This window comes from Nonomuraea sp. NPDC052634 (assembly GCF_040678535.1).
Classification (GTDB): Bacteria; Actinomycetota; Actinomycetes; order Streptosporangiales; family Streptosporangiaceae; genus Nonomuraea; species Nonomuraea fastidiosa.
On record NZ_JBFATY010000001.1, the window covers coordinates 1560585 to 1675927 of the forward strand.

Sequence of the window (115343 nt, forward strand, 5' to 3'; positions counted from 1 at the left end):
GCGGGAGGGCTTGCGCACGGCGGGCCGCGTGGTTTACGGCGTGTGGTGGACGTCTTGGTGCCGGATGAAGAGGAGGAGTACGGGGATGTCGGACCGGCTGGAGGAGATCCTGGCGGCCGCGGTGCCCGAGGTGTGCCCCGCCGCGGTGGCGCTGATCGCCGTGGACGGCTCCGTGGCGGCCGCGGCGGCGGCCGGCGAGCTGGTCAGGTACGCCGGCGCGGACGGCACGCTCGCCGCGGACCGCCCGCGGGCACGGCGCGACTCGATCTTCGACCTTGCCTCCGTCAGCAAGCTGTTCACCACCGTCGTGCTGCTCTCGCTGGCCGAGGAGGGCAGACTGGACCTCGACGAGCCGGTGACCGGGCGCCTGCCCGCCGCCGACCCGCGCATCACGCCGCGCCACCTGCTCACCCACACGGCGGGCCTGCCCGCGAGCCGGCGCATCGACAGGGAGCTGCCGGAGGCCGGTCCCGCCGAGCGCCTGGCCGCCATGGTCGCCACGCCGCCCGCCCACCCGGTGGGCGGCCCCTATCTCTACAGCGACGTCGGCATGGTGATGGCGGGCCATCTGGCGGAGCTGGCCGGAGGGGCGCCGCTGGAGGTGCTCGTACGCGAGCGCGTCACCGGCCCGCTGAAGCTGTCCTGCACCGGTTACCGGCCGGGCCCCGAGCTGCTCGATCGGGTGGCCGCGACCGAGTGGAAGGCCGAGCGCCCCGGGCCGGGGTGCGTGCGGGGCGAGGTGCACGACGAGACCGCGTACGCGCTGGGCGGCGTGGCCGGGCACGCGGGCCTGTTCGCCCCCGCCGACGACCTGCTGGCCTTCGGCGAGGCGCTGCGGCTCGGCGGCGGGCCCGTGCTGAGCGCGGCGACCGTGGCCGAGATGACCCGGGACCAGGGCGTCGAAGACGCGCCGTTCCGCCACGGGCTGGGCGTGCGCATCGGCGATCCCGGCATCGTCGGCCCGCTGAAGGACGCCTACGGCCACTCGGGCTTCACCGGCACGTCGCTGGTGGTCGATCCGGACCGCCGTCTCACCGTGGTGCTGCTGACGAACTTCGTGCACCCGGTACGCGGGCGTGAAGGCATCCGCACCCTGCGTCACAAAGTGGCGGAAGAAGCGTTAAGGCTGGCTGACCTCGTTTCTTGACGGGAAGTAATTACCAGACCACAAACCGCTTATTGCCCGGTGCCAAACTGTGTGTGATGGTACAAGTGAGACGGCCGAGGACAAATTGGCCTCTCACAGGTTCCTTTCACCAGAAGGGCCTCGGGCAGCATGGGTCAACCTCCCTCGTCCCTCCAAAACCGATTTCTCCAGCGATTCTCTGGAATGGGCCGTTTCGGCCTGGTGTGGTGTGGCCAGGTCGTCACCCTCATCGGTAATTCCGTTCTCCGTTTCTCCCTGGTGATCCAGGCGTGGACGGTCGATCACCAGGCCACGCAGGTGGTGGCGCTTTCGCTGTGCGCGCTGCTGCCGCAGATGCTGCTCAGCCCGACCGCCGGGGCCCTCGTGGACCGCTGCCGCAAGCGCACCGCGCTGCAACTCGCCGACCTCGGCGGCCTCGTCGCGGTCGGCGCCATGGCGGCCGTGTACTTCCTCGGTGACCTGCACCTCTGGCAGGTCTACGTGACCGTCGCGCTGCTCGGGGCGTGCGCCGCCTTCCAGTTCCCCGCGCTGTCGTCGGCCGTGCCGATGCTGGTCGGCAAGGAGCAGCTCCAGCGCGCCAACGGGCTGCTCGCCACCGCCAAGAGCGTCGCCGACGTCGGCGGCCCCGCCCTGGCGGGGCTGCTCGTGGTGACCGGCGGGCTCGGCGCCGTGCTCGTGATCGACCTGATCAGCTTCGCGGTCGCGCTGGCCACCATCCGCCTGGTCCGCCTGGACGGCGACCGGGCGGGCGAGAGCGGGGCCCGCAAGCGGCTCGGCGCCGACTCGCTGGAGGGGCTGCGCTACCTGTTCGCCCAGCCCAGCCTGCGCGGCCTGATCCTCGTGTTCTTCACCGTCAACCTGGTCATGGTGTTCGGCTTCGCCGTCGTGCAGCCGATGATCCTGGCCAGGACCGGCAGCGACGTGTCCGTCCTCGCCAGCGTGAACGCGGGGATCGGCGCCGGCGGCATCGCCGGCGGCCTGCTGCTGGCCGCCTGGGGCGGGCCGAAGAACCGGGTGCGCGGCATGATGCTCGGCGTCGTCGGCATGTGCCTGAGCGCGCAGATCGTCATGTCCGTCGTCCAGGGCGTCGTCGCGTGGACGGCGGCCATCCTCGTGGGCGCGATGATCATGCCCATCGTGAACGGCTCCATGCAGTCGATCATCCAGACCAAGGTGCCGGAGGAACGGCAGGGACGGGTGTTCGGGGCCGTCATGTTCGTCTCGCAGATCTCCTCTCCGGTCGCGATGGCCTTCTCAGGGCCGCTCGCCGACCACGTCTTCGAACCCCAGGCGGCGGCCGGCACCGGCGTGCCCGGCCTGCTCGCGCCGCTCATCGGCACCGGCCCTGGCAGCGGCATGGCGGCCATGCTGCTCATCGCCGGGCTGCTGGGCGCCGCCGCCGCCCTGTGGGGGCTGGCCCAGCGTGCCGTACGCCACATCGACGTGCTCACGCCCGACCTCGAGAAGCAACCCGCGGGAGGCTGACATGACCACCAACCCCTTCGAGGACGAGAACGGCTCCTACCTGGTGCTGGTCAACGACGAGAACCAGCACTCGCTGTGGCCGGCGGACATCGACGTGCCCGCGGGCTGGCGCACGACCTTCGGCCCCGCCGCGCGCGCCGCGTGCCTGGAGCACATCGCGACACACTGGACGGACATGCGCCCGGCGAGCCTCATCCGGGCCTGACCATGAGCGTGCCCGAACCATTGGTGCATGAGGCGTTCGCGGCGCAGGTGGCGCGTACCCCCGAGCGGGTCGCGCTGGTCTGCGGGGCGGAGCGGCTCACCTACGCCGAGCTGGACGCGCGGGCCACGGCGCGCGCGGCCGGGCTGGGCGTCCCCGCAGGGAGCCTGGTCGGCGTGCGCATGGAGCGCGGCGTCGAGCTGGTGGTCGCGCTGCTCGCGGTGCTGAAGGCCGGAGCCGGGTACGTGGTGCTGGATCCGGCGTTCCCCGAGGAGCGGCTGCGCGTCATGGCGGACGACGCCGGCGTGTCGGCGGTGCTCTCCCCGGAAGGGCTGGAGCGCCGGTCCGATCCCGCCCGGCACGACGGGATCGCGTGCGTGATGTTCACCTCCGGCTCCACCGGCCGTCCCAAGGGCGTGGCCGCGCCGCACCGGGCGATCACGGCCACGGTCACCGGCCAGGAGTACGCGCCGTTCGACGCCGTGTGGCTGCAGTGCTCGCCGACGTCGTGGGACGCGTTCGTGCTGGAGCTGTGGGGCCCGCTGCTGTCGGGCGGCACCTGCGTGCTCTATCCGGGCGCGCGTCCCGACCCGCTCGTGCTCGGCCGCCTGATCGCCGAGCACGGCGTGAGCAGCATGTACCTGTCGAGCAGCCTGTTCAACGTGATCGTGGACGAGTGCCCGGACGCGCTGGCCGGGCTGCGCCACCTGATCGTCGGCGGCGAAGCGCTCTCCCCCGCGCACGTCGGCCGGGCCCTCGCCCTGCATCCGGGGCTGCGCCTGCGCAACGGCTACGGCCCGGTCGAAGGCATGATCTTCCTGACCACGCATCCCGTGACCGCCGTGGACGGCCCCGTGCCGATCGGCACGCCGCTGCGCGGCAAGCACGTGCGGGTGCTGGACGCGCGGCTGCGGCCGGTCCCCGACGGTCAGGTGGGCGAGCTGTACGCGGCGGGCGACGGTCTGGCGACCGGCTACCTCGGCCGTCCCGGCGCGACCGCCGAGCGTTTCGTGGCCGACCCGTACGGCCCGCCGGGCGGCCGCATGTACCGCACCGGCGACCTGGTGCGGCGGCGCCCTGACGGCGTGCTCGAATACGTGGGCCGGGCCGACGACCAGGTGAAGGTGCGCGGGTTCCGCATCGAGCCGGCCGAGGTGGAGTCGGTGCTGTCCGGCCACCCGTCGGTCGGGCGGGCCTGCGTGGTGGCCAGGGAGGACGTGCCGGGTGACCGCCGGCTGGTCGCGTACGTGGTGCCGCGCGACCGGTCGGGCTGCCCCGTCGATCCCGGTGTGCTGCGCGCTCACGTCGCGGCGGTGCTGCCGGAGTTCATGGTGCCTGCGGCGTTCGTGACGCTGGAGGCGCTCCCGCTGAGCGCCACCGGCAAGCTCGACCGCGCCGCCCTGCCCGCGCCCGTCTACGGCGAGCCCTCTGAGGCGTCCGCCGGACCTCGCGACGAGCCGCGTGACGAGATCGAGAAGACGCTGTGCGAGCTGTTCGCCGAGGTGCTGAAGGTGCCCGGGGTCGGCGTGCACGACGACTTCTTCGACCTGGGCGGCGACTCCCTGATGGTGGCGCGGCTGCTCAGCAGGATCCACGCCGTGCTGGGCGTGGAGGTCGGCGTCAGGACGCTGTTCGAGACGCCCACGGTCGCGGCCGTCGCCCGCCACGTCGGCGAACGTCCCGGGCCCGGCGGCGGTGTGCCTGCCGCTTCCTCCCCGCGGCCTGAGGCTCAGCACTCCAGGGCGGCCGGGGATACGTCTCCCTTGTCGGCGGCGCAGCGCAGGCTGTGGTTCCTCGACCAGGTGGACGCGGGCGTCGCCTACAACATGCCGATGCTCGTCCGCCTGCGCGGCCCCGTGGACGCCGGCGCGCTGGGCGGGGCGCTGGCGGACGTGGTGGCCAGGCATGAGCCGCTGCGCACGGTCTTCACCGTCCACGACGGCGAGCCCGCCCAGCGGGTGCTGCCCGTGGCCGAGGCGCGGCCCGGGTTCGAGGTCGTCGAGGTGACCGAGGACGAGCTGGACGCGCGCGTGGCCGAGGCGGCGCGGCACCGCTTCGACCTGGAAGCCGAACTGCCGATCCACGCGGTGCTGTTCGTCACGGGGCCGGAGTCGTCGGCGCTGCTGCTGGTCATGCACCACATCGCGACCGACGGCTGGTCGCTGCCGCCGCTCATGCGGGATCTGTCGCGCGCCTACCGGGCGCGGCTCGACGGCATGCCCGTGACGTGGCCGCCGCTGCCGATCACGTACGCCGGGTACGCCGTCCTGCACCGCGACCGCGTGGCCGCCATCGCAGGCGATGAGCTGGCGTACTGGAGAAAGGCGCTGAAAGGGCTGCCGGAACGGCTCACGCTGCCCCGCATCGGCACGTCCGCCGCTTCCGTTACGGGCTCCTCCGGCATTTCCGTTGCGGACTCGCGAGGTGTTTCCCCTACGGACTCGCCCGGCGTTTCCAGCGCGGGTTCCCCCGGGGTTTCCGTTGCAGGTTCCGCCGGTGTTTCCTCCGACGGCTCACCCGCTGTTTCCGCCGGCGCTTTTCCCGGCGTTTCCGCCAACGGATCCCCCGCCGATTCCGCGGCCACCGGCGCCGGAATTCCCGGGGCCGGTTCCCCGTCCCTTTCCGGCACCGATTCACCCGCCGCTTCCTCCGCTTTCGGCGGGGCGGCGCAGACCGTCGTCCGGCATATCGACGCCGGCCTGCACGCGCGGCTCGCCGAGCTGGGCCGGCGGCAGGGCGCCACGCTGTTCATGGTGCTGCAGGCCGGGCTGGCCGAGGTGCTGCGGCGGGCGGGCGCGGGCGAGGACCTGCCGATCGGTGCGCCGGTGGCCGGGCGGTCGACCGGGCCCGTGGACGACCTCGTGGGGTTCTTCGTCAACCTGCTCGTGCTCCGTACCGACGTGTCGGGGGATCCGACGGCCGAGGAGCTGATCGCCCGGGTGCGGGAGACCGACCTGGAGGCGTTCTCGCACCAGGAGGTGCCGTTCGAGCGGGTCGTGCAGGAGTTGAACCCGGCCCGGCGGCCAGGACTGCCGCCGCTCGTGGACGTCGTGCTCGCGCTGCAGAACAACGCGCGGGCCGAGCTGGCGCTGCCCGGCGTGGAGGCGCGGGTCGAGGTCGTCAGGACGGGCGCGGCCAGGTTCGAGCTGCTGGTGGACGTCACCGACACCTACACGGAGGACGGCGCGCCCGACGGGATCGCGGTGACGGTCGAGTACCGCGCCGACGCCTTCGAGCGGGCCGTGATGGAGTGGCTGGCCGAGGCGTTCGTCCTGGTGCTCGACGGCATGTGCGCCGCCCCTGACGCTCCCGTCTCGGGGATCGGCGTGCCGCCGCCGCCCGTCCGCCCGGCGCGTCCGGCCGGTGGGGAGCCCGCGGTACCGCGACCCGGGCTGGCTGGCGGGGAGCCCGCGGTACCGCGACCCGGGCTGGCTGGCGGGGAGCCCGCGGTACCGCGACCCGGGCGGGACGGCGGGAAGCGCGCGGCACCGCCGCCCGGGCGGGACGCCTCCGAGATCGAGCGGGTGGTGGCCGCTGTCTGGGCCGAGGTGCTGGGGGTCGCGCGGGTCGGGCCCGACGACGGGTTCTTCGCGCTCGGCGGCAACTCGCTGAGTGCCGTACGCGTCGCCGCCCGCCTGTCCGCCCAGGGCCTGCCCGCCACGGCCGCCCACCTGTTCGAGGCCCCCACCGTCGCCGCCCTGGCCGCCCTGCTGGCGCGGACACCGGCCAGGGCGGAACCCGCCATCACCCGACTGCCCAGGACCCCGCGTACCCGCACCAACTGAGGCAGCCCGTGTCGCGGGCGCCCGTGAGGAGCACGTCCATGGACCTCAGCGTGATGTTCTTCGGCGCCGACCCGGCCGACGCCGGCGGCACCGGCGGACACGCCGCCAAGTACGACGACATCCTGGCCATCGCCCGGGCCGCCGACCGGCTCGGCTTCACCGCACTGTGGACGCCTGAGCGGCACTTCCAGCAGGTCGGGCAGGTGTTCCCGAACCCGGCCCTGCTCAGCGCCGCGCTCGCCACCGTCACAGAACGCATCCACCTGCGCGCCGGCAGCCTGGTGCTGCCGCTGCACCACCCGCTGCGGGTGGCCGAGGACTGGGCGGTCGTGGACAACCTGTCGCGCGGCCGGGTCGGCCTGTCGGTGGCGACGGGCTGGCATTCGCGGGACTTCGTGCTGGCTCCTGAGGCGTACGAGGACCGCAGGGAGCGCGCCTTCCGCGACCTGGAGCTGCTGCGGCGGGTGTGGGCGGGCGAACCCGCCGAGTTCACCGACGGGACCGGCGAACGGGTTCAGGTGACGCCGCAGCCCAGGCCGTACTCGGCGAGCCTGCCGCTGTGGACCACCACATCGGGCAGCCCGAGCACGTGGGAGGCGGCCGGACGGATGCGTACGAACATCCTCGGCGCGACCATCGGCCAGACCCGCGAGGAGCTGGCCGGGAAGATCGCCTCCTATCGCGACGCCTACGACGCGGCGCCCGGCCGGCCGGGCGCCCCGCCCAGAGGCACGGTGACGCTCATGGCGCACACCTACGTGGCCGCATCGGACGAGGAGGCGCGGGAGCGCGCGGCCGGGCCGCTGAAGGCGTACCTGCGGTCGTACGTGGCCCAGACGGCCGCGAACAAGGGCGGCCCGGACGGCGGGGCGGCCGCGCTGAGCGAGGCGCAGCTCACGGCGCTCACCGACTTCGCCTTCCGCCGCTACCTGGCCTGGGGCGGCCTCATCGGCTCGCCGGAGACGTGCCGCAAGAGCCTGGCGGACCTCGCCGAGCTGGGTTGCGACGAGGTGGCCTGCTTCGTCGACTTCGGGCTCGGCCGCGACGAGGTGCTCGCCGGCCTGGAACGCCTCGCCGACCTGCGGGAGGGACTGTGACTGAGACCGTACCTGGGGCCGTACCTGGGGCCGTACCTGGGACCGTGCCCGGGATCGGGACCCGGACGGGGGCAGGACCCGCCGTCAAGCGGACGGCGGGCAAGAGCGCAAGTGAGCGGTTCGCCGCGCTCAGCGGGGAGCGCCGCGTCGAGCTGCTGCGGCGGCTGGTGGCGGCGGGCAAGCTGGAGGCGATCCCCGAGGTGGTGCCGCCGCGCGACCCCGCGCAGCCGGTGCGGCTCAGCCCGGCGCAGGAGGACCTGTGGGTGTTCGAGTCGCTGTATCCGGACACGGCCGCGCTCAACCTGTGCTGCTCGTACCACTTCGACAGCCCCGTGGACCCGGCTGAGCTGGAGGCGGCGCTGACGATCGTGCTGCGCCACCACGACACGCTGCGCATGCGGATCACCGGGGACGTGGACGACCTGCGGGTGACGTTCGCGCCGCCGGAGCCGTTCCGTCTTGAGCGCATCGACCTGCGCGGCACGGGCGTCACGCTGCGCGAGGCGCTGCACGCCTTCAGCCGCCGCACGTTCGACCTGAACGGCGGCCCGCTGATCAGGGGCGGCTTCATCACCGTCGACGACACGCGGGCGACGCTGGTGCTCGCGCTGCACCACATCGCGACCGACTGGTGGTCGTTCGACGTGCTGCACAACGAGCTGTGCGACGCCTACCGCGCCGTGCGCGAGGGCGGCGCGCCCCGGCTGGGCCGCCCGTCCGTCCAGTACGCCGACTTCGCGGGCTGGCAGCGAGAGCTGGAGGCGGCCGGGGTGTTCGACGCCCAGCTCGCCTGGTGGCGCGACTACCTCGCGGGCCCGCCGAAACCCCTCGCGGTCGGCTCCGCCGCGCCGGGCCGGCCCTTCGGCGTCGAGCAGATCGCGTTCGGCATCGACGCGCGCATCGAGGCCGCCGTACGCCGCCTGGCCAGGGAGCGCGGCGCCACCGTCTACGGGGTGCTGATGACGGCCTTCGCGGTGTTCGCGCACCGGCTGACCGGCGAGTCCGACCTGATCACCGGAACCCCCGTCGCCAACAGGTCGGCCAGGGGCCTGGAGCGGGTCATCGGGTATGTCATGAACTCGCTGCCCGTCCGCTGGCGGATCGGGCGGGACACGACGTTCGCGGAGCTGCTGGCCCGGTTCACCGCCGAGTTCCCGCAGATCATGGCGAACGGCGACGTGCCCGTGGGCCGCATCGTGCAGGCCGTGGACCCGGAGCGGGTGGCCGGGCGCTCGCCGCTGTACTCGTGGGTGTTCATGCACCTGACGAAGCAGGAGAGCGTGGCCAGGCTGCGCGAGATCACCGACCCCGAGCGGGTGCACACCGGCGGCGAGCACGACCTGGTCGGGATCGTGCGCGACGGTGACGACGGGTTCGAGGCGAGCCTGGAGGTCCGTACCGACGTCTACGACCCCGAGGTCGTGCGGGCCTGGGCCGGTTCCTTCACGGTGCTGCTGGAGTCGCTGGTGTCCGCGCCGGACGAGCCCGTGTCGCGGGCCGCGCTGCTGCGCGAGCCGCCCGCGTGCGCGGGCGAGGCGCCGCCGCCCGGGGCGAACCTGCCGGAGCTGGTGGCGCGGCAGGCCCTGCGCGCGCCCGAGGCGGTGGCGGTCGAGTCCGGCGGCGAGCGGCTGACGTACCGGGAGCTGCTGTCGCGGGTCGACGGGCTGGCCGGGGCGCTGCTCGCGCGCGGCGTGGGGCCCGAGCGGGTGGTGGCGCTCGCGCTGGAACGCTCGGTCGACCGCGTGGTGGCGATGCTGGCGGTGCAGCGGGCGGGCGGCGCGTACCTGCCGCTCGATCCCGGCCATCCGGCGGAGCGGCTGTCGTCCATGATGGCGGACGCGGGGGCCTCGCTGCTGATCGCGGAGCCGGGGGTGCTGCCCGAGCTGGACGCGGAGCGGGTCTCGCCGCGCGACACCGCGCAGGTCACGAAATTTCCAGCTATTTCGCTGGATAGTGCGGCGTACGTCATTTACACCTCCGGCTCCACCGGGCGGCCCAAGGGGGTCGTCGTCACCCACGCCGGCCTGGCCGCGCTCGCCCACTCCCTGGTCACCCGCTTCGAGCTGGGACCCGGCGACCGGATCCCGCAGCTCGGCCCGGCCACGTTCGACATCTCGGTGGCCGAGCTGTGCATGGCGTTCGGCTCCGGCGGCACGCTCGTCGTCCCGCCCGGCGGTCCCCTCGTGGGCGGCGAGCTGGCGCGGGTGCTGCGGGACGGGCGGGTGACGTTCGCGCTGGTGCCGCCCTCGGTGCTCGCCACCGTGCCGCCTGGTGACTGCCCCGGCCTGCGCGGGCTGGCCTCCGGGGCGGACGTGTGCCCGCCCGAGCTGGTGGCGGCGTGGACGGCGGCGGGTGTGCGCTTCTGGAACGCGTACGGGCCGACCGAGACCACCGTCGCCGCCACCGTCAGCGACCCTCTCCCCCCGGACGGCACGCTGCCTCCCATCGGGCGGCCGCTCGCCGGGACCCGCACGTACGTGCTGGACGCCCGCCTGCGTCCGGTGCCCGTCGGGGTGCCCGGCGAGCTGTACGTCGCCGGTGCCGGGGTCGCGCGCGGCTACCTCGGACGTCCCGGCCTGACCGCCGAGCGCTTCGTCGCCGACCCGTACGGCGCGCCCGGCACGCGCATGTACCGCACCGGCGACCTCGTCCAGCGCCGCCCGGACGGCCAGCTCCACTTCCTCGGCCGCAGCGACGACCAGCTCAAGGTCCGCGGGCTGCGCATCGAACCCGCCGAGATCGAAGCCGCGCTCTGCCGCCACCCCGGCGTCGCCCAGGCGGCGGTCGCCCTCCACGGCTCCCGCCTCATCGCCTACCTCGTCTCCACCGGAAGGGACGCGAGCACGGCCGGCACGCCCCCGGCGCAGCGACCGGCGGCGACCGGCCAGGCCCCGAACGAGCCGGTGCCGGGCGCTAGGCCGGTGCCGGGGGCCGGGCCGGTGCCGGGGGCCGGGGCCGGCCCGGGCCGGGCGGGGCTGGACACCGGGGAGGTGCTGGCGCACGCGATGGCGGTGCTGCCCGCGCACATGGTGCCGAGCGAGTTCGTCGTGCTGGACGCGCTGCCCGTGACGCCGCAGGGCAAGCTGGACCGGACCGCGCTGCCCGCACCGGGCCCGGCCTTGGAGGCGTCGCGTGAGCCGGCGACCGAGCGGGAGTCGGTCCTGTGCGGGCTGTTCGCCGAGCTGCTCGACGTGCCCGAGGTGGGCGCGGACGACGACTTCTTCCGGCTGGGCGGCGACAGCGTGACCGCGATCCAGCTCGTGAGCCGGGCCCGCGCCCAGGGGCTCGCGCTGACGCCGCGCGAGGTGTTCGCCGCGAGGACCCCGGCGGCGCTGGCCGCCCTGGCGCGGACGGTGGGCGGGCCGGTCGCGGACTCCCCGGCCGGCAGGTTCCCGATCACGCCGATCATGCACTGGTGGCGCGAGCACGGCGGGCCGCTGGAGTCGTTCACGCAGTCGCTGATCGTGCCCGTGCCGGACGGCTGCGACGCCGACCGCATCAGGACGGCGCTGCGCACGCTGGCGGCCCGGCACGCGGCCCTGCGCATGCGCCTCCTCCGCCGCCCGGACTCCGCCTGGGAGCTGGAGATCCCGGACGAGCCCCAGGACATCCCGTTCATCCACCCGGCCGTCAGCGGGCGGCAAGCGGCGACGCGGCCGGATCCGGAGCGGGGGGTGATGCTGACGGCCGCATGGGTGGCGCCGGATCGGCTGCTGCTCACGGCGCATCACCTGGCCGTGGACGCGGTGTCCTGGCGGGTCATCGGCTCCGAACTGGACGCGCTGCTCCGCGACCCGGACGCGCGGCCCGCCGCCCCCGGCACGTCGTTCGCCCGCTGGGCGCGGCTGCTCGCGGCGGAGGCCCGCAACCCGGAACGGGTGGCGGCCGAGCTGCCGCTGTGGAAGGACATCGCCGCGAACGCCGCTCCCCTCCTGCCGGCCGGGCGGGGCCGGGGGAAGCGGGCGACGTTCACCTCCGTCCTCCCGCCCGGCCTCACCGAGCAGGCCGTCACGCACCTGCCCGCCGCCTTCCGCTGCGGCCCGGACGAGGTGCTGCTGACCGCGCTGGCCATCGCGGTGACCAGGTGGCGCGGCGGCACCGACGTGCTGGTGGAGGTGGAGGGCCACGGCCGGGAGCCGTTCACCGACGACGTGGACATCTCGAACACCGTGGGCTGGTTCACCGCCCAGTACCCGATCGCCCTGGACGCCTCCGGCACGCCGGCGGACGCGCTCCAGCGGACCAAGGAGCGCCTGCGCGCCGTGCCGGGTAACGGACTCGGGTATGGCCTGCTCCGCTACCTCAACCCCGCCACCGCAGCGGAACTGGCCGCGCTCCCCGCCCCCGACCTGCGCTTCAACTACCTGGGCAGGTTCGACGGCGAGCTGCTCGGCATGCAGGACGCGCCCATGGCGTACGCGGTGGAGCTGGACGCCCTGACCCGCGCCGGCGAGCTGGTGGCGAGCTGGTCGTACGCGGCGGAGGCTCTCACCGAGGAGCAGGTCGCGGACCTCGCGGGCCACTTCGAGTCGGCGCTGACCGAGCTGGCGGGGCGGGCGGAGGCGGCGGGCCCGGCGGCCGGTGACTTCCCGCTGGTCGAGCTGACCCAGACCCAGCTCGACGAGCTCACGGCCGACCTGGACGGCGAGTGGTGAGCGCCCGTCTGGCGGACGTGCTGCCGCTCTCCCCCGCCCAGGAGGGCCTGCTCTTCCACGCCCTGTACGGCGGCCACGACCCGTACGTGGTGCAGGCCAGGTTCGCGCTGGACGAGCCCGCCGACCCGGCCCGCCTGCGGGCGGCGCTGGAGTCGCTGCTCGGCCGCCACCCGAACCTGCGGGCCTGCTTCCGCCACAAGGGCCTGGACCGCCCGGTCCAGCTCATCCCGCACCGGGTCCGCTTGCCGTGGACGGAGGTGGACCCGCCGTCGGAGGCCGAGCTGGACCGCATGCTGGAGGCGGACCGGCTGCGCCCGTTCGAGGTGACGAGGCCGCCGCTGGTGCGCGCCATGCTGGTGGGCCGGCGCGAGCTGGTGCTGACCCTGCACCACCTCCTGGTGGACGGCTGGTCGATGCCGATCCTGGCCCGCGAGCTGGCCACCCTGTACGCGGGCGGCACCCTGCCGGAGCCCGCACCCGCGTACCGGGACTATCTGGCCTGGCTGCGCGAGCAGGACGGTGAGCGGGCGCTGCGGGCCTGGCGCGAGGCACTGGCCGGTCTGCCGGGGCCGACGCTGCTCAGGCCCGGCGTGGGAGCGGACGCCGTCCGGCAGGAGGCGCTGGAGCTGGAGCTGTCCCCCGAGCTGAGCGCGGACGTGCGGCGGCGGGCCCGCGAGGCGGGAGTGACGGTGAACACGCTGGTGCAGGCCGCCTGGGCGCTGGTGCTCGCGCGGATGACCGGGAGCGACGACGTGGTGTTCGGCGCGGTGGTGTCGGGCCGCCCGCCGGAGGTGCCGGGCGTGGAGTCGATGGTGGGGCTGTTCGTCAACACCGTCCCGGTACGCGTCGGAACCGCCGCGCCCGGCCTGCTGCGCCGCCTCCAGGACGAGCAGGCCGCGCTCACCCCGTTCCACCACGTACGGCTGGCGGACGTGCAGCGCGGCATCGGCGAGCTGTTCGACACCCTGCTGGCCTTCGAGAACTATCCGCGCTCCGGCCTCGACACCCCCGGCCTGCGGCTGACCGGTGTCCACGACGCCACCCACTACCCGCTGACGGTGACGGTGGTGGCGGGCGAGCGGCTGTGGCTGCGGCTCGGCTACCGGGCGGGCGTGGTGTCCCGCGCGGAGGCAGAGGCCGTGGCCGCCCGGCTGGTCACCGCGCTCGAACGCGCCGGCGTGGACGGTGCCGACGTGCTGCCGGAGGCGGAAAGGCACCGGCTGCTGACCGCCTGGAACGACACGGCGCGCGAGCCCGCGGGCGGGTCGGTGCCCGAGCGGTTCGCGGCGCAGGCCAAGCGCGCCCCGGACGCGGTCGCGGTCGAGTTCGGCGAGCGTACGCTGACCTACGCCGAGCTGGACGAGCGCTCCTCCCGCCTGGCCGCCTGGCTCGCCGCCCGCATGCGGCCGCGCACGCGACCCGGCGGGGCGCCGGAGACGCCGGTGGCGCTGCTCATGGAGCGCTCGATCGACCTGGTGATCGCCCAGCTCGCGGTGCTGAAGGCCGGCGGTTGTTACGTGCCGCTCGACCCGGCGCAGCCGGCCGCCCGGCTGGAGCGGCTGCTCGCGGACAGCGGCGCCGAGATCGTGCTGACCTCCGCCGGCTGCGACACCGGCAGCAGCGAGTTCGTGCCCGTGCCGGTGCGTCCGCATGCCGCCGCGTACGTCATGTACACCTCGGGCTCGACCGGCGAGCCCAAGGGCGTGGTCGTCACCCACCAGAACATCCTTGAGCTGGCCGCCGACCGCCGCTTCGCCGGGCACCGGCGGGTGCTGCTGCACAGCCCGCACACCTTCGACGCGGCCACGTACGAGCTGTGGATCCCCCTGCTCAACGGCGGCACCGTCGTCATCGCGCCGCCGGGCCCGCTGCACGCGAGCACGATCGAGCGGAGCCGCCTTGACGCGGTGTGGCTGACGGCCGAGCTGTTCCGCACCCTCGCCGACCTCGCGCCCGGCGCGCTGGCCAGGGCGGGCGAGGTGTGGGCGGGCGGTGACGTGCTGCCCGCCGACGCGGCGCGGCGGCTGGCGCGGCGCGGCGTCCGGGTCGTCAACGGGTACGGCCCCACCGAGACCACGACGTTCGCCACCAGCCACCGCGTGTCCCAGGAGCCGGCGGCGGGGCCGATCCCGATCGGGCGGCCGCTGGACAACACCCGCGTGTACGTCCTCGACGCCCGGCTGCGGCCCGCCCCCGTGGGCGTGATCGGCGAGCTGTACATCGCGGGGACCGGCCTGGCCCGCGGCTATCTCGGCCGTCCGGGGATGACGGCGGAACGGTTCGTCGCCGACCCGTTCGGCCCGCCGGGCGGGCGGATGTACCGGACCGGCGACCTGGCGCGGTGGACGCCGGCCGGCGAGCTGGAGTTCGCGGGCCGGGCGGACGGGCAGGTCAAGATCCGCGGCCACCGGGTCGAGCCCGGCGAGGTGGAGGCGGTGCTGGAGGGCTGCCCCGACGTGGAGCGCGCCGTCGTCACCGCGCCGGAGTCGCCGTCCGGGCGGCGGCTGGTCGCGTACCTGCTGCTGACCGGGAACGGGCGGCTCGACCGGGTGCGCGGGCACGCCGGCGCCCACCTGCCCCGCCACCTCCTGCCCTCCCGGTACGAGGTGCTCGGGCACCTGCCGCTCACCCCGCACGGCAAGATCGACCGCGCCGCCCTCCCCTACGCCGCCCTCCCGAACTCCGGGATCCCCGGCTCCGGCTTGCCGGGCGACGGCCCGCCCGGGAGCCGGGCCACCGGCGGCCGGGCCGCCGCGCGTCCCGCCGCGCACGCGGCCGAGCCCTCGGGGACCCCTCCGGCCACACCGCGCGAGAAGGAGCTGTGCGGCCTGTTCGCCGAGGTGCTGAACATCCCCGAGGCGCACGCCGGCACCGACTTCTTCGCCGCGGGCGGCGACTCGCTGCTCGCCATGCGCCTGATGGCCGCGATCGAGCACGCGCTGGGCCTGCGCACCTCGATCGCCGCGCTGTTCGAGTCGCCCACCCCGGCCGGGCTGGCCGCCCGCCTCGACAGGGCCGCGCCCGAGCTGGACCTGTCGCCGCTGCTGACGCTCAGGGCCGAGGGCGACCTGCCGCCGCTGTTCTGCGTGCATCCGGGACGGGGCATCGGCTGGTCCTACACGGCGCTGCTCCCCCACCTCGCGTCCGGCCGCCCGGTGTACGCGTTGCAGTCGCCGGTGCTCCAGGACCCCTCGTACCGGCCGCCCGGCACGATGCGCGAGCTGGCCGGCGACTACCTGGCGCGGATCAGGCGGGTCCGGCCCGAGGGTCCGTACCTGCTGCTCGGGCACTCCTTCGGCGGGCTGCTCGCGTACGAGATGGCCGCCCGCCTGCGCGCGGACGGGCAGGAGGCCGGGCTGGTGGCCTCGCTGGACGCGGTCCCCTGGCCGCCGGGCACGCAGGCGGACCCCGGCGACGCCGAGCAGGAGGCGCTGACGATCCTGCTGCGCACCCGCACGCTGCGCCCCTACGCCGAGCCCGGCCGCCTGGAGCGGGCCCGCGTGTTCGCGTCGGTCAGGGAGAGCGAGGGGCCGCTGTCCGGGCTGGACGACGAGCGCCTGTCGGCCGTGGCGGACGCCGTGGCGGGGCATCTGCGGCTGGCGGTGACGTACCGGCCCGCGCCGTACGACGGGACGGTGCTGCTCTTCTCGGCCACCGCCCAGCCCGGCGGCCTGCCCTCGCCCGCCAAGGCCGCCCGGTGGGCGCCGGCGAAGGTGCGGGTGCACGACCTGGACTGCGGGCACAGCGACCTGCTCAGGCCGGGCCCGGCCGCCGAGATCGCCGAAGTCCTCGAACCGATCCTGAGGGAGTTCTGATGACGCCGGTCGAGTACGAGTTCCCCGTGTCCCCCGCACAGGCCAGGATGCTGGTGCTTGACCAGCTCAACCCGGGCACCGCCCAGTACAACGTGCCGGTCGCGTTCGCGGTGCGGGGGCGCTTCGACGTGGCGGCCTTCGGCGCGGCCCTGGACGCGGTGGTGGACAGGCATGAGGCGCTGCGCACGGTGTTCCGCCCGCACGGCGGCGAGTACGTGCAGGTCGTGGCGGAGCGGGCGCGGGCCTGCCTGCGCATCGAGCGTGACGTGCCGGCGGGCGAGGCGCGGGCGCGGATGGCGGCGGACGCGGCCGAGCCGTTCGACGTCACGCGGGGCCCGCTGCTGCGCTGCACCGTCTACGCGCTCGGCGACGGCACCCATCTCGTCCTGCTGGTGGCGCATCACGTGGTCTGCGACGGCTGGTCGCTCCGCCTGCTGCTGCGCGACCTGGCCGCCGCCTACTCCGCCCGCCTGAAAGGCGAGACGATCACCTTCAGGAACGGCGAGCAGCCGGTGCAGTACCCGGACTACGCCGCCTGGCAGCGCGACCGGCTGGCCGGGCACGCCCTGGACGAGGCGGTCGCGTACTGGGCGGGCGCGCTCAAGGACGTCCCGCAGACGCTGGCCCTGCCCACCGACCGTCCCCGGCCGGCGGTGCAGTCGGCGGCGGGCGGCGTCGTACGCCTGGACCTGCCCAAGGGCGTACGCGATCGGCTGGCGGAGGTGGCGGCGGGGCGGAACGCGACGCCGTTCGCGGCCGTGTTCGCCGCCTTCGCCGCGTTCCTCACCCGCGTCACCGGCCAGCGCGACTTCGTGGTCGGCGTGCCGGTCTCGGGTCGCGACCACCCCGACGTGCAGGACCTGGTGGGCCTGCTGGCCAACACGCTCGCGATGCGGGCCGACGTGACGGGCGAGCCGTCGTACCTCGACCTGATCGAGCGCGTACGCGACCGCCTGCGCGAGTCGCGGCCGCACCAGGAGGCGCCCTTCGAGGCGGTGGTGGAGGCGGTGTCGCCGGGCCGCGAGCTGAGCCACGACCCCCTCGTCCAGGTCATGCTCGCCTACGACGACGACCCCGGCATGACGCTCGACCTGCCGGGCGCGCAGGTCGAGCGGCTGGAGCTGCTGCTCGACGACGCCAAGTTCGACCTGCTGCTGAACGTCCAGCGCGAGGACGAAGGGCTGGCCGCCCACCTCGTCTACCGTGCGGACCTGTTCGACGCGGCGACCATCCGGCACTGGGCGCGGGCGTTCGAGACGCTGCTCGGCGGGCTGCTGAGCCGCCCCGAGCTGCCGGTCACCGCGCACGAGCTGCTCGCCGACGGCGAACGCCGCCGCGTGCTGCGCGACTGGAACCGCACCGCCGTGCCCGTCCCCCGGCGCCTGGTGCCGGACCTGGTGGCCGAGCAGGCGGCGGCGCGGCCCGGCGCGACGGCGCTGGTGCACGGCTCGGCCCGGCTGACCTACCGGGAGCTGCTGGCGGCCGCCGACCGGCTGGCGGCCCGGCTGCGCGCGGCCGGCGTCGGCCCCGGTGTGCCGGTGGGCCTCTGCCTGCCCAGGGGCGCGGAGATGGCCGTTGCGGCGCTCGCGGTGCTGCGCGCCGGTGGCGCGTACGTGCCGCTCGATCCGGCGCATCCGCCGGCCCGGCTGCGGTTCATGGTCGCCGACGCCGGGGTCCGGCTGCTGATCACGGCGGCTCCCGCCGACCTGGGCGCGCCGGTGACGATCTACGGCGACGACGGCCCGATCCCGCCCGTCGGCCCGGTACGCGACACGCATCCCACCCTCGACGACCTCGCGTACATCCTCTACACCTCCGGCTCCACCGGCAGGCCGAAGGGCGTCGCCGTCGAGCACCGCGCGCTGCTGAACCTGGCCACCGCCGTCCGCCCCCAGTTCCCCGTGACCGCCGGCGACCGGGTGCTGCAGTACGTGTCGTTCGGCTTCGACGTGGCCGTCTCCGACCTGTTCTTCACCTTCGTGGCAGGGGCCGAGCTGCATGTGGCGGGCGAGGACGAGCGGCTCGGCGACGAGCTGTACGCCCGGCTGCGCGACTCCCGCATCACGTACGCCTTCCTGCCGCCGTCGGCCGCCATGTCGCTGCCGTGCCCGCAGGACGCGCTGCCCGACCTGCGCACGCTCGCCATCGGCGGCGAGGCGGTCCCGCCCGAGCTGGTGGAGCGCTGGGCCACGCCGTGGCGGCGGGTGGTGGACGCGTACGGGCCGAGCGAGACCACCGTGTACGCGACCACCGCCGACCTCGAACCCGGGCGGCCCGTGGTGATCGGCAGGCCGGTCGCGAACGCGCGGGCGTACGTGCTGGACGAGCGGCTGCGCCCGGTGCCCGTCGGCGTGACCGGCGAGATCTACATCGCGGGCGACGGTGTGGCGCGCGGCTACGCCAACCGGCCAGGGCTGACGGCCGAGCGGTTCGTCGCGGACCCGTTCGGGCCGCCGGGCGCGCGCATGTACCGGACCGGCGACCTCGGCCGCTACGACGCGGACGGCGTGCTGTCCTACCTGGGCCGGGTGGACACCCAGGTCAAGCTGCGCGGCTTCCGCGTCGAGCTGGGCGAGATCGAGACCGTGCTGGCCGCGCACCCGCGCGTGTCGGTCGCGGCGGCGACGGTACGCGGCGACCGGCTGGCCGTCTATGCGGTCCCCGCTGACGGGGAGGGACCGCCGACGGTGCCGGACGTACGGGAGTGGCTGGCCGAGCGGCTGCCCGGCTACATGGTGCCCGACACGGTCGTCTTCCTGGACGAGCTGCCGCTGGGCACGTCCGGCAAGATCGACAGGTCCCGGCTGCCCGACCCGCCGCTCACCCGCCCCGACCTGCACAGACCGTACGTGTCCCCGCAGACGGACACGCAGCGGATGCTGGCCGAGGTGTGGGCGCAGGCGCTCGGCCTGACCAGGGTCGGCCTGCACGACAACTTCTTCGACCTGGGCGGCAACTCGATCAGGCTGCTCGCCGTGCTCGCCGCGCTGCGCGAGCGCGGCAGGGACGGCGGGCTCACGCTGGTCGACCTGTTCCGCCACCCCACGGTCGCCGCGCTGGCCGCCCGGCTCGACGGCGGCGCCCCCGATCGGCGAACCGCAGGAAACGGCGAGGCCAGGCGGCGCGGGCAGCGGCGGCGCGAGCTGCTCGCCGCCCGCAGGAACGCACAGAGAGGTGAAAGGCATTGAGCGACGTACCGGCGGTGGCCATCGTGGGCATGAGCGGGCGCTTCCCTGGTGCCGGGGACGTGGCCGAGTTCTGGCGCAACCTGCGCGAGGGCGTCTGCTCGATCACCGACTTCAGCGAGGACGAGCTGCTCGCCGCCGGGGTGGACCCGGCCGAGCTGCGCGGCCCCGGCTACGTGGCGGCCAAGGGGTTCCTGGCCGACGCCGACAGGTTCGAGCATCCGCTGTTCGGGTTCAACGCCACGGAGGCGGCGGCGCTCGACCCGCAGCACCGCCAGCTCCTGGAGACGGCCTGGTCGGCGCTGGAGGACGCCGGGTACGACCCGCGCCGCCCGCCCGCCAGGACCGGCGTGTACGTGGGCGGCGGGCCGTCGGAGCACTCCGTCGCGGCCCAGGTGGACGGGACTCTGCGGTCCCGGCTGGGGCCGATGCACGTGCGGGTGTTCACCGACCGGGAGTTCCTCGCCGGGTGGCTGTCGTACCGGCTGGGGCTGACCGGGCCGAGCCTGACCGTGCAGACGGGCTGCTCGACGTCGCTCGCGACCGTGCACGTCGCCGTGCAGGCGCTGCTCGGCGGCGAGTGCGACCTGGCGCTCGCGGGCGGCGTGTCCATCGAGTCGCCGTACCCGCGCGGCTATGTGTACGAGCCCGGCGGCATCTCCTCGCCCGACGGCCGCTGCCGGCCGTTCGACGAGAAGGCCGCGGGCACGGTCGGCGGCGACGGCGTCGGCCTGGTGGTGCTGCGGCGGCTGGAGGACGCGCTGGCCGACGGCGACCCGATCTACGCGGTCATCCGGGGCACGGCGGCGACCAACGACGGCCCCGGCCGGGTCGGCTTCACCGCGCCGGGCGTGGACGGGCAGGTCGCGGCCATCGTGGAGGCGTGGGCGACGGCCGGGCTCGACCCGTCGGACGCCCAGTTCCTCGAAGCGCACGGAACCGGCACCGACCTCGGCGACCGCATCGAGATCGCCGCCGCGGCCGCCGCCTTCGAGGACGGGTCCGGCAGGCCGGGCCGCTGCGCGATCGGCTCGGTCAAGTCGAACGTCGGCCACCTGAACGCGGCCGCCGGCATCGCCGGGCTCATCAAGGTGGCGCTGATGCTGCGGCACCGCACGATGGTGCCCACCGTGAACGTCACCCGCGCCCACCCCGACCTCTCCCTGGACGCCACCCCGTTCCGCCTGCTCACCGCCACCGAGGAGTGGCCGGCCCCGGCCTCCGGGCCCCGGCTCGCCGGGGTGTCGTCGCTGGGCATCGGCGGCACCAACGTCCACGTGGTCCTGGAGGAGGCCCCGGCCGCCGCAGGGACGCGTACGGAGACGGCGCCCCGTGTCGTGCTGCCGCTGTCGGCGCGGACCGAGGAGCAGCTGGCCACGGCCGCGCGGCGGCTGGCGGCGGCGTTGCGCGAGCCGGACGCGCCCGCGCTGGCCGACGTCGCGTACACGCTGGCGCACGGCCGCGCCGCCCTGGACGCGCGGGCGTACGTGATCGCGACCGGCCACGAGCAGGCCGCCGCCGCCCTGGAGGCGCGGCGGTGGGACCGGGGCGATCCCCTGGGCGATGCGTGGCTGGCGGGCGAGGAGGTCGCCTGGCCGGCGGGCCGGCGGGTGCACCTGCCCACGTACCCGTTCGCCGGGGACCGGCACGGCGCGCTCACCCTGCGCCCCCGCCCGCAGCCGGAGCAGGACACGCGAGCGCCTCAGGAGGACGTGACGGCGGCGGTGACCGAGCTGTTCATGACCACGCTCGCCCTGTCCGGCCCCGGCGACCTGTCCCGTACGTACTTCGCCGTGGGCGGCGACTCGCTGACCGCCGTCTTCCTGGCGAGCGAGCTGCGCGACAGGTTCGGATTGGAGGTTCCGATCGAGCTGTTCCTGACCGAGCTGCCGCTCAGCGAGATCATCGGCAGGGCCGTCAACGGCGAGGAGGACGACCTGCTCGGCGACCTCCTCGACGAGTTCGAGCGATGAGCGGGGGCCGCCCGCAGCCGGATCCGGGCACCTACGACGACCTGGACCTGCTCGATCCGCGCCTGCACGCCGACTACGACCTGACCGCCTACTGGCGGCACCTGCGCGCCCACGACCCGGTGCGCAGGCACGCCGGGTTCTGGAGCGTCACCAGGCACGCCGACGTGCTGGCCGCGGTCCGGGACACCGAGACGTTCACCTCGCTCAAGGGCAACATGCTGCGCACGCTGCTACGCGGCCACGACCCGGGCGCGGGCCGGATGATCGTGGTCACCGACGGGCCCCGGCACGCGGTCCTGCGCCGCCTGCTGACCCCCGGCTTCGGCCCGCGTACGCTCGGCCCCATCACCCGCTCGATCGAGGCGGCCACCCGCGACCTGCTGGGCGGGCTGGTGCGGCGGGGCGGCGGCGACTTCGTCGAAGAGGTGGCCGCGCAGGTGCCGCTGCGCGCGATCTGCGAGCTGCTCGGCGTGCCGGAACGCGACCGGCAGCGGGTGCTGGAGCTGACCGGCCGCGCGATGCTGGGCGAGAGCGGCACCGGGACGCCGGGCGCCGAGGCGAGGATCGCCCAGAGCGAGATCCTGCTCTACTACACCCGCCTGGCCGCCGATCGCAGGGACGCGCCCGGCGACGACGTCATCAGCCTGCTCGTCTCCGCCGACCTGACGGAGGAGGAGGTGCTGCTCAACTGCTACAACCTGATCATCGGCGGCGACGAGACGGCCCGGCTGGCGCTGGCGGGCGGCGTGCTGGCGCTGGCCGAGCACGACAAGGAGTGGGCCCGCCTGCGCGCCGACCCCGAGCTGGTCGAGCCCGCCGCCGAGGAGATCCTGCGCTGGACCACGCCGGCCGCGCACGTCGGCAGGACGGCCGTGCGCGACACGGAGCTGGGCGGCCGGGCGATCGCGGCGGGCGACGTGGTGGCGCTGTGGACGGTGTCGGCCAACCGCGACGAGGCCGTCTTCGACGACCCCGACACCTTCGACATCGGCAGGAAGCCGAACCGGCACCTCACCTTCGGCCACGGCCCGCACTTCTGCCTGGGCGCCCAGCTCGCCCGCGCCGAGCTGCGGGCGCTGCTGTCGGAGCTGCGCGCCACCGTGTCGTCGATCGAGGTGACGGGCCCGGTGACGTGGCTGCCGTCGAACTTCATCCGCGGCGTCGCGTCCCTGCCGGTCGCCTTGACATAGCCTGCGAATATGAGCGTCCAGCTGAACCACACGATCGTGCCGGCCAGGGACCGGGACGCCACGGCGGACTTCCTCGTGGACGTGCTCGGCCTGGAGCCGGCGCCGGTCTACGGTCCCTTCCGCGTCGTGACGCTGAGCAACGGGGTCTCGCTCGACGTCGCGCAGGCCGGCGAGGTGCCGGCACTGCACTACGCGTTCCTGGTGAGCGAGGAGGAGTTCGATGAGATCTGGGGCCGGATCAGGGAGCGCGGCCTGACGTACTGGGCCGATCCGTACCACCGGCAGCCGGGGCGGATCAACCGCAACGACGGCGGGCGCGGGCTCTACTGGTCCGACCCCAACGGCCACAACCTGGAGATCATCACCGTGCCGTACGGCGGCTAGGGCGCGAGCGCCTCCAGCGCCTCCTCGGCCCTGCGCATCGCCTCCTTGGCGTCGGCCGAGGCGATGTCCTGGTCGAAGTTGAGGTCGTGGAAGACGTCGGTGACGCCGGCCTCGGCCAGCTCGGCCACGTCGCGGCGGATCTTGTCGTACGTGCCCGACAGCGGCCGCTCCTCGCCGGCCTCCCGCACCCGCGTCACGCCGCGCACCACGAACCTGAACGCCTCCGGGTCGCGCCCTGCCGCCGCCAGCTCCTCCTTGATCATCCGGATCCTGCCGCCGATGGCCGTCAGGTCCTCCCTGCTGGAGCTGACCCAGCCGTCGGCCAGCCGGGCGGCCCTGCGCAGCGCGACGTCGGCCGTCCCGCCGAGCAGGACGCGCGGCGGCCCCGGCTCCGGCTTGGGGTCGATGTGGGCGGGCGGCACCCGGTAGAACTCGCCGCTGTGGGCGACCACGTCGTCGGTCCACGCCCGGCGCAGCAGCTCGACGAACTCCTCGCCCCTGCGCCCGCGCCGCGCCATGTCCACGCCGCTGGCCTCGAACTCCTCCGGCAGCCAGCCCAGGCCGATGCCCGCCGTGACCCGCCCGCCCGACAGCGTCTGCAGGGTGGCGAGCTGTTTGGCCAGCAGGACCGGCGGCACGTACGCGTTGATCACGGCGACGCCGAGCCCGATGCGGCTCGTCACGCCCGACACGTGCGCCAGCGTGATCAGCGGATCGTGGACGGCGCGGTAGGTGGGCCCCATGCTGCTGCCCACCGGATAGAGCAGCCGCTGGAACGTCCACAGCTCCGCGTAGCCGAGCTCCTCTGCCCTGACGGCGACCCGGCGCACATGCTCCGGCGTGGCCCACGGCCCCGACACGGGTACGGCGAAACCAACTCTCATACGCCTAGTCTGACCGACCTGATCTCCCCTGGACAGCCGCCTGTCCGGAGCCCGGCGCCGCCCCCGCGAGCGCGACCGGGCCCTGCGGCACCGGCCCCGGCGAGCACCTCTACCAGGCGGGCCGGTGTACGTCTCCGCGCGCGGCCAGTGCATCGACGTCTTGGGGGGTCGCCCGCCTGGACGTCCGTCAAGTGCGGCAACCTGCACTGCGGCTGACCCGATGATCGTCCGCGGCGGCGGCGCATAGTCTGGAGGCGTGGGCTTGGAGGAGGAGCTGGCGGGCATCGCCGCCGCGTACGGCGGGACGGGCACGCCCGTGTGGCATCCGACGCGCACCGACGTGAGGGTCTTACGGCTGGGCGAGGTCGTGGTGAAGGCCCACTCGGCGCGCGACGACCCGGAGGCGCTGCGACCGAGGCTGCGCGCGGCGGCGAGCGCCGCGCTGAGCGGCGTGATGCTGGCCCCGCTGGAGCCCGAGGTGCTGTCGGCGGCGGGCCGCGCGGTGACGGTGTGGCCGGCCGGGCGGCCGATCTCGCAGGACGACGACCCGGGCGCGGCGCCTTGGGAGGAGGGCGCGCGGCTGCTGGCCAGGCTGCACGCCGTGCCGCTGACGCTGCTTCCTGAGCTGCCGCCCGCGGGCGGCCCGGCCAGGGCGGCGCGCGCGGTCGATCGCATGCCGGGCGACGGGCCGGTGGAGCAGCTCATCCGGCGGGCGTTCAAGGAGCTGCCCGACCCGCCGCCCGCGCCGGGGCTGCTGACGCACGGCGACTGGCACCTCGGCCAGCTCGTCCACCGCGAGCGCTGGCTGCTCATCGACGTCGACGACCTCGGTGTGGGCGACCCCGCGTGGGACCTCGCGAGACCGGCCGCCTGGTACGCCGCCGGCCTGCTCGAACCGGCCGTGTGGGAGCGGTTCCTGGGCGCCTACCTCGCCTCGGGAGGGCCCGCGCTCGGCCCAGGCGACGACCCGTGGCGGTGGCTGGACGTTCCGGCCAGGGCGCTCACCATCCAGCTCGCCGCCGCGGCCGTGGTGAACGCCGACCGCGAAGGCCGGGAACTGGACGAGGTCGAGCATTCGTTAGTCGAGGCGTGCAACAGAATCGTCAGGGCGTGACGGGGTTGCGCGCGGTAGGTTTCACTTCGAGACCTCGGAAGCCAAGGAGAACGACTTAGATGCAGTGCCCCAAGTGCCGCGGAAACATGCGGACTTATGAGCGCAACGGCGTCCACATCGAGCAGTGTGACAACTGCCGGGGTATCTTTCTCGACTACGGCGAGCTCGAGACGCTGACCAGGTTGGAGGCTCAGTACCACGCGGCGCCCCCGCCTCCGCCCGCCCCCGGCCCGGCCTGGGGTGCTCCCCACCACGGCCACTACGGTCACCACCGCCAGCGCAGCTGGGTGGGCATGCTGTTCTCCACCTGATCTGATCGTCTTCGAGGCCGCGCTCCTGCCGGGAAGCGCGGCCTTCCCCGTCTCACGAGGTCCGGATCAGCCCGGGAAGTCGTCGGGGTCCACCTGCGTGGTGCGGGCGTTGCCGCCGCTGATGGCGTGCAGCGTGAGCCGCCAGTCGTGCCAGAGGATCTGCGTCGCCGTGTACGTCGTCTTGAACTTCACGGTCTTCTCGAACCGTTCGAAGCTGCAGTCCCGGGTGAAGGCGCCGGTCTTGCCGTCCCAGTCGGTGCCGTGCGTGAAGTAGATCTTGTAGTTGCCGTCGCGCACGCCCTTGACCTTGAACGTCGCCTTCTTGCGCACGTACACGCTGAACACCTTGCTGCCGCCCCTGAGCGCGGTCACCACGGCGTCGAGGTCTCCGCCGTTGTCGATCTCCAGCGTGCTGCGGCCGTCGAGGGTGCCGCCCTTGCGGACGAACGCGCCGTTGCGCAGCCGCCGCGTGCGGCGCTCCCCGGCCTTGACGTTGACGACGTCGGCCGGGTAGTCGCCGGCGGTCTGCAGGGCGCGGCCCGCCTTGTCGAGCGCGGCCAGCTTGTCACGGAGGTCGGCGAGCACGGCCGAGGAGGTGCACAGGTCACGGGCGCCGACCTTGCCGGCCGTGGAGCCGAGCCCGGTGGCGACGTCGCGCAGGCCGGCGACGTACGCCTCGTGCTGGGCCCGCACGTCCTCGGGCGGCGTGATGGCGGCAAGCGCCTCGGCGGCGCCGCTCAGCGTCTCCTCGGCCTTGTCCACCCGCTGGCCGAGCGCCTTGAGCCCGCGCGCCTTGGCCAGCCCGGTGATCGCGTCGGTCATCGCCTTGCGCCGGCTCTGCAGCTCTTCCTTGTACGCCTCGGGCGTCAGCGCCGCCTTCGACTCGCCGCCATCGGAGGCGGTGCCGTCGCCGCCCGCGACGCCGGACACCTTCGAGTCTCCCCCGGTCGGTGACTCCCCGGCCGAGGAACACGCGCCGAGGGCGGTGACGGTAGCGAGGGCGAGAACGCAGGAAATCAACCGGGGTGTAGCCACCTGCCACACTATCTCCGGATTGATCCCTAACCGTCAATTACGATGCCGACAGTCCCTCCTCACGGTCCTGCCGCAGCCAGCGGGTGATGCCGAGCGTCTCCAGGAACGGCATGTCGTGGCTGGCCACGATCAGCGCGCCCCGGTACGCCGACAGCGCCTCGGCGAGCTGCCTGACGCTGGCCAGGTCGAGGTTGTTGGTCGGCTCGTCGAGCAGCAGGAGCTGGGGCGGCGGCTCGGCCGACAGCAACGCGGCCAGCGTCGCGCGGAAGCGCTCGCCGCCCGACAACGTGCCCGCCTGCCGCTCGGCGCGCTCCCCGCGGAACAGGAAGCGGGCCAGGCGGGCCCGTACCTCGTTGATCGAGGCCGACGGTGCCACGGCGCGGACGTTGTCCACCACGCTCAGCCGGTCGTCCAGCAGGTCGAGCCGCTGCGGCAGGTAGCGGACGGGCACGTTCGCGCCGTGGGCGACGATGCGCTTGAGCAGCGTGGTCTTGCCGGAGCCGTTGGGCCCGAGCAGCGCGATCCGCTCGGGCCCGCGCACGACCAGCCTCTCCAGCACGATCCTCCGCACCCCATCGGCCCCGTCCCCCGGCCCACCGACCCGGTCCCTCGGCCCGTCGGCCTCGCCCCTCGGCCCGTCGACCTCGCCCCTCGGCCCGTCGGCCTCGTCCGCCGGCCCATCGACCCCGTCCACCTGCCCGTCCGCGCCGTCCTGGCGCCCGCTCACGCCGTCCCGCTGTCCGTCCGCGCCGTCCGGCTGAACCGGCGGCCCGACCGGATCTGCGAGCGGACCAGAGGGCGGGGCGGGCGGGTCTAGGAGCCTGGCGGGCGGCGGGTCGAGCGGGAGGTCCAGGACGACGCGGCCCGTGGGCACCTCGGTGCCGGGCAGCTCGATGCGGATCTCCGCGTCGTCGCGCACCGCCTGTTCGGCCTCGCGCAGCCGCTCGCGCGCCTCCGCCAGCCGCTCCTCGTGCAGGGCGCGCTGTTTGCCCGCCGTCACCTGGGCCTTGCGCTTGAGCGCGCCCGCGGCCATCTTGCTCACCTTCTTGTTCTCGAACGCCTTCCTCCCGGCTCTGGCGCTCCGCTCGATCCTGGTCCGCGCCTCGATCAGCTCGCGCTGCCGGCGGCGGACCTCGCCCTCGGCCGTGCGCACGCCGCGCTCGGCGGCCTCCTGTTCGGCGGCGGCCTGCTCCTCGTACGCGCTGAGGTTCCCCCCGTACAGGCGGACGGCGCCGTCGCGCAGCTCGGCGATCTGGTCGACCAGCTCGAGCAGCGCCCGGTCGTGGCTGACGACGAGCAGCACGCCCTGCCAGGCGGTGACGGCGGCGTAGAGCCGCTGCCTGGCGTCCAGGTCGAGGTTGTTGGTCGGCTCGTCGAGCAGCAGCACGTCCGGGCGCTTGAGCAGCTGCGCGGCGAGCGCGACCATGACGGCCTCGCCGCCGGACAGCGTGCCCACGGTGCGGTCGAGCCCGACGTGGCCGAGCCCGAGGCGGTCCAGCTCGGCGCGGGCGCGCTCCTCGACGTCCCAGTCGTCGCCGATGACGGCGAAGTGCTCCTCGGCCACATCGCCGCGTTCGATGGCGTGCAGCGCCTCCCGCTTGCGGGTGATCTCCAGCAGGTCGGACACGGTACGGCCGGCGCGCAGCGGCACGGTCTGCGGCAGGTAGCCGAGCACCCCGGAGACGGTGACGGACCCCGAGCGCGGCGCCAGCTCTCCGGCGATGATCCGCAGCAGCGTGGACTTACCCGACCCGTTGACCCCGATCAGCCCGGTACGCCCGGCGGGGAAGGCGGCGTCGAGCTTGTCGAGCACAGACGTGCCGTCCGGCCAGGAAAAGGACACGTGATCTACAACAATCGAAAAGGCCATAAAAGCGGCTCCCATCACAAAAGTCGGAAATATCGCGACTTTGCGGGAATCACCGCATGCGCACGCGTCAGCGTGGAGGCTCGCAGGAAGAGCCCGCGGCCTGCGAAACGAACGACGAGGATCCGCCGGAGGTCCAGGTGACGCGCGCACGCCCAGGCGCGGCCCGCGGCAGGGCGCCCACAACGGGGTGCCCGAGTACGGGTGCTCACGGCAGGGCGGCACGGCGCGGTGCCCGCGACCTCAGATCCTCAAATCTGCTGCCCTCACAGATCGGCGACAGGACGTGGGGAGCTTACGCGAAGCCTCCGGGCCAGGCAAGACGCTCCGCCGTGGGGAGAGCACCGGCGGCGGCGTCATTGATCAGCCATCGACGGAAAGGCCGCACTCACCTTAAAGTCGGGGCCAACCACCCCCCAGGAGGTCAGGCATGTCCAGCATTCCCTCCCTGCTCCGCGACCGGATCGCGGCCACCCCCGACGCCGAGGCGTACCGTGTGCCCTCGGACGACGGGTGGGTCTCGCTGTCATGGCGCGAGGTGGGCGACCGGGTACGCGGGCTGGCCTTGGGCCTGGCGAAGCTCGGCTCCGGCCCCGGCGCCCGCGTGTCGATACTCTGCTCGACCCGTCTCGAGTGGATCCTGTGCGACCTGGCCGTGCTGGCCACCGGCGCGGCGACGACCACGATCTACCCGTCCAACACCGCGGCGGAGTCCGCGTTCATCATCAGCGACTCGGGCAGCACGATCGTCATCGCCGAGAACGACGACCAGGTCGCCAAGCTCGAGTCGGTGCGCAAGGAGCTGCCCGGCGTCAGCCATGTGATCGTCATCGACGGCACGCCCAGCGACGACGGCTGGGTGATCCCGCTCGACTCGGTCCCCGCGGACGAGGGCGACTACGACGCCATGGTGGACGCCATCGCCCAGGACGACCTGGCCACGCTCATCTACACCTCGGGCACCACCGGCCGCCCCAAGGGCGTGGAGCTGACCCACGACAACTGGCTCTACACCGCCGATGCGGTCCGCGAGATCAACCTGATCTCCCCGTCCGACCTGCACTTCCTCTGGCTGCCGCTGTCGCACTCGTTCGGCAAGCTGCTGGAGGTGGTGATGATCGGCCAGGGCGTGCCGACCGCCATCGACGGCCGCCTGGACAAGATCGCCGAGAACCTCGGCGTGCTGCGGCCCACGTTCATGGCCGCCGCACCGCGCATCTTCGAGAAGATCCACAACACGGTCGTGGCGAACATGCGCAACGAGGGCGGGCTCAAGCTGCGCATCTTCGAGTGGGCGCGCAAGACCGGCATCAGGGTCGTACGGGCCCGCCAGCGCGGCGTGCCGGTGCCGATCACCACCCGCATCGAGTACGCGCTCGCCGACCGGCTGGTCTTCGCCAAGCTGCGCGAGCGGTTCGGCGGCAGGATCCGCTACTTCATCTCGGGCGCGGCCCCGCTGTCACAGGACATCGCCGAGTTCTTCGACGCCGCCGGGCTGACCATCCTCGAGGGCTACGGCCTGACGGAGTCGTCGGCGGGCACGTTCCTCAACCGGCCGGAGTCGGTCAAGTTCGGCACGGTCGGCCTGCCGTTCCCCGGCACCGAGGTGCGCATCGCCGACGACGACGGCGAGATCCTCATCAAGGGGCGCGGCATCATGCGCGGCTATCACAACCTGCCCGAGGACACCGCCGAGGCGCTGGAGGACGGCTGGCTGCACACGGGCGACATCGGCGAGCTGGACGACGTGGGCCGGCTGCGCATCACCGACCGCAAGAAGGAGCTGATCAAGACCTCGGGCGGCAAGCACGTCGCCCCGACCTACCTGGAAGGCAAGATCAAGGCGGCCTGCCCGTACGTGTCGCACGTGTTCGTGCACGGCGACCGCCGCAACTACGTCACCTGCCTGGTCACCCTCGACATGGAGGTGGTCAGGCCGTGGGCGCAGGCCCAGTCGCTGCCGCTCGACCCCGAGGAGCTGCGCGAGCACCCGCGCATGCGGGCCGAGGTGGAGAAGGCGATCCAGCAGGTGAACGCGGGCGAGGCGAGCTACGCCACGGTCAAGAAGTTCGCCATCCTGGGCAGCGACTTCACGGTGGAGACGGGCGAGCTGACCGCCAGCCTCAAGATCAAGCGGAAGGCCGTCGAGGAGCGTTACGGCAGCGTCCTCGACGGCTTCTACGACGCTTGAGGGTTTGAGGACCTTGGGACGGTCCGCTCACGGCTGCCGGGCGCGGCTCACAGCACCCGCTTGGCGCCCGGCAGCGAGCGCACCAGGTAGGCCAGCCCCCAGCACAGCGGGAGCGCGAGCACCAGCATGATCGCGAACTTGACGATCGCGATCGCCTCCAGCGGGCGGAGCGCGTAGCCGAGCCCGACGAGCACCAGCGGGTGGACGATGTAGACGGTGAAGGCGTGCTGGGCGAGGAAGCGCCCGCGCGGCCCCTGCGTGTTGAAGCGCTCCCTGAACAGCACGGTCAGCCCGATGATCATGCTGATCGCGAAGGCCGTCTCCCACAGCGCGGTCAGCGCGGTCGAGACCATCCCGGTCGTCATGAGCGAGGCGGGCAGCACGGTCGCGGTCGACACGGCGGCCGCGATCAGCCCGATCCGGCCGGCGCGCGCGGGCAGCGAGGTGTACCAGCCGCGCCGCCAGGCCACGCATCCGGCCGCGAACATGGCGGCGTACTGCGGCAGGAAGTGGGGCGACGGCAGGCCGAGCACGGGCACGTACGAGCCGGCCGGCACCCAGATCCGCCACACGGCGGTCACCGCCGCGAGCCCCAGCGCGAACAGCACGATCTGCCGCGCCCGCAGCGGAAGGTCCCGCCGCTCGGGCAGCGGCCTGCGGGCCCGCCAGGCGGCGTAGAGCAGCGCGAAGACGATCAGCACCTCGGCGAACCACATGGGGCCCGGGTCCCAGGAGAGCAGGTAGAACTGCCAGTACGGCAGGCCGTCGAGGTCGGCGTACACGCCGGCGGTCACGATCGGGCGCAGCAGCAGGAGGAAGACGAGCAGCGGGATGCCGAGCCTGATCAGCCGGTCGCGGACGAACCCGCGCCCGCCCTTGCGCGCGTGCGAGCCCGGGGTGAAATAGCCGGAGATGAGGAAGAAGAACCCCATGAAGAACGCCTGGTTGACGACCACCAGCAGGTCCAGCAGGCCGCCGGTGGAGTCACGGGCGGGCTCCAGGTAGTACCAGACGGGGATGGTGCCGTAGGTGACCGCGACGTGGTGGGCGACCACCAGCACGGTCAGCACGATGCGCAGGTTGTCGATGGCGTAGAGCCTGAGCGTCCTTGTGGTGTCGGGGGTGGTGGTGGCGGTCGTCATGCGCGGCAGGCCCTTTCGAAGAGGTCGGCGAGCTCATTGGCGTGGGCGTCGAGGTCGTGTTCGGGGTGGGCGGCCCAGTAGGCGAACATGTTGTCGATGGCGGCCGACTGGGTGACGGCCATGACGCGGACGTCGAAGTCGCGGAACTCGCCGCTCTCCTGCCCCATCCGGTAGAAGTGCTCGAGCGTCTGGTAGATCTGCTCGCTGGTGTGCACGCCGTAGCGGGGTTTGCCGTCGGCGTCCCTGAAGTTGTGGAAGATCTCCCCGAGCGCCGCGAGCTGCGCACGGTGGCCGCGCATGTGCTCGGCCACGGCGAGGACGTACGCCCGGAGCAGCTCGGTCGCCGTGGTGAGCCCTTCCATCCTGGCCATGACGTGCTCGGCGATGCCGCCGTAGGTCCGCTCGACCACTTCCTCCATCAGTTCGTCCTTGCCGGCGAAGTGGTAGGAGATCACCCCCTTGCTGATGCCGGCGTGCTTGGCGATCCGGGCGAGCGACGCCTGGCCGTACCCCGCCTCGGCGATGACCTCGATGGCCGCGGCCACGATCTGCGCCCGCCTGGCCTCCTCGATGAACGAGCGCGACTTCTGGCCGCTCGTCCCATTTTCTGACCGCATGGCCAAAATTTAACACACTCGGCCAGAGGCTCGAATGAGCAGGGCCCGGGCATGCGAACGGGCCCGCCGTGGCGGGCCCGTCTTTTCGATGAGGCCGGCGCAGGACTCCAGGCGGCCCCAGTGGCAGGCCCGTGTCCTCGATGCGGGGCGGCTCAGGACTCCAGGCGGCTCAGGTAGACCGTCCTGGCCTGTTCCAGCAGGGACATGTGGTCGCCGAACTGGTACGGGCTCACCAGCCTCCCGTGCTGGCGGATCAGCTCCTCCAGCAGGTCAAGCCACTCCAGGCACCACAGCACGTCCTCGCGCCGCGCCACCGGCCTGCCGTCCACGTTCACGTAGACGGGGCTGGTCAGCGCGTACCCGGTGGCGGTCAGCGTGCGCGGGTGCGGCTCGCAGAGCGCCTCGGCCACCACGTACGTGGGCGCGTCCAGCGTCAGCTCCGCCGTCACCGTCAGCACGTCGTCACCGCCGTCGCGGCCGTCGGGTGCCAGCCGCTCGGCCCCGGCGCGCACGCCCTCGGCGGTGCGGATGCGGACCGCCACCACCTCGGGCCCGACGGCGGCGGCCGTGACCGTGACCCGGTCGCCCTCCGTGGCGTGGATGACGTGGCCGGGGCCGTGGCCGTTGACGTCCAGCTCAAGCCACGGGCCGGTGGTGGCGAACGTGCGGCCCGCGCGCACGGCGGCGGCGAACGAGCGCGCGGTCAGCTCGCCCTCGACCTGCGCGTAGACGCGCGCCCAGCCGGGCGGGTTCGAGTGGGTGTCGGAACGCGTGAAGGAGATCATCGCGTCCGTGCCCGCGGTGACCGCCAGCCGGTTGCCCGCGCCGATCAGCCGCCGGTAGACGGCCGCCGTGGCCGGGATGGAGGCGTGGGTGAGCACGTCGAGGCTGTCCACGAGCCCGAGCGCGGCGTCGGCGACCAGCTCGCGGGCGGTGCAGTCGCGCGGCACCGGCGAGACCACGCCGGACGGCGAGTCCCCGTCGCCGATCGCGCCGTGGAAGGGGTGGCTGTAGCCGACGAGCGCCCCGAGTCCGCGCAGCTCGCGCAGCCCGTCGGCGTTCGGCGGCCAGTCGGCGTCGTCCTCGAACCCCGTGTGATAGCGGCCGGGGGCCGAGCGCGGCGCGAAGGCGTAGATGTGGCCGAGCAGGTCGTTGCGGTACTCGACGCCCATCCTGGCCACGTGGGTGGCGTCCGACCATGGCAGGTCGCGGCCGGTCCAGTGTTCGAGCGCCTCCCTGTCGTACACGCGGCGGCCCGACACGTTGCCCGCCAGCAGGTTGAGCACGTGCAGGTCCTCACCGAGCTGCGCGGCGGCCGCGTCGGCGGGCACGGCCACCAGGTCGCCCGCCCAGTTGAGGTGGACGTGCAGGTCGCCGCCGTACCAGCCGCGGGCGGCGGCGTCGTACAGGCGGTCCGGGATCAGCTCGACGAGCTGCTCGGCGCCGGGGACCGGGGTGAGCGCCAGCTCGCGCTCGCCGTACTCCATGCCCCTGGCCACCCGCACGGTCAGCGGCAGGCAGGGGACCTCCACCACGAGGTCGTCGCCGTGGAAGTACGGGCGGCCGTGGTAGTCGTAGCGGTGCGGCACGCCGGACGGGAACCAGCCGCTGCCGTCCTCGGCCACCACGCTCCACCGGCACGGCAGCCCCGCCGACAGGCGCAGCCTGGCCGCGCGCACGGGACGCAGCAGGCTGTCCAGGCGTACGCGCTCGCCGCCCACCACGATCACGCTGTCCTGGTCCGCCTCGACCAGCCAGGCGCCGCGCGGCGCGAGCACCCGCCGGGTGTCGTCCACGCTGACCGTGCAGGGCTCGTCGCGCCTGGAGTCGAACAGCAGCGAGATCCGCTCTACCCCGCGTCCCGGCAGCGGCGCCCGCTCCCCCTGCCAGGGTGCGGCGGAGCCTCCCCGCCCGGCCGCCTCGGCAGGTTTCCCGCCCGCCTCCACCTCCGCAAGCCGCCCGCCCGCCTCCGCACGCCTCCCCGCCGTGTCCTCTGCGGTGACCAGCACTGTGCGCGGCGCGCCCTCCAGCGAGACCGCGCCTGGCCCGATGCGGACGGCGACGAGGTGTCCCGGCAGCTCCCCGTCGAGGGTGTCGCGCAGGACGCGGTCGTAGTCGGGCTCGGCGAGCCGGGCGGCGAGCCGGTCACATGGCTCGCCCGGATGTTCGTCCGCCACGGCCTGGTGGACCAGGCTCCAGAAGCGGTCGAAAAGCGCAGGCGGCAGAACCTTCCGCCGGGCGAAGAACTTCACGTAATGGATCTCCGGTTCTCCCCAGGTGATGCCGTGGCGGTCGAGGAGGCGGCCGTACTCCTCGAGCTCGTCGGTCACCCTTCCGGGCAGCATCGAATCCGCACCCATGTGCGCCCCTCCCCCACGTCGGTTGCGCGCCATCGTGGCACGGATCACACGGCGGTTTCGCCGGGCCGGAGCGGGGCGGAGGGGGAATCCTCATCCCCGGGAGAGGTATCTCAACCTGAGGGGTTCCGATGCTGCTCCGCCTGCCGGATCAGGATCGGGTGAATGCGGACAGAATGCGCTCCGCGGCCAGCGCGGGGGTCACCTCCCCCGCCAGCACCGCGCGCTCGACCTCCGCGCTGATCTCCGCCACCCGGGGGTGCGTGCGCAACTCGGCGAGCAGCCGGTCGCGCACCAGCGCCCAGGTCCAGTCCACCTGCTGGCGGCGGCGCTTGGCGGCCAGGTCGAGGCCGTCCTGGTGGGCGAGCACCTTCTCCCAGACCTCGTCCAGCCCCTCGCCGGTCAGCGCGCTGCAGGTCAGCACGGGCGGCGGGGCCGAGTCCGTACGCAGCATGCGCAGCGCGCCCGCCAGCTCGCGCGCCGCCTTCTTGGCGGGCAGCGCGTACTCGCCGTCGGCCTTGTTGACCGCAATGACGTCGGCCAGCTCCAGCACGCCCTTCTTGATGCCCTGGAGCTGGTCGCCGGTGCGGGCCAGGGTGAGCAGCAGGAACGTGTCCACCATGTCGGCCACCGTGGTCTCCGACTGCCCGACGCCGACGGTCTCCACCACGACGACGTCGAAGCCGGCCGCCTCCACCACGACCATGGCCTCCCTGGTGGCCTTGGCCACGCCGCCGAGGGTGCCGGAGGTGGGCGAGGGCCGGATGAAGGCGCCGGGGTCGGCGGCCAGGCGGGCCATGCGGGTCTTGTCGCCGAGGATGCTGCCGCCCGTCCTGGTGGACGACGGGTCCACGGCCAGCACGGCGACCTTGTGCCCCTCGCCGGTCAGCTTCGTGCCGAGCGCGTCGATGAACGTGGACTTCCCCACACCCGGCACGCCGGACACGCCCACCCTGCGGGCCTGCCCGGTCAGCGGGGTCAGCTCGACGAGCAGCCGCTGCGCGAGCGCGTTGTGATCGGCCCTGGTCGACTCGACCAGCGTGATCGCGCGGGCGATCCACGTACGGGAACCGGCTCGCACGCCCCGGACGTAGTCCTCCAGCGAGTGCACCCCACCACCCCTTTCTTCGCAGTTGATGAGCCTAACTTCTGACAAATGTTGACTTTTGCCAGTAGGGTGCTGGAGTTCGTTTCACAGCCGTCACAGGAGTCACTCCCCTCATGCCCAACGTCGAACCCCTCCGCGAGGGCGACCCGGCAGCGGTGGGGCCCTACCGGCTGGTCGGACGCCTCGGCGCGGGCGGCCACGGTGTCGTCTACCTCGGCCAGGCACGCAACGGAACCCCGGTCGCCGTCAAGCTGCTGCGCGAGGGCCTGGCCGTGGACGACCGCCTGGCCGCGGCCGTCGCCGCCGCGCGCAAGGTCGAGCCGTTCTGCCTCGCGCGGGTGCTCGACGCCTCGACCAGCGGCAGGCCGTACATCGTCTCCGAGTACGTGGACGGGCCCTCGTTGCAGCAGGCGGGCCGGCGCGGCGGCGCGGAGCTGCAGCGGCTCGCCGTGGCCACCGCGACCGCGCTCGACGCCATTCACCAGGCCGGCGTCGTGCACGGCGACCTCACGCCGTCCAACGTGCTGCTCGGCCCCGACGGCGCGAAGCTCGTGGACTTCGGCATCGCCGCGGTGCTCGGCTCGGGCATGAAGGCCACCAGCAACATCGTGGGGACGCCCGCGTACATGGCGCCCGAGCAGCTCGCCGGGCGGCCGGTGGGCGCGGCGGCCGACGTGTTCTCGTGGGCCTCGGTCATCGTGTTCGCGGCCACCGGCGTGCCGCCGTTCGGCGACGACGCGCTGCCCGCCGTGATCAACCGCATCCTGCACGACGAGCCGGAGCTCGGTGAGCTGGAGCGGCCGCTGCGCGACGTCGTCACCGCCTGCCTGGCCAAGGACCCGGGCGCGCGGCCGTCCATGCGTGACGTGCTGCTCAAGCTGACCTCGCCCTCCCGGCGCACCCTGGCACCGCACGCCGCCCCGGACGCCTACGACACACCCGACCGGCAGAACGTGCCGCCGTTGCCGCGCCGCCGTCCCGCCGAGGCCACCACCCGCGACTTCGGCTCCGCCGCCGCCCAGGACGCCCCTTCTGACCGGCCGGGCGCGGCCCAGGCCGCAGAGGCCCACGCTGCGGGCGGGCACCCGCGTGACGCCCATGGCGCGGCCCGTTCGGACGACGCCCAGGCTCATGGGGGCGAGCGCTCCCGCGAGGAGCGGCGCGGGCCCGAGCAGGGCGGGCACGACGTGAGCGCCCAGAACGGCCAGACGGCCGCGTCGTTGCAGGCGCTGTTCGACCTGTCGTCGCCGGTGGAGCCGCCCTCCGGCGCCCGGGACCGGCGAGGGAGCGCCGTGCCGCTGGGCGCGCCGGTCGCCTTCGACGCGCCGCCGGCAGGTACGCGATCGCCCCGCGACCACGCCGGCTCCGGTGGCGGGGCGGGTGCCCACGGCTTCGAGCCGGCGTCTGCGCGCCCCGGCTTCGGGGACAGGACGGGCGGGTCGGGCCCGGCCGCTGGAGGCTCCGGCTCGACCGGGTTCGGCGCTGCGGCGGGCGGCCCGGGTTCGTCGGCGGGCGGCTCCGGCTCTGCGTCCGCCGGGTTCGGCGCTCCGGCGGGCGGGTTCGCAGGCGCGCCCGGCGCGACGGGCAGCCTGATCGCCGCCGTCGGCCAGGGCACCACGGGCGGCACGGCGGCGAGCGGCCAGGAGAGCGGTCAGGGAACCGGGGACGGCGGGGACGGCCAGGAGCGGCCCGCGGCCCGTCCGTCGCGGCGGCGCCGGGTCAAGACGCTGGCCATCGCGGGCGTCTCCGGTGTGTCCGTATGCGTGCTGGGCGCCGCGATCATCTGGCTCACCCCGACCGAACCCACCCCGAAGACGGGGAATGTGCCCGCCACCAGCAACGTCCCCACCACACCTGCGGCCACCCGGCCCGCCACCGCGCCGGCCGAGCCGCCGTCGTCCGAGGAGCAGCCGGCCGAGGAGTCGTCGGATGCGGGCGCCCAGCGGTCCACCGCCGGCCCGGATGTCACCGCGTCCACGCTCCCGGCCGACGACCGCAAGACGCAGACCGCGTCGAACGCGACGAACCGGCTGCGCCTCGTCTACGTGCGCGCGGGCGGCACCAGGACCGGCGACTGCTGGTCGGGCGGCCAGGTGACGCTGCAGGCGCTGGTGCGGCGCAGCGGCGCGGCGACGACGTTCAGCTACACCTGGCTGGTCGACGGCACCGCGATCGGCCGCTCCTCGGCGGTGATCTCGGCGAACGGCGAGCGCTACCTCGCCGCGCCCCGCACCCTGCGCAGCACCGGCGGCGTGCACCGCGTGACGCTGCGCATCACCGCGCCGGTGGCCGTCGAGCGCACGGTCTCGGTCCCGATGTGCGAGCAGGGCACCTACTGACGCCCGCCGCCTGAGCCGCCAGGACCGGCGGCGCTTCGGGGGCCGCGCCCGGCTAGTGGCGCTTGCTGAGCTGCTCCAGGAGGTCCAAGGCGGCGTCGGCGATGACGGTGCCGGGCGGGAAGATGGCGGCGGCGCCTGCGGCGCGCAGCGCGTCCTCGTCGCCGGGCGGGATGACGCCGCCGACGACGATCATGATGTCGGAGGCGTCGAGCGCGGCGAGCGCGTCGCGCAGCGCGGGCACCAGCGTGAGGTGCCCGCCGGCCAGCGTCGAGACGCCGACGATGTGCACGTCGGCCTCGACCGCCTGCCTGGCGACCTCCTCAGGGGTCTGGAACAGCGGGCCGACGTCGACGTCGAAGCCGAGGTCGGCGAAGGCGGTGGCGATCACCTTCTGGCCGCGGTCGTGGCCGTCCTGCCCCATCTTGGCGACCAGGATGCGCGGCCTGCGCCCCTCGGTCTCGGCGAAGGCGTCGCAGGCGCGGCGGGCCCGCTCGATGCCGGCGGCCTGGCCTGACTCGTCGCGGTACACGCCAGTGATCGTACGCACCGGCTCGGCGTGCCGCCCGAACACCTTCTCCAGGGCCTCGGAGATCTCGCCCACGGTGGCCTTGGCGCGGGCGGCGTCCACGGACAGCTTGAGCAGGTTGTGCTCCAGGCCGGGCGCGGGGTGCGAGGCGGCCTTGGTGAGCGCGTCGAGAGCGCGCCGCACGGCGTCGGGGTCGCGTTCGGCCTTGAGCCGGGCGAGTTTTTCGAGCTGGCTCGCGCGTACGGCGCTGTTGTCGACCTTGAGCACCTCGATGTCGCGGTCCTCGTCGGCCCGGTACTTGTTGACGCCGATCACCGGCTGCCTGCCGGAGTCGATGCGGGCCTGCGTACGGGCGGCGGCCTCCTCGATGCGCAGCTTGGGCAGCCCCGCCTCGATGGCCTTGGCCATGCCGCCGGCCTCCTCGACCTCCTGGATGTGCTGCCAGGCGCGGGCGGCGAGGTCGTGGGTGAGGCGTTCGACGTAGTAGGAGCCGCCCCACGGGTCGATGACGTGCGTGGTGCCGGACTCCTGCTGCAGGAGGAGCTGGGTGTTGCGGGCGATGCGGGCGGAGAAGTCGCTGGGCAGGGCGAGCGCCTCGTCGAGGGCGTTGGTGTGCAGCGACTGGGTGTGGCCCTGGGTGGCGGCCATGGCCTCGACGCAGGTGCGGGCGACGTTGTTGAAGACGTCCTGGGCGGTCAGCGACCAGCCGGAGGTCTGGCTGTGCGTACGCAAACTGAGCGACTTGGGGTTCTTCGCCCCGAACTGCGAGACGAGTTTGGCCCACAGCAGCCGGGCGGCGCGCAGCTTGGCGACCTCCATGAAGAAGTTCATGCCGATGCACCAGAAGAACGACAGCCGGGGCGCGAACCGGTCGATGTCGAGCCCGGCGGCGGTGCCCGCGCGCAGGTATTCGACGCCGTCGGCGAGCGTGTAGGCCAGCTCCAGGTCCAGCGTGGCGCCGGCTTCCTGGATGTGATAGCCGGAAATACTGATGGAATTGAATTTCGGCATCTTTTCGCTCGTATAAGCGAAAATATCCGAAATAATGCGCATCGACGGCGCCGGTGGATAGATGTAGGTGTTGCGGACCATGAACTCCTTGAGGATGTCGTTCTGAATGGTCCCCGCGAGCTGCTCGGGCGCGACGCCCTGCTCCTCCGCCGCCACGATGTAGAGGGCCAGGACGGGCAGCACCGCGCCGTTCATGGTCATGGACACCGACATGCGGTCGAGCGGGATGCCCTCGAAGAGCTGCCGCATGTCGTAGATCGAGTCGATCGCGACCCCCGCCATGCCCACGTCGCCCGCGACGCGCGGGTGGTCGGAGTCGTAGCCGCGGTGCGTGGCCAGGTCGAACGCCACCGACAGGCCCTTCTGCCCGGCCGCCAGGTTGCGCCGGTAGAAGGCGTTGGAGTCCTCGGCGGTGGAGAAGCCGGCGTACTGGCGGATGGTCCACGGCTGGTTGACGTACATGGTGGGGTACGGCCCGCGCAGGTACGGCGGCGCGCCCGGGTAGGTGCGCAGGAAGTCGAGCCCGTCCAGATCGGCGGCGGTGTAGAGCGGCTTGACCGCGATGCCCTCGGGCGTCTCCCACACCTCGCCGTCCGGCTCGGGGGCCCCTGCGGGCTCGGGCAGGGGGCCGAGCGGGATGCCGGAGAAGTCCGGGATCATCGGGTCACCTCCAGGTCGTCGAACGTCTCGCGGAGCACGGCCGGCACGTCGCAACCGGCGTAGAGGTTCGCGTCCACCCCCTCGTAACGTCCCTTCCCCGCCAGCCACACCTTCTTCGCCCCGGCCCTGCGCAGCGCGGCCGCGACGGAGACGGCGTGCTGCTCGTAGAGCCGGTCGGTGGAGCACAGGCAGGCGACGGAGGTGCCGCTGGCGGCGAACGCGGCGGCGATCTCCTCGGGGTCGGTGCCGGGCCCCGCGGTCTCGACGGCGAGGCCGCCCGCCTGGAACAGGTTGGCGGCGAACGTGGCCCGCGCGCTGTGGGCGGCCAGGGGGCCGATCGTGGCCAGGAACACCGTGGGCCGCTCGGGCTGGGCGTCGGCGAGGTCGCGCAGCCGCTCGTACGGCTCGGCGTACCGGATCCTCGGCAGCCCGGACCCGGACTCGCGCGGCACGGGCGCGCTAGCGCGGCGCAGCGGCTTCTCGGCCGGGTCGGGGAACTCGCTCACCCCGGTGATGGGGAAGCGGCGGTGCGCGATGTCGTCGTCGCGGCGCGCGCGGGTGGCGGCGATGCGCTCGGCGATCAGCGTCCCCGCCTCCAGGATGCCGCCGGCCGCCTCGATCTCCTGGAAGAAGGACCACGCGGCGGAGGCGAGGTCGGCGGTGCGGCGTTCGACGTACCAGGAGCCGCCGGCCGGGTCGATGACGCGCCCGAGCCCCGACTCCTCGAGCAGCAGCGACTGGATGTTGCGGGCGAGCCGCCTGGAGAAGTCGTCGGGCAGCCCGAGGCAGGCGTCGAACGGCTGCACGGTGATCGCCGCGGCCCCGCCGACCCCGGCGCCGAAGCAGGCCAGGGTGGTGCGCAGCAGGTTCACCCACGGGTCGCGGACGGTCATCATGGCCGAGCCGGTGACGGCGTGCTGCAGCTGGCCGCCCGCGCCGGGCGCGCCGCAGACCTCGGCGACCCTGGCCCACAGGCGGCGCGCGGCCCGCAGCTTGGCGATGGTGGCGAACTGGTCGGCGGTGGCGGCGTACCGGAACTCGATCTGCCCGAGCGCCTGTTCGGCGCTGAGCCCGGCAGCGGTGAGCGCGCGCAGCTCGGCGACGCCCGCCGCGATCGAGCAGGCCAGCTCCTCGGCGTCGCTGCCGCCCGCGTCGTGGTACGGCGTGGCGTCCACGGTCACGGCCCGCAGCCCCGGATGCCGCTCCAGGCAGCGCTGCGCCAGCTCGGCACCGCCGGTGCCGCGCGCCGCCGAGGCGCCCAGGTTGCCGGACGGCTCGACGCCGCGCTCGGCGGCCAGCGCGAGCAGGGCCTCGGCGGCCTCGGGGGTCTGCTCCCCCGCTTCCAGGACGATGGGCGCGAGGTCCAGGTAGACGTCCTTGAGCACGGTGCCGAGCGCGCTCACCGGGATGGCGCCGTCGCCGACGACCAGCCAGAGCGAGGTGACGCCGTTCTCCAGGTCGGCGAGCACGGCATCGGGGTCGGGCACGGCGTGCCGCTGCCGCACGTCCCAGCCGCCGCGCACGCGCGAGCCCCGCACGTAGGGGGCGGCTCCGGGGCGGCCGGGGTCGCCGGGCAGGTCGTTCGCGTCGTAGAGCGGCGCGATCGTCAGCCCGTCGTACGTCGTCCTGGACAGCGCCTGCTCCGGGGAGTCCGTCTCGATCCCCGACTTGCGCAGCACCTGCGCGGCCAGCGCCCGCCAGTCGTCCCGTGAGGTGGGAGCGAACCCCGCTGCCAGTTCCATGGTTCGGATAGTAGGCGGAACCCCCCGAACCCAGTAACCCCGGGTCTAACCCTCCCAGGTCAGGCGCCAGGTGATCGGTCCCACGATGCCGTCGGCGGTCACGCCCTGCTGCCGCTGGAAGCGGCGGCACACGTCGCGCGACTGCGGTCCGTACGCGCCGTCGACGTCCAGCTCCCAGCCGCGCCGCCGCATCTGCGACTGCCAGGTGAGCACGTCCTCGCCGTGCATCACGGGCGGGTAGCCGAGCAGCCGTCCGGGGAACGGCGGAGCCGCAGGAGGGCCGCCGCCCTCGTCGCCGCCGGCCGGGCGGGGCGCGCCGCGCCGCACCCAGGCGTAGAGGGGCTCGCCGGGGCAGTCGGTGGCGTAGCCGTCGCGGTGGCCCTTGATCTCCTTGCCGGCGCTGCCGTTCCGCCGGACGAACTCGATGGCGTCGACGATGGCGTGCAGCACGCCGTCGGGCGGGCGGACCAGGCCGGCGTTGCCGACCAGGCCGAGCACGGCGTAGTGGCCGGCGTTCAGCCCCGGGCCGTTGGCGGCGGGCAGGTGGTGCAGGCCCCGGCCCTCGAACACCTTGCGGTGCGGGCAGGCGACGTAGCTGTAGCCGATGTCGATCCAGCCGTTGCCGTCCATGTGGTAGGCCTGGATGGAACGTACCAACGCCACGCAACGGGCATGGTCGGACACGATGGCCTCGTCGACCCTGCCGCCCGTGTAGTGGACCTTGACTCCTTTGGTGGAGTCGAGCTGTGTGTAGTCGCCGCGCGGGGCGCGGGCGTTCCATTCGCGCCTTAACACCAGGTCGATGGCCACCGTGAGCTCCGAGATTCGCTGTCTTGGCAACTGAGCGTAACCCGGAGGGCGCGGACCGGTCAGGGGATCGGCGATATTCCTTTACGGTCTGATGACCCGCTGCTCGGTCACGATCGCGGTGATGAGGTCGTGGGGCGTCACGTCGAAGGCCGGGTTGAGCGCCTGCGTGCCCTCGGGGGCGATGCGCACGCCGCGGATGGAGACGATCTCCTCGGCCCCGCGGTCCTCGATCTCGATCTTGTCGCCCGACGGGGTGTCGGGGTCGATCGTGGACTCGGGCGCGACCACGATGAACGGCACGCCGGCCCGCTCCGCGCCGAGCGCCAGCGCGTACGAGCCGATCTTGTTGGCGGTGTCGCCGTTGGCGGCGATGCGGTCGGCGCCGATGAGCACCGCGTCGACGTCGGCCTGCGCCAGCAGGTAGGGGCCCGCGGAGTCGGCGATGAGCCGGTGGGGCGCGCCCATCCTGGCCAGCTCCCAGGTGGTGAGCCGGGCGCCCTGCAGCAGCGGCCGGGTCTCCAGCACCAGCACCTCGGCCAGCCGCCCGCGCTCGTGCAGCGTCTGCACGACGCTGAGCGCGGTGCCGCGCTCGACGGCGGCGAGCCCGCCGGTGTTGCACACGGTCATGACGCGCAGGCGGTCGCCTTCGAGCAGGTCGGCGCCGCGCTCGCCCATGGCCCTGCTGGCGGCCAGGTCGTCGTCGCGTACGCGCAGGGCGGCGGCCAGCACGGCCTCACGGCCCTCGCTCAGGTGGGCGGCCGCCTGGTCGACGCCCCAGGCGAGGTTGACCGCGGTGGGCCGGGCGGCGCGCAGCGCGGCGATCTGGTCGGGGTCGCCGTCGGCCAGCACGACGCCGAGCGCCCCCGCCACGCCGAGCGCGGGCGCGCCGCGCACCGCCAGCCGCTGAATGGCGTCGATCAGCTCGGCGACGGTGTGGATGCGCAGCGTGACGCACTTGTCGGGCAGCAGGGTCTGGTCGATGATCTCGACGGCGCCGTCCACCCAGTCGATGGTCCTCACGGCAGAAACGCTAACCCAATCTCTCGTTGCGGCAATCAGCGTTCGGACAGCACGATGACGGAGTCGCGCTCGCCCAGCACGATCGGCTTCCTCTTGTCGGGGTTGAGGACGATGCCGTAGTGCGGCGGATCGTTCCTGGCGCTGTTGTCGCGGTAGCCGATGGCGGTCTCGCCCCTGCGCCGCGCGGCCTCCACGACGGTGGAGAACGACACCTCCACGCCCGTCTTCACGTAGTCGGTGGCCGGGCGCGGGTAGATCTCCGAGCCGCGCGAGTCGAAGAGGTAGGAGAACACCTCGGCCAGGTGCCGGTTCTCGGCGAGCTGGGCGAGCAGCAGGCCGATGACCGTGTTGCTGATCACGATGTCGTCGGCCTCGGTGACCTCGGCCAGGGCGCGGTTGTTCTCGTCGTGCATCTCGCTGACGATCGAGTAGTGCTCGCCGAGCGTCTTTTGCATGTCGCGCAGCTGCAGCAGCGTCATGAGCGTGCGGGTGTCGGCGTGGTGCGGGTCGAAGCGGTCGTCGGAGAGCACGATGACGTGCTGGAACAGGCCGACGCCGAGCGCCTCCAGCGCGAACCTGTCGGTGGTGTCGCAGTCCTTGACGTTGACGGTGAGGTTGCGCAGGCCCGTGAGCTCCATGGCGGCCTTGGGGTGGTCGGTCGCGACCTCCAGCACCGAGCCGGGGGCGACGTAGCCGTCGAGGTAGCGGATGATCTGCTCGGCGCGGCCGTTCCAGTTGAGCAGCAGCGTGCGCTCGGGCTCGGTGGGCGCCTTCTCCGACGCGATGATCGCCGCCTCCTCGATGTGCGGCTCGTCGGCGGCCAGCCGGACGTGGGAGTCGTCGTTGGCGATGACGATCACCTGGTCGTCGGCGTTGATGACGGTGTCGAACGGCGGGTTGAGCACGACGCCGGTCGGGCGGCGCAGGCCGATCACGGAGGCGGTCTCGTACGCGTGCAGCGCCTCTCCGTACGTGACGCCGATGAGCTTCTTCGGGGTGCGCAGGTAGATCTCGCCGCCGTCGAAGTTCAGCAGGTCCATGCAGACCACGGACATGCCGGACTGGCGGGACGACTGCACGATCAGGCGGGAGGCGGTGTCGTCGGAGTCGACCAGGTGCACGTCGTCACCACCGGCCAGGCGGGCGGCGGCCATGTTGCGGCTGGAGGTGAGTGCGGCCACCACGGGCGGGCGGATGCCCTCGCGCTTGGCCAGCGCGAGCAGGATCTTGATGACGTGGGCGTCGGGGTCGTCGCGCTCGGGCGAGAGCACGACAACGGAGCGGGCGGTGGCGAGGTTCATCAGCTCCAGGTCGCGCGGCTCGGTCGGGCGTCCCGTACGGCAGACGACGCGGGTGTGGCCGAGGTCGCCGAGCCGCTCGCGGATCTCCTCCTCCATCTCCAATTTGTCACGTTCCGCGAGAATCGAGATGACGGAGTGCTTCTGGCTGGCCTGGGCCTTGGCCAGCTCGGAGATGATCGTGAAGACCTGGTCGGACCAGCCGAGGATCACCGTGTGCCCCGATTCCACGATCCGCGAGCGCCCTCTGCGCAGCCGGTCCACCTTCTGCTTCAACCCGTTGGACAGCAGACCGACGAGCATGCTGACGATGAACAACCCGCCGAGCGACATCGCGAACATGACCGCCACGTACGCGAACGAGCCCTCGTCGCTGGCCACCTTGCCCGGGCTGAGCGCGTGCATGAGGGCGATCCACGCCACCTCGCCGGCGTGCTGCACACCTTCGGGCTCGTTGGGGGCCAGCCACAGCGTCAACCCGGTCACGACCACGATGAGCGCGAGCGACACGATCGCCAGCCACCCGATGAGCGAGGCCGTGCCCTTCGACATGGTGTTGTCGAACCAGTACCTCGCCCGCTCGCGGAACGTGACTTTCGACACTTCCCCCATACCTCCGCTTAAGCACTGATTTACCCGACGTCACAAGGTACCGGGCGATGTTGGTCTACGCATGGCGAAGCGCTCCGAATCCCCTACGCCATAGGGGCTGGCGCGCCCGGCCCCCTCCTCATCACCCGGCCGGGTACGCTCAGAGGGATATACGTGTCCCCAGCCGAAAACTCGTCGACATACGGCCCCGAGACGGAGATCATCAACGGTATGTCTGTGATCAAGGAGGTGCCGTTCCCCAGCCCGGACTCCTCTGAGCTCCCGATGAACATCTGGATCGACGACGCCGACTCCGCCATCGACGTGATCGACGCGCTGGCGCTGTCGCCGTTCGCGACAGGCGTGCAGCCGTGGTCGCGCCTGGCCAACCTGGAGCGCGTACGCCCTGACGCCCCGCTCGCCCCCGCCGGCGGCCGGGTGCTGCGCACCGCCCGGGTCGAGGACGGCCCGGAGTCGAAGCTCATCTGCGGAGACGGCTGGACGCTGCGGGTCGTGCGCCACCGCAACCGGACGGCGACGGTCAGCGTGACCGCGGTCAACGAGGACCTCGCCCAGAGCGTGCTCGCGGAGAGCATCGAGGGGGCGGAAGAGCCCGTACCAGAAGCCGATCACGTGGAGATGGGCTTCTGGTGGCGCGGCATGCACGGCGGCACCCGGTCCGAGAAGCCGATCACGGCGCAGCCCTGGTCGGAGATCAGCGGCAACTACTCGGCCAAGATCCGCCCCGCGCTCGACCGGCTCATGTCGATCACGCCTGAGGACGTCAACGGCCGCCTCATCCTGCTGCACGGCGAGCCCGGCACCGGCAAGACCACGCTGCTGCGCACCCTCGCCAAGCAGTGGCGCGACTGGTGCCAGGTCGACTGCGTGCTCGACCCCGAGCGGCTGTTCAACGAGCCCGGCTACCTCATGGAGGTCGCCGTCGGCTACGACACCGACGAGGAGTCCCAGCGCTGGCGGCTGCTCGTACTCGAAGACTGCGACGAGCTCATCAGCTCCGGCGCCAAGGCGCAGGCGGGCCAAGGGCTCTCCCGGCTGCTCAACCTCACCGACGGGCTGCTCGGGCAGGGCCGCGACGTGCTCGTCGCGATCACCACGAACGAGGACCTCGCCCGCCTCCACCCCGCCGTCGTCCGCCCCGGCCGCTGCCTGGCGCAGCTGGAGGTGGGGCCGCTGAGCAAGGAGGAGGCGATCGCGTGGCTCGGCACGTCCGAGGGCGTCGGCCCGTCGGGCGCCACCCTGGCCCAGCTGTATGCGCTGCGCGCGGGCCGCGAGATCACCCCGACGCCCGGCGACGAGTCGACCGGCCTCTACTTGTAACGGCCGGTTTCGGGGGCACAAGGCGTGCGCCCCCGAACCGCCGGCATCAGGTGAGATAGGTGTGCAGGCGGCGGGCCTCACGCACGAACGTGTTCGACGCCTTGCGCCCGGCGATCTCCGCCACGCACGGCACCGCACCGCGCGCCCCCGCCCACCTTGCGGCCCGCAGCGCGAAGACGAGCCCTTGGGTGTGCCGGGTGTGCGGCCGCTCCCCCGGCCCCGGCAGGAACCCCGGCAGGAACGCGGTCATGATCCGCCACACCTCCCGTTGCGCGCCGAGCGCCGCCGCCGCTTCCAGGGTCTCGAACGCCGGGCCCGGCTTGAGCTCCGTACGGCGGAGCAGCAGCGCGAGCCGCCGTCCCACCCGTTCGGCGTCCAGCTCCCCGCGCGCGGCCAGCTCGACGACCGGGCGGGCCCGCTCCTTCGCCGCCGCCCGCGACCGGTCCGCCGCGAGGTAGGCCACGACGAGCGCGAGCGCGTCCCCGGGCGGCCCACCCGCCGCCGCCAGGGCCGGCGCCTGCGCCGCCTCCACTCGTGCCCGCCGCCACCGCTCCATGAGATGCGGAACGAAGTACGCCGCCACGGCCTCGCGATCCGACGGCATCAGGTACGGCCACCACCCCAGGTAACCGCCGTGATCGCGTAACCCGTGCGCCGCCGAGCCGCCCAGCAGCCCGTCCACCAGCGCCAGCCCGGTCGGCGCGGCCAGCCGCAGGCGCGCGCCCAGCTCATGCACCCGTCCGGCCCTCGCCGCACAACACTGCCACCTGTCGTGCGGTGCCGCCTCACCGGCAGACCCGCCGACGCCCCGGCCCCGGCCGGCGCCTTCACCGCCCGGACCGCCGTGGCGAGCAGCGCCCGTGCCGGTCCCGGGAGCACCGGCCACGCCGGAACCGGATGCGCCGTACGAACCGGACTCCGCCAGGCCGGAACCAGACACGCCAGACACGCCAGACTCCGCCAGGCCAGGACCGGACACGCCGTACGGACCGGCCTCCGCCAGATCGGGACCGGACGCGCCGGACGCGCCGGACTTCGCCAGGGCGGGCTCTGTCAGGGCGGCGCCGGACAGGTCCACGCCGGGGCCGCCGAGGATGGGGCACCACCAGAGGAGTTCGGCGACCGGCTCCGGCCGCCCACCGGTCATCCAGCGGGCAGCGGCCCGGCCGGCCTCGGACGTGAGCCCGGCCGCGCGCACCACCACCTCCTGCGGGATCACGCGTGGCAGCCGTAGCAGCGCCTGCTGCAGGTCGGCGGGCAGGGCCTCGGCCCCGGCCCGCTCGTAGCCCGCCAGCCGCTCGACCAGGACCGCGGGGTCGAGCCCTCCGGCGTCGTCGGTGGGCTCGGCGAGCAGGTAAGGCGGGGGCGTTCCGGCCGCGAGCGCATCGTGCACCTCGGCCCAGCGCCGCAGCAGGAACAGGTGCGGCCCCGGCACATCCCCGGCTTGCGGCAGCCGCTGCAAGGCAGCCGAGGACACGCCGCCCACCTCACGCGCGCCCGCCGCGACGCCAAACCCGCTCTCTCCGAAGCCGACGTCCCCCTCACCCGCACGGATGGCGGCGACGGCCCCCTGGCCGCCAGGTGCGACGCCGACCTCGCGGGCGGCGGGAGGGACGCCCGCCGCCCGCGCGCCGGGCATGATGCCTGCCCCACGAGCGGCGAGGGTGGTGCCGGAGCCGTCTCCACCGCGCCCTGCGTCGCCCGCGACACCCCCGCCGACCCGGCTCGTACGGCCGGATAAGCGAGTGGCGGCACCTCTGCGCGGCCTGGTGGTGCGGGGCAGGGTGAGGATGAGGCGAGTGATCGCCTGAGCCCACTGGTCGATGTCCAGCCAGGGGCCGGACGGCGGGTTCGGGGGCGGGCGGCGAGTGGTGAGCCGGGCGGCGAGACCGATCGGGTCGTGACCGTACAGATGGACGACTCCGGCGAGCCACCGTTCCGCATCCTGCCACCCGGCACCCGGCCAGGGATCCAGCTCGTACGCCGCCCGCACCGGCGAAGGGAACGCTCCAACAGGAAGCGGTTCGGGCAGCGGCACGGGGCGGAAGCCGTCGGGATGCCGGGCCCCCTCCCCCGTCTTCCCGCCGAAGACGGCCGCCAGCGTCTCCCGCAGCTCCTGCGGCAGTGCCTGCGCCGCCTCCCTGATCGCCCGCGCTCCGTCGGCGGTGAACCGCTTGGCGTGCTTGACCGCCACCCGCACGGCCCGCCCCTGCACGTCAGCGGATTCCGAACCGAACGCGCGCCCGAGCGCCGACGCCAGCTCGTCGAGCCCGGCGGCCGGATCGGCGGCGGCGACCTCGTCGAGCCAGGTGACGCCGGCCGTCTGGAGCTTGCGTTCCCGCCTGGACAGCAACGCCCGCAGCGCCCCGGTCACCTCGCCGGGCTCCAGGTCCCCGAGCCGCCGTACGTGCCTGAGCACCGTCTCGGCGACCGCCCCTGGCGCGGCGGACAGCAGCTCCAGGTAGGCGCTGCGGCGCCCGCTCACCTCGTCGTAGGTGGGTTGGAGCAGCTCGTGCAGGCGTACGAAGAAGCGCAGGTCGGCGGGCTGCCCGCCGCGCAGGAAACGCCGCAGGCACCCGTCGAGCAGCAGGTCGCGCTCGATCCGCCCGTCGGCGGCGAGCTCGTGCAGCGCGGCCAGCCAGGAGCGGGGCTTGGGCGGGTTTGAGCGTTCGTCCCGCAGCAGCGCCCCGACGCCATCGGCGTCGAACAGCCTCGGCACGAGGTGGTCGAGCAGCGGGTCGGCGCGCAGCGCGGCGGCGTCGGGCGTGCACGCGGCCCAGGTGAGGACGAGCGGGTCGTGTACGGGCGGCACCACGCCGGTGTGGCGTAGCAGGGCGAGCACCATGCGGACACCCTGCCCGGGTCCGCCGCGCCGTCGCGGCCCAGGGACCAGCTTGAGCGCGGCCCGGGTGGCGAACTCGGCCCGCCACTCCGCCGTACGCCCGGCCATGGCGTCGGCGAGCAGCCCGAACAGGGCGGCGTCGCCGGGATCGTCGTCACTCCGGACGCGCCCACCACGCGGGCCCGCGCCGCCCGATCGTCCCCGCCGCCGCCCGTGCTCCGAGTGACGGCCTTTGCAGGTGGCGTGATGCGGTGCCTGGGGCCCGGCGTGGCGAGCCGCGTGCGGGCCATGCTCCACCAGAGCCTGCGGACCTGTCCGATCAGCGGCGACCTGCAGGCCGTCCTCTGAAGGCTCCGGCACGCCGGGCTCGTACGGCGCGCCGGAAGCGTCCTGCGCAGGAGCCCGCAGCGCGGACCGCTCGGCGGCATCAATGCCGCGGTCCAGGGGAGCCTGCGAGTCAGGCCCGTAAGGCGCACGGGAGGCGTCCCGCCGGCCGGAGCGCTCGGAGGCGCGCAAGCCGTGCTCCGCAGCAACCCGCGGGCCGGGCCGCTCAGAGGCGCGCAAGCCGTGCTCCGCAGCAACCCGCGGGCCGGGCCCCTCGGAGGCCGGCACCGCGTCCTCTGCGAGAGCCGCAGGGCCGGGGTGCCCGTGCGTGTGCGGGCCGGGCGACAACGTGCGGGGGTCGAGGCGGAGCAGGAGGTCGGCGGCCACATCGGCGTCGCCGGAGCCGATGGCCGCCGCCACCGCCGCCCACGACGCGGCGACCGGCTCCTCCTCGGCGCTCACGGCGCCACCTCCCGCGCCGCCGGTAAGCCGGGTGACGGCCCCTCGCCGGAGAGCGTGGGGGCGGGCCTGCCGGCGTCCGCAGGGCGGTGCCAGGGGATGGGGCCCGCGGGGCGACGCCCGGGGCGCGTGTGCCGTTGAGATACAGGAGTCATGAGCCGAACCCTAAGGTGGCGGACCGACAATCCCCCGGTACGTAAACCATCCGATGTGCGACATGCCGCGCAAAACCACAATGTGGCTGGTGCTCACCGTCGATCCGGCCCGCGTCGCCTTCACCCGCTTCGCCATACCGACGACCCCGGAAAACGCCGCATCGACGACCCCGGGGAGCCCCGCGCCGACGACCCCCGGAAGCCCTGCGGCGACGCTCCTCGGAAGCCCCGTGCCGACGGCTCCGGAAGGCACCGTACCGACGGTCCAGGAAAGCGCGGAGTGGACGAGCGAGGAGCACCCGATCGGCTTCGCCGCCACCCAGATCATCCCGTCGTGGACGGCCCGCACCCCGCCCGGCTCATGGATCGAGATCGCGTTACGCGCCAGGCCCGCCGCGGAGCCGGGCAGGTGGACCAAGTGGTACGTCATGGGCCGCTGGTCCGAGCACGGCGACCCGCGCACGTCGGTGCCCGGCCAGGGCGACGAGGACGGCGACGTCGCGGTGGACACGTTCGTGGCCAGGCGGCCGGTGACGGCCTACCAGGTACGGGTGACCTGGCACGGCGGCGGCGCCGAGGTGACCGGGCTGGGCGTGATGGCCTCGGCCCTGCCACCCCGCCCGCCGTCCACGAGCGTTTTCGGCCCCGGCGGCGCGGTGGAGCTGGACGTGCCCCGCCACTCGCAGTACGCGCACGCCGGTCACCACCCGCGCTACGACGGCGGCGGCGCCAACTGGTGCAGCCCGGCCTCGGTGGCGATGGTGCTGGCGTACTGGGGCCGCGGCCCGTCGCCGGACGAGCTGGCCTGGGTGGGCGACGGCGACCCCGCACCGGCGGTGGACCACGCGGCGGCGGGCACGTACGACGCGAGCTACCAGGGCACCGGCAACTGGCCGTTCAACGTGGCCTACGCCGGCCGCTACGGTCTGAAAGGCTTCGTGACCCGGCTGCGGTCGGCGGCGGAGCTCGAGCCGTTCATCAGGGCCGGCATCCCGGTGATCACCTCGCAGTCGTTCAAGGCGCACGAGCTGCCCGGCTCCTGCTACAGCACCGACGGCCACATCCTGGTCGTCACCGGCTTCACGGCCGGCGGCGACGTCGTGGTCAACGATCCCGCCGCTCCCACGGACGACGAGGTCAGGCGGGTCTACCCGCGGGCCGCGTTCGAGCACGTGTGGCTCCGACGTTCGGGAAGCGGCGGCATCGTGTACGTGCTACACCCTCCAGACGTTCCTCTTCCTCCGAGTACCAACGGCAATTGGTGAGTTATGAGCATTAGCCCGATCGACGTGGCCAGGACCGACGGCGGCCCCCAATGGGTGGAGGCGGTGGCCACCGCCGCCGGGGTCGAGGTCTGGTGGGACGAGCCCCGCCCGCACGAGGGCGGACGGCGCTGCGTGGTCCGCCGCCTGCCGGACGGCACCCGTACGGACGCGCTCCCCGAGGGCTGGAACGCGCGCAACCGGCTCGTCGAGTACGGCGGCCGCTCCTGGCGTCCGCTGCCCGGCGGCGGCCTGGTCTTCACGAACTGGTCCGACCAGCGCCTCTACCGCCTGGACGACGGCGGGACGCCGGTGCCGCTCACGCCCGAGGGCCCGTCGCGCTACGGCGACCTGTACCTGCCGCCGGGCCGCGCCGAGGTGTGGGCGGTCAGGGAGACGAACGACGTGCGCGACCTGGTGGCGGTGCCGCTGGACGGCGGCGGCGTACGGGTCATCGTCAAAGCGCAGCACTTCCTGATGAACCCGCGCATCTCCCCCGACGGCCGCAAGGTCGCCTGGATCGGCTGGGACCACCCGAACATGCCCTGGGACGGCACGGAGCTGTGCGTCGCGCCGCTGAACGACGACGGCACGGCGGGGCCGTACGAGGTGGTGGCGGGCGGCCCGAGCGAGTCGGTCACGCAGGCGGAGTGGCGCGACGCCGGCAGCCTGTACGCGGTCACCGATCCGACCGGCTGGTGGAACGTGCACCTCGTGCCGCTCGGCGGCGGCCCCGCCCGCAACCTGACCCCGATGGAGTCGGAGTTCGGCGTGGCGATGTGGAAGCCGGGCCTCGCCACGTTCGCGGTGGCCGAGGACGGCCGCCTGGTGGTCGTGCACGGCACCGCCGACCACCGCCGCCTGGGCGTGCTCGACCCGGAGACCGGCGAGCTGCGCGAGGTCGGCGGTGACGCCACCCACTGGTCGGCGACCGTCTCGGTGGCGGGCGGCAAGGCGGCGGCGGTGAAGGGGACGCCGTACACGCCGCTGGAGGTCACGCTGGTCGGGCTGGACGACGGCGCGCACGAGGTCGTCTCGCCGCCCAAGCCGCTGCCGGACCGCGCGCTGCTGCCGGCCCCGGAGACGGTGACGATCGAGGGCGTGCACGCACACCTGTACCCGCCGTCCGGCGCGCAGGGACCCGGCCCGTACGTGATCTTCGTGCACGGCGGCCCCACCGGCTCCATGCCGCTGCTGCTCGACCTGGAGATCGCCTACTTCACCAGCAGGGGCATCGGCGTCGCGGTGGTCAACTACGGCGGCTCGACCGGCTACGGCCGCGCCTACCGGGAGCGGCTGCGCCACCAGTGGGGCGTGGTGGACGTGCAGGACTGCGCCAAGGTGGCGCGCGGGCTGGTCGAGCGCGGCGTGGCCGACGCGAGCAGGATCGCCATCAGGGGCGGCAGCGCGGGCGGCTGGACCACGGTGGCGGCGCTGGTGCACAGCGACGTGTTCGCGGGCGGGGTCGCGCACTACGCGATCACCGACCCGGAGAGCTGGGCCGCCGAGACCCACGACTTCGAGTCGCGCTATCTGGACGGCCTGGTGGGCCCGCTGCCCGAGACGCGGCAGCGCTACACCGAACGCTCCCCGCTCCTGAACGCCTTCCGCGCGTCGGGCCCGTGCCTCATGCTGCACGGCCTGGAGGACGCGATCGTGGACGTGAGCCAGGCCCAGCGGTTCACCGCCGAACTGGACAAACACGGTAAAGAGTGGGCTTTGCTCACCTTCCCCGGCGAGCAGCACGGCTGGCGCAGGGAAGAGACCATCGTCGCGGTGCTGGAGGCCGAGCTGGCCTTCTACGGGCTGATCTTCGACATGGAGACCCCCGACGTGCCGCCTCTGACACTGAAGGGGAGAGCGTGAAGAGCGTCGCCGAGATCTGCTCGGACCTGATCAGGTTCGACACCACCAATCCCGGCTCCGGAGAGCGACCGGCCGCCGAGTACGTCGCCACGCTGCTGGCCGACGCCGGGATGGAGCCGGTGGTCTTCGAGTCGGCGCCCAAGCGGACCACGGTCGTGACCAGGATCGACGGCGACTCGCCCGACGCGCTGCTGATCCACGGCCATCTCGACGTGGTGCCCGCCGACCCGTCCGAGTGGGCCATGCACCCGTTCTCGGGCGAGATCGTGGACGACTGCGTGTACGGCAGGGGCGCGGTCGACATGAAGGGCTCGTGCGCCATGACGCTGGCGACCGTGCTCGGCATGGCGGAGCGCGGCGAGCGGCCCAAGCGCGACCTGGTGCTGGCGTTCCTCGCCGACGAGGAGGCGACCGGCGACTACGGCTCGCGCCACGCGGTGGGCGAGCACCGGGAGCTGTTCGACGGGGTGAGCGAGGCCATCAGCGAGTCGGGCGGGTTCAGCGTCACCTCGGGCGAGCACCGGGTCTACCCGATCGCGGTGGGCGAGCGGGGCACCGCCTGGATGAAGCTGACCGCGCACGGCGTCGCCGGTCACGGCTCCCGCCCGCCGGCCGACAACCCGGTCGCGACGCTGGCGCACGCCCTGTCGCGGGTGGCGTCGTACGAGTGGCCGGTACGCCTGACGCCCCCGGTCGCGGCGCTCATCAAGGACCTCGGTGAGATCACCGGGCAGCCGGTGGACCTCGACCGCCTGGACGCCGAGGCGGCCCGGCTCGGCGCGCTCGGCCACCTGTTCAAGGGCCAGATCCGCAACTCGGCGAACCCCACCATGCTGGACGCCGGCTACAAGGTGAACGTCGTGCCCTCCACGGCCGAGGCGCACGTGGACGGGCGCTACCTGCCGGGGCTGCAGGAGGAGTTCCTCGACGTGATCGACGACCTGCTCGGCCCGAAGGTGACCCGCGAGTTCGTCAACCTGGAGGACGCGCCAGGCGCGCCCTACCCGTCGGCGTTCTTCGACGAGCTGGCCGGGGCGCTGATGGCCGAGGACCCGAAGGCGCGGCCGGTGCCGTACGTGATGGCGGGCGGCACCGACGCCAAGTCGTTCGCCAGGATCGGCATCAAGGGCTACGGCTTCGCGCCGCTCATGCTCCGTCCCGACCTCGACTACTTCGGCATGTTCCACGGCAAGGACGAGCGGGTGCCGGTGGAGGGCCTGGAGTTCGGCACCCGCGTGCTGACCCGCCTGCTCACGGCCGCCTGACCGCCCGCCAGTCAGGCGAACTTGGTCTTCGGCCGGTCCTGCAGCACGCCGTCCACGTAGACGTCGAGCTTCTCGTCGTAGAACGCGATCAGCCCGGCGATCTTCTCGCTCTCGGGCAGCGGCGTGCGGTAGGACCAGGCCAGGTCCTTCTTGCCGTTGACCGACCAGTACTCGGCCGTGCCCTTGTACGGGCAGTGCGTGACGGTGCCGGTGGGCTCCAGCAGGTCGAGCCGTACGTCGGTCTTGGGCAGGTAGTAGCGGGTGGGCAGCCCGGTCTCGAACAGCAGCCGCGGGCTGTGCGAGTCGGCCACGGTGACGCCGTCCACCTCGATGCGGACGTGCCGTGAGCTGCTGAGGATGTCCACCCGCGTGTACGGGTCGCGCGGGTGGAAGAAGACCTCCTCGTCCTCCTCGAACCAGGCGTCCATGGCGTCCCACTCGAACCGCACGTGGCCCCTGATCTCCTCAAGGGGTGAGTCGGGGTAGACGAGGGCGGCGTCCGCGGCCTCCGACGTGCCGGAGACGACGTTGTAGACCACCGCGTCGCCGCGGCTCGGGGAGTGCTTGGTCGCGCCGGTCGGCTTGAGCGCGGACTCCTCGACGTCGGCCGGCGGGAAGTAGTAGGTGGGGTAGTAGGGCACCTCCCACACCAGGAGGGCGGAGGTGGTGTCGGCCACCACCCGGCCGCCGAGGTAGGTCCTGACACGCTTGGCCGTACGCTCGACGCGCACCCGGCCGCGGCTCTTGGCATCCATACCGGCGGCAACCCGGCCGCCCGCACGCCTATTCCGCCGCCGGTCAGCTGAGACCGAAGGCGGCCAGCGTCCCCCACGTGATGAGCGCGCCGACCGCCGCCCCCGCGGTGACCTGGGACCAGGTGTGGTGCGAGAGCCGTACCCGCGCCCAGCACACCAGCGCCACCACGGCCGCCCCGCCGAGCACGGCCGGCCAGGCGGGCAGCACGTGCGCGAGCACCACGACCGTGCCCGCGGAGACGGCGGCGTGAAAGGAGATCTTCCAGCGCAGCGTGATCGGGACGGTCACGCCCAGCGCGATCAGCATCGCCGTCACCGTGGCCACGAGCAGCGTCGGCGCGCCCATGAGGATCAGCAGCACCAGCGCGACCAGCACGGCCGCCACGGCCGCGAGCAGCGGCTTGGTGCGGCGCGTGCGGTCCACGATGTGATGCGAGTCGAGCCACCCTCTGCGCACTCCCACCGCGATCACCGCCGCCGGCACCCCGCCGCAGAGCGCCGACGCCACCAGCCCCCAGGCGGCGCCGCTCCACCCCTGCGCGAGCAGCCCGACGGCGGGCGGCATGACGATCACCAGCACTTGAGGTGCCAGGATGTTCGTCACCCGCTTCGCCACCAGCTCGGCCGTCATGTCACGAAACAGTACGCGATCATGCCCCGCATCCGGCCAACCGACCCGGCAAAACCCCAGGTAAGCCCTCGTATACCCACCTTCTCCACCCGTTCTGTGCCCTGACCCGTCACCCAGGCGCCCCGACCGCAGCACCCGCGAAGCGGTGAGGCGCGGCAAGGCGCCGTGGCAGCGGCGTGGCAACGGGGCGTGGTCAGGAGGGTGGGCCGGGGGTCAGGGCGGTGAGGTGGGTGCGGAGGACGGCGAGGAGGGTGTCGGGCTCCAGCCGATCCGGGTAGAAGGCGGCTTCCAGGGCCAGGCCGTCGAGGAGGGCGCAGAGGCGGCGGGCCTCCAGGGCGACGTCGGCGCCCGGGCGCAGCCTCCCCGAGCGGCGCGCGCCTTCCAGCACGCGGGTGGTGAGCGCGAGCAGCCCGTCGTACAGCTCGTCGGCGTACGCGCGCAGCTCCGGCCGGGTGCGGGCGGCGGCCGCGAAGGACAGCCAGACGACGACCTCGGTCCTGCGCTCGTCGTCCAGCGGCAGCAGCTCGGCGAGCATGCCGGCGACGATCTCGCGCTGCTCGCCGGGCGACAGCGGGGCGGACGGGTCGAGGAGGCGCTCGGCGTGGGCGGTCAGCCGGGTCATCAGCCGCGCGGCCATCTCCCGCATCGCGAACACCATCAGCTCGGTGTGCCCGGCGAAGTAATGGCGTACGGAGCCGATGGCCAGCCCGGCCTCGGCGGCGACGTTGCGCAGCGACGCCTGCTCGATGCCGTCGCGGCAGATCACGCGGAACACCGCCTCGGCGACCGCGCGCCGCCGCTCCTCCGGATCCACGATCTTCGGCACGGGCTCTTTTATAGCACGGTCATGCTAGATTCTTTTTGGCATGGTCGTGCTATAAACGGAGGCGTACATGAGCGATGCACTGTCCCCCCTGCTCGTGGTGGCGATGGTCGTCGTGGTGGTGATCCGGCGGTTCAAAGGTGAGCCGCTGCGGGCCCGCGACCTGTTCACACCGCCCGTCGTGCTCATCGGCATCGGCGCGTACACGCTGGTCAAGGACGTGCACCCGGCGGGGGCGGACCTCGCCTGGGTGCTGGCGGGCACGGTGGCGGGAGTGCTGCTGGGCGCCGTGCGGGGGCTCACTCCGCGCCTGTACGTCCGCGACGGCCACATCTGGCAGCGCTACACCGGCTGGACCCTGCTCGCGTGGGCCGTCTCTGCCGGGATCAACGCGGGCATCGGCGCCCTGGCGACGGCGGCGGGCACCCCCGACCAGGTCCGCCCGATGGCCCTCTCCATCGGCGTCAGCCTGCTCGGCGAGGCCGCGGCCCTCGGCCTGCGCGCCCGTACGCTGGGCGCACCCTTCGCGCCCGGCGGGGACGACTCTCTGCTCGACCGCCTGGCCGGTCGCCGCTGAGGCCGGCCCGCCGGCCGCGAAGGCTCAGCCCTTGGAAGCGGCGTTGACGATGCGGGTGGTGGAGCGGCCGGGGATGGCGTCCATCTCCCAGCACTCGGCCCCCAGGATGGCCGCGGCGGCGGCCCTGGCCCCCGCGTGCGGGTCGCCGGCGGTGTGGGCGAGCGCGCCGGGACGCATGGGGGCGAGCAGGTCGATGTAGTCCTCGGGCCCGTGCGCCTCGGGCGGCCCGGCCACGATGAAGACGCCCGTCACGAACCGGAGCGCGGCCAGCACCTCGGCCCGCTCCGCCGCCGGGTTGACCGGCCGGGTCGGCCCCTTCCAGGCGCGTACGCGCGGATCGTCCTCGACGCCGACGACGAGGGGAAGCCCCCGGGCGGCCACCGCGCCGAGGTAGCGCACGTGGCCCACATGCAGGATGTCGAAGACTCCGGTGACGACCGCCGCGCCAGGCCGGTCGTACGGTTGCACCCAGACGGCCTCCAGGCTGCTCACGCGACCTCCTGCTCCCCCATGGGCCTAGACGACTCGTCGATCGCAGCGTACTCGGTCGGCGCAGCAGGCCGTGCAGGCGACCTCGGAAAGGCGATTCCTACCTTTTCGCGATAGTCCCCGGGCCCCCGTTCGCGCGTCTCATTACGTCACCGATATGGGGGAGGTCGCCGTGGCACCGCCGGACACGCAGCAGGTGATCGAGGACTACCGGCCCGGCCCGAACGATCACGTGGTCCGGTTGCCGGGGAAACCGTCGCAGGTGTCGAGGGCCAGGGCGCTGGTGGCGTCGGCGCTCGGCCGTGATCATCCGCTCTACGACGACGTGGTGCTGCTGACGAGCGAACTGGCCACGAACGCGGTGCTGCACAGCAGATCGGGTGCGGGGGGCTCGTTCACGGTGAGCCTGGCCAGCTCGCGCGGCGCGGTACGGGTGTTCGTGACGGACTCGGGATCGGACCGGCCGCCGTGCGTGTGCCGTACGGGGGCGCAGGACACCAGCGGCCGGGGGCTGCCGCTGATCGAGGCGCTGAGCCACCGCTGGGGCTTCACCCGCCAGCAGGGCTCGACGACGGTCTGGTTCGAGCTGGTCGGCGAGCGGCTGCCCGCCGGCCTGGCCGTCTGACGCGGCGGGGGCGTCAGAGGTCGAGGCGGCACAGGCCCTCGGCGAGCGCCTTGGTGGTCAGGCGGGTACGGCTGTCGCAGCCGAGTTTGGCGAAGATGTGCTCCAGGTGCGTGGTCACCGTGCGCACGCTGAGCACGAGCGCCGCCGCGATCTGCGGGTTGGAGTCGCCGGCCGCGACCCTGGTGAGCACGTCGATCTCGCGGCCGGTCAGGTCGTACGGCAGCGTGCACGGCCGCTCGGCCACCACCGCGCCCTGCAGCGAGCCCTGGAACCCGACCCCGGCCCTGACCAGCCGCACCTCGTGCCAGCCGCCGTCACCGCCGAGCCACAGGCCGTGCCTGCTCAGCTCGCGCGAGTCGATGAAGGACCGCGCGTACGCGGCCATCGCCGGGTCGTCCCACAGCACCGGCGAGACCTCGTGGCCGGGCACCTCGCGCCGCGTGCCGAGCCGGTCGAAGGCGACCGCCCGGAACCCGGGCGGCAGCCCCACCGGATCGATCACGCACCGGTTGAGGTCGGTGATGTGCGCGAGCAGCGGGCTGACGGCCGACACCAGCGCGCCGGTGCGCGGCGGGAACGCCTTCCTGGCGGCTAAGTGGAGCAGGCCCGTGAAGCGGCCCTCATCGAGGAAGAGCGGCGCGGTCAGCCCGGCCCGCCAGCCGTAGGGCGCGAGGTGGCGGCGGAAGTAACGCTCGGTGTCCGGCTCGGGCATCTCGACGGGCTCGCGGGTGGCGAGCGCCCTGCGGTAGGCGTCGAGCCCGGCGTACTCCTCGGCCGCGTCGTGGTCGATGCGCGGGTGGCCCTCGGAGATCACGCTGTGGTGGCGGCCGGTGGCGGGGTCGTAGGCGACGAACTCGTACGCGTCGAGCGGGACGACGCGGCGCAGCGCCGCCATCGCGCCCTGGGCGCCCCCACCGCCCGCGACCTGGTAGCCGACCTCGGCGAACGCCTGAAGATGGCGCACGTCAACGGTGATCTGGGCCACGCCTGCCTTTATATCATTTACGGTTTTCCGACCCTCCCTTTACCGAATGCCTACCTGGGGCGGCGGCTGAGCATCGGTGGGGGCGGGGCCCGGAGCGGAAGGCGGGCGCCAGCAGGGAGGCGGGCAGCACCCGCAGCGGAAGGCGCGGCGGCGCCTTCCCCGCCTGGCTGGCCCCGGTGCAGGCGGTGGTGCTGCCGCTGTCGGATGCCGAGCTGCCGGCCGCGGAGAGCGTGCTGCGGCGCTGCCTTGCGTCGGGGCTGCGGGCCGAGCTGGTCCCGGCCGTTTCGGCTGACGCTTGGTGATCAATCGGGTAACAGAGGCTTCCCCGATCGTGTGAACGGCTCGTAAAGTCCGCTCCAACGGCCGAGGTCCGAGGAGGACGGCTTGACCGAGCTGAGCGATCGTGAGGCCGAGCTGGTGTCCGCCCACGAGCAGGAGCGCCCCGCGCGCGAGCTGGGCGGTCCGCTCAAGGCCGGCGTGTGGGTCGTGGGCGGGGTGCTGTCGGCGTACTCGCTGCTGGTGGTGTTCCAGCCGGTGGAGGCGATCCAGCACCGGATGACGTTCCTGGCGGTCGCGCTGCCGCTGGTCTTTCTCTGCTACCGCTCAGGGCTGGACCTGCGGGTGCGCCGCCTGCTGCGGCGCCCCGCCCCGAAACCCTCGGAGCGCCCCAGCCCCGTGCCCTCGGAAAGCCCTGAGTCCTCAGAGCACCCTGACCCCCCTCGGAGCGCCCCGAGCCCTCAGAGCAGGGGAAGCGCGCCGAGCGGCCGAGCGTGGCCGACTGGCTGCTCGCCGCCGCGTCGCTGGCCGTGCTGGTCTACCCGCTGCTCGACATGGACGCCTTCCGCGAGCGCGGCTCGGGCGCGGCACTGACGGACCTCGACGTGGCGGCCGGCGTGGTGCTGACGGTGCTGCTGCTGGAGGCGGTGCGCCGCACGGTCGGCCTGACGTTCGCCGTCATCTGCGTGGTCTTCCTGCTGTACGCCTACTACGGCGCGTACCTGCCGATCGACTGGACGATCGGGCACCCGGGCTTCGACATCTCGCAGATCGTCGCGCAGCTCTACACCGGCACCGAGGGCTTCTTCGGCGTCCCGATGCAGGTGGCGGCCAGCTACATCATCCTGTTCACGATCTACGGCGCGGTGCTCGACTACTCGGGCGCCAGCAAGTTCTTCATCGACCTGAGCTTCGCCGCCTTCCGCAGGTCGCGGTCGGCGCCCGGCCGTACGGTGACCACGGCGGGCTTCCTGCTCGGCACCGTGTCGGGCTCGGGCGTGGCGACCACGGTGAGCCTGGGCAGCGTGGCCTGGCCGGTGCTGCGGCGGGCCGGCTACCCGAGGGAGCAGGCGGGCGGCATCCTGGCGGCGGGCGGCATCGGCGCGATCCTGTCGCCGCCCACGCTGGGCGCGGCGGCGTTCATCATCGCCGAGTACCTCGGCGTGAGCTACCTGCAGGTCCTGCTGTACGCGACGGTGCCGACGCTGCTGTACTACCTCGGCATCTTCCTGGCCATCGAGATCGACTCGCGCCGCTTCGGCACCCGCGCGGTCGAGGTGGACGCGCCGCGCGCGGGGAAGCTGCTGCTGCGCTTCGGCTACCACTTCAGCTCGCTGCTCCTCATCGTGGTGCTGATGGCGCTGGACCGGTCGGCGTTCCAGGCGGTGACGATCGCCACGGCGGTCGCGTTCGGCCTGTCGTTCCTCGATCCGCGGCACCGGATGGGGCCGCGGCGCATCGGGCGGGCGCTGGCCAAGGGCGCGCTCGAGGTGCTGCCGGTGACCGCGGTCTGCGCGGCGGCCGGGATCATCGTCGGCGCGATCACGCTGACCGGGCTGGGCCAGAACCTCGCCGACATCATCGTGGACATCGGCGCGGGCAACCTGATCGCGACCACGGTCATGGCGGCCGTCGCGGTGCTGCTGCTGGGTCTAGCGGTGCCGGTGACGGCGAGCTTCATCATCGCCGCGGTGATCATCGGGCCGGCGCTGTTCGACCTCGGCGTGACGCGGCCCGAGGCGTACATGTTCGTCTTCTACTACGCGGTGCTGTCGGAGGTGAGCCCGCCCACGGCGCTGTCGGCGGTCGCGGCGGCGGCCATCACGGGCGGCAACACGTACCGGACGATGCTGATGACCTGGCGGTACACGCTGCCCGCGTTCCTCGTGCCGTTCGCCTTCGTGCTCACGCCCAACGGGCAGGCGCTGCTCGGGCAGGGCCCGTTCGGGACCGTGCTGCTGATGACCGCCGTGTCGGCGGTCGCGGTGGCCGCGCTCGCGGTGGCCACCGGCGGCGCGGCGGCCTGGCCCGAGCGGGTGCTCGCGGCGGTCGCGGCGGTGCTGCTGCTGTTCCTCGAACCCGTCCCCATCGTCGCCGGCCTGGGCGTGCTCGCCGTGGCCGCCGTCGCGCACCTCGTCAGAAGAAGGAGAAGGGACCCAAGGTGAAGCGGATACTCACGATCGTCGCCGCCGCAGTCCTGACCGTGGCCGGCTGCGGCGGCGGTGGCGCGGGCGGCGGCTCGGGCAACCGGATCTCGATCGCCACGGGCGGCACGACGGGCGTCTACTACGTCTACGGCGGCGGCCTGGCCAAGCAGCTGTCGGCCGGCATCGCCAACACGCAGGCCACCGCCTCGGTCACCTCGGCGTCGGTGGAGAACATCAAGCTGCTGGCCTCGGGCAAGGCGCAGATCGGCTTCTCGCAGGCCGACACGGCGGCCGACGCGGTCAACGGCAAGGACAGCTTCACCGCCAAGCAGCCGATCAAGGCGCTGGCCCGCATCTACGACAACTACCTGCACCTGGTGGTCTCCCCCGGCGTGAACGCGGCCACGGTGGCCGACCTGAAGGGCAAGCGCGTCTCGCTCGGTCCCGCCAACTCCGGCACCCAGGTGGTGGCGCGGCGTGTGCTGGAGGCGGCCGGGCTCGACCCCGACAACGACATCAGCAAGCAGCAGCTGTCCATCAACGAGTCGGTGCAGGCCGCCAAGGACGGCACGATCGACGCGTTCTTCTGGGTCGGCGGCCTGCCCACGGCCGGCATCACCGACCTCGCGGTCAGCAAGCCGGACATGAAGATCATGGACACCTCCGACGTGCTGGAGAAGATGCGCGCCACCTACGGCGAGCAGTACGTCGGCCTCGACATCGACCTGTCCACGTACAAGCTGCAGGGCGGCACGATCAAGACCGTCGGCATCGCGAACATGCTGCTGGTGCCCGACTCGATGAACGAGCAGCTCGCCTACGACATCACCAAGACGCTGTTCGAGAAGAAGGCCGAGCTGGAGAAGGTGCACCCGGAGGCGAAGAAGCTGGACCCGGCGCTCGCGCAGCAGGTGGCCCCGGTCGAGCTGCATCCGGGCGCGGCCCGCTACTTCCGGGAGAAGGACTGATCAGGCTGGTTCTCGCGCTGGCGGCGGTGGCGGCGCTCGGCACCGCCGCCGGCCCCGGGCGGCTGACCGTGAACGGCCTGCCGGTCGTCACGGGCCGCTTCGCGATCACGTACGTGCATTCGATGTACCGGGCGCCGTCCGCCGAGGTGTTCACCGTGGAGGGCGGCCGGTTCACGATGCGGGCGGTGCTCTCGCTGAGCGGCGGCGTGCTCGACTACTACGCGCTGGACGGTGAGCGGGCCAGGCTGCCGGGCGGCGGGTGGGTGCTGCGCCTGGCCGAGCCGGTGACGTACCGTGAGCTGCCGCTGCTGACCACCTCGCTCGGGCGCAGGACGCTGCTGTCGGGCGGGCGCTGCCTGCCGCTCTACCCCCGCGACGGCGCCGCCGAGGTGCGGGTGGCGCTGCGGCTCACCCGCGACGTGCGGGGCGGGCCCTGCGATCAGAGCCAGTCGTTCTTCTTGAACACCACGTACAGCGCGACCGAGGTGAGCGCCATCAGCACCATGGACAGCCAGAACCCCCACAGCTCGCCGATGCCCGGGTAGGGCACGTTCTGCCCGTAGAAGCCGGTGATCGCGGTGGGCACGGCGATGATCGCCGCCCAGCTCGTGATCTTCTTCATGATCACGTTGAGCCGGAAGCCCTGCTGCGACAGGCGGGTGTCGCGGACGTTGGCGAGCATGTCGCGGACCTCGTCCACCCACTCGCCGACGCGCAGCACGTGGTCGCGGACGTCCTCGTAGTAGGGGGCCATCACCGGGTCGCTCATCAGCGCCTCGTCCCGCCTGAGCAGGGTGCCGATGACCTCGCGCATCGGCAGGGAGACCCGGCGCAGCTTGGTGACGTTCTTGCGCAGCACGTACAGGGTGCGCTGGAGGCTCTCGTCGTCGGTGAGCTCGCCCGCGAACAGCGACTCCTCCAGCGTCTCGGCCTGCGCGTCGAGGTCCTGCGCCACGTCGAACTGGGTGTCCACGACGTAGTCGAGCAGGCCGTGCAGCAGGAACATCACGCCGTGCCCCGCCAGGTGGGCGGCGGCGTCCCAGCGCTTGACCACCTCGCCGATGTCGAAGTGCGCGCTCTCGCGCACGGTGACCAGCGCGTTGGCGGTGACGAAGACGTCCACCTCGACGGCGTGCACACGTTCGCCGTCGAAGTGCACCCCGTAGGCCGCGACGAACAGGTGGTTATCGTAGATGTCCAGCTTCGGGCGCTGGTGGCCGGCCAGCACGTCCTCGACGGCCAGCTCGTGCAGCCCCAGCTCGTCGCCCAGCTTGTCCAGCTCGTCCCGCGTCGGCGAGCACAGGTCGAACCAGACCGTGGCCTCGGGGTCGTCCAGATGGCCGGGAACCTCCGCGATGGGGAAGCCCTCCTTCTCCAGGCGGCCACCGCGGTACAGACGCGTGTGCATCAGCCCATCCTGGCCAGGAGTGCCGCGAAACGTCGAGCATTACGCACGGCCGCTCCTCCCGGGTCGTTGTTGAAGTAGACGTAGGCGTCGGGCCAGGCGGCCTCGCCGACGCGGGCGGCCCACGTCCGCAGCGCGCGCTCCCCGTACGCGTAAGCGGATCTGCCCTCATGCAGGCGTACGTAACCCCACGGCGCGGTACGCCAGTACGGCGCCTGCGGCCGTCCCAGCCGGTCGGCCCAGCACAGGGCGGCCGCCCGCGCCTCCAGCACCGCCCGCGTCTCCTCGCTCCACCACGACGGGTGCCGCGGCTCCACGGCCACCCGCACGCCCTGCGGGAAGCAGGCCAGGCAGTGGTCGAGCAGGGCGGGATCGGCCTTCAGCGACGGCGGGAGCTGCAGCAGGACCGGCCCCAGCTTCTCCTTCAGCCCGGCCGCGGCGGCCATGAGCCGCGCCACCGGTTCTCCGGGCTCGCCGAGCCGCCTGATGTGGGTGAGGAACCGGCTGGCCTTGACCGCCATCACGAACCCGGGCGGCGTGCGCTCGCGCCAGGAGGCGAACACCTGCCTGCTCGGCAGCCGGTAGAAGGCGTTGTTGTTCTCCACGGTGGGGAACTCGCGCGCGTACGTCTCCAGCCACAGCCGCTGCGGCACCCCCTCCGGATAGAGCACCCCGCGCCAGTCCTTGTACTGCCAGCCCGAGGTGCCGACCAGCCACGTCATGCCGTTGCGTCTACCCCGGCCCGCCGGGTGCAGTACTGTCCTACTTCGTCAGGCCGAGGAGGACCTTTCACGCGATGGGCGCCAACCACGCGCACGGCACCGCCGTCTCCCGTTCCCGCGCCTCGCGGCGTACCGTGGTGGCCGCGCTGGCCGTCCTGGTGCCGCTGGCGATCATCACGCTGGCCGCGCTCGTCTGGCTCTGGCCGGAGGGCACGACCGCGGGGCCCGCGCCGGAGTCCGGCGTCGAGCGGCTCACCGGCACGGTCACCAGCGTCACGCTGAAGCGCTGCCCCGCCGCTCCCGAGGGCGCGCCCAAGCCCGACCCCGCCACCTGCGGCAAGGCCGTCGTCAAGCTGACCGAGGGCCGCGACAGCGGCAGGGACGTCGAGCTGCGGCTGCCGGGCGGGCCGGGGGCGCAGCGCTTCGCGCCCGGCGACGACGTGATCCTGCTGCGCGACGCCGACGGCGCCTACCAGCTCTCCGATCACGACAGGTCGATGCCGCTGTGGCTGTTCGGCATCGCGTTCGCGCTGGCGGTGATCGCGTTCGGGCGCTGGCGCGGGGTGACGGCGCTGGCCGGGCTCGCGGTGACGTTCGTGCTGCTGCTGACGTTCGTCATCCCCGGCATCCTGGAGGGCCGGCCGCCGATGCTGGTGGCCATCGTCGGGTCGGCGGCGATCATGCTGACCGTGCTCTACCTCACGCACGGCTTCTCGCCGTCCACGTCGGTCGCCGTGCTCGGCACGCTGGCCAGCCTGACGCTGACCGGGCTGCTGTCGTACGCGGCGCTCGGCCTGGCGAGCCTGAACGGCGTCACCGACGACAGCGCGCTCACCCTGGGCATGAGCCTGTCCATCGACACGCAGGGCCTGCTGCTGGCCGGGATCATCATCGGCTCGCTGGGCGTGCTCGACGACGTCACGGTCACCCAGGCCGTGACGGTGGCCGAGCTGGCCCGCGCCAACCCGTCCTACGGTTTCGCCCGCCTCTACCGCGCGGCCGGGCGCATCGGGCGCGCGCACATCGCGTCGGTGATCAACACCATCATCCTGGCGTACGCGGGTGCGTCGCTGCCGCTGCTGCTGCTGTTCAGCATCGGCGCGCAGCCCCTGGGCCAGGTGCTGACGACGCCGGTGATCGCGCAGGAGATCGTGCGCGGCGTGGTCGGCACGCTCGGGCTCATCGCGGCCGTGCCCATCACGACGGCCCTGGCCGCCCTGGCCGCCGTCCGCGACCGCGACCGCGACCATCCCGGCCACGATCCGCACGACGAGGGCGGCTTCTGGGAGGACGAGGAGCGGGACGCCCCGCGCCGGGACCGCGGGGATCGGGGTCCGGCCGGCCGGGAGCCCGGCGACTTCTTCACGCCCCGCGAGGCCGGGCCGCCGCACCGTACGGCGCCGCAGCGGGCGGCGCGGCACCGGCGGCGGGCGGGCGCCTGACGGGGGCTCAGTCGGGCTGCAGGCTGCCGTCGACCCGCAGCTTGCGCCGGGCGCGCTCGTAGAACGTGGTGCCCAGGCGGACCACCTTGGCCGCGCCCGGCCAGGCGGTCACGGTGACGCTGTCGCCGGGGAACAGGTGCCCCATCACCCTGCCGTCCACCTCGACGGCCAGCCGCCCGCTGCTGGGCAGCACGGTGAGCGTCACCTCCTCGTCGGCGGGCAGCACCAGGGCCCGGTTGAACGCCGAGTGCGCGGCCGCCGCCACGACCAGCACCGCCTCCACGCGGGGCGAGACGATGGGCCCGCCGGCGGAGAAGCTGTAGGCGGTGGAGCCGGTGGTGGTGGCCACGATGACGGCGTCGGAGGAGTAGCGGACGAACGGGCTGCCTGCCGGGGTGACGGCGACGCCGGCCAGCCCGTCACCGGGGGTGCGGACGAGCGCGATGTCGTTGAACGCCGTCACCTTGGTGCCGTTGAGCTCGCTGCGGATGGCCATGCGCGGCTCGATCGTGTACTCGTGCCGGTCGATGGCCGACAGCGTCTCCGGCAGCTCGTCGACACCGATCTCGGCGAGGAAGCCCAGCTTGCCGAGGTTGACCCCCAGGATGGGCGTCGGCCGCCCGGCGAGCAGCCGCATCGTGCGCAGCATCGTGCCGTCGCCGCCCAGCCCGACGACCAGGTCGGCCCGCTCGACCAGGGCGCCGGCGTCGACGGGGACGGCGGTGCAGTCGATGCGGCCCACCTCCTCGGGCAGGCCGAGCACGGTGGCGCCCTTGTCGGCCGCCCACCTCAGGATGGTGTCGATCGCCTTCTTCGAGTCGCGCTGGGGGTGCAGCACCAGCCCGACCGTCCCGACCATGCCCATGCCGCCAACCTTACGTGGGCCGTCACGGTGCGGGCGCGGCGGGACCGGGATCTTGCCCGCGCGAGGGTCCGGTAGCGTCGTGCCCATGCGGCTTCATGTGGGATGCGCGATGTGGGCGCACGCGCGGTGGCAGGGGCGTTTCGTGCCCGCCCACCTGCCTCAGGCCGAGCGTCTGAGGGCGTACGCGGGGTGGTGCGACGCGGTCGAGGGCAACACCACGTTCTACGCCACCCCGGCCCGCGCCACGGTGGAGTCGTGGGCGGCGCAGACCCCGCCCGGCTTCCGGTTCGTCGTCAAGCTGCCGAAGGCCGTCACCCACGACCACCGGCTGATGGGCGGCGAAGCCGAACTGCGCGCGTTCTTCGACGCCATGGAGCCGCTGGGGCCGCGCGTGCACGCGTTCTGGGTGCAGGTGCCCGGCTCGTTCGGCCCGAACGACGCAGGCGCGCTCGCGGCCTTCCTGCGCCGGATGCCGCAGGGCCACCGCTACGCCGTGGAGGTGCGCCATCCGGCGTTCTTCACCGACGAGCGGGCGGCCCGCCTGCTGGAGCGGGTGCTGGACGGCGCGGGTGCCGAGTGGGTGCCGTTCGACACCACGGTGATGTTCGCCGCGCCGCCCACCAGCGACGCCGAGCGTGAGGCGTGGGAGCGCAAGCCGCGCCTGCCGCGCCGCGCACGGGCGCTCACCGGCCATCCGATCGTGCGCTACCTGGGCCGTGACGACGAGGAGCGCACGGTGGCGGGCTGGCGGCCGTGGGTGGACACGGTCGCCCGGTGGCTGCGCGAGGGCCGCTCGCCGACCGTGTTCGTGCACACCCCCGACAACGCCGACGCGCCGGCGCTGGCCCGCCGCTTCCACGACGAGGTGCGCGCCCTGGTGCCGGAGCTCGCCCCGCTGCCCGACCCCGAGCCGCACCAGCCGCTCACGCTGTTCTGACGCCGTCTTCGGGAGGCCCGGCGCGGCCCGGCCGTCAGCGGACCAGGCAGGGGCGCTTCGGGTCGAACGTCCACCCCTTGATCAGGTACTGCATGGCGATCGAGTCGTCGCGCGCGCCCAGCCCGTGGCGGAGGTAGCGCTCGTGCGCCTCGGCCAGCGCGTCCCTGTCCAGCTCGACGCCGAGCCCCGGCTTGTCGGGCACCCGCACCGCGCCGTCCTCGATCGTCAGCGGCGAGGTGGTGAGCGCCTGGCCGTCCTGCCAGATCCAGTGCGTGTCCAGCGCGGTGATCTCGCCCGGCGCGGCCGCTCCGACGTGGGTGAACATGGCCAGCGAAATGTCGAAGTGGTTGTTGGAGTGCGAGCCCCAGGTCAGCCCGAAGTCGTGGCAGAGCTGCGCGACGCGCACCGAGCCGGCCATCGTCCAGAAGTGCGGGTCGGCCAGCGGGATGTCCACCGCGTCCGCGCGTACGGCGTGGGCCAGCTCCCGCCAGTCCGTGGCGATCATGTTGGTCGCGGTCGGCAGCCCGGTCGCCCGCCGGAACTCCGCCATCGTCTCCCGCCCTGAGAAGCGGCCCTCGGCCCCGCAGGGGTCCTCGGCGTAGGCGAGCACGCCGCCGAGGCCCCGGCACAGGCGTACGGCGTCGGCCAGCAGCCAGCCGCCGTTGGGGTCGAGCGTGACGCGGGCGTCGGGGAAGCGGCGGGCCAGCGCCTTGACCGCCTCGACCTCCTCCTCGCCGGGCAGCACGCCGCCCTTGAGCTTGAAGTCGGTGAAGCCGTAGCGCTCCTGGGCGGCCTCGGCCAGCGCCACCACCGCGTCGGGGGTGAGCGCCTCGCGGCGGCGCAGCCGCGACCAGCGGTCCTCGCCCTCGTCGTCCACCAGGTACGGCAGGTCCGTCTTACCGGGGTCGCCGACGTAGAACAGGTAGCCGAGCATCGGCACCCGGTCGCGCTGCCGGCCCTCGCCGAGCAGGTCGGCGACGGGCAGGCCGAGGTACTGGCCGTGCAGATCGAGCAGGCAGGACTCCAGGCCGGTGACGGCGTGCACGGTGGTGCGCAGGTCGAAGGTCTGCTGGCCGCGCCCGCCCGCGTCGCGGGCGGCGTAGCGGTCGGCGACCTCGCGCAGCAGGGCGCGGTAGCGGGCCACCGGCCGCCCGGTCAGCAGCGCGGCGGCCTCCTCGATGGTCTGCCTGATGGCCTCGCCGCCGGGCACCTCGCCCAGCCCGGTACGCCCGTCGGAGTCGGTGACGATGACGACGTTGCGGGTGAAGAACGGCCCGTGGGCGCCGCTCAGGTTGAGGAGCATGCTGTCGTACCCGGCGACCGGGACGACCTCGACGCTCTCGATGGTGGGCGACATCTCGGGAGGTTCCCCCTAGCGGATCTTGTCGATGAGCGCGGTCAGCTCGGCGAGCTCGCTCTCGGTGAGATTCTGCAGCGGCGGGCGCACCGGCCCTGCGGGACGGCCGACGGCGGCCAGCCCGGCCTTGATGATAGAGACCGCGTATCCCTTCATGCGATCGCGGATGTCGAGGTAGGGCAGGATGAACTCGCGGATGCGCCGGTAGACGGCCTCGCGGTCCTGGGCCAGCACGTCGGCGTAGAAGTCGAGCGCGTACTGCGGCACGAAGTTGAAGATGGCCGAGGAGTAGGTGCTCATGCCGAGCTGCAGCAGCGGCAGCGCGAAGGTCTCGGCGGTGGGCAGTCCTCCGATGTAGGCCAGGCGGTCGCCGACGGCGGCGTAGATGCGGGTGAGGTTCTCGATGTTGCCCACGCCGTCCTTGAAGCCGATGAGCGTCTCGTTGCGGTCGACGAGGGTGGCGACGGAGCGGTCGTTGAGCACGGCGTTGGCGCGGCTGTAGACGATCACGCCGAGGCTCGTGGCGGAGCAGACGGCGGAGATGTGCTCGATGAGGCCCTGCTGCCCGGCCTCGGTGAGGTACGGCGGCATGAGCAGGATGCCGTCGGCGCCCGCCGCCTCGGCGGCCTTGGCCTGGGCGACGGCGTTGGCGGTGCCGCCGGTGGCGGGGGCCATCACGGGGAGGCGGCCGTTCACCTCGTCGACGGCGGCGCGCACGACCCGGTCGATCTCCTCACCGGTCAGCGAGAAGCCCTCACCCGTGCCGCCGGCGGCGAACAGGCCGGCCACCGGGTAGCCGCTCAGCCAGGACAGGTGCTCGCGGTAGCTCTTCTCGTCGAACTGCAGGTCCTCGGTGAAGTGGGTCACGGGGAACGACAGCAGTCCGCTCTTGAGCTGACTGGCCAACTCCTGCGGGGAGTAACTGGGCATGACGAGGCTCCTCGCTTGACATGCGGCCGTGGGGTTTCCCCGCACCGGCTGAAAGGTCCGACGTCCGCCAGGCTAAGAAGGAGGAGCGATTCCTGTCCAAGTGCGATTCTCTATCCAGCGATGCCGTACGAGCATCACTGGTCGTGCGGCTCCCCGATGGCGGGCAGCAGTTCGAGCACCCGGCCGAGCGCGGGGTTGGTCGAGTTGCGGTCCCAGATGACGTGCAGCTCGACGGGTTCGCCGGTGGCGCCGGCCGGGTCGAGGGGGTCGCCGCCGCCGCGTACCAGGTCGCAGAAGGCGACGCCGTCCACGCCGAGCGAGCGCGCGCTGGCGGGGGCGAGGGCCACGCCGCGCCCGGCCGCGACCAGCAGCACGGCGGTGAGGATCTGGTGCACCTGCTGCTCGATGCGGGGGTGCGCGTTGGTGAGGAAGCGGACGGTCAGCTCGTGGAAGTAGCGCGACTGCACGGGGTTATAGCTGATCACCGGCAGGCCGTCGAAGTCGTCGGGGGCGAGCGGCCGGCCGAGCGTGGCGAGGCGGTGCCCGGCGGGGACGACGGCGCACAGCGGCTCGCGGAAGACGATGCGGGAGTCGAGGGTGGCGATGTCGAACGGCGGGCGGGCGAGTCCCAGGTCCAGCTCGCCGCGCAGCAGGCCGTCCACCTGCCCGGCGGTCACCCGTTCGTGCAGGATGACGTCGATGTCGGGGAGCTGCTCGGCCAGGCGGCGCAGCAGCGTGCCGAGCATGCTGATGGCGGAGACGGCGGTGAAGCCGAGCCGTACGATGCCGGCCGCGCCGCTCGCGATCCTGCGCGCCCGGTCCCCGGCGGTGTCGACCAGGGAGAGCATGCGCCGGGCGTCCTCAAGGAAGCCGCGGCCCGCGTCGGTGAGCACGACGCGGCGGTTGTCGCGTTCCAGCAGCGTCACGCCGATCGCCCGTTCCAGCTTCTGGATGTGGCGGCTGAGCGGCGGCTGGGTCATGCGCAGCCGGTCGGCGGCGCGGCCGAAGTGAAGTTCTTCGGCGACCGCGACGAATGCCCGAATCTGATCGAGGGTTAGCATGATGCCGCAAGAGTATCACTTGATACCGAAATGACGTTGGACAGGCATCAAGGCAGGTCCTTAGTCTCCGGAGAACCACAAAGCGGAAACCTTGCCGTAACCTGACGCAACTCCATCTCCGCGCACGAAAGATCCACGGGCGGTCCTCGCCCGCATGAAGGAGAAGTCCATGCCGACATCTCGGACAGCCCCCCGCCGCATCCTCATGGGTGTCGTCGGCGTCGTCACCGCGATGACGCTGACCGCGTGCGGTGGCGTCAAGACGACCTCCTCCGGTGGCGGCGACGGGGACTATCCGTCGGGCAACATCGAGTTCAGCGTCGGCGCGTCCGCCGGCGGTTCATCCGACCTCATCAGCCGCGCGCTCGCCCAGGGCATCGCCAAGGAGCTCGGCGTCTCCGCGCCCGTGATCAACAAGCCGGGCGCCAACGGCGCGCTGGCGGCCAAGGAGCTGCAGGCCGCCAAGCCCGACGGATACAAGGTCGCCGTGCAGAACGCCTCGCTGTTCACGATCACCCCGCTCACGGTGTCGCCGTCCGAGGCCGTCAAGATCGAGGATTTCGACGTCATCACCGGTGTCTCGCGCGACGACTACGTGATGGCCACCAACCCCAAGTCCGGCTTCAGGTCGATCGACGACATGAAGAAGGCCGGCAAGACCATCCGGTACGGCACCACCGGCGTCGGCACCGGCGCCCAGCTCGCCTCCGCGCTGACCTTCAAGACCGCCGGCATCGACGCGACGGCCGTGCCGTTCGACGGCGGCGCGCCCAACCTGACGGCCCTGCTCGGCAACCAGGTGGACGTCTCCACCATGCAGATCGGCGAGGCCATCGAGAACATCAAGGCCGGCAAGCTCATCCCGCTCGCCGTCTTCTCCAAGGAGCGCATCCCCTACCTGCCCGACGTCAAGACCGCCATCGAGCAGGGCTTCGACGTCCAGGTGACGCAGTACCGCTTCCTCACCGCGCCCAAGGGCACGCCGGAGAACGTCAAGGCCAAGCTGCTGGAGGCGGCCAAGAAGACGTTCGCCACGGAGGAGTACAAGAAGTTCAACGAGCAGAACTCGCTCACGCCGATGGAGGTCTCCCCGCAGGAGGTCATCGACTCGCTGCAGAAGGACGCCTCGACGTACAAGGCGAAGCTCGACGAGTTCGGCATCAGCCTGGCCGGTTGATCCCCTTCCTGCGAAGGAGTTTGCATGTCCGTGTCCGACCCGGCCTCCGACCCGGTCCGGCCACCGGCCTCGGCCTCTGAGGCGGACGAGGCCGCCCTGCTGCAGGCCGAGGCCGACCGGCTCGCGGCCGAGATGGAGGAGGCCAGGCCGCCGCACGCGGGGCCGGCCGCCCAGGTCGGGGCCGCGCTGGTGGCGCTGGCCGTCGGCGTGCTCGGCGCGATCGGCTCCTACGGGCTCGGCCTGGGGCAGTTGACCCAGCCCGGGCCCGGGCTGTGGCCGTTCGCCATCAGCGTCGTGATCGCCGTGCTCTCGGTGGTGCTCCTCGTCACCGGCCGCGGCCTGCAGGACTCCGAGCGGTTCTCCCGCGCGAGCCTGCAGACCCTGATCGGCCTGGTGACGCTGGTGGCGCTCGCCGCGCTGCTGCCGCTGATCGGGTTCGAGATCCCCGCGCTGCTGCTGATGTTCGTCTGGCTGCGCTGGCTGGGCAAGGAGTCGTGGCGTTCCTCCATCGTGATCAGCATCTGCGCCGTGGCCGCGTTCTACGTGCTCTTCGTGCTGCTGCTGCAGATCCCGCTCCCCCGCCTCATCTGAGGAAGTCCGAGAAAACCCCATGGACATCTCCCCGATCCTCGACGGCTTCGGCGTCGTGCTGGAGCCGGCCAACCTGCTCTACTGCCTGATCGGCGTCATCATCGGCATGCTCATCGGCGTGCTGCCCGGCCTCGGCCCCGGCGCGACGATCGCCATCCTGCTGCCGATCACGTACGGCATCGGGCCGGTCTCGGCGATCATCATGCTGGCGGGCATCTTCTACGGCGCCCAGTACGGCGGCACGATCACCTCGGTCCTGCTGCGCCTGCCCGGTGAGGCGTCGTCGGTGGTGACCGTCTTCGACGGCTTCGCCCTGGCCAAGCAGGGCAGGGCGGGCACGGCGCTCGGCATCGCGGCCATCGGCTCGTTCGTCGGCGGCACGATCTCGATCATCGGCCTGACGCTGGTCGCGCCGATCGTGGCCGGCTTCGCGCTCGACTTCGGCCCGCCCGAGTACGCCGCGCTCGGCATCCTCGGCGTGCTGCTGATCTCCTCGATCGGCAACGGCAACAAGCTCAAGGCCATCATCGCCGCCTGCGTCGGCCTGCTGATCGCGACCGTGGGCCGCGACACCTTCACCGGCGCGGAGCGCTTCACCTTCGGCAGCCTCAACCTGGCCGAGGGCATCGACTTCATCCCCATCGCCATGGGTCTGTTCGGCCTCAGCGAGATCCTCTACAACCTGGAGGAGCGGCACAACAAGGTGCACTCCCCCGCCAAGGTCGGCAACGTGTGGCCGTCGCGCCGCGACCTGGGCCAGGCCAAGGGCGCGATCGGGCGGGGCTCGCTGGTCGGGTTCGTGCTGGGCGTGCTGCCCGGCGGCGGCGCGGTGCTGTCGTCGCTGGCGGCGTACGCGCTGGAGAAGCGGCGCGCCAAGCAGCCCGAGCGGTTCGGCCGCGGCGCGGTGGAGGGCGTGGCCGCGCCGGAGACCGCCAACAACGCCGCCGCCACCTCGTCGTTCATCCCGCTGCTGACGCTGGGCATCCCGGCCAACGCCACGATGGCGCTGATCTTCGGCGCGCTGCTCATCCAGGGCATCCAGCCGGGCCCGCAGCTCGTCACCGAGCACCCCGACGTGTTCTGGGGCGTCATCAACTCGATGTACATCGGCAACATCCTGCTGCTGATCATGAGCATCCCCATGGTGGGGGTGTTCGTCAGGATCCTGCGGGTGCGGCCGGCCGTCCTCGCCCCGATCACGGTGCTGATCACGCTGCTCGGCGCCTACACCGTGCGCAACCAGGTGTACGACATCTTCCTCGTGATCGCGTTCGGCGTGCTGGGCTACCTGATGAAGAAGTTCGGCTTCGAGCCGGGACCGCTGGTGCTGGCGTTCGTGCTCGGCACGATGATCGAGAGCTCGGCGCGGCAGGGCCTGCTCATCTTCGGCGGCGACCCCGCGGGCTTCCTCACCCGCCCGATCTCTGGCACAGTGCTCGCCATCGTGGTGATCGTCGCGGCCTGGCCGCTGATCCGCAAGGCGATACGCCGCAAGCCCGCGCCCAGCGCCGCCGACCCTGTTGAGGAGAGGATTTCATGACCGTTTCCGCCGGCCGGGTCAGCCGGGTCGTCGTCACGCCCGTCGCCTTCCGCGACCCTCCCCTGCTGAACGTGGTGGGCGTGCACCAGCCGTACGTGCTGCGCGCGATCGTCCAGGTGCACACCGACGAGGGGCTGGTCGGGCTCGGCGAGACGTACGCCGACCAGGCCCATCTCGGCCGCCTGGAGGCGGTGGCTGCGGCCCTGCCCGGCGCGGACGTCTTCGACCTGCACGGCCTGCGGCGCATCGTCGCCGAGGCCCTGGGTGAGTCGACCGGCGGCGCCGGTGCCAGCTTCGGCGGCATGCTGGAGGTCTCCAGCGCCGTGGACACCGTGGTGTCGCCGTTCGAAGTGGCGCTGCTCGACCTGCAGGGCAAGGCGATGGGGCGGCCGCTGAGCGACCTGCTGGGCGGCGCCGTACGCGAGCGGGTGCCGTACTCGGCGTACCTGTTCTACAAGTGGGCCGGGCACCCGGGTCAGGAGGACGACGACTGGGGCGAGGGCCGCACGCCCGAGCAGATGGTCGCGCAGGCGCGCCGGATGGTCGACGAGTACGGCTTCACCGCCATCAAGCTCAAGGGCGGCGTGTACGAGCCCCGCCACGAGGCCGAGACCGTCGAGGCGCTGGCGGACGCGTTCCCCGGGCACAAGCTGCGCATCGACCCCAACGGCGCCTGGACGGTCGGCACCTCCGTCGAGATGGCCGGCCGGCTGTCCGGGGTGCTCGAGTACCTGGAGGACCCGACGCCCGGCATCGAGGGCATGGCCGAGGTCTCCAAGCACACGGAGCTGCCGCTGGCCACGAACATGTGCGTGATCGCCTTCGAGCACATCAAGCCCGCCGTGGCCGCCGACGCGGTGCAGGTCGTGCTCTCCGATCACCACCTGTGGGGCGGGCTGCGCCGCTCGGCGCTGCTCGGCGGGATCTGCGAGACGTTCGGCATGGGGCTGTCCATGCACTCCAACTCGCACCTGGGGATCAGCCTGGCCGCCATGACGCACCTGGCCGCCTCCACCCCCAACCTCACCTACGCCTGCGACACCCACTACCCGTGGAAGACCGAGGAGGTCGTCAAGCCGGGCGTGCTGGAGTTCCGCGACGGCGGCGTGGCCGTGCCGCGCGGGCCCGGCCTGGGGGTCGAGCTGGACGAGGACGCGCTCGCCGCGCTGCACGAGCAGTACCTGAAGTGCGGTCAGCGCGGGCGCGAGGACACCGCGTACATGCAGTCGATCGTGCCCGATTTCACCCCGAACACCGCCCGCTGGTAGCCGGTCCTACGGCGCCTGGAGGCGAGCGCGGCTGTTGGACAGGTGCAGCCGCATCGCCGCCCGCGCCGCCGCCGGATCACGGTCGGCGACGGCGCGGTAGATGTTCTCGTGCTCCAGCGTCACCCGCGTGAGGTGGGTGGCGTCGGAGACCGTGTAGACGTGTTCGAGGCGGGTGCGCGGCAGCATGATCATCATGGGGCCGAGCGAGGCCAGCAGGTCGGAGTAGAACCTGTTGCCGGACGCCAGCGCCACCTTTATGTGGAAGGCGAAGTCGGCCTCGACGGCGTGGCCCGGCTGCTCGCCCGAGCGCCCGAGGTCGATCAGGGCCCGCTCGATGGCCTTGAGCTGCAGGTCCGTACGGCGCTCGGCGGCGAGGCCCGCGGCCTCCGTCTCGATGCCGATGCGGAAGTCGATCATGTCGAGGACGTCGCGGTGGGTGCGCACCTGCGCCGCCTCCACCGAGAAGGCCGTGGGCGGCGGCAGCGCCAGCACGAACGAGCCCCGGCCCTGGAAGGTCTCCACCAGCCCGGCCGCCTGCAGCCGGGAGATCGCCTCGCGGACCACGGTCCTGCTGACGCCGAACTCCTCGATTAGCGACGACTCGGTGGGCAGTTTCTCGCCCGGCTGGATCTCGCCGGCCAGGATGCGGGCCCTGAGCCGCTCGACCACCTCATGAGCAAGGCCCCGGCCGCCCCTGCGGCCCTTGGGACGGTGGGCGGCGTTCCGTGGCGGCACCGCGTCCTCAAGGTCCTCGGGGTCCTTGGGGCTGCGCGGCGCGGCGTCCTCGGGGTTGCCCTTAGGGTTGCGCGGCACGGCGGACAATCTACCGGCCGGGGCCGTGGAACTCGACGTCGTCGATCAGCCAGTCGCGCGCCCGCCCGGCGAGGCTGAGCCCCAGCCCGGGACGGTCGGGCACGTGCATGCGCCCGTCCTCGATGCGCAGCCGCTCCTCGAACAGCGGCGCGAGCCATTCGATGTGCTCCACCCACGGCTCGCGCGGGTAGGCGGCGGCCAGGTGGACGTGGATCTCCATGACGAAGTGCGGCGCGACCTGGGCGTGCGCGTGGTCGGCGAGTGCGGCGACCTTGAGGTAGGGGGTGATGCCGCCGACGCGGGGCACGTCGGGCTGGACGACGTCGACGGCCCCGATGAGCCGGACGAGGTCGGGGACGCCGGTCAGCATCTCGCCGGTGGCGATCGGCGTGTCCAGCGCGGCGGCGAGCCGGGCGTGGCCTTCGGCGTCGTAGGCGTCCAGCGGCTCCTCGATCCAGACGAGGTTCATGTCCTCGACCGCCCGCCCGAAGCGCAGCGCCGAGATCCGGTCCCACTGCTGGTTGGCGTCCACCATCAGCGGCACCTCGTCCCCCACGTGCTCCCTGACCGCCGCCAGCCGCCGCAGGTCCTCCCGCATGTCCGGCTGACCCACCTTGATCTTGATCCCGCCGATCCCCTCGGCCAGGGAGCGCGAGGCGCGCTCCTTGACCTCGTCCAGGGGCGCCTGGAGGTAGCCGCCCGAGGTGTTGTACGTCCTCACCGAGTCGCGGTAGGCCCCCAGCAGCTTGGCCAAGGGCAGACCGGCCCGCTTGGCCTTCAGATCCCACAGAGCCACATCGACGGCCGCCAGCGCCTGCGTGGCCACACCCGAGCGGCCCACCGACGCACCCGCCCACAACAACGACTCGTACACCTTGCCGATGTCCGACGGATCCTGCCCGAGCAGGTGCTCCCCCACCTCCTTGGCATGCGCGTACTGCGCGGGCGTGCCGGCGCGGGTGGTGTAGGAGAAGCCGAGCCCGCGCAGCCCGTCGCGGGTGCCGATCTCGCAGGTCAGCACGTCGATCCTGGACAGGGGCCGCTGGCGTCCCGTGGCCACCTTGGCGTCGCTCACGGGGGTCGCGAGCGGCACCGCGTACCTGCCGAGCCGTACGGACGCGATCGCGTCGCCCACGGCCGTCGTCACGCCTTGCCGAACTCGACGCGGTCGGTCGTCCAGGCGCGGCACTGCTCGCTCAGCGTGAACCCGAGCCCCGGACGGTCCGGCACGATCATGCGGCCGTCGCGCGTCTCCAGCCGCTCGTTGAACAGCGGGTTGAGCCACTCGAAGTGCTCGACCCACGGCTCGCGCGGGTAGGCGGCGGCCAGGTGGAGGTGGATCTCCATGGCGAAGTGCGGCGCGAGCTGCAGCCCCGCGTGATCGGCGAGGGCGGCGATGCGCAGGAAGGAGCTGATGCCGCCCACGCGCGGGGCGTCGGGCTGGATGATGTCGGCGGCGCGGGCCTCGATGAGCCGTACGTGCTCGGCCACGCTGGAGAGCATCTCGCCGGTGGCGATCGGCGTGTCCAGAGCCTCCGCCAGCCGGGCGTGGCCTTCGGCGTCGTACGCGTCCAGCGGCTCCTCGATCCACACCAGGTTCATCTCCTCGACCGCCCGCCCGAAGCGCAGCGCCGAGATCCGGTCCCACTGCTGGTTGGCGTCCACCATCAGCGGCACCTCGTCCCCCACGTGCTCCCTGACCGCCGCCAGCCGCCGCAGGTCCTCCCGCATGTCCGGCTGACCCACCTTGATCTTGATCCCGCCGATGCCGTCCGCCAGGGACTGCGAAGCGCGCTGCTTCACCTCCTCGATCGGCGCGTGCAGGAACCCGCCCGAGGTGTTGTACGTCCTCACCGAGTCGCGGTAGGCCCCCAGCAGCTTGGCCAAGGGCAGACCGGCCCGCTTGGCCTTCAGATCCCACAGAGCCACATCGACGGCCGCCAGCGCCTGCGTGGCCACACCCGAGCGGCCCACCGACGCACCCGCCCACAACAACGACTCGTACACCTTGCCGATGTCCGACGGATCCTGCCCGATGAGGTTCTCCCCGACCTCCTTGGCATGCGCGTACTGCGCGGGGCCGCCCGCCCGCTTGGAGTAGCTGAACCCGACGCCGGAGTGGCCGTCCTCGGTCGCGATCTCGGCGAACAGGAACACCACCTCCGTCATCGGCTTCTGCCGCCCGGTGAGCACCTTGGCGTCACTGACGGGCACGTCGAGGGGAAGCGTGACGGAGGAGAGCGTGACGTGGCGGATGCGGTCGGCCATGACAGAACCTCGCGGGGTCAGGGTGGGCGTGGTACGCAAGTCATCGTACAAATCCGCTATTCATACGACAACTGCCCCGTTCTCCCCCACCGCTGCCGCGACGCGCGACGAGATGGTCAGACGGCGCGCCGTAGCGGGCCCAGGGCGGCGTCGGCCTGCGGCAGCCCCAAGCCCGCCAGGCCGGAGAGCAGGCCCAGGTGGGTGAGGGCCGGGCCCAGCGCGACGGTGCCGTTGATTGCCGCGGCGATGTCCGCTCTCCGGCGCGGGACCGAGCGCGCAGTACGAGGTCAGCGTCATCGGAGACCGGCGGGCGGCATGGGGCGGGCTAACCCGTCCGTGCCTGGCGATGGCTTTCGGCACCGGCATCATCACCCCGCCCGCAGCCGGCCGCGAAGTGCACGAGTCGCTTTCGCAGATGGTCGGCCCGCCGCTCCGGGCAGGCCGCCGGGTTCACGGGCAGGCCGGATATCGCAGAAGATCGGTCACCAGATCGACTGCGCCGTCATGCCGTCACCGAAATGCGACTCACGGACCTCACATGAGCGCGCGTGGAGACTCACCGGCCGCGTGGACGATTCATCGGGCGTATCCAGGCCGCCGTGCCGCGACGACAACCTGCCCGTTCCAGGGGCGTCCGCTGGCGGCGCCATCCTCCGAAGGGAGGATGGGTTCGGCCGTCCTGGAGGATGTCGCCTTCAACGCGCGCGAGGTGAAACTAGCGGAATGGCGGCAGTACAGGTACGCGGGCTCCGCAAGAGATACGGCGGCACTGTCGCCGTGGACGGCGTGTCCTTCGAGATCGCCGAGGGCGAGACCTTCGGCATCGCAGGCCGCAACGGAGCCGGCAAGACGACGACCGTGGAGTGCCTGACGGGGCTGCGCAGGCCGGACGGCGGCTCGGTGAAGGTGCTCGGCCTCGACCCGGTGCGCCGGCGCCGCAAGCTGGCCCAGCGGATCGGCGTGCAACTGCAGGAGGGATCGCTGCCCGACCGGATCAAGGTCGGTGAGGCGCTGCGGCTGTTCGCCGCGTTCTATCCGCAGCCGGCCGACTGGCGCCAGGTGATGGCGCGGTGGAGCCTGGAACCGCTGGCGGGCAAGGCGTTCTGCGATCTGTCCGGCGGCCAGAAGCAACGGCTGCAGCTCGCGCTCGCCTTGGCGGGCGACCCCGAGCTGGTGGTGCTCGACGAGCTGACCACCGGCCGGCGCCAGGCCGCGCTGATATCCCCCACGCCTGTGCCAGGGAGGCATCCGATGCGCCGAAGAATCGCAACGACGAAGGCCACGGAGCCGCAAAAGGGATGGTCACCGGTATTCGATCATCGAGGCGGGGACGAACGATTCACGGAGCCGCGAAACCGCCGACCCGTTCTTCTTCCGCGTCGGCCGTACGATGGCCGTATGAGCCGAAAAGGCGTCGCACTGCTGGTGATCGCCGCCGCCTTCGTCGTGGCCGGAGCGGTCGTGATCCTGGGGAACACGGCTCCCGAGGAGACCTCCAGAGGTGTGGAGAACACCCGATCTCCAGAAGAGGTCTCGTCTTATTGGACCAGGGAGCGCATGGACGAGGCCACCGGAGGGTGAGAGAAACCGAGGGGCGAGAGAAAAGCGCGTGCGAGGAGCCGCGCGAACGGAGACCCCTCGCACGCGGCGGCGGGCTAGTTCGCGCTCACGTCGTTGTAGACGTTGATGGCGGCGTCACCGTGGTTGGGCGACTTGTAGACGATGTCGGTCGGGTTCCCGTTGTTGTCGACCGTACGGTGGCTGTTGGCCCCGACGATGTAGCCCCATCCCCGGTCGAGCTGTAGCTCCTGGAGCCAAGGACCACCGCTGGAGCCGTGGAACATGTCGCAATCCATGTCCATGCGGTCGTCCAAGAGGCCCGCCCGGCTGACGTCGCCGAAGCAGTACCACAGATCGTCACCGGTGAAGTCGGTGCGCTGGTAGCCGTCCTGGGGGTAGCCGAAGGCGTGGATGTCGGTGAAGTCCTGGCCGTATCCGAACCGGTAGCCCTGCGAGCCGACCCAGTCCTGCAGGTTTCCGTGCTGCGACTGCGGGTCGAAGGCGATGGCCGCGACGTCGTAGCTCCAGTCGCCGTCCTCCCACCAGCCGTTGGCGGTGGCGGCGTAGCGCCAGGTCCACCGGCCGTGCGGTTCGAGCCCGTTGTCGGCGTCGGGGACGAAGATGAAGTCGCTGAACCAGTTGGCGTCACCGCCGCCGCCTGCGTGGATGCAGTGCCCGGCGGTCCAGACGGTGTTCCTGTTGGCGGCCGTGATCACGCTGCCGCTGCAGTAGCCCGGCGAGCCGTCGTTGCGACGGTAGTAGATCTTGCCGATGGTGATGGCGGGCATGCTCCCCTGGCCGTACCAGCGCTCGGCCCGCGCCCCGGCGTTGACGTCGGCCGACGGGCCGATGGGCCGGTCGAGTCTCCTGGCCGGCAGCGAGCCCTCGGCCTTCTGTCCCGGCAGGACGTTCTTGGGCGGCTCACCCTTCTGGATGAGCGGCGGGGACGAAGGGATCGGTTCCGGCGTGGCCGCGCGGATCCGCTCCTCGGTCCAGTAGCTGAGGATCCGCTCACTGCCGGCCTTGTTCACCACCCCCTTCGACAATGTGTCGGGCGATGGTGCTGCGGTGCCGGTGGCGGAGGTCTGGCCGGAGGCGGTCGCGCTCATCCCCGAGACCGCCAGCAACGCCGTTAAGACGACGATTGCGGCGCGCCTTGAGCGTGCGCTCATGACTCTTCCCTTCCATAGGTGATCGGCGAAACCACCTCATCATGTGCGCAACTTTCCTTCACGTAAAGGGGCCGGTCAGAAACTTCTCGCGAGCCGCGGAATGACGGGATGATATTCGGATCGCGACGATTTCCGGAACGTTTCCGAATTCGCGCACGGCACAGCCAAGCCCTGACACCGACGCTTATCGCGCGAGATCACCGCCGTCCGCAATTCCTCATTCTCGGACGGCGCGAAAAACGAAATTCAGCTGAGCTGATTGTTCAGCACCCCTGGTGTCACCGGCGTGGGGAGCCTCGGATGCATACGGCGCCGTCGGCACCTCGGACAACGGGATGAGGATGAGGATGAGGCCCGGTCAGTAAGATCCCCTCCGGTCGGCGAACGCAAGTCCCCACAGAGACCGTCGGCAGGCGCAAGTCCCCACAGAGAACCCCACAGAGAACAGAGCCGCGAGCGGGCGCGGGGATACAGGCGTTGCGGCGGGGGACGCGGCGCCGGGCTCACCTTGCCGTCGCCGGTGAGGTTCGTTCGCAGGTCCACCTGGTGCCCGGCACCGGTGGCCGGTTGCTCTGCGGCCCACGCGGCCCTGGGACGCCGCGTTCACCGGCCTGCCGGGGGCGCGGTGGCCATGAAGCAGTTCTTCGCGTCACGAGCCGGGCAGAGCAGTGGCTCCTCGTTCGGCTCCCCACAACGCGGAAGGGGTGCCAGAGAGATTCTGGCACCCCTTCTTCCACCAGTCGGGACGACAGGATTTGAACCTGCGACCCCTTGACCCCCAGTCAAGTGCGCTACCAAGCTGCGCTACGTCCCGGTGGTTGTGTCGGCCGCCCCCTGCGGGGTGGGACGTCATAACCTTAGCGCACATCGGAGGTGCACGCGTACACGGAAAGCGGGAGCGGAGGCGGCCAGTGGGGCGTAGGCCGAGCATCGATCGCGAAGAGTTGGCCAGACTCGTCGCTGAAGGGCGGACGGTGCAGGAGCTGGCGGCTCACTTCGGGGTGAGCGAATCGGGGGTGCTGCAGGCCAAGCGCGCCGCCGGATTGGCCAAGCCGATGCTCGACCACAGCGCCGCACTGCCGTGGAAGCTGGCCAGGAAGCACTCCCAGTCGGGGCCGGCCACGAACCTGCGCAACCTGTCGGCGGCGGCCCAGGGCAAGCCGCCCGCCTCCGAACGGCTGAACACCGCGCTGCGGTGGGCTCAGCGGCTCGTGGACGCGGGCCTGGACGTGGCCTACGACCCCGAGGAGGGCTTCAGCGAGGTCCCCGCCTCCCCGGAGGGCTCACACGTCGCGAAGATGCTCGAGGCGGCCAGGAAGGCACTCGAAGCTCGCTGAAGCGTGGGTTTCGGCATACCCGCTCAGGGCAGTCGCTGGTCCTCAACAGAGAGACCGGAGGCGAAAACATGACCACCTGGATATGGGTGGCCGTCGTCGTGGTCGCGGTGGTGGCGCTCGCCGCAGTGGGATATTTCGTGCTGCAGCGGCAGACGCGTCGTTCCCACATCCGCGAACGCTTCGGCCCCGAGTACGAACGCACGGTCGCCGAGCACGACGATCGCCGCGAGGCCGAGCAGGAGCTGCTGGAACGCGAGCGGCGGCACGCCGAGCTGGACATCAGGCCGCTGCCGGAGGAGTCGCGCGACACGTACGCGAGCCGCTGGACCGAGGTGCAGGAGCGCTTCGTCGACGCGCCCGGCTACGCGGTGACGGAGGCGGACCAGCTCGTGACGGCCGTGATGGCCGAGCGCGGTTACCCCACCGAGGACTTCGAGCAGCGCCTGTCCGACCTGTCGGTTGGGCACGCGGAGACCCTCGACCACTACAGAACGGCTCACGAGATCAGCGGGCGCGCGGCCAGGAAGGACGCCTCCACGGAGGACCTCCGGCAGGCCATGGTGCACTACCGCGCGCTGTTCGAAGAGCTGCTCCACGAGACCACCCGAGGACGGTGAGCACGACATGAGCGGCAACGACGAGCTGAAGGCCCCCACAGCGACCCGCACAGGGACGGCAGGGACGGCAGGGACGGCACGGACGAGTTCAGGGAGAGGGTCCAGGACGGCCCCGGAGACGGCCTCAGAGACGGTCTGAGGGACGGCGAAGACGCGACCGCCCGGACCGGTAACGAGCCGGCGCACGACCACGCGACCAGCCGTGACGGCGACGAACTGGCGCGGTCCGAGGCGCGGACCGACCGCATTCCCCCGCAGGCCATGGGCGATCACGACGACGATCCGCCCGGCGGCCCCTGCGCGGAGCAGGCCCCGGCGCACGCGGCCCCCGATGACATCGTCCTGTTCGACCAGGACCCCACCCAGGTGCAGGCGCGCTGGCGCGACCTGCAGGCGTCGTTCGTGGACGACCCCGGCGAGGCGGTGCGGCGCGCGGACGGGCTGGTCGGCGAGGTGGTGGAGTCGCTCACCAGCAGCCTGACGAGCCGTACGGCGGCGCTGCGCGGCCGCTGGAAGGACGCGGGTGGGGCGGAGACCGAGCAGCTTCGTCTGGCGCTGCGCGACTACCGCAACGTGCTGGAGCGGCTGCTGGCGCTCTCCGGCTCCCCGAGCCCCCAGCAGGGCGCCGGGCAGGCCGCCGAGGCCCGGCACAGCGTTCTGGGAACGAGGTGACGTGCCATGCTCGCGATCGTGGCGGCCGTCATCTTCGGCCTCGGTTTCCTGCTGGATCTGGTAGGGGCGTCGATCCCCGGCGGGTTCTCCGGCATGACGTTCGTCCTGCTGGGGCTGACGCTGCTGGCGCTGCATCAGGCGGGGGTCGGCACGGCCGGCGTCCGTTCGGGCTCCGGCGGCTGGCGCAGCAGGGCCCGCCGGTAGGACAAGGCGCAGGGCCCGCCGGCAGGGCGGAGAACCCACCGGCGGGACGAGCGGAGGGGCCCGGATCTCCGGGTCCCTCCGACGTCAGATCCAGACCTCTCCGACGTCAGATCCGGGCCTCCCCGACGTAATATCCGGGCCTCCCCGACGTAATATCCGGGCCTCTGCGACATAAGCCGACATACGACGACATAAGCGAGGTAAGGGAACGGGACGTCAGGCTTTGCCGGGGAAACGCATGGTGACCGTGCTGCCCCCGCCGCCGACGTGCAGGGTCAGGTCGGAGGAGAGCAGGCGGGCCACCCACAGCCCCATGCCGCCCACGGAGCCGGGCATCGGGCCGGGCTTCCACGAGCCGTCGTCGTGGATCTCGACGACGACGTCCCCGTCGTGCGTCCACGTGCGCATGGACGCGTGGTCGTGCCCGTGGGTGACGGCGTTGGTGGCGACCTCGTTGACGGCGATGACGAAGTCGCCGATGGCCTCCTCGGGCATGCCCGCGGCCCTGGCCTCCTCCTCGGCGTGCCGCCGGACCAGCGGCAGGTCCGGCAGCGTGAACCGCAGGCTTTTCACGGGCGCGCCGGGCGGCGGGCCCGTACGGCCCCGCTGAGGCTCCACGCCCTCGTTCACCCGGTGACCGCCCCCGTCAGGAGACCAGCTCGGCGCGCAGCTGGTCGAGGACCTTGCGCAGGATGCGGGACACGTGCATCTGCGAGATGCCGAACTCGGCCGCGATCTCGGCCTGCGTCATGTTGCCGAAGAAGCGCAGCAGCAGGATGTGCTTCTCGCGGGACGGCAGCGCGTCGATGAGCGGCTTGACGGCCTCCCTGTCGACCATGGTGCTCAGCGTGTCGTCGTCCTCCGGTATGACGTCGCCGAGCGAGGCGGCGTCGTCGTCGGTGCCGAGCGGCGCGTCGAGCGAGAGCGTGCTGTACGCGGCCGAGGCGTCGAGCGTCAGCAGGACGTCCTCCTCCGTGATGTTCATCTTGGCGGCGAGCTCCGCCACGGTCGGGGACCTGCCGAGGTCCTGGCTGAGGTCGGCGACGAGCCGGTTGAGCTCCGAGCGTCGCTCCTGGTAGAGGCGCGGCACCCGGATGGCCCAGGTGCGGTCACGGAAGTGCCGCTTGACCTCGCCGGTCATCGTCACGACCGCGTAGCCCCTGAACGCGTGGCCGAGGGTCGGGTCGAAGCCGTTGACGGCTTTCATCAGGCCAACATACGCGGCTTGAAGGAGATCCTCCAAAGGCTCGCCGCGGTAGCGGTAGCGTCGGGCGATCTCCATGGCGAGCGGCCTGTGCATCTCGACGATGCGCTCGCGCAGGCGTTCCCTGTGGCTGTCGGGCGTCTCTTCCTTGACCATTTCGGCAAGGAGTTCTTCCGCGGTCATATCCTCGAGGACGTATTCCTGCAGAGCCATCGCTGCTCCTCATATGGATCGCAGGCGGCCCCCGCAAGGGAAAAAGCCCATGCAGAGGCACGCCTCGTCTGGTCGCGAGACCGAAGCCCTCTGCTGGACTTCCGGAACCAGTGTCCCCCGTGCGGCCGGAAGTATTCCTCGATCGCCTGGTGACAGTAGGGTTGCTCCGTGACATTGCCGGAGAACGGCGGGGAGCCCGTGGCGTCCCTCAGCCTGACGTCGTCGACCGTGGACGGGATCACCGTGGTGCGGGTCGACGGCGTGCTCGACGCCACGACGCGCGCCCAGTTCGCCGACTATCTCACCATGGCCGCTTCCGACCTGATCCTCGATCTGGCCGGGGTGACGTTCATGGACTCGCGCGCGCTCGGGCTGATCGTGCATCGCTGGCAGGCCAGCCTCTCGGCCGATGCCAAGTTCGCCCTCATCGGCGTGGAATACACCAAGTCGAAGGTGATGTGGATCACCGGTCTCGCCCAAAGGCTGCCGATCTACGAGACGCTCGAGGACGCGCTGGCCGCCATCAACAAGTAGCCGCGCCGGCGCGTTCCCGACGCGCAGACGGGCGAAGCGGACGGCGCGTTCCCGACGCACGGACGGGCGAAGCGGACGGATCCGGCGGGCCGCAGGGGGGCGGAGGCGGTCGAAAGCGGGCGGGCCGCAGGCGGGCGATGAGGGCGGGAGCGACGTTCAGGCGCGCTCTCACGCCTTGCGGCGGCGCCACCCGCGTCAGCTGCGCTTCGACGACTTGCGCTGGTGCTCCTCCACCAGGAGCCTGGCCAGGTCGGCCACCTTCACCTGGTGGTGCTGGGAGATGCGGCGCAGCTCCTCGAACGCGGCCTCGGCGCTGCACCCGCTGGTCTGCATGATGATGCCCTTGGCCTGGTCGATCAGCGAGCGGCCGGCCAGGGCCTCCTGGAGCTGGGCGGCGTCGGTGCGCACCTCCTCGAACTCCCACATGTTCGCCATGGCCACGCCGACCTGCTCGGCCAGCATGTCGGCGAGCGAGCTCGCGCCCTGCGGCGAGAACGCGCCGGGGCGTACGGAGTAGAGGCCGACGATGAGCAGGGCGGGCGGCACCTCGATGGGTACCACGAGCACCGAGCGGACGCCCGAGCGGGTGGCCAGCGCGTCGTAGCGGGGCCAGCGGGTCTCGGTGAGCACGTCGGTCACGGTGGCGCGGCCGCCGCTCTGCCTGGCCTCGATGGACGGGCCCTCGCCGAGCTCGCGTTCGCCTTCGACGAGCAGGATCAGCTCGCTATGTGAGCCGGAGACCAGCACCCGGTGGTCGCGCCAGTGCTCGGCCGAGGCGCCCGAGCAGCCGGGCACGCCCGCCGTCAGCGCCGCGGTGAGCCCGCGCAGCACGCTCTCCGTCGAGGTGTCCTCACCGAGGCGGCCGAGCGCGGCGAGGTCTCGCGCGAGTCCGGGGGTGATCATCGCGGTCGATTCCATAGCAACAAGCATCTACCCCTTATGGCTAGCGTTATCCCGGGTGGCGTAGCGTTCAGACATGACCATGCCGGACCTCGAACACGCGCTTGACGCGCTGGCCGGGCGCGTCGCCTCGCTGCGCGAAGCGAGGGCCGCCTACCCCAGCGACCTGGCGCCCACACTCGACGCCGCGCTGGCCGAGCTCGACACCGCCACCGAGCTGCTCGCCGAGGCCCGCGAGGAGCTGCGCAAGGCGCCGAGGCGGCCGGGCGGCAAGAAGGACGGCGGGCAGCGGGAGCTGAAGCTGCTGCGCCAGGTGTTCCGCTCCTTTCCCGTGCCGGTCATCGTGCTGGACGGCGGCGGCGTGGTCAGGCGGATCAACCCCGAGACCTCGCGCATGCTGGGCAGCCCCGACGGCTATCTCGTGGGCCGCTCGTTCCCGCTGCTGGTGGACGTGTCGCGGCGGGCGGCGTTCCGGTCGCATCTGACGGCGGTGCTGCAGACGGGGCAGCCGTCGGCGTTCGAGACGCGGCTGGCGCACCAAGGGCGTACGCACACCGTGCAGCTCGCGCTGACCAGGCTGACGATGCCCGGCGAGCCGCAGCAGATGGTGGCGGCGGTGGCGCTGCCGACGGAGGTGCAGCTGCCGGAGCCGGGCGCGCGGCGGCCCGAGCAGGCCGACGGCGCGCTGCTGCTGGCCGCGGCCAAGCGCCAGGACCTGCTGAGCAGGATGGCCAGGCTGCTGCTGGAAGAGGACGCGCTGATGCGTCCCGGCGCGCTGCAGCGGGCCACGCGGCTGCTCGCGGCCGAGTGGGCCGACTGGGTGATCGCGGACCTGCTGCGCGACGGCCTGCCGCACCGCGCGGCCGTCATGGCGCCCAAGAACCATCCGCTGGGCGACCTGGTCAGGCAGGTGGAGTCGGCCGACCCGGCGGGCAGCTCGATCGTGATGCGGGTGCTCGACCACCGCACCGGCGTGGTGCGGGAGATGGTGGACGACGAGACGCTGCTCGGGTTCTGCGCGGAGGGTCCGCTGCTGACCGCCATGGGCGCGGGCTCGCTGCTGTCGGTGCCGATCGGGCACGGCGACGGCGTGCTGACGCTCGTACGCGCGCATGACCGGCCTCCCTTCGGGCTCGCCGACCTGGGCGTCATGCAGGAGGTGGGGCTGCAGCTCGGGCTGGCGCTGCGCGCCCAGGTGAGCTTCCAGAGCCGCTCGCGGGCCGCGGACGCGCTGTCGGCGAGCGTCGCGCCGCGCAACCTGCCCGACGTGCCCGGCTACGAGGCGGCGGCCGTCTACAACCCGGGCTCGTCGGTGGGCGCGGAGTTCTACGACGTGTTCCCGGTCGCGGGCGGCGGCTGGGGTTTCGCGCTGGGCGGCGCGGCGGGCAAGGGCGAGGAGGCGGCCTCGGTCAGCGCGATGGTCAGGGGCGGCCTGCGGGTGCTGAGCGTCTGGGAGTCCGACCCTGAGCCGGTCATGCGCAAGGTGAACGAGGCCCTGGTGGCGCAGGGCACCGGCATGTTCGTGATGGCGGTCGCGGGCTTCGTCAAGGGCCGGCGGATCAGGCTGTCGTCGGCCGGCCACCATCCGGCGGCCATCCTGCAGCCGGACGGCGCGGTGCGCTTCGCGGCGGGCGGCGGGGTGCCGCTGGGCATCTCCGCCGAGGCCGAGACCGAGGTCCAGACGCTCACGGTGGCGGCGGGCGAGACGCTGGTGCTCTATTCGGAGGGCCTGGTCTCCTCGCGCAACGAGCGCGGCGAGCCGTACGGCGAGGAGCGGCTGGCCGACGTGCTGGGCCGGTGCGCGGGCCAGGCGCCGTCTGCCGTGGTCAAGACGGTCGAGGATGACCGGCACGCGTTCTCCGGCGGCCAGGTTTGGGATGAGATTGTGGTGTTCGCACTCCGCGGTGTCTGATTCGCGGTGGTTTGCGATCTGGACAAACCTGGGTATGGTCGGAGAAGTAGAACGACGTGCCTAAGACGCAGGCACACCTTTGAAGCTGCCCTTTCACGCTGAGGTGTGCCATGAATATCGCAATCGTCGCTTCCGCGAACGGCAACCAGCGCCACCGCATTCTCTCCGTCGCACGAGAACTGGGGCGCGAGCACCACGTCACCATCTACTCCCGCCGTGACAGCGCCGACGGCAAGCCCAAGACGCGGGTGGCCCCGGGTGTCACGCTGGAGAACATCGACGTTGGGCCCGCCAAGGAGCTGGCCGCCGACGAGGTGGCGCCGTACCTGAACGAGGTGGGCCTGCATCTCGGCAAGCGCTGGTCGCAGGATCGCCCCGACGTGATCCACGCCTTTTCGTGGACCGGCGGGCTGGTCGCGGTGGCGGGCGCCGAGGGTCTCGGGGTGCCGGTGACGCAGACGTTCCACCGGGTCGACGCCGGACACAAGGACTTGGAGCGGGCGCTCGGACGCCGGGCCAACGCGGTCATCGCGGGCTCGGGCGACGAGGAGTCCGCGCTCATCCGGCTGGGCGTCCCGCGCGGGAACATCTCCGTGGTGCCGTACGGCGTCGACACCGAGCGCTTCCAGCGCCGGGGCGCGGTGGCCACGCGCGGCAGCCGCAAGCGCCTGCTGCACGTCGGCCCGCTGTCGATCGACCGGGGCGCGCACACGATCGTGCGGGCTCTTCCCGGGCTCGGCGACGACGTTGAGCTCGTCATCGCCGGCGGGCCCGAGCCGGACGAGCTGGAGCAGGACCGCGACGCCCGCCGCCTGCGGGCGCTCGCCGAGCAGCTCGGCGTCGCCGACCGGGTGACGCTGCTCGGCCAGGTGAAGCGGGCCGCCGTACCGAAGCTGATGCGCAGCGCGGACGCCGTGGTGTCGGTGCCGCGCGAGGCCGTGACGGGCATCGTGGCGCTGGAGGCCATGGCCTGCGGCGTGCCGGTGATCGCCTCGGCTGTGGGCGCGCACCTCGACTCCATCATCGACGGCGTCACCGGGCTGCTGGTGCCGCCGGACCGGCCGGCCCGCACCGCGCACCTGGCCCGCGAGCTGCTCTACGACCCCACGCTGCGCACCGCACTCGGCTACGCCGGCGCCGACCGGGCACGCTCGCGCTACTCCTGGGAGCGGGTGAGCCAGGAGCTGGTCCGGGTCTACGAGTCCTGCGCCTGACCCTGCTGCCCCACGCCCTCCCCCGCATCTACCCCGGCAGGTGGCTCCGGCCACCTGCCGTCTCCCTGCCAGGAGCTCAGAGGAGACGGGCGGCCTTGAGCGCCAGGTGCACGGCCAGGCGGTCGTCGCCGTCCGACAGGTCGCGGTGGGTGAGCCGCTCGGCCTTGGCCAGCCGGTAATAGAGCGTCTGGCGGTGCACGCCGAGCTGCGCGGCGGTCTGCTGGACGTGGCCGCCCCGATCCAGATAGACCTCCACCGTGTGGGCCAGCTCCGCGTCCAGCGCCGCCGCCTCGGCCGCCAGCTCGCGCAGGTCGGCCTGGCTGAGCCGGGCGAGCAGGCGGTGCACGCCCAGGTCCTCCCAGCGGGCGATCGGGGCGTGGCGCGGGAAGTGCTCGGCGACGCGCAGCGCCTGGCGGGCCTCGCGCCAGCTCAGCCACGCCTCTCCCGGGTCGTCGCGGGGCGCGCCGACGCCGGCCGCGGTGCCGTAGGCGCCCTGGACCGTACGCGCCACCTCCTCCGCCAGGTGTGAGGGGGCGAGCAGCGCCACAGGAGAGCCGGTACGCGCCAGCACGCCGCGCGGCAGCGTCCACAGGGCGGCCACGCGCTCCGGCGACTCGCGTACCGCGATGGCCGTCACCGGCCCCGTCACCTCCAGCGAGACCGACGCACGCTCCTCGGGGTCGGCCGACAGCAGGGCGCGCAGCCCGTACCCGAGGTCCTGGCGGCTGCGCGCCTCCTGGGCGAGCGCGGCGGCGGCCCTGGCCACCAGCGGCGCGGCCGACGCGAGCCGCTCGTCGGTCAGCTCGCCCGAGTCGAGCAGCCACAGGTAGCCGTAGGTGACGTCGGCGTGTCGCAACGGCCAGCAGACCCTGGCGAGGACCTTCAGCTCGGCGTCGGCGGGGATCCTGACCGGGCCGCTCGCGCGGGCGATGCCGTAGCGCTCGAAGTACTCGCGCACCTCTCCGGTGGCGCGCCGGCGCAGGATCGACTCCTGGCGTACCGTGTCGATGTCGCCGTGCTGCGCGCCGTAGGCCAGCAGCCGGAACGAGCGGTCCTCCAGCGTCGCCGACGCGCCCAGCCGGGCGGCGATCTCGTCCACGATCTCTTGCAGATCTGCCGAGTTGTGCATTTGTACGACAGCCTCCCACACCGGGCGTTACGCGCGTCGATGGCCCCCTCTGAGCTGGCTTTTTAGACTCGAAGCATGCTGGGTCAACTGCTGCTCGCCGCTTCACGGAGCGGGCTCGTACGCCGTTCCGTGTCAAGCTTCCCGCTCACGAAGAGAGTCGTGGAGCGGTTCGTCGCGGGTGAGAGCGTTCAGCAGGCCCGTGACGCCATCGAGCGGCTGCGCGACGCGGGGCTCGCCGTGACGATCGACCACCTGGGCGAGGAGACGCTCGACGCGCGGGCCGCCGAGGCGACCACCGACGCGTACATCACGCTGCTGCAGACCATCAAGCCGCTCGACCTGGGCGGGCGGGGTGAGGTGTCGGTCAAGCTGTCGGCCGTCGGCCAGCGGCTCGACGAGTCGATGGCGCTTGAGCACGCCCGCGAGATCTGCGCCGCCGCCGCGGCCAACGGCTCCACCGTGACGCTCGACATGGAGGACCACACGACGGTCGACTCCACGCTGACGATCCTGCGCAAGCTGCGCGAGGACTACCCCGGCACCGGGGTGGCGATCCAGGCGTACCTGTTCAGGAGCGAGCAGGACTGCCGGGACCTCGCGGCCGAGGGCTCCCGCGTACGCCTGGTCAAGGGCGCCTACCGCGAGCCCGCCTCCGTCGCGCACCAGGGCAGGACCGCCGTCGACAAGGCGTACGTGCGATGCCTGCGGATCCTCATGGCGGGGAAGGGGTACCCCATGGTGGCGACGCACGACGATCGCATGATCGCGATCACGGAGCTGCTCGCCGACCGGTTCGGGCGGACGATCGGCGACCACGAGTTCCAGATGCTCTACGGAATCAGGACCGACCTGCAGGAGTCCCTGGCGGGGGCAGGCCACACGGTCCGCGTCTACGTTCCTTACGGCGACGACTGGTACGGGTACTTCATGCGCCGCCTGGCCGAGCGCCCCGCCAACGTCGCCTTCTTCCTTCGTGCCCTTGGGGGTAAGTAAATGGATGCCATCAGCAACGTCCCCGTGCCCGCGAACGAGCGTGTGTACGGCTACGCGCCCGGCAGCCCCGAGCGGGCCGCGCTGGAGGACCGCATCAAGGAGCTGGCCGGTTCGACGGCCGAGCTCACCATGACCATCGGCGGCGAGCAGCGTCTGGGCGGCGGCGCCCCCATCGACGTGGTGCAGCCGCACAACCATGCCTCCGTCCTGGGCCGTACCAACGACGCTACGGCCCGGGACGTGCAGGACGCCATCGACGCCGCGCTCGCGGCGGCGCCGTCCTGGCGCGCGATGTCGTTCGACGACCGGGCGGCGATCTTCCTGCGGGCCGCCGACCTGCTGGCCGGGCCGTGGCGGGCGACGCTGAACGCGGCGACCATCCTCGGGCAGTCGAAGTCGGTGCAGCAGGCGGAGATCGACTCGGCCTGCGAGCTGATCGACTTCCTGCGCTTCAACGTCTCGTACGCGCGCAAACTCTACGCCGACCAGCCGATCTCCTCGCCCGGCGTGTGGAACCGGATGGAGTACCGCCCGCTCGAAGGGTTCGTGCTGGCGATCACGCCGTTCAACTTCACCGCCATCGCCGGCAACCTGCCGACCTCCGCGGCGCTGATGGGCAACGTCGTCGTCTGGAAGCCGTCGCCCACCCAGCAGTTCGCCGCGCACTTCACGATGCGGCTGCTGGAGGCCGCCGGGCTGCCTCCCGGCGTGATCAACTTGGTCACCGGCAACGGGCAGGCCGTCTCCGAGGTGGCGCTCACCCACCCGGCGCTGGCCGGCATCCACTTCACCGGCTCCACCGCGACGTTCCAGCACCTGTGGCGCACCGTCGGCGAGAACATCTCCGGCTATCGCGGCTATCCGCGCCTCGTCGGCGAGACGGGCGGCAAGGACTTCGTGCTCGCCCACCCCTCCGCCGACCCGGCCGTGCTCTCGACCGTGCTGATCAGGGGCGCCTTCGAGTACCAGGGCCAGAAGTGCTCGGCCGCCTCCCGCGCGTACGTGCCGCGCTCGGTCTGGAACCGCATGCGTGACGACTTCGTCGCCACCGCCGAGTCGCTGACCGTCGGCGACGTGGCCGGGGACCTGTCGACGTTCATGGGCGCGGTCATCGACGCGCGCGCCTTCGCCAAGCACAAGACCGCCATCGACCGGGCGCGGGCGGCGGCGAACATCGACGTGCTCACCGGCTCGTACGACGACTCCGTCGGCTACTTCGTCAAGCCGACCATCCTGGAGTGCGCCGACCCCACCGACGAGATCTTCGTCAAGGAGTACTTCGGGCCGATCCTCGGCGTGCACGTCTACGACGACGGCGACTACGACAAGGTGCTCGACCAGATGGAGGGCATCGCGCCGTACGCGCTGACCGGCTCGATCGTCGCCGACGACCGGTACGCCATCGCCGACGCCTCCCGGCGGCTGCGCTTCGCGGCCGGCAACTTCTACATCAACGACAAGCCGACCGGCGCCGTGGTGGGCCAGCAGCCGTTCGGCGGCGGCCGGGCCTCCGGCACCAACGACAAGGCGGGCTCGATCCACAACCTGACGCGGTGGGTGAGCGCCCGCGCGATCAAGGAGACGTTCGTGCCTCCCACCGACCACCGTTACCCGCACATGGGCTGAACCGCCCATCACAGCCGAGAGCCTCCCGGTCCTGCCCCGGGAGGCTCTCGGCGTTCCCGGTATGGCTTCAGGGGGTCCGGGCCTGGCTCTCCGGGTCCCGGCGTGGCTCTCGGGGTCCCGGCGTGGCTCTCGGCGTTCTGCCGATGGCATGAAGTGCAATGATCGTGTCATTGACGCCTTCGCCGGGCCGCGCCCAGCATGGGAGGCATGCAGCGACGAGTCCTCATCGTCGTCTTCCCCGGTTTCCAGCTGCTCGACATGGCCGGGCCGGCCGACGTCTTCGCCACCGCCACGCACATCCGGCCCGAGGCGGGCTATGCCGTCGAGGTGGGGTCGGCGGCGGGCGGCGAGGTCACGGCGGGCAACGGCGTGACCGTCACCACCCGGCCGCTCGCCGGGATCGGCGAACCGGTGGACACCCTGATGGTGGCGGGCGGGCCCTCCGTACCCGACCGGCTGGGCGACGCCGAGCTGATCGGGCAGATCGCCCGGCTCTCCGCGGGCGCGCGGCGTACGGCGTCGGTGTGCAACGGCGCGTTCCTGCTCGCCGAGGCCGGCCTGCTCGAACGGCGGCGCGCCACCACGCACTGGCTCGTCGCCGACGACCTGCGCAGCCGCTACTCCGGCGTGGACGTGGACGCCGACCCCCTCTACATCGAGGACGGCCACGTGTGGACGTCGGCAGGCGTGCTGTCCGGCGTGGACCTCGCGCTCGCCCTCGTCGCCAAGGACCACGGCCACGACCTCGCCAGGAAGGTCGCCCGCGGGCTCGTGGTCTATCTGCACAGGCCCGGAGGGCAGAGCCAGTTCAGCACCGCCATGCGGGCGCTGACGCCGCGCAGCGAGCCGCTCAGGGAGCTGCAGGGCTACATCGACGCGAACCCGGCCGCCGACCTCAGCGTGCCCGCGCTCGCCGCGCGGGCCGGCATGAGCCAGCGCCACTTCTCCCGCGTCTTCACCGCACAGACCGGCATGTCACCCGGCCGGTACGTCGAGCGCAGCCGCGCCGACACCGCCAGGCGGCTCCTGGAGGTCACCTCGCTGCCGCTCGACGCCGTGGCCAGGGAGTCCGGGCTCGGCTCTGCTGAGACCCTCTACCGCGTCTTCAGGCGGCACTGGCGGATCTCCCCCGGCGACCACCGGCGCCGGTTCCAGTCCAAGGAGAGGTAATCCTCATGCACGTCGCCATCCCGCTCTACCGCCGCTTCACCGCCCTCGACGTGGCCGGGCCGTACACGGTGCTGAACATGGCGCCCGGGTTCTCCGTCACGCTCGTCGCCGCCGAGCGCGGTCTCGTCTCCGACGACTGGGGCACGTTCCGGCTCGAGGCCACCGCCTCGTACGACGAGGTGCCCGCGCCGGACGTCATCATGGTGCCCGGCGGCACCGGCACCCTCGACGCGCTCTCCGACGAGGCGCTGGTCGGCTGGATCCGCCAGGCGCATCGGCACACCCGGTGGACCACCTCCGTCTGCACCGGCTCCCTCCTGCTCGGCGCGGCCGGCATACTCAAGGGCCTCCCGGCCACCGGCCACTGGGCGCTCCTCGACATGCTCAAGCAGTACGGCGCCGAGCCGGTGAGCTCGCGGGTGGTGACGACCGGCAAGATCGTCACGGCGGCGGGGGTGTCGGCGGGCATCGACATGGCGCTCACGCTCCTCGCCGAGGCCGCCGACGAGGCCACCGCCCAGGCCGTGCAACTGGCCATCGAGTACGACCCCGAGCCGCCCTTCACCTCCGGCTCCCTGCGGGGCGCCCCGGAAGGCATCCCCGACCGCGCGCTCCACCTCCTGACCGACGTCCCCGCCTAGAAGCCCACCGCCGTCCCGGTCTTCGACCGGCGACCGGCCCAGCAGGCAACGCCCCCGAACCCGGAGAGCGGCACGACCGCCCCACGCCTCACTCCGGGCGGTGGGTGGTGTCTCCGCAGGCCGCGCCAAGCGCTGAGCCTCACCTCCTCACCGCCCCGCTGTCACGACCGGCCGCGGACCACTGCTCAGACGGCGGCGCGCCGAGGGCTGTCGTGACCGTGGCGGGCGCGCGGGCGCGCGATCATTCGCTGGCGTACGAGCACGCGTTCCCGATCATTCGCTGGCGTACGAGCACGCGTTCCCGATCATTCGCAGGCGTACGGGCGCGCGCTCCCCATCATCTCTTCCCGATCATTCTTCGCGCGCGACGCCCAGGGGCAGGACGTCGAAGTGGACGACCACGTGCTCGACCCCCGCCTCGCCCGCCGGCCCGTCCGTCGCGGCGGTCTCGACCGGCTCCCCAGAGACGGCCGCCCCTCCGGAACCGGCCGGGCCCGCGGAGGCGGCGACCCCGGCGCGGGCGTCCGACAGGGCACGGTAGCGTTCCAGCACCTCGTACACCTCGTCCTGCATCCGTGCCGTCTCCTCGGCGGTCAGCCGAAGTGAGCGGCGGCCGAAGCCGCTGACCTCCACCCACTCCTGCGGCGCCTTGCCGAGCATCCGCCGCCAGCGGGCCAGCTCGGCGCCACGCTGACGGACCAGATCGTCGAGCAGGTAGTCGACGGCCTTGGCGGTCTCGGGGTCGTCGTCGGGCCGGTCGCCGTAGGAGTAGCCACCCGGCGGGATGCGCCAGTACTTCTCCTTGCCGCGCCCCATCCCGGGCACCACCTCGATCATGCCGTGCCCGGCCAGCTCGCGCAGGTGGTAGCTGGTGGTGCCGGTGTTCTGGTCGAGCAGGCCGGCGAGGCGGGTGGCGGTGGACGGCCCGTGCTCGTCGAGCAGCTCGTAGATGCGCAGCCGCAGCGGGTGGGCGAACGACTTGAGGGCGTTCGCGTCGAGTGTCCTGGCCGGGTAGCTCTTGCTCCCCATCTTGTGCAAACCGCTCTTTGCAAAGAATACTGTGCACACTTTTCCTTACACAGACTATCGGAGGAGACGACGGCGGGCCTGGGGCGTCCGTTCGCCTTCCTGTTGTCATCGACTGCGCTGTCCAACCTGGCCGACGGCCTGCTGAAGGTGGGGGGCCAACCTCGTGCGCGCCGCGCTCCTGACCCTGGTCACCGCGTTCGCCTTCACAGGGACACTCCATTACCCGCTGCTGCTCGCGGCGGTACCGCTGGCCGGGGTGAGCGAGGTGTTCGCCGGCCTCTCCGCGCGGTCCATCCTGCCGATGACCGTCTCAGGCCGCGACCTGACCAGGGCCAACGGCCGCGTCTCGACCGCCATGATGATCGGCAACGAATTCGTCGGCGCGCCGCTCGGGGGCCTGCTCGTCGCCCTCGTGCCCGCCGTCCTGTTCGGCGCCCCGGCCCTGCTGTACGCCGCCGCCGGCCTGCTCCTGCTGGGCATGCGGGGCACGTTCGCGCCGGCCGCGCCCGCCCGCGTACGGCCGATGCGGGCCGACATCAAGAGGCGCTGGCGTTCCTGTGGTCGCACCGGGTGCTGCGCTGCCTGGCGCTCACGGCCGGGACGGTCAACTTCGCCAACGCCGCCTACTTCGGCGTCTTCGTGCTCTGGGCGGTCGGCGAGAAGTCGGCGATCGGACTGGAGCCCGCCCAGTACGGCCTGATGACCACGGCGCTGGCGGCAGGCGCCATACCGGGGTCGCTGCTGTCGGAGTGGGCGACGCGGCTGTTCGGAGAGCTGCGTACGCTCCTGGGCGGCTGGCTGGCCAGCAGCCTGCTGCTCCTGGTGCCCCTGCTCGTGCCGTCCCCGTGGACCCTCTACCCCACCGCCGTGCTCTGGGGCGTGGTCGGCGCGGCGGTCAACGTCCTGGTGATCTCGACCCGGCAGCGGCTCATCCCGGTGGAGCTGCTCGGCAGGGTCAACTCGGCGTACCGGCTCATCGGCATGGGCGCGATGCCGCTCGGAGCGGCTCTCGGAGGCGTCGTGGCCGAATTCACCGGGGTTCCTGCCGTCCTCACAGGCGCGACTGGAGTATGTTTGGTGGCTGTCGGGCTGCTGTGGCGCGCTTTGTCGGGTCGAAATTCCACGCCTCTGACCAGCACCGCCACACTTTCCGGCATATCCGGATCACGTTAGGCACCCAAGAGCCTGTACGGAAGTGACATGATTATCCCCGAGCATGAGGGGATGGTATGCGGCAGATCGGCGGACGGTACCTCCTGAACGAGGAGGCCGGTCGTGGGGGTATGGGAGTTGTCTGGCGGGCGTTCGATCAGCTCCTTCACCGTACGGTGGCGCTCAAGGAGCTGACCCTTACCGGCGAGGTCGAGATGGTACGCCGGAGGGTGCTTCGTGAGGCCAGGATGGCCGCCGGGCTGAGCCACCCCAATATCGTGACGGTGCACGACCTGATCGAGGAGGGCGGCAAGCTCTGGATCGTGATGGAGTACCTCGACGGGCTCTCACTGCACCAGTTGCTCTCCCAGGTGGGCACGCTGCCCGCGCAGTCGGTGGCGGCGATCGGCCAGCACCTGCTGGCGGCGCTGCGTACCGCCCACGAGGCGGGTGTGCTCCATCGCGACGTCAAGCCCGCCAACGTCATGCTGACGGGCGACCGGGTGGTGCTCACCGACTTCGGCATAGCGACGGCCGAAGGCGACATCCGCATGACCACGTCGCGGCGGCTGCGCGGCACCCCGGCGTTCATGGCGCCTGAGCGGTTGCACGGCGGGCCGGCCAGCAAGGAAGCGGACATGTGGTCGTTCGGCGCCACCCTGTACAGCGCCATCGAGGGCCAGCCGCCCTACCCTGGCCAGGACGCGGCGACCGTGCTCGGCATGGCGCGCAGCGGCCCCTACCCGCCGCCGCGCCGCGCCGGGATCATGCGCCCGCTCATCGAGGGCCTGCTGCACCACGACCCGGTGCGCAGGTTCACCCTGGAGCAGACGGCGGGCCTGCTGGCCGGCATGCGCGCCAGCGCCTACCAGGCGGCCATCTGACGACACCCGTCCGGTGACGCCTCGGCCGTCGAGCGCCGGCCGAGGCGAGGTCCGGAAGGTGTGCGCGTCCCAGCGTTCAGCCGCTCCTCGCGAGCGCAGCCGCCCGGCGCCCATCGCGCGCCGTGGGCGCGTCAGCGGCCTCAACGCCGTGGCAGGGGCCTCAACGCCGTGGCAGGCGCGTCAGCGGCCTCAACGCCGTGGCAGGCGCGTCAGCCTTCCTTCTTGGCGCGGGCCTCCGCCTCGGCGGCGTCCATGGCCTCGGCCTCTTCGGGGGTGGGGGCGGTGCCGCCGAGGTGGGCCGGCTGCCACCAGACGCCCGGCGGGATCTCCGGGTACGTGCGCTGCGCCCGGTCCACCAGCCCGGTGAGCCGCCCGCGCAGGTCGGCGACGTGATCGGCCACGTTCTCGCCGCGCTTGGGATACATCGGCTCGCCCACCAGGATGGTCATCGGGATGTGCCGCTGCAGCAGCTTGCGCGGTCGGCCCTTGGTCCACAGGCGCTGACTGCCCCACAGCGCGACGGGGATCACGGGGGTGCCGGTGGCCTGGGCCATGCGGACGGCGCCGTTCTTGATCTCCTTGACGGTGAACGAGCGGCTGATCGTGGCCTCGGCGAACACGCCGACGACCTCGCCGGCCTTGAGCATGCGCAGGGCGGTGGCGTACGAGCCGGCCCCCGCGCCCCGGTCGACCGGAATGTGGTGCATGCCGCGCATCAGCGGCCCGGAGACGGGGTGCTTGAACACGTCCTCCTTGGCCATGAACCGCACCAGCCGCTTCGACGGCAACGCGGCGAACCCGGCGAAGATGAAGTCGAGGTAGCTGATGTGGTTGCTGACCAGCACCGCTCCCCCCGACCGCGGCACGTGCTCGGTCCCCTCCATGTGGAAGCGGATGTCGAGCACGCGAAAGAGGGTCCGCGCGGCGGCGATCACCGGCGGGTACACGATCTCAGCCATGAGCAGACCGTAACCTACTCGGGCGGCTCCGGCGGACGTGGGAGCCCGGCCGTTCGCGTCCGTCCCGGCCCCGGCCACCGCGTCCGTCGCGGCCCCGGCCTCCGCGTCCGTCGCGGCCCTGGCCTCCGCGTCCGTCGCGGCCCCGGCCTGAGCGTCCGCGCCGGCCGGCTTGAGCACGACATCCAGCCCGCCCGCGCCATGACGCTTGCGCGGTCGTGAAAAAGGGCAGATGTTCTGACCATGAAGAAGCTCATCAACACGGCTGATTCCGTCGTTGAGGACGCATTGAACGGCATGGCCGCGGCTCACCCGTCGCTGCGGGTCCGCGACAACGTGGTCTATCGAGCGGCGGGGCCGAGGCCGGGCAAGGTAGGCCTGGTGTCGGGCGGGGGTTCGGGGCACGAGCCGCTGCACGCGGGGTTCGTCGGTTACGGCATGCTCGACGCCGCCTGCTGCGGCGAGATCTTCACCTCGCCGGTGCCCGACCCGATCATCGAGGCGACCACGAGCGTGGACGGCGGCGCCGGGGTGCTGCACATCGTCAAGAACTACACCGGCGACGTGCTCAACTTCGAGATGGCGGCCGAGCTGGTCGAGGGCGTCGAGGTGGCGAGCGTGCTGGTGGACGACGACGTCGCCGTACAGGACTCGCTCTACACGGCGGGCCGGCGCGGCACGGGCGCGACGCTGTTCGTGGAGAAGATCGCCGGTGCGGCGGCGGAGGAGGGCCGGCCGCTGGAGGACGTCGCCGCGGTGGCGGCCGACGTCAACCGGCGCAGCCGGTCGTTCGGCATCGCGCTGACCTCCTGTACGCCGCCCTCCGCCGGCAAGCCCATCTTCGACCTGCCGGAGAACCAGGTGGAGCTGGGCATCGGCATCCACGGCGAGCCTGGCCGCACCCGGGTGCCGATCGCACCGGCGCGCGAGCTGGCGGGCGTGGCGATGGACGCGATCCACGGCGACATGCCGCTGCGCGGCGACCTGCTGGTCATGGTCAACGGCATGGGCGGCACCCCGCTGTCGGAGCTGTACGTGGTGTTCGGCGAGGTGGCGGCGTACGTCAAGGGCAGGGGGGCGAGGGTGGCGCGCTCGCTGGTGGGCAACTACGTGACGAGCCTCGACATGCAGGGCTTCTCGGTCACCGTCTGCCCGCTGGACGACGAGCTGACCCGCTTGTGGGACGCGCCGGTCGAGACGCCGGGACTGCGCTGGGGGCGATGATGGACACCGATCTGTTCGTGGCCTGGTTCGAGGAGAGCTCCAGGCTGATCCGCCGCGAACGCGACCGCCTGACCAGGCTGGACGCGGCGATCGGCGACGCCGACCACGGCACCAACCTCGACCGCGGCTTCTCCGAGGTGTGCAAGGCGCTGGCCGACGATCCCCCGGGCTCGGCGTCGGAGGTGCTGACGACGGCGGGGACGATCCTGATCCGCCGGGTGGGCGGCGCGGCGGGGCCGCTGTACGGGTCGTTGTTCCGGCAGATGGGCAGGGCGCTGCGGGAGTCGCCGGTGACGCTCGCGGGCTTCGCGGCGGCGTTCGAGGACGGCGTGGTGGCGATCGAGCGGCTGGGCAAGGCCACGCCGGGCGACAAGACGATGGTGGACGCGCTCACCCCCGCCTCCCGTGCGCTGGCGCTGGCCGTACGCGACGGCGTCGGCGTGCACGAGGCGCTGGTCAAGGCGGCGGACGCGGCTCTGGAAGGGGCCAAGGCCACGATCCCGATGCAGGCGAAGAAGGGCAGGGCGAGCTACTTGGGGCAGCGCAGCATCGGCCACGAGGACCCGGGAGCGGCCTCGGCGGCGCTGCTGCTCGAAGCGCTGGCGAGCGTGGCGGGATGAGGGCCGCGGGTGCGCGCTCGTGGCCGGGCTTGAGAAAGGCGGTGCGATCGTTGGGCGGCGAGGCGCTGTGACGGTGGGCGTGGTGCTGGTCTCACACAGTGCCGGGCTGGCGGCCGAGGCCGTGCGGCTGGTCCGGGGCATCGCGGGCGATGACGTGCCGGTGGCGGCCGCGGGCGGGACGGCCGACGGCGGGCTGGGCAGCAGCGTGGAGGTGATCGAGAAGGCGGTGCGCAGCGTCGACGACGGGGACGGGGTGGTGCTCATCCCCGACATCGGCAGCTCGGTGCTGAACGCCCGGCTGCTGGCCGATGAGGGCAAGGCGGTGGTGGTCGACGTGCCGTTCCTTGAAGGCGCGATCGCGGCGGCGGTGACGGCGGGCGCGGGAGAGACGCTGGCCGAGGTCGTGGCGGCCGCCGAGGAGGCCCGCACCCACCGCAAGTTCTGACGCGGGCGCCCCTCGGCGGGCAGAGCCCGTCAGTGGCCCTTGAACGCCCGTCAGTGGCCCTTGAACGCCTCCTCCAGCCACCAGGAGCCGCGTTCCCTGGTCACCTTGCCGTGTACCAGCAGCGGACGGTCCCTGGGCCCGGAGAGCCAGGCGGAGACGCCCGCCAGGTCCTCGCGGCGGGTGACGGTGACGGCGTCCATGCCGTGGCCGCGCGCGATGGCGGCGAGGCCGGCGGGTGGGAACGTGACCGTGCCGAGCGGGTGGTCGTGCGGGCCGAAGTGGTGCACCTCGGCTCCGTACGCCTCGTCGTCGTACACGACGATCACCATCGGCAGCCCCAGCCGGACCACGGTCTCCAGCTCGGCGAGCCCCATGAGGAAGCCGCCGTCGCCGAGCGCGGCCACGGGGAGCCGGTCGGGCCGGGCGAGCGCGGCGCCGATCGCGGTCGCAAGGCCCAGACCGACCGACTGGAACGCCTGGGTGAAGCAGAAGCCGTTCTCGTCCGGCACGTCCAGGAACATCGACGGATATCCCATGAAGTTGCCGGAGTCGATGGAGACGACGCGCTCGGCGGGCAGCAGGTCGTCCAGGCCGATGGTGAGCGTCCTGGGGTCGATCCTGCCGCCCGCGCCGTCGTCGTCGTACGGCACCGCCCGCCACCGTCCCTCGGCCCTGATGCGCCCGGCCAGCTCGGGCGTGCGGTAGCCGGTGCGCTGCGGCACCGCGTCCGCCAGCGCCGCGGCGACCTCGGCCACGTCGCCGACGACGCCGATGCCGGCGGGCACGTGGGTCTTGAGCGCGGCGGGTTCGAGGTCCACCTTGGCCACCCTGGCGCCGGGCGAGACGAGCGAGCCGTGCCGGGTGGTCCACATGTTGAGCGCGCAGCCCCAGCCCACGATGAGGTCGGCGTCCCGGATCAGCTCCGCGGCCAGCGGGGTGGCGAAACCGCCGGAGACGTCGAGGTCCCACGGGCTGCCGCGGAACAGGCCCTTGGCCACGGCCGAGGTGGCGAGCAGCGCCCCGGTGCGTTCGGCCAGCGCCTCCAGCTCGCGGCGGGCGTGCCGGGCGCCGCGGCCGGCGATGAACACCGGCCGCCCGGCCGTCTCCAGCGCGGCGGCCAGCTCGCCGATCTCGGGCTCCACGCGGGGCGCGGCCGGCTCGGCGGGCACGTCGAGTCCGCCGGAGTGAGGCGCGGCCTGGACGTCGAGCGGCAGGTTGAGCAGCACCGTACGCCGCTCCCCCGCCGCCAGCCGGTACGCCCGCGCCGCCTGCGCGACCGCATCGCCCGCGTCGGTGACGCGCATCGCCACCGCGCCCACCGCCGTGGCGAGCCCGGCCTGGTCGATGTGGAAGTTGGACTGCGGCTCGGTGGCCTCGCCGGCCAGCACGACCAGCGGCGTGCGGCTCTTGGCCGCCTCGGTGATGCCGGTCAGCGCGTTGGTCAGCCCGGGACCCTGGTGCACCGAGACGATGCCGGGCCGGCCGCTCATCCTGGCATGGGCGTCGGCCATGGTGGCGGCCCCGCCCTCGTGACGGGCGGCGACGAAGCGCACGCCGGCGGCCACGAGGGCGTTGGTGACGTGGAAGTTGCCGCTGCCGACCACCCCGAACGCGGTCTCGGCTCCGCAGGCGGCCAGGGCCCGGCCGACGGCCTCGGCGACGATCAACGTTCCACCAGGGCGAGCACGCGGACGGGGCTGCCGGAGCCGCCCACGATGGGCAGCGGCGGCGCGACCACGACGGCGCCGGTGACGGGCAGGCGGTCGATGTTGCGGAGCTGGGTGAGCCCGTACTTGCCCGCGCCCAGGAGGAAGGAGTGGCACGGGAACGGCGGGTCGAAGGAGTGCGCGGCGCCCGCGTCGGTGCCGACGGTCTCCACGCCGATCCCCAGGATGGGCGTCTCGGACGCCAGCCACTCGGCGCACTCGGCGGAGATGCCGGGCGTGTGCGGGCCGTTGTCGTCGGCGTTGATGAACGCGGCCTGGTCGCCGGAGCGGGCGTCCCAGCCGGTGCGGTAGAGCAGCCAGCCGCCGTCGGGGAGCGGGCCGTTGGCGCGCTCCCACTGCTCGACGTGGTCGATCTGGAGGAGGAAGTCGGGGTCCTTCGCCGCCTCGTCGGCGAAGTCGAGCACCACGGCGGGCGCGATGAGGCTGCGGGCCGGCACCTGGGAGACGTCCTGCCCGTCGCGGGCGGTGACCCAGTGGACGGGAGCGTCGAAGTGCGTGCCCGTGTGCTCTCCGGTGTGGATGTCGTTCCAGTACCACGCCGGGCCGCGGTCGTCGTACCGGCTGATCTCCTCGAGCCGGAACGGGATCGTGTTGGCGAACGGCTCGGGCAGCTGGAGGATCGGTGTCTCCGCGGTGAGTGGCGCGGTCAGGTCGATCACCTCGATCGCCCCGCTGCGCACGCTGTCCACGAAGCTCTGCAACACCGACATGTCTTCCTCCTCGGTAGGGCTGAGCCGCATCCTCCTACGCTCGCCTTACCAGAGCAAACACGCCGATACCTCGCGCGTCAGGCTTTCGTCCACTCCGCGCAGCCGCCGGTCTGGAACGCCTTGTCGGTGGGCTGGATGGTGACCACGGCGGCGCCGGACGGCATGCCGGCCGCGATCACGTCGCCGCTCTCGTCGCGCAGCCGGGCCCAGTAGCACATCGTGAACCCGGAGGCCGGGCCGGTGGTGCGGTAGGTGCCCGGCTGGATGTCGGTGCCGACGCGGAGGGTGCGCAGGGACGCGGAGTTGGTGAGGGTCCCGCCGGGCTGCGTCTGCGGGGGCACGCTCTGGGCGGGCGTCTCACCAGGCGGGGTCTGCACGGGCGGAGTCCCGATCGGCCCGCTCTGAGCAGGCCCGCTCTGAGCAGGCGGGGTCTGGGCAGGCGGGGTCTGACCAGGAGGAGGAGTCTGCGCGGGTGGGGTCTGGGCCGGATCGGTGGGCACGCCCTGCGTCGGCTGCGCGGGCAGACCGGCGTCCGCGGGAGGCGACTGGCTCTTCTCGACCGTCACCGTCACCCTGGGCGCGGGCTCGCCGCTCGACGACGGGGAGCCGGCGCCGAACCCGACGAACACCCCCAGCAGGAATCCCAGCAGCGCGGCCAGCCCCGCGACGAGCACGATGATCGGCGGGCTGCTCGTCGCACGGGGGTATTGCGGGTAGTCAGGGGGAGGCGGCCCGTACATCACGGGTTTTAGCGTGCCACCCCTGTCAACCCCGCATGCGCCGGGTCAGCGGTGCAGGTAGTCGACGAGCGACGCCTTCTCCGTCTCCAGCTCCTCGATGGCGCTCTTGACGACGTCGCCGATGCTCACGATGCCGACGAGCCGGCCCTGGTCGACGACGGGCATGTGGCGGAAGCGCTGGGTGGTCATGGTGCGGCGCAGCGAGTCGACGTTCTCCCCCGGCCCCACCGTGGTCACCTCGGTCGTCATGATCGACGACACCGGCATGTCGAGGACGGCGGCGCCCCGGTCGTGCAGGCGGCGCACGACGTCGCGCTCGGAGACGATGCCCTCGATCGTCACGCCGTCAGAGGAGACGACCACCGCCCCGATGTTGCGCTCGGCGAGCTTGGCGAGCAGCTCGCGGACGGTGGCGGACGGTGCCACGCAGGTCACGTCGCTGCCCTTGTTCCGAAGGATCGTACCGATGAGCATGTGCACCACCTCTGTCCCTCAGTGTTCCAAGCCCGTGTCCAGAGCAAACAAGCGGGTGGGGGCCCAGTCAAGCGGTCCCGTAGGCTGCCTGCGTACGAATCCGACACGTCACTCAGGGACCGTGAGAAATGACCGAGCGGCTCAATACCGGAAGCCATGATCTGCCCGTCACCGAGGAGCTGGCCGCGTTCATGCGGACCGGGTGGGCGAGCGAGCGGCGGGCGGAGATCGCGCCCCGGCCGATCGCGCCGTGGGCGGCCAAGCGGCGGGCCGCGCTGGCACAGCGCTTCCCCGGCGAGCGGCTGGTGATCCCGGCGGGCACGCTGAAGGTGCGCAGCAACGACTGCGACTACCGGTTCCGGCCGCACAGCGCGTACTCGTACCTGACGGGGGCGAACGAGTCGGACGACGTGCTGGTGATCGAGCCGTCCGGCGAGGCCGTCCTGTACGTCAGGCCGCGCGCCCCGCGCGCCGAGGGCCAGGAGTTCTACCGCGACCGCCGCTACGGCGAGTTCTGGGCCGGGCCGCGCCCCGACCTGGCGGAGGCGTCCGAGCTGTACCAGATCGAGTGCGCCCACATCCGCGACCTCGACCTCAAGGGCCCGGCGCGGGTGCTGCGCGGCGTGGACCCATCGGTGGACGCGCGGGTCGAGCGCGGCGACGGCGACGCCGAGCTGGAGTCGTTCCTGTCGGAGATGCGGCTGGTCAAGGACGAGTGGGAGGTGGGCGAGCTGCGCTCGGCGGTGGACGCGACCGTGCGCGGCTTCGAGGACGTCGTACGCGCGCTCCCCCAGGCGATCGGCCACCCGCGCGGCGAGCGGTACCTGGAGGGCGTGTTCGGGCTGCGGGCGCGCCTTGAGGGCAACGCGGTCGGCTACGAGAGCATCGTGGCCTCGGGCTCGCACGCCTGCGTGCTGCACTGGATCCGCAACGACGGCGCGCTGCACCGCGACGACCTGCTGCTCATGGACGCCGGCGTCGAGTCCGACACCCTCTACACCGCCGACGTCACCCGTACGATCCCGCTGTCCGGCCGCTTCAGCCCGGTGCAGCGCCAGGTGTACGAGCTGGTGTACGAGGCCCAGAAGGCGGCCATCGCGACGCTGCGGCCGGGCGCCCGCTTCCGCGACTTCCACCTGGCGGCCATGCGCGTCATCTGCGACGGCCTGCGCGAGTGGGGCCTGTTCAAGGAGTCGGCCGACACGCTCATGGAGACCGGCCTGTACCGCCGCTACACGCTCTGCAGCAGCGGCCACATGCTGGGCCTCGACGTGCACGACTGCGCGAAGTCCAGGGCCGAGGTCTACCTGGACGGCGTGCTGGAGGAGGGCCACGTGCTGACCGTCGAGCCCGGCCTGTACCTTCAGCCGGACGACCTGACGCTGCCGCAGGAGCTGCGCGGCATCGGCGTGCGCATCGAGGACGACCTGCTGATCACGGCGGACGGCGCGACCATGCTGTCGGACGGCCTGCCCCGCCACCCCGACGAGATCGAGTCCTGGATGGGCGGGCTCCTGTAGCGAGCCGGGCACGTCGGCGGCGCGATGGCGCAGGTCATCGTCAAGCTCGAGGCCACCTCGCAGGCGACCGTGCGCGAGGTCTACCTGGCCGACGTGGACGAGGCGACCGCGCACGCCATCGTGGTCGTGGACCAGCAGGTGAACACCTCGGAGGCGATCCGTTCCGTCAAGGACCCCCACCTCGAGATCAGCACGGTGAAGGAGAAGGACACCAGGAAGATCAACGACGTGCCGTGCTCGGCGCGGCGTCGGGGGACCGGTACAGCCTGGACGGCAAGCCCGCCGACAAGTGATCAGCGGCGGCAGGTCGGCGTGGGGTCGAGGAACACCTGCCGTACCTGGGGGAACTGCTCGCGCAGCCGCCGTTCCACCTCGTCGGCGGCCTTCTCGACGCCACGGGCCGTGGCCTCGTCCTGGAAATCGATCTTCGCGGCGACCAGGACCGCGCCCGGCCCGATCACCATCGTCAGCAGCTCCACCACGCCGGCCACCTCGGGCTGGTCGAGCAGCACGGCGCGGATGCCGTTCTGCACGCTCTCGGGCGCGGCCTGGCCGATGAGCAGCGACAGGTTCGTCCTGATCAGGGTGACCGCGACGACCAGCAGGAGCAGGCCGATCACGACGGAGGCGACGCCGTCCCAGAGCGCCGATCCGGTGAGCTGCGAGCCGAGCAGCCCTCCGGCGGCCACCAGCAGCCCGATGAGCGCGGCGCCGTCCTCGAACAGCACGGCCTTCAGCGCCGTGTCGGAGGTCACCCGTACGAGCCGTCGGGGCGGGATGCCGTAACGTGCGGCCTCGCGGCGCAGCTGCGCCAGCCCTTTGAGCAACGAGGTGCCCTCGAGCACGAACGCGACGGCCAGCACGACGTACGAGGGGGTGAGGTCGGCCAGCTCCTCGCCGTGGCCGACCTCGTGCAGGCCGTGGGTGATGGAGAACCCGGCCCCGCCCACCAGCGTCGCCACCGCCGCCATCAGCGCCCAGACGAAACCCGCCTTGCCGTGCCCGAACGGATGCCGCCGGTCGGCCGGCTTGCCCGACCGCCGCACGGCCACCAGCAGCAGCAGCTCGGTCACGGTGTCGGCGGCGGAGTGCGCCGCCTCCGACAGCATGGCGGCCGAGCCGCCGATGAGACCGGCGATCAGCTTCGCCAGCGCGATCGCCAGGTTCGCGGCGCCGGCCACGAGCACGGTGCCCAGGCTCTCCCCAGACTTCTCGCCCATAGCGCCCCACCTTACGTGCGCTAGATTGAGTGCGTGAGTGAGCCCCGCTGGCTGTCGCCTGCCGAACAACGTGCGTGGCGTACGCATCTGGCGGTGCACAAGCTGCTCATGCACCGGCTCGACCGCGAGCTGCACGCGCACTCGCTCTCGCTCAACGACTACGAGATCCTCGTCAACCTCTCCGAGAGCCCGGGCCGCCGCATGCGGATGAGCGAGCTGGCCGACGTCACCATCCAGTCGCGCAGCCGGCTGTCGCACCAGATCTCCCGCATGGAGGCCAAGGGCCTGGTCGTCAGGGAGGACTGCCGCGACGACCGCAGGGGCACCTACGCGGTGCTGACCGACGAGGGCTGGGAGACGATCCAGCGGGTGGCGCCGCACCACGTGCGGGGCGTGCGCGAGCACTTCGTCGACCGCCTCACCGACGACCAGCTCGAGGCGATCGTGGCGGCGTACGCGCCGATCGTCGAGCATCTGAAGAAGCTGCGCTGACACCCAACCGATATACGCGAGCGGCCACGCGCGATCTCCGCGCTGGCTAGCATCCGGTCATGCTGAGAAAGCTACTGATCGTGGCGGTCCTCGCGCTCGCGACGGCGTGCTCGTCAGGCGGCGCGGGGGCGGAGCTGCCGGCCGGGCCCGACGTGATGAAGAAGGCCGTGGACGCCATGAAGACGGTGAAGTCGGCCGGCTTCTCCATCGCGACCGAGGGCAAGCCGAACGTGCCGCTGAAGAAGGCCGACGGGCGGCTCACGGCGGAGGGGGACGCCGACGGCACGATCACGCTCGAGGCGCTGGGCAGCCTCCTTGAGGTCACCTTCGCCGTGGTCGGCGACACCGTCCACTTCAAGGGCGCCACGGGCGGCTTCCAGAAGATGACGCGGCAGCAGCTCGCCCAGATCTACGACCCGTCGGTCATCCTGGAGCCGACCAAGGGCGTCGCGCAGCTGCTCGCCTCCGGCACCGACCCCAAGGTGGAGGCCGTCGAGAACGGCTCCTACCGGGTCGCCACCACCTTCCCCGGCAGCGTCGTCGGCCAGATCGTCCCCGGCGTCACGCAGGGCGTGAACGCCAAGATCTGGATCGACCAGGCCAGCAGCAGGCTCACCAAGGCCAGCCTGCCGCTGGAGGGCGGCACGGTGACGGTGTCGTTCAGCGACTACGACGCGCCGGTCACGATCAAGCCGCCCGCGCAGTGAGGCCGTTGCAGACGGGACGTGAGGCGAGCTTGACGGGAAGTGCTCGATGAGGAGGGCGCAGTGAGGCGCGCCCGGCGGGTGGTGCTCGGCGCGGGCGGCGCGGTGGTGCTGCTCGCCGCGCTGGACGCGTACGTGGTGGTGACGGTCCTGGTCGGCATCGCCGAGGACGTCGGCATCCCGCTCAACCACCTCGAACGCGCCACCCCGATCGTGACGGGCTTCCTGCTGGGGTACGTCGCCGCGATGCCGCTGCTCGGGCGGCTCTCCGACCGGTACGGCCGCCGCCCGCTCATCCACGCCTGCCTGGCCGCGTTCGCGCTCGGCTCCGTGCTGACCGCGCTGGCGAGCGGGGAGATCACAGTGGTGGCCGGGCGCACCGTGCAGGGGGTCGCGGGCGGTGCGCTGCTGCCGATCACCATGGCGGTCATCGGCGACCTGTGGGAGGAGCGCGAGCGCTCCGTCGCCCTGGGTGCCGTCGGCGCCGCGCAGGAGCTGGGCAGCGCGCTCGGGCCCCTGTACGGCGGCCTGCTCGCCGGGGTTCCGAGCACGGTGGTCGCGGGGATCGAGCTGGGCGGCTGGCACGCCATCTTCTGGATCAACGTCCCGCTCTCCGCCCTCGCCGCCCTGGCCGTCCACCGCGCCCTCCCACCCGGCCACCTCGTGCCCCCGCCGCCCTCCTCTGGCGAGAGCAGCCCGCCCGGGAAGTCCGGAGCGGCCGCGCGCTCAGCGGTGGACGTGCACACCGAACCCGCTCAGGCTCCCGCGCCCGCCGCGAGCGCCCAGCCCATCACCGGTGCAGGAGGCGGGAAGTACGGCGAGGGCGAGGTGGCCGGTCCTGGCGCGGGCTCGCAGCCGCGCGACACCGCCGCGCCGCCGGCACCCGCCCGCTTCGCCACGCTCGCGGAAGCGGGCGAGCGCAGCAACGCGGCGGACCCGCGCACCGAAACCCTCGCACTCGGAACCGGCGCGGCCGCAGAGACGCACGCAGAAGCCGCCGGCCCCGAGACCGACACGGCCACTGAAGCGGACGAGGCCAGCGCAGGCACGGGATCGACCCCGAAAGCGGGCGAGGCCCGCGCAGGCGCGAAAGCGGGCGCGGGGCGGGTGGACGCGGTCGGCGGGGCGCTGCTGGCGGTCACGCTGGCGCTGCTGATCGTGGGGCTCTACAACCCCGACCCGGCCGCCGCCGTGCTCCCGCCGTGGGGCCTGCCGCTGATCGGGGCGAGCGTGGTGGCGGGAGCCGGGTTCGTGTGGTGGGAGGTACGCTCCCCCGTACGCCTGCTCGACCTGACCGGCACCCGCAAGGGCCCCCTGCTGGCCACGCTGGCGGTCAGTTTCCTGGCGGGGGCGGCGCTGCTGGTCACGATGGTGTTCGTGCCGATCACCGCCCAGACTCTGCTCGGCGCCGACGAGCTGGGCGCGTCGCTGGTGCTGGCGAGGTTCCTGGCGGCGTTGACGGTGGCGGCGTTCCTGGGCGGCCTGCTGGCCCGCCGCCTGGGCGAGCGGGTGGTGGCGGTGGCCGGCATGGTGTCCGCGGCGGCCGGTTACGCGCTGATGAGCCGCTGGCCGCTCGACCTGGCCGAGGCGGGCCTGAGGGTGGACCTCACGCTGGTCCTGGCGGGCCTGGGGCTCGGCCTGGTGATCGCCCCGGTGTCGTCGGCGGTGCTGCGGGTGAGCCGGGCGGACCAGCACGGCGTGGCGTCGGCGGCGGTCGTGGTGGCGAGGATGATGGGCATGCTGATCGGCATCGCGGCCGTGTCGGCGTGGGGTTTCTACCGGTTCCAGTCGCTGACGGCGCATCTGGACACGCCGCTGCCGTTCGGGGTGGACGCGGAGACGTACCGCCGGCAGCTGGCCGAGTACACAGAGCTGGTGCAGGCTGCGCTGCACACCGAGTACACCGAGATGTTCCTGGTCACGGCGGTCATCTGCCTGCTGGGGGCGGTGGTGGCCGCCCGCATGCCGGCCCGCCGCTGAAAGGCGGCCCCACGCGGGCGGTGGTGCCCGCCGACCTACCGGCCCGCCGCTGAGGGGCGGCCCACGAGCCCTCCGAGCAGAGGGCCGCCCCTCGGCGCAGGTTCAGGGCGTCAGGCGGTGCAGGTCGCGCGGGAACGCGGTGACCTGGCGGACGTTGGCGGCGCCGGTCAGCTTGGCCGTCCAGCGTTCGAGGCCGAGGGCGAAGCCGCCGTGGGGCGGCATCCCGTACCGGAACGCCTGGAGATACCCCTCGTACGGGCCGGTGTCCTCGCCCCGGTCGGCCAGCGCGCGGACGTAGTCGTCGTAGCGGTGCAGCCGCTGCCCGCCGGTCACGAGTTCGAGCCCGCGGAAGAGCAGGTCGAACCCGTTGGTGTAGCCGGGCCGCTCGGGGTCGGGGTGGGTGTAGAAGGGCCGCTTGGACATCGGGTAGCCGGTGACGAAGAGGAACTCCGACCCGTGCTCCCGCTCGGCCCACTCCGACAGCCACCGTTCCTGCGCGGGCGACAGGTCGGGCTCCGGCGACGAGGTCAGCCGCTGCGCCTCGGTGAAGTGCACGGCCGGGATCTCGGCGGGCACCTCGGGCAGGCGTACGCCGAGCAGTGACACGGCGTGCCCGGCCCGGCGGCGTACGGACTCCAGCATGCCCGCCACCACCTCGCGCAGCACCGCCATCACGTCCCGGTGGTCGCGGATGAAGCCCAGCTCGGCGTCCAGGCTGGTGTACTGGGCGAGGTGCCGTACGGTGTCGTGCGGCTCGGCGCGGAAGACGGGCCCGACCTCGTAGACCCGCTCGAACACCCCGACCATCGCCTGCTTGTAGAACTGCGGCGACTGCGCGAGGTAGGCGGGCCTGCCGAAGTAGTCGATGGCGAAGACGTTCGCGCCGGACTCGGTGGCCGAGCCGACGATCTTCGGCGTGTGGATCTCGGTGAACCCGAGCCGGTCGAGCGTCTCGCGGAACCCGGCGACGCCCGCGGCCGCGATCTCCAGGGGCGCCCGCAGCAGCGGGTGCCGCAGCGCGACCGGCGCGTGGTCGAGCACGGTCGGCAGCGCCGCGTTGACCGCGGGCCGGTAGAGGTCGAACGGCGGCGCCGCACCCGTCTCGGCCAGCACCTCGATCGAGGGCTCGACCAGCTCATGGCCGCCGGGCGCCTGCGGGTTGGCGGCCACGGTGCCGGTGACCGCGACCACTGTCTCTTCGGCAGGCAGGTCGCTCTCGGCCGAGCCGTTCGCGGAAGACAGGCCGCCCCCTGACGGGCCGACCTCGGAAGGCGGGTCGTGCGCGGTGACGGCCTGGGCGAGCCCGGCGCGGTCGCGTACGACGAGGAAGGACACGGACTTCAGTCGCCGGCGGCGATGGACCCAGCCGGCGACCGTCACTCGTTGCCCGGCGTGCTCAGCGAGCTCCGCCGACAGAACACGAGAGATCATCACAACTCCTGCGAAGAATTGCATGACCCCTTGGGAGTGCGGGGGAGAAGGGAGCTCCCGGTGCCACCGCACTTTCACCGCCCCCGGCGAACGGGGGCGGCCTCGTTACGACCCGATGACGGGGGTCAACCGGCGGGGCATTTCCTCCCCGCACTCAGGAGTGTCTTCACCGGCGGGTCACGGCACCGCCTTCGCAGCTACCGGCGGCTCTCTGCGGCCGTGGGTCCCGCGGCTACTCGTCTCCGTCAACGCGTTGCCGGTGACCTTATCACTTGTCCTTCTTGCGCTTCTCCCTGATTTTCATCGTCACCTCGATGGGCGAGCCGGCGAAGCCGAACTCCTCGCGGATGCGCCGTTCGATGAAGCGCCGGTAGGTGTCCTCCAGCCAGCCGGAGGTGAACAGCACGAACTTGGGCGGCTCGATGGCCGCCTGGGTGGCGAAGAGGATCTTCGGCTGCTTGCCGCCGCGCACCGGCGGCGGGGTCTCGCGCACCAGGTCGGTCAGGAACGCGTTGAGCCGGGCCGTCGGCACCCGCGTGGACCACGAGTCGAGCGCCTTCTCCAGGGCGGGCACGAGCCGGTCGAGGTGGCGGCCGGTCTTGGCGGAGATGTTGACGCGCAGCGCCCACGGGGTGCGGACGAGCTGGCGGTCGATCTCCTTCTCCAGGTAGTAGCGGCGGTCCTCGTCGAGCAGGTCCCACTTGTTGAAGGCGACGACCATGGCCCGGCCCGACTCGATGACCAGGCCGATGATGCGCAGGTCCTGCTCGGTGAGCGGCTGGCTGGCGTCGATGAGCACGACCGCGACCTCGCTGCGCTCGAGCGCTGCGCGGGTGCGCATGGCGGCGTAGAAGTCGGCGCCCTGCAGCTCGCGGTCGCGCCGCCGGATGCCGGCGGTGTCGACGAAGCGCCAGGTGCGCCCGCCCAGCTCGATCAGCTCGTCGACGGGGTCGCGGGTGGTGCCGGCCATCGGGTCGACGAGCACGCGCTCCTCCCCCGCCAGCTTGTTGAGCAGGGAGGACTTGCCGACGTTGGGCTTGCCGAGCAGCGCCACGCGGGCGGGCCCGCGCTCGCCGTCGAAGGTGACCTTCGGCGTCTCGGGCAGCAGGTCGAGCACGACGTCGAGCAGGTCGCCGCTGGAGCGCCCGTGCAACGCGGAGACCGGGTGGGGCTCGCCGAGCCCGAGCGACCACAGCGCGCTGGCCTCCAGCTCGAGCTGCTGGTTGTCGA

93 protein-coding genes and 1 tRNA gene (1 of these 94 only partly in view) are annotated in these 115343 nt (G+C 72.7%); 52 read left to right on the forward strand and 42 right to left on the reverse strand.

The window, feature by feature from the left end:
- The first annotated feature begins 85 nt into the window (after nucleotides 1-85).
- The 11 genes from AB0K67_RS07105 (at nucleotide 86) to AB0K67_RS07155 (ending at nucleotide 22918) form a co-directional block, all read left to right on the forward strand.
- A complete protein-coding gene (locus AB0K67_RS07105; RefSeq protein WP_364054220.1) occupies nucleotides 86-1147 on the forward strand; it encodes a serine hydrolase domain-containing protein in 1062 nt (353 codons plus the stop codon).
- A gap of 183 nt (nucleotides 1148-1330) precedes the next feature.
- Nucleotides 1331-2632, forward strand: a complete 1302-nt coding sequence (locus AB0K67_RS07110) for an MFS transporter (protein WP_364054223.1) — start codon at nucleotides 1331-1333, stop codon at nucleotides 2630-2632.
- A gap of 1 nt (nucleotide 2633) precedes the next feature.
- A complete protein-coding gene (locus AB0K67_RS07115) occupies nucleotides 2634-2837 on the forward strand; it encodes an MbtH family protein (protein ID WP_364054226.1) in 204 nt (67 codons plus the stop codon).
- A gap of 8 nt (nucleotides 2838-2845) precedes the next feature.
- Nucleotides 2846-6619, forward strand: coding sequence for an AMP-binding protein (locus tag AB0K67_RS07120; protein WP_364054229.1), 3774 nt, complete (start codon nucleotides 2846-2848; stop codon nucleotides 6617-6619).
- 38 nt (nucleotides 6620-6657) lie between these two features.
- Entirely contained in the window at nucleotides 6658-7716 is a 1059-nt protein-coding gene (locus tag AB0K67_RS07125) for a MupA/Atu3671 family FMN-dependent luciferase-like monooxygenase (RefSeq protein WP_364054232.1), read from the forward strand.
- Nucleotides 7717-7760: 44 nt separating this feature from the next.
- The gene (locus tag AB0K67_RS07130; protein ID WP_364054235.1) at nucleotides 7761-12371 is read left to right on the forward strand and encodes an amino acid adenylation domain-containing protein; all 4611 of its coding nucleotides are present in this window, start codon (nucleotides 7761-7763) and stop codon (nucleotides 12369-12371) included.
- The gene (locus AB0K67_RS07135) at nucleotides 12368-16186 is read left to right on the forward strand and encodes an amino acid adenylation domain-containing protein (protein WP_364054238.1); all 3819 of its coding nucleotides are present in this window, start codon (nucleotides 12368-12370) and stop codon (nucleotides 16184-16186) included. Before AB0K67_RS07130 ends, AB0K67_RS07135 begins: the two co-directional genes overlap by 4 nt.
- Complete coding sequence (locus AB0K67_RS07140) at nucleotides 16186-19374, forward strand: amino acid adenylation domain-containing protein (RefSeq protein WP_364054241.1); 3189 nt, start codon at nucleotides 16186-16188, stop codon at nucleotides 19372-19374. Before AB0K67_RS07135 ends, AB0K67_RS07140 begins: the two co-directional genes overlap by 1 nt.
- Entirely contained in the window at nucleotides 19371-21344 is a 1974-nt protein-coding gene (locus AB0K67_RS07145) for a beta-ketoacyl synthase N-terminal-like domain-containing protein (RefSeq protein ID WP_364054244.1), read from the forward strand. Before AB0K67_RS07140 ends, AB0K67_RS07145 begins: the two co-directional genes overlap by 4 nt.
- Nucleotides 21341-22534, forward strand: coding sequence for a cytochrome P450 (locus tag AB0K67_RS07150; protein WP_364054247.1), 1194 nt, complete (start codon nucleotides 21341-21343; stop codon nucleotides 22532-22534). Before AB0K67_RS07145 ends, AB0K67_RS07150 begins: the two co-directional genes overlap by 4 nt.
- Nucleotides 22535-22543: 9 nt before the next feature.
- A complete protein-coding gene (locus AB0K67_RS07155) occupies nucleotides 22544-22918 on the forward strand; it encodes a VOC family protein (RefSeq protein WP_364054250.1) in 375 nt (124 codons plus the stop codon).
- Here AB0K67_RS07155 and AB0K67_RS07160 read toward each other — a convergent pair.
- On the reverse strand, nucleotides 22915-23802 hold the full coding sequence (locus tag AB0K67_RS07160) for a TIGR03619 family F420-dependent LLM class oxidoreductase (RefSeq protein WP_364054253.1): 888 nt from the start codon (nucleotides 23800-23802) through the stop codon (nucleotides 22915-22917). The genes AB0K67_RS07155 and AB0K67_RS07160 overlap by 4 nt on opposite strands.
- A gap of 256 nt (nucleotides 23803-24058) precedes the next feature.
- Here AB0K67_RS07160 and AB0K67_RS07165 point away from each other — a divergent pair, with 256 nt between their 5' ends.
- Together AB0K67_RS07165 and AB0K67_RS07170 are read left to right on the forward strand one after the other, a co-directional pair.
- The gene (locus AB0K67_RS07165; RefSeq protein WP_364054256.1) at nucleotides 24059-24916 is read left to right on the forward strand and encodes an aminoglycoside phosphotransferase family protein; all 858 of its coding nucleotides are present in this window, start codon (nucleotides 24059-24061) and stop codon (nucleotides 24914-24916) included.
- 59 nt (nucleotides 24917-24975) lie between these two features.
- A complete protein-coding gene (locus AB0K67_RS07170; protein WP_364054259.1) occupies nucleotides 24976-25227 on the forward strand; it encodes a zf-TFIIB domain-containing protein in 252 nt (83 codons plus the stop codon).
- Nucleotides 25228-25293: 66 nt separating this feature from the next.
- Here AB0K67_RS07170 and AB0K67_RS07175 read toward each other — a convergent pair whose 3' ends face one another.
- The gene (locus AB0K67_RS07175) at nucleotides 25294-26157 is read right to left on the reverse strand and encodes a hypothetical protein (protein WP_364054262.1); all 864 of its coding nucleotides are present in this window, start codon (nucleotides 26155-26157) and stop codon (nucleotides 25294-25296) included.
- 142 nt (nucleotides 26158-26299) lie between these two features.
- A complete protein-coding gene (locus AB0K67_RS07180) occupies nucleotides 26300-28132 on the reverse strand; it encodes an ATP-binding cassette domain-containing protein (protein WP_364054265.1) in 1833 nt (610 codons plus the stop codon).
- A 427-nt stretch (nucleotides 28133-28559) separates the two neighbouring features.
- Here AB0K67_RS07180 and AB0K67_RS07185 point away from each other — a divergent pair, with 427 nt between their 5' ends.
- The gene (locus tag AB0K67_RS07185; protein ID WP_364054268.1) at nucleotides 28560-30320 is read left to right on the forward strand and encodes a long-chain fatty acid--CoA ligase; all 1761 of its coding nucleotides are present in this window, start codon (nucleotides 28560-28562) and stop codon (nucleotides 30318-30320) included.
- Between the two features lie 47 nt (nucleotides 30321-30367).
- On the opposite strand, the gene AB0K67_RS07190 is transcribed toward AB0K67_RS07185, so the two are convergent.
- The 4 genes from AB0K67_RS07190 to meaB all read right to left on the reverse strand — a co-directional run bounded on the left by AB0K67_RS07190 (nucleotide 30368) and on the right by meaB (nucleotide 35547).
- Nucleotides 30368-31462 carry an acyltransferase family protein gene (locus AB0K67_RS07190; RefSeq protein ID WP_364054271.1) on the reverse strand — a complete coding sequence of 365 codons (1095 nt, stop codon included), beginning with the start codon at nucleotides 31460-31462 and terminating at the stop codon, nucleotides 30368-30370.
- The gene (locus AB0K67_RS07195) at nucleotides 31459-32079 is read right to left on the reverse strand and encodes a TetR/AcrR family transcriptional regulator (RefSeq protein WP_364054274.1); all 621 of its coding nucleotides are present in this window, start codon (nucleotides 32077-32079) and stop codon (nucleotides 31459-31461) included. The genes AB0K67_RS07190 and AB0K67_RS07195 overlap by 4 nt, the downstream gene beginning before the upstream one ends.
- Before the next feature lie 152 nt (nucleotides 32080-32231).
- Nucleotides 32232-34439: a CehA/McbA family metallohydrolase gene (locus AB0K67_RS07200; protein WP_364054277.1), complete on the reverse strand. Its 2208-nt coding sequence runs from the start codon at nucleotides 34437-34439 to the stop codon at nucleotides 32232-32234.
- 148 nt (nucleotides 34440-34587) lie between these two features.
- Nucleotides 34588-35547: a methylmalonyl Co-A mutase-associated GTPase MeaB gene (gene meaB, locus AB0K67_RS07205; RefSeq protein WP_364054280.1), complete on the reverse strand. Its 960-nt coding sequence runs from the start codon at nucleotides 35545-35547 to the stop codon at nucleotides 34588-34590.
- A 110-nt stretch (nucleotides 35548-35657) separates the two neighbouring features.
- Between meaB and AB0K67_RS07210 the strand changes: the two genes are divergently transcribed.
- Nucleotides 35658-37883 carry a serine/threonine-protein kinase gene (locus tag AB0K67_RS07210; RefSeq protein WP_364054283.1) on the forward strand — a complete coding sequence of 742 codons (2226 nt, stop codon included), beginning with the start codon at nucleotides 35658-35660 and terminating at the stop codon, nucleotides 37881-37883.
- Between the two features lie 52 nt (nucleotides 37884-37935).
- Here the strand turns inward: AB0K67_RS07210 and scpA are convergent, their stop codons facing one another.
- The 5 genes from scpA to AB0K67_RS07235 form a co-directional block, all read right to left on the reverse strand.
- The gene (scpA, locus tag AB0K67_RS07215) at nucleotides 37936-40080 is read right to left on the reverse strand and encodes a methylmalonyl-CoA mutase (protein ID WP_364054286.1); all 2145 of its coding nucleotides are present in this window, start codon (nucleotides 40078-40080) and stop codon (nucleotides 37936-37938) included.
- A complete protein-coding gene (locus tag AB0K67_RS07220) occupies nucleotides 40077-41822 on the reverse strand; it encodes a methylmalonyl-CoA mutase family protein (RefSeq protein WP_364054289.1) in 1746 nt (581 codons plus the stop codon). The genes scpA and AB0K67_RS07220 overlap by 4 nt, the downstream gene beginning before the upstream one ends.
- A 45-nt stretch (nucleotides 41823-41867) precedes the next feature.
- Entirely contained in the window at nucleotides 41868-42632 is a 765-nt protein-coding gene (locus AB0K67_RS07225; protein WP_364054292.1) for an N-acetylmuramoyl-L-alanine amidase, read from the reverse strand.
- Nucleotides 42633-42713: 81 nt separating this feature from the next.
- A complete protein-coding gene (gene mtnA, locus AB0K67_RS07230; RefSeq protein ID WP_364054295.1) occupies nucleotides 42714-43652 on the reverse strand; it encodes an S-methyl-5-thioribose-1-phosphate isomerase in 939 nt (312 codons plus the stop codon).
- A 35-nt stretch (nucleotides 43653-43687) separates the two neighbouring features.
- Entirely contained in the window at nucleotides 43688-45562 is a 1875-nt protein-coding gene (locus AB0K67_RS07235) for a TrkA C-terminal domain-containing protein (RefSeq protein WP_364054298.1), read from the reverse strand.
- 210 nt (nucleotides 45563-45772) lie between these two features.
- Here AB0K67_RS07235 and AB0K67_RS07240 point away from each other — a divergent pair, with 210 nt between their 5' ends.
- Nucleotides 45773-46882 carry a DUF5925 domain-containing protein gene (locus AB0K67_RS07240; protein WP_364054301.1) on the forward strand — a complete coding sequence of 370 codons (1110 nt, stop codon included), beginning with the start codon at nucleotides 45773-45775 and terminating at the stop codon, nucleotides 46880-46882.
- 46 nt (nucleotides 46883-46928) lie between these two features.
- Here the strand turns inward: AB0K67_RS07240 and AB0K67_RS07245 are convergent, their stop codons facing one another.
- Nucleotides 46929-50510, reverse strand: a complete 3582-nt coding sequence (locus AB0K67_RS07245) for a DUF6493 family protein (RefSeq protein ID WP_364054304.1) — start codon at nucleotides 50508-50510, stop codon at nucleotides 46929-46931.
- A 214-nt stretch (nucleotides 50511-50724) separates the two neighbouring features.
- Here AB0K67_RS07245 and AB0K67_RS07250 point away from each other — a divergent pair, with 214 nt between their 5' ends.
- Genes AB0K67_RS07250 through AB0K67_RS07260 form a run of 3 tightly spaced genes read left to right on the forward strand, consistent with a single transcriptional unit; the run spans nucleotide 50725 to nucleotide 55055 of the window.
- Nucleotides 50725-51927: a C39 family peptidase gene (locus tag AB0K67_RS07250; protein WP_364054307.1), complete on the forward strand. Its 1203-nt coding sequence runs from the start codon at nucleotides 50725-50727 to the stop codon at nucleotides 51925-51927.
- A 3-nt stretch (nucleotides 51928-51930) separates the two neighbouring features.
- Complete coding sequence (locus tag AB0K67_RS07255) at nucleotides 51931-53790, forward strand: prolyl oligopeptidase family serine peptidase (RefSeq protein WP_364054310.1); 1860 nt, start codon at nucleotides 51931-51933, stop codon at nucleotides 53788-53790.
- Entirely contained in the window at nucleotides 53787-55055 is a 1269-nt protein-coding gene (locus AB0K67_RS07260; protein WP_364054313.1) for a M20/M25/M40 family metallo-hydrolase, read from the forward strand. The genes AB0K67_RS07255 and AB0K67_RS07260 overlap by 4 nt, the downstream gene beginning before the upstream one ends.
- An 11-nt stretch (nucleotides 55056-55066) precedes the next feature.
- On the opposite strand, the gene AB0K67_RS07265 is transcribed toward AB0K67_RS07260, so the two are convergent.
- The 3 genes from AB0K67_RS07265 to AB0K67_RS07275 all read right to left on the reverse strand — a co-directional run bounded on the left by AB0K67_RS07265 (nucleotide 55067) and on the right by AB0K67_RS07275 (nucleotide 57267).
- Complete coding sequence (locus tag AB0K67_RS07265; protein WP_364054316.1) at nucleotides 55067-55810, reverse strand: DUF427 domain-containing protein; 744 nt, start codon at nucleotides 55808-55810, stop codon at nucleotides 55067-55069.
- A 43-nt stretch (nucleotides 55811-55853) separates the two neighbouring features.
- Entirely contained in the window at nucleotides 55854-56441 is a 588-nt protein-coding gene (locus AB0K67_RS07270) for a hypothetical protein (protein ID WP_364054319.1), read from the reverse strand.
- A 193-nt stretch (nucleotides 56442-56634) separates the two neighbouring features.
- Nucleotides 56635-57267 carry a TetR family transcriptional regulator C-terminal domain-containing protein gene (locus tag AB0K67_RS07275; RefSeq protein ID WP_364054322.1) on the reverse strand — a complete coding sequence of 211 codons (633 nt, stop codon included), beginning with the start codon at nucleotides 57265-57267 and terminating at the stop codon, nucleotides 56635-56637.
- Nucleotides 57268-57334: 67 nt separating this feature from the next.
- Between AB0K67_RS07275 and AB0K67_RS07280 the strand changes: the two genes are divergently transcribed.
- Entirely contained in the window at nucleotides 57335-57841 is a 507-nt protein-coding gene (locus tag AB0K67_RS07280) for a hypothetical protein (RefSeq protein ID WP_364054325.1), read from the forward strand.
- A 24-nt stretch (nucleotides 57842-57865) separates the two neighbouring features.
- On the opposite strand, the gene AB0K67_RS07285 is transcribed toward AB0K67_RS07280, so the two are convergent.
- Entirely contained in the window at nucleotides 57866-58333 is a 468-nt protein-coding gene (locus AB0K67_RS07285; protein ID WP_364054328.1) for an adenylyltransferase/cytidyltransferase family protein, read from the reverse strand.
- Nucleotides 58334-58502: 169 nt separating this feature from the next.
- Here AB0K67_RS07285 and AB0K67_RS07290 point away from each other — a divergent pair, with 169 nt between their 5' ends.
- Nucleotides 58503-58955: an ATP-binding protein gene (locus tag AB0K67_RS07290; RefSeq protein ID WP_364054331.1), complete on the forward strand. Its 453-nt coding sequence runs from the start codon at nucleotides 58503-58505 to the stop codon at nucleotides 58953-58955.
- Nucleotides 58956-58968: 13 nt separating this feature from the next.
- On the opposite strand, the gene AB0K67_RS07295 is transcribed toward AB0K67_RS07290, so the two are convergent.
- Nucleotides 58969-59940: a helix-turn-helix transcriptional regulator gene (locus AB0K67_RS07295; RefSeq protein ID WP_364054334.1), complete on the reverse strand. Its 972-nt coding sequence runs from the start codon at nucleotides 59938-59940 to the stop codon at nucleotides 58969-58971.
- A 384-nt stretch (nucleotides 59941-60324) separates the two neighbouring features.
- On the opposite strand from AB0K67_RS07295, the gene AB0K67_RS07300 reads away from it, so the two are divergent.
- The 4 genes from AB0K67_RS07300 to AB0K67_RS07315 are packed head-to-tail and all read left to right on the forward strand — an operon-like array spanning nucleotide 60325 to nucleotide 63876.
- Complete coding sequence (locus AB0K67_RS07300; protein WP_364054337.1) at nucleotides 60325-60810, forward strand: hypothetical protein; 486 nt, start codon at nucleotides 60325-60327, stop codon at nucleotides 60808-60810.
- Nucleotides 60711-62381 (forward strand): TRAP transporter fused permease subunit, encoded by a 1671-nt coding sequence (locus tag AB0K67_RS07305; protein ID WP_364054340.1) that lies wholly within the window; start codon nucleotides 60711-60713, stop codon nucleotides 62379-62381. The genes AB0K67_RS07300 and AB0K67_RS07305 overlap by 100 nt, the downstream gene beginning before the upstream one ends.
- The gene (locus tag AB0K67_RS07310; protein ID WP_364054343.1) at nucleotides 62378-63331 is read left to right on the forward strand and encodes a TAXI family TRAP transporter solute-binding subunit; all 954 of its coding nucleotides are present in this window, start codon (nucleotides 62378-62380) and stop codon (nucleotides 63329-63331) included. The genes AB0K67_RS07305 and AB0K67_RS07310 overlap by 4 nt, the downstream gene beginning before the upstream one ends.
- 26 nt (nucleotides 63332-63357) lie before the next feature.
- Complete coding sequence (locus tag AB0K67_RS07315; RefSeq protein WP_364054346.1) at nucleotides 63358-63876, forward strand: hypothetical protein; 519 nt, start codon at nucleotides 63358-63360, stop codon at nucleotides 63874-63876.
- On the opposite strand, the gene AB0K67_RS07320 is transcribed toward AB0K67_RS07315, so the two are convergent.
- On the reverse strand, nucleotides 63771-64739 hold the full coding sequence (locus AB0K67_RS07320; protein ID WP_364054349.1) for a magnesium transporter CorA family protein: 969 nt from the start codon (nucleotides 64737-64739) through the stop codon (nucleotides 63771-63773). The two genes, AB0K67_RS07315 and AB0K67_RS07320, sit on opposite strands and share 106 nt — an antisense overlap.
- Complete coding sequence (locus AB0K67_RS07325; protein WP_364054352.1) at nucleotides 64739-65458, reverse strand: DUF72 domain-containing protein; 720 nt, start codon at nucleotides 65456-65458, stop codon at nucleotides 64739-64741. The genes AB0K67_RS07320 and AB0K67_RS07325 overlap by 1 nt, the downstream gene beginning before the upstream one ends.
- A 74-nt stretch (nucleotides 65459-65532) precedes the next feature.
- On the opposite strand from AB0K67_RS07325, the gene AB0K67_RS07330 reads away from it, so the two are divergent.
- On the forward strand, nucleotides 65533-66900 hold the full coding sequence (locus tag AB0K67_RS07330) for a YibE/F family protein (protein ID WP_364054355.1): 1368 nt from the start codon (nucleotides 65533-65535) through the stop codon (nucleotides 66898-66900).
- Nucleotides 66901-66907: 7 nt separating this feature from the next.
- Here AB0K67_RS07330 and AB0K67_RS07335 read toward each other — a convergent pair whose 3' ends face one another.
- The gene (locus AB0K67_RS07335; protein ID WP_364054358.1) at nucleotides 66908-67765 is read right to left on the reverse strand and encodes an NAD(+)/NADH kinase; all 858 of its coding nucleotides are present in this window, start codon (nucleotides 67763-67765) and stop codon (nucleotides 66908-66910) included.
- A gap of 85 nt (nucleotides 67766-67850) precedes the next feature.
- On the opposite strand from AB0K67_RS07335, the gene AB0K67_RS07340 reads away from it, so the two are divergent.
- On the forward strand, nucleotides 67851-68702 hold the full coding sequence (locus AB0K67_RS07340; protein ID WP_364054361.1) for a DUF72 domain-containing protein: 852 nt from the start codon (nucleotides 67851-67853) through the stop codon (nucleotides 68700-68702).
- Between the two features lie 34 nt (nucleotides 68703-68736).
- On the opposite strand, the gene AB0K67_RS07345 is transcribed toward AB0K67_RS07340, so the two are convergent.
- From AB0K67_RS07345 to AB0K67_RS07355, 3 genes are all read right to left on the reverse strand, one after another.
- Nucleotides 68737-70059, reverse strand: coding sequence for an enolase C-terminal domain-like protein (locus AB0K67_RS07345; RefSeq protein WP_364054364.1), 1323 nt, complete (start codon nucleotides 70057-70059; stop codon nucleotides 68737-68739).
- Between the two features lie 15 nt (nucleotides 70060-70074).
- A complete protein-coding gene (gene kdgD / locus AB0K67_RS07350; protein WP_364054367.1) occupies nucleotides 70075-70989 on the reverse strand; it encodes a 5-dehydro-4-deoxyglucarate dehydratase in 915 nt (304 codons plus the stop codon).
- Nucleotides 70990-71123: 134 nt separating this feature from the next.
- Nucleotides 71124-72050 (reverse strand): LysR family transcriptional regulator, encoded by a 927-nt coding sequence (locus tag AB0K67_RS07355; RefSeq protein WP_364054370.1) that lies wholly within the window; start codon nucleotides 72048-72050, stop codon nucleotides 71124-71126.
- Between the two features lie 169 nt (nucleotides 72051-72219).
- On the opposite strand from AB0K67_RS07355, the gene AB0K67_RS07360 reads away from it, so the two are divergent.
- From AB0K67_RS07360 to AB0K67_RS07375, 4 genes are read left to right on the forward strand one after another with little or no spacing between them, the layout of a single operon-like run.
- Complete coding sequence (locus AB0K67_RS07360) at nucleotides 72220-73227, forward strand: tripartite tricarboxylate transporter substrate binding protein (protein ID WP_364054373.1); 1008 nt, start codon at nucleotides 72220-72222, stop codon at nucleotides 73225-73227.
- Nucleotides 73228-73251: 24 nt separating this feature from the next.
- The gene (locus tag AB0K67_RS07365; protein ID WP_364054376.1) at nucleotides 73252-73818 is read left to right on the forward strand and encodes a tripartite tricarboxylate transporter TctB family protein; all 567 of its coding nucleotides are present in this window, start codon (nucleotides 73252-73254) and stop codon (nucleotides 73816-73818) included.
- Nucleotides 73819-73837: 19 nt separating this feature from the next.
- Nucleotides 73838-75358 carry a tripartite tricarboxylate transporter permease gene (locus tag AB0K67_RS07370; RefSeq protein ID WP_364054379.1) on the forward strand — a complete coding sequence of 507 codons (1521 nt, stop codon included), beginning with the start codon at nucleotides 73838-73840 and terminating at the stop codon, nucleotides 75356-75358.
- Nucleotides 75355-76626, forward strand: a complete 1272-nt coding sequence (locus tag AB0K67_RS07375) for a glucarate dehydratase family protein (protein WP_364054382.1) — start codon at nucleotides 75355-75357, stop codon at nucleotides 76624-76626. Before AB0K67_RS07370 ends, AB0K67_RS07375 begins: the two co-directional genes overlap by 4 nt.
- 6 nt (nucleotides 76627-76632) lie before the next feature.
- On the opposite strand, the gene AB0K67_RS07380 is transcribed toward AB0K67_RS07375, so the two are convergent.
- From AB0K67_RS07380 to AB0K67_RS07390, 3 genes are read right to left on the reverse strand one after another with little or no spacing between them, the layout of a single operon-like run.
- Nucleotides 76633-77439, reverse strand: a complete 807-nt coding sequence (locus tag AB0K67_RS07380; protein ID WP_364054385.1) for a FadR/GntR family transcriptional regulator — start codon at nucleotides 77437-77439, stop codon at nucleotides 76633-76635.
- 10 nt (nucleotides 77440-77449) lie between these two features.
- Nucleotides 77450-78586, reverse strand: coding sequence for a mandelate racemase/muconate lactonizing enzyme family protein (locus tag AB0K67_RS07385; protein WP_364054388.1), 1137 nt, complete (start codon nucleotides 78584-78586; stop codon nucleotides 77450-77452).
- Nucleotides 78583-79707: a mandelate racemase/muconate lactonizing enzyme family protein gene (locus tag AB0K67_RS07390; RefSeq protein WP_364054391.1), complete on the reverse strand. Its 1125-nt coding sequence runs from the start codon at nucleotides 79705-79707 to the stop codon at nucleotides 78583-78585. Before AB0K67_RS07390 ends, AB0K67_RS07385 begins: the two co-directional genes overlap by 4 nt.
- 786 nt (nucleotides 79708-80493) lie before the next feature.
- Between AB0K67_RS07390 and AB0K67_RS07395 the strand changes: the two genes are divergently transcribed.
- Nucleotides 80494-81288, forward strand: coding sequence for an ABC transporter ATP-binding protein (locus AB0K67_RS07395; protein WP_364054394.1), 795 nt, complete (start codon nucleotides 80494-80496; stop codon nucleotides 81286-81288).
- 74 nt (nucleotides 81289-81362) lie between these two features.
- Here the strand turns inward: AB0K67_RS07395 and AB0K67_RS07400 are convergent, their stop codons facing one another.
- Together AB0K67_RS07400 and AB0K67_RS07405 are read right to left on the reverse strand one after the other, a co-directional pair.
- On the reverse strand, nucleotides 81363-82439 hold the full coding sequence (locus AB0K67_RS07400) for a hypothetical protein (RefSeq protein ID WP_364054397.1): 1077 nt from the start codon (nucleotides 82437-82439) through the stop codon (nucleotides 81363-81365).
- A 740-nt stretch (nucleotides 82440-83179) separates the two neighbouring features.
- Nucleotides 83180-83253, reverse strand: a tRNA-Pro gene (locus AB0K67_RS07405).
- 130 nt (nucleotides 83254-83383) lie between these two features.
- Between AB0K67_RS07405 and AB0K67_RS07410 the strand changes: the two genes are divergently transcribed.
- The 4 genes from AB0K67_RS07410 (at nucleotide 83384) to AB0K67_RS07425 (ending at nucleotide 85269) form a co-directional block, all read left to right on the forward strand.
- A complete protein-coding gene (locus AB0K67_RS07410; RefSeq protein WP_364054400.1) occupies nucleotides 83384-83776 on the forward strand; it encodes a hypothetical protein in 393 nt (130 codons plus the stop codon).
- Between the two features lie 68 nt (nucleotides 83777-83844).
- Nucleotides 83845-84393: a hypothetical protein gene (locus tag AB0K67_RS07415; RefSeq protein ID WP_364054403.1), complete on the forward strand. Its 549-nt coding sequence runs from the start codon at nucleotides 83845-83847 to the stop codon at nucleotides 84391-84393.
- A gap of 261 nt (nucleotides 84394-84654) precedes the next feature.
- Entirely contained in the window at nucleotides 84655-85065 is a 411-nt protein-coding gene (locus AB0K67_RS07420) for a hypothetical protein (protein WP_364054406.1), read from the forward strand.
- Between the two features lie 6 nt (nucleotides 85066-85071).
- Nucleotides 85072-85269 carry a hypothetical protein gene (locus AB0K67_RS07425; RefSeq protein ID WP_364054409.1) on the forward strand — a complete coding sequence of 66 codons (198 nt, stop codon included), beginning with the start codon at nucleotides 85072-85074 and terminating at the stop codon, nucleotides 85267-85269.
- A gap of 216 nt (nucleotides 85270-85485) precedes the next feature.
- Here AB0K67_RS07425 and AB0K67_RS07430 read toward each other — a convergent pair whose 3' ends face one another.
- Nucleotides 85486-85887 (reverse strand): ATP-binding protein, encoded by a 402-nt coding sequence (locus AB0K67_RS07430; protein WP_364054412.1) that lies wholly within the window; start codon nucleotides 85885-85887, stop codon nucleotides 85486-85488.
- Nucleotides 85888-85915: 28 nt separating this feature from the next.
- Nucleotides 85916-86686 carry a SigB/SigF/SigG family RNA polymerase sigma factor gene (locus AB0K67_RS07435; RefSeq protein ID WP_364054415.1) on the reverse strand — a complete coding sequence of 257 codons (771 nt, stop codon included), beginning with the start codon at nucleotides 86684-86686 and terminating at the stop codon, nucleotides 85916-85918.
- Nucleotides 86687-86854: 168 nt separating this feature from the next.
- On the opposite strand from AB0K67_RS07435, the gene AB0K67_RS07440 reads away from it, so the two are divergent.
- Complete coding sequence (locus tag AB0K67_RS07440) at nucleotides 86855-87220, forward strand: STAS domain-containing protein (RefSeq protein WP_364054418.1); 366 nt, start codon at nucleotides 86855-86857, stop codon at nucleotides 87218-87220.
- 195 nt (nucleotides 87221-87415) lie between these two features.
- Here the strand turns inward: AB0K67_RS07440 and AB0K67_RS07445 are convergent, their stop codons facing one another.
- Entirely contained in the window at nucleotides 87416-88138 is a 723-nt protein-coding gene (locus AB0K67_RS07445) for a GAF and ANTAR domain-containing protein (RefSeq protein WP_364054421.1), read from the reverse strand.
- Nucleotides 88139-88196: 58 nt separating this feature from the next.
- Between AB0K67_RS07445 and AB0K67_RS07450 the strand changes: the two genes are divergently transcribed.
- Complete coding sequence (locus AB0K67_RS07450) at nucleotides 88197-90032, forward strand: SpoIIE family protein phosphatase (RefSeq protein ID WP_364054424.1); 1836 nt, start codon at nucleotides 88197-88199, stop codon at nucleotides 90030-90032.
- 110 nt (nucleotides 90033-90142) lie between these two features.
- Entirely contained in the window at nucleotides 90143-91246 is a 1104-nt protein-coding gene (locus AB0K67_RS07455) for a glycosyltransferase (protein WP_364054427.1), read from the forward strand.
- 76 nt (nucleotides 91247-91322) lie between these two features.
- On the opposite strand, the gene AB0K67_RS07460 is transcribed toward AB0K67_RS07455, so the two are convergent.
- Nucleotides 91323-92375, reverse strand: coding sequence for a helix-turn-helix domain-containing protein (locus AB0K67_RS07460; RefSeq protein WP_364054430.1), 1053 nt, complete (start codon nucleotides 92373-92375; stop codon nucleotides 91323-91325).
- A gap of 75 nt (nucleotides 92376-92450) precedes the next feature.
- Between AB0K67_RS07460 and AB0K67_RS07465 the strand changes: the two genes are divergently transcribed.
- From AB0K67_RS07465 to AB0K67_RS07480, 4 genes are all read left to right on the forward strand, one after another.
- On the forward strand, nucleotides 92451-93368 hold the full coding sequence (locus AB0K67_RS07465) for a proline dehydrogenase family protein (RefSeq protein ID WP_364054433.1): 918 nt from the start codon (nucleotides 92451-92453) through the stop codon (nucleotides 93366-93368).
- Nucleotides 93369-94994 (forward strand): L-glutamate gamma-semialdehyde dehydrogenase, encoded by a 1626-nt coding sequence (gene pruA / locus AB0K67_RS07470; protein WP_364054436.1) that lies wholly within the window; start codon nucleotides 93369-93371, stop codon nucleotides 94992-94994. It abuts the gene before it with no gap.
- Nucleotides 94995-95201: 207 nt separating this feature from the next.
- Nucleotides 95202-96164, forward strand: a complete 963-nt coding sequence (locus AB0K67_RS07475) for a GlxA family transcriptional regulator (RefSeq protein WP_364054439.1) — start codon at nucleotides 95202-95204, stop codon at nucleotides 96162-96164.
- 5 nt (nucleotides 96165-96169) lie between these two features.
- The gene (locus tag AB0K67_RS07480) at nucleotides 96170-96805 is read left to right on the forward strand and encodes a DJ-1/PfpI family protein (protein WP_364054442.1); all 636 of its coding nucleotides are present in this window, start codon (nucleotides 96170-96172) and stop codon (nucleotides 96803-96805) included.
- A gap of 351 nt (nucleotides 96806-97156) precedes the next feature.
- On the opposite strand, the gene AB0K67_RS07485 is transcribed toward AB0K67_RS07480, so the two are convergent.
- The gene (locus AB0K67_RS07485; protein ID WP_364057473.1) at nucleotides 97157-97834 is read right to left on the reverse strand and encodes a helix-turn-helix domain-containing protein; all 678 of its coding nucleotides are present in this window, start codon (nucleotides 97832-97834) and stop codon (nucleotides 97157-97159) included.
- Nucleotides 97835-98404: 570 nt separating this feature from the next.
- On the opposite strand from AB0K67_RS07485, the gene AB0K67_RS07490 reads away from it, so the two are divergent.
- Together AB0K67_RS07490 and AB0K67_RS07495 are read left to right on the forward strand one after the other, a co-directional pair.
- Entirely contained in the window at nucleotides 98405-99007 is a 603-nt protein-coding gene (locus tag AB0K67_RS07490) for an MFS transporter (RefSeq protein ID WP_364054445.1), read from the forward strand.
- 56 nt (nucleotides 99008-99063) lie between these two features.
- The gene (locus tag AB0K67_RS07495) at nucleotides 99064-99870 is read left to right on the forward strand and encodes a serine/threonine-protein kinase (protein WP_364054448.1); all 807 of its coding nucleotides are present in this window, start codon (nucleotides 99064-99066) and stop codon (nucleotides 99868-99870) included.
- Nucleotides 99871-100079: 209 nt separating this feature from the next.
- On the opposite strand, the gene AB0K67_RS07500 is transcribed toward AB0K67_RS07495, so the two are convergent.
- Entirely contained in the window at nucleotides 100080-100829 is a 750-nt protein-coding gene (locus AB0K67_RS07500; protein ID WP_364054451.1) for a lysophospholipid acyltransferase family protein, read from the reverse strand.
- A gap of 240 nt (nucleotides 100830-101069) precedes the next feature.
- Between AB0K67_RS07500 and dhaK the strand changes: the two genes are divergently transcribed.
- From dhaK to AB0K67_RS07515, 3 genes are all read left to right on the forward strand, one after another.
- Complete coding sequence (dhaK, locus tag AB0K67_RS07505) at nucleotides 101070-102050, forward strand: dihydroxyacetone kinase subunit DhaK (protein ID WP_364054454.1); 981 nt, start codon at nucleotides 101070-101072, stop codon at nucleotides 102048-102050.
- Nucleotides 102047-102670, forward strand: coding sequence for a dihydroxyacetone kinase subunit DhaL (gene dhaL / locus AB0K67_RS07510; protein WP_364054457.1), 624 nt, complete (start codon nucleotides 102047-102049; stop codon nucleotides 102668-102670). Before dhaK ends, dhaL begins: the two co-directional genes overlap by 4 nt.
- An 82-nt stretch (nucleotides 102671-102752) precedes the next feature.
- The gene (locus tag AB0K67_RS07515; RefSeq protein WP_364054460.1) at nucleotides 102753-103115 is read left to right on the forward strand and encodes a phosphoenolpyruvate--protein phosphotransferase; all 363 of its coding nucleotides are present in this window, start codon (nucleotides 102753-102755) and stop codon (nucleotides 103113-103115) included.
- Between the two features lie 50 nt (nucleotides 103116-103165).
- Here AB0K67_RS07515 and AB0K67_RS07520 read toward each other — a convergent pair whose 3' ends face one another.
- From AB0K67_RS07520 to AB0K67_RS07535, 4 genes are all read right to left on the reverse strand, one after another.
- On the reverse strand, nucleotides 103166-104782 hold the full coding sequence (locus tag AB0K67_RS07520) for a thiamine pyrophosphate-binding protein (protein WP_364054463.1): 1617 nt from the start codon (nucleotides 104780-104782) through the stop codon (nucleotides 103166-103168).
- Complete coding sequence (locus AB0K67_RS07525) at nucleotides 104779-105552, reverse strand: cyclase family protein (RefSeq protein ID WP_364054466.1); 774 nt, start codon at nucleotides 105550-105552, stop codon at nucleotides 104779-104781. The genes AB0K67_RS07520 and AB0K67_RS07525 overlap by 4 nt, the downstream gene beginning before the upstream one ends.
- A 77-nt stretch (nucleotides 105553-105629) precedes the next feature.
- On the reverse strand, nucleotides 105630-106292 hold the full coding sequence (locus AB0K67_RS07530; protein WP_364057476.1) for a hypothetical protein: 663 nt from the start codon (nucleotides 106290-106292) through the stop codon (nucleotides 105630-105632).
- Between the two features lie 45 nt (nucleotides 106293-106337).
- On the reverse strand, nucleotides 106338-106766 hold the full coding sequence (locus AB0K67_RS07535; protein ID WP_364054469.1) for a CBS domain-containing protein: 429 nt from the start codon (nucleotides 106764-106766) through the stop codon (nucleotides 106338-106340).
- 128 nt (nucleotides 106767-106894) lie between these two features.
- Here AB0K67_RS07535 and AB0K67_RS07540 point away from each other — a divergent pair, with 128 nt between their 5' ends.
- Entirely contained in the window at nucleotides 106895-108286 is a 1392-nt protein-coding gene (locus tag AB0K67_RS07540; protein ID WP_364054472.1) for an aminopeptidase P family protein, read from the forward strand.
- A 293-nt stretch (nucleotides 108287-108579) separates the two neighbouring features.
- On the opposite strand, the gene AB0K67_RS07545 is transcribed toward AB0K67_RS07540, so the two are convergent.
- Nucleotides 108580-109506, reverse strand: a complete 927-nt coding sequence (locus AB0K67_RS07545) for a cation diffusion facilitator family transporter (RefSeq protein ID WP_364054475.1) — start codon at nucleotides 109504-109506, stop codon at nucleotides 108580-108582.
- A gap of 33 nt (nucleotides 109507-109539) precedes the next feature.
- Here AB0K67_RS07545 and AB0K67_RS07550 point away from each other — a divergent pair, with 33 nt between their 5' ends.
- Genes AB0K67_RS07550 through AB0K67_RS07560 form a run of 3 tightly spaced genes read left to right on the forward strand, consistent with a single transcriptional unit; the run spans nucleotide 109540 to nucleotide 112682 of the window.
- Nucleotides 109540-109998: a MarR family transcriptional regulator gene (locus tag AB0K67_RS07550; protein WP_364054478.1), complete on the forward strand. Its 459-nt coding sequence runs from the start codon at nucleotides 109540-109542 to the stop codon at nucleotides 109996-109998.
- Nucleotides 109999-110057: 59 nt separating this feature from the next.
- Nucleotides 110058-110705 carry an LppX_LprAFG lipoprotein gene (locus AB0K67_RS07555; protein ID WP_364054481.1) on the forward strand — a complete coding sequence of 216 codons (648 nt, stop codon included), beginning with the start codon at nucleotides 110058-110060 and terminating at the stop codon, nucleotides 110703-110705.
- A gap of 60 nt (nucleotides 110706-110765) precedes the next feature.
- Entirely contained in the window at nucleotides 110766-112682 is a 1917-nt protein-coding gene (locus tag AB0K67_RS07560) for an MFS transporter (protein WP_364054484.1), read from the forward strand.
- A 102-nt stretch (nucleotides 112683-112784) separates the two neighbouring features.
- On the opposite strand, the gene aspS is transcribed toward AB0K67_RS07560, so the two are convergent.
- Nucleotides 112785-114113 carry an aspartate--tRNA(Asn) ligase gene (gene aspS, locus AB0K67_RS07565; RefSeq protein ID WP_364054487.1) on the reverse strand — a complete coding sequence of 443 codons (1329 nt, stop codon included), beginning with the start codon at nucleotides 114111-114113 and terminating at the stop codon, nucleotides 112785-112787.
- A 268-nt stretch (nucleotides 114114-114381) separates the two neighbouring features.
- Nucleotides 114382-115343, reverse strand: partial view of a ribosome biogenesis GTPase Der gene (gene der / locus AB0K67_RS07570; protein WP_364054490.1) — the 3' portion only. Its footprint extends 427 nt past the window's final position; only the last 962 of its 1389 coding nucleotides appear in the window; the start codon falls outside the window, past its right edge; it ends in the stop codon at nucleotides 114382-114384.

Bases quoted from the DNA above. Each gene is read 5' to 3' on its own strand.
- AB0K67_RS07365 (WP_364054376.1), top strand. From the start codon at position 73,252: ATGTCCGTGTCCGACCCGGCCTCCGACCCGGTCCGGCCACCGGCCTCG.
- AB0K67_RS07125 (WP_364054232.1), top strand. From the start codon at position 6,658: ATGGACCTCAGCGTGATGTTCTTCGGCGCCGACCCGGCCGACGCCGGC.
- AB0K67_RS07555 (WP_364054481.1), top strand. From the start codon at position 110,058: ATGCTGAGAAAGCTACTGATCGTGGCGGTCCTCGCGCTCGCGACGGCG.
- AB0K67_RS07340 (WP_364054361.1), top strand. From the start codon at position 67,851: ATGCGGCTTCATGTGGGATGCGCGATGTGGGCGCACGCGCGGTGGCAG.
- AB0K67_RS07255 (WP_364054310.1), top strand. From the start codon at position 51,931: ATGAGCATTAGCCCGATCGACGTGGCCAGGACCGACGGCGGCCCCCAA.
- AB0K67_RS07155 (WP_364054250.1), top strand. From the start codon at position 22,544: ATGAGCGTCCAGCTGAACCACACGATCGTGCCGGCCAGGGACCGGGAC.
- AB0K67_RS07530 (WP_364057476.1), bottom strand. From the start codon at position 106,292: ATGTACGGGCCGCCTCCCCCTGACTACCCGCAATACCCCCGTGCGACG.
- AB0K67_RS07200 (WP_364054277.1), bottom strand. From the start codon at position 34,439: ATGGGTGCGGATTCGATGCTGCCCGGAAGGGTGACCGACGAGCTCGAG.
- AB0K67_RS07455 (WP_364054427.1), top strand. From the start codon at position 90,143: ATGAATATCGCAATCGTCGCTTCCGCGAACGGCAACCAGCGCCACCGC.
- AB0K67_RS07445 (WP_364054421.1), bottom strand. From the start codon at position 88,138: ATGGAATCGACCGCGATGATCACCCCCGGACTCGCGCGAGACCTCGCC.
- AB0K67_RS07450 (WP_364054424.1), top strand. From the start codon at position 88,197: ATGACCATGCCGGACCTCGAACACGCGCTTGACGCGCTGGCCGGGCGC.
- AB0K67_RS07250 (WP_364054307.1), top strand. From the start codon at position 50,725: ATGCCGCGCAAAACCACAATGTGGCTGGTGCTCACCGTCGATCCGGCC.
- AB0K67_RS07185 (WP_364054268.1), top strand. From the start codon at position 28,560: ATGTCCAGCATTCCCTCCCTGCTCCGCGACCGGATCGCGGCCACCCCC.
- AB0K67_RS07280 (WP_364054325.1), top strand. From the start codon at position 57,335: ATGAGCGATGCACTGTCCCCCCTGCTCGTGGTGGCGATGGTCGTCGTG.
- AB0K67_RS07170 (WP_364054259.1), top strand. From the start codon at position 24,976: ATGCAGTGCCCCAAGTGCCGCGGAAACATGCGGACTTATGAGCGCAAC.
- AB0K67_RS07355 (WP_364054370.1), bottom strand. From the start codon at position 72,050: ATGCTAACCCTCGATCAGATTCGGGCATTCGTCGCGGTCGCCGAAGAA.
- AB0K67_RS07115 (WP_364054226.1), top strand. From the start codon at position 2,634: ATGACCACCAACCCCTTCGAGGACGAGAACGGCTCCTACCTGGTGCTG.
- AB0K67_RS07240 (WP_364054301.1), top strand. From the start codon at position 45,773: ATGTCTGTGATCAAGGAGGTGCCGTTCCCCAGCCCGGACTCCTCTGAG.
- AB0K67_RS07415 (WP_364054403.1), top strand. From the start codon at position 83,845: ATGACCACCTGGATATGGGTGGCCGTCGTCGTGGTCGCGGTGGTGGCG.
- AB0K67_RS07545 (WP_364054475.1), bottom strand. From the start codon at position 109,506: ATGGGCGAGAAGTCTGGGGAGAGCCTGGGCACCGTGCTCGTGGCCGGC.
- AB0K67_RS07540 (WP_364054472.1), top strand. From the start codon at position 106,895: ATGACCGAGCGGCTCAATACCGGAAGCCATGATCTGCCCGTCACCGAG.
- AB0K67_RS07475 (WP_364054439.1), top strand. From the start codon at position 95,202: ATGCAGCGACGAGTCCTCATCGTCGTCTTCCCCGGTTTCCAGCTGCTC.
- AB0K67_RS07425 (WP_364054409.1), top strand. From the start codon at position 85,072: ATGCTCGCGATCGTGGCGGCCGTCATCTTCGGCCTCGGTTTCCTGCTG.
- dhaK (WP_364054454.1), top strand. From the start codon at position 101,070: ATGAAGAAGCTCATCAACACGGCTGATTCCGTCGTTGAGGACGCATTG.
- AB0K67_RS07210 (WP_364054283.1), top strand. From the start codon at position 35,658: ATGCCCAACGTCGAACCCCTCCGCGAGGGCGACCCGGCAGCGGTGGGG.
- dhaL (WP_364054457.1), top strand. From the start codon at position 102,047: ATGATGGACACCGATCTGTTCGTGGCCTGGTTCGAGGAGAGCTCCAGG.
- AB0K67_RS07525 (WP_364054466.1), bottom strand. From the start codon at position 105,552: ATGTCGGTGTTGCAGAGCTTCGTGGACAGCGTGCGCAGCGGGGCGATC.
- AB0K67_RS07480 (WP_364054442.1), top strand. From the start codon at position 96,170: ATGCACGTCGCCATCCCGCTCTACCGCCGCTTCACCGCCCTCGACGTG.
- AB0K67_RS07160 (WP_364054253.1), bottom strand. From the start codon at position 23,802: ATGAGAGTTGGTTTCGCCGTACCCGTGTCGGGGCCGTGGGCCACGCCG.
- AB0K67_RS07485 (WP_364057473.1), bottom strand. From the start codon at position 97,834: ATGGGGAGCAAGAGCTACCCGGCCAGGACACTCGACGCGAACGCCCTC.
- AB0K67_RS07495 (WP_364054448.1), top strand. From the start codon at position 99,064: ATGCGGCAGATCGGCGGACGGTACCTCCTGAACGAGGAGGCCGGTCGT.
- AB0K67_RS07105 (WP_364054220.1), top strand. From the start codon at position 86: ATGTCGGACCGGCTGGAGGAGATCCTGGCGGCCGCGGTGCCCGAGGTG.
- AB0K67_RS07420 (WP_364054406.1), top strand. From the start codon at position 84,655: ATGGGCGATCACGACGACGATCCGCCCGGCGGCCCCTGCGCGGAGCAG.
- kdgD (WP_364054367.1), bottom strand. From the start codon at position 70,989: ATGCCCAGTTACTCCCCGCAGGAGTTGGCCAGTCAGCTCAAGAGCGGA.
- AB0K67_RS07400 (WP_364054397.1), bottom strand. From the start codon at position 82,439: ATGAGCGCACGCTCAAGGCGCGCCGCAATCGTCGTCTTAACGGCGTTG.
- AB0K67_RS07195 (WP_364054274.1), bottom strand. From the start codon at position 32,079: ATGCGGTCAGAAAATGGGACGAGCGGCCAGAAGTCGCGCTCGTTCATC.
- AB0K67_RS07270 (WP_364054319.1), bottom strand. From the start codon at position 56,441: ATGACGGCCGAGCTGGTGGCGAAGCGGGTGACGAACATCCTGGCACCT.
- AB0K67_RS07180 (WP_364054265.1), bottom strand. From the start codon at position 28,132: ATGGCCTTTTCGATTGTTGTAGATCACGTGTCCTTTTCCTGGCCGGAC.
- AB0K67_RS07320 (WP_364054349.1), bottom strand. From the start codon at position 64,739: ATGCACACGCGTCTGTACCGCGGTGGCCGCCTGGAGAAGGAGGGCTTC.
- AB0K67_RS07235 (WP_364054298.1), bottom strand. From the start codon at position 45,562: ATGGGGGAAGTGTCGAAAGTCACGTTCCGCGAGCGGGCGAGGTACTGG.
- AB0K67_RS07465 (WP_364054433.1), top strand. From the start codon at position 92,451: ATGCTGGGTCAACTGCTGCTCGCCGCTTCACGGAGCGGGCTCGTACGC.
- aspS (WP_364054487.1), bottom strand. From the start codon at position 114,113: ATGATCTCTCGTGTTCTGTCGGCGGAGCTCGCTGAGCACGCCGGGCAA.
- AB0K67_RS07220 (WP_364054289.1), bottom strand. From the start codon at position 41,822: ATGGAACTGGCAGCGGGGTTCGCTCCCACCTCACGGGACGACTGGCGG.
- AB0K67_RS07330 (WP_364054355.1), top strand. From the start codon at position 65,533: ATGGGCGCCAACCACGCGCACGGCACCGCCGTCTCCCGTTCCCGCGCC.
- AB0K67_RS07435 (WP_364054415.1), bottom strand. From the start codon at position 86,686: ATGGCTCTGCAGGAATACGTCCTCGAGGATATGACCGCGGAAGAACTC.
- AB0K67_RS07265 (WP_364054316.1), bottom strand. From the start codon at position 55,810: ATGGATGCCAAGAGCCGCGGCCGGGTGCGCGTCGAGCGTACGGCCAAG.
- AB0K67_RS07140 (WP_364054241.1), top strand. From the start codon at position 16,186: ATGACGCCGGTCGAGTACGAGTTCCCCGTGTCCCCCGCACAGGCCAGG.
- AB0K67_RS07190 (WP_364054271.1), bottom strand. From the start codon at position 31,462: ATGACGACCGCCACCACCACCCCCGACACCACAAGGACGCTCAGGCTC.
- AB0K67_RS07325 (WP_364054352.1), bottom strand. From the start codon at position 65,458: ATGACGTGGCTGGTCGGCACCTCGGGCTGGCAGTACAAGGACTGGCGC.
- AB0K67_RS07390 (WP_364054391.1), bottom strand. From the start codon at position 79,707: ATGGCCGACCGCATCCGCCACGTCACGCTCTCCTCCGTCACGCTTCCC.
- AB0K67_RS07370 (WP_364054379.1), top strand. From the start codon at position 73,838: ATGGACATCTCCCCGATCCTCGACGGCTTCGGCGTCGTGCTGGAGCCG.
- AB0K67_RS07150 (WP_364054247.1), top strand. From the start codon at position 21,341: ATGAGCGGGGGCCGCCCGCAGCCGGATCCGGGCACCTACGACGACCTG.
- AB0K67_RS07375 (WP_364054382.1), top strand. From the start codon at position 75,355: ATGACCGTTTCCGCCGGCCGGGTCAGCCGGGTCGTCGTCACGCCCGTC.
- AB0K67_RS07110 (WP_364054223.1), top strand. From the start codon at position 1,331: ATGGGCCGTTTCGGCCTGGTGTGGTGTGGCCAGGTCGTCACCCTCATC.
- AB0K67_RS07360 (WP_364054373.1), top strand. From the start codon at position 72,220: ATGCCGACATCTCGGACAGCCCCCCGCCGCATCCTCATGGGTGTCGTC.
- AB0K67_RS07500 (WP_364054451.1), bottom strand. From the start codon at position 100,829: ATGGCTGAGATCGTGTACCCGCCGGTGATCGCCGCCGCGCGGACCCTC.
- scpA (WP_364054286.1), bottom strand. From the start codon at position 40,080: ATGATCCCGGACTTCTCCGGCATCCCGCTCGGCCCCCTGCCCGAGCCC.
- AB0K67_RS07460 (WP_364054430.1), bottom strand. From the start codon at position 92,375: ATGCACAACTCGGCAGATCTGCAAGAGATCGTGGACGAGATCGCCGCC.
- AB0K67_RS07335 (WP_364054358.1), bottom strand. From the start codon at position 67,765: ATGGGCATGGTCGGGACGGTCGGGCTGGTGCTGCACCCCCAGCGCGAC.
- AB0K67_RS07345 (WP_364054364.1), bottom strand. From the start codon at position 70,059: ATGTCGCCCACCATCGAGAGCGTCGAGGTCGTCCCGGTCGCCGGGTAC.
- pruA (WP_364054436.1), top strand. From the start codon at position 93,369: ATGGATGCCATCAGCAACGTCCCCGTGCCCGCGAACGAGCGTGTGTAC.
- AB0K67_RS07535 (WP_364054469.1), bottom strand. From the start codon at position 106,766: ATGCTCATCGGTACGATCCTTCGGAACAAGGGCAGCGACGTGACCTGC.